This window comes from Mesorhizobium sp. L103C119B0, assembly GCF_000502235.1.
Lineage (GTDB): Bacteria > Pseudomonadota > Alphaproteobacteria > Rhizobiales > Rhizobiaceae > Mesorhizobium.
In genome coordinates, this window is the sequence record NZ_AYXE01000021.1 from 1 (window position 1) to 110883 (window position 110883).

119 protein-coding genes and 6 pseudogenes (1 of these 125 only partly in view) are annotated in these 110883 nt (G+C 62.6%); 68 read left to right on the forward strand and 57 right to left on the reverse strand.

The annotated features are described in order from the left end of the window. Positions 1–197: 197 nt before the first annotated feature. Entirely contained in the window at positions 198–1109 is a 912-nt protein-coding gene (locus X728_RS141030; protein ID WP_023832787.1) for a S1C family serine protease, read from the forward strand. 40 nt (positions 1110–1149) lie between these two features. Here the strand turns inward: X728_RS141030 and X728_RS141025 are convergent, their stop codons facing one another. After that, the gene (locus X728_RS141025; RefSeq protein WP_032898146.1) at positions 1150–1764 is read right to left on the reverse strand and encodes a hypothetical protein; all 615 of its coding nucleotides are present in this window, start codon (positions 1762–1764) and stop codon (positions 1150–1152) included. 169 nt (positions 1765–1933) lie between these two features. Between X728_RS141025 and X728_RS141020 the strand changes: the two genes are divergently transcribed. The 7 genes and pseudogenes from X728_RS141020 to X728_RS140995 all read left to right on the forward strand — a co-directional run bounded on the left by X728_RS141020 (position 1934) and on the right by X728_RS140995 (position 8674). Further along, a complete protein-coding gene (locus X728_RS141020) occupies positions 1934–2530 on the forward strand; it encodes a YdeI/OmpD-associated family protein (protein ID WP_023693762.1) in 597 nt (198 codons plus the stop codon). A 210-nt stretch (positions 2531–2740) separates the two neighbouring features. After that, positions 2741–3799, forward strand: a complete 1059-nt coding sequence (locus tag X728_RS141015; RefSeq protein WP_032898147.1) for a nucleotidyltransferase domain-containing protein — start codon at positions 2741–2743, stop codon at positions 3797–3799. Between the two features lie 208 nt (positions 3800–4007). Continuing rightward, a complete protein-coding gene (locus X728_RS141010) occupies positions 4008–5216 on the forward strand; it encodes an ABC transporter substrate-binding protein (protein ID WP_023689847.1) in 1209 nt (402 codons plus the stop codon). Positions 5217–5230: 14 nt separating this feature from the next. Next, a pseudogene (locus X728_RS1000000172310) lies at positions 5231–5919 on the forward strand (ABC transporter ATP-binding protein). Then, positions 5916–6620, forward strand: a complete 705-nt coding sequence (locus X728_RS141005; protein WP_023727088.1) for an ABC transporter ATP-binding protein — start codon at positions 5916–5918, stop codon at positions 6618–6620. Before X728_RS1000000172310 ends, X728_RS141005 begins: the two are co-directional and overlap by 4 nt. 178 nt (positions 6621–6798) lie before the next feature. Then, complete coding sequence (locus X728_RS141000) at positions 6799–7686, forward strand: branched-chain amino acid ABC transporter permease (protein ID WP_023693757.1); 888 nt, start codon at positions 6799–6801, stop codon at positions 7684–7686. Position 7687: 1 nt separating this feature from the next. Then, positions 7688–8674: a branched-chain amino acid ABC transporter permease gene (locus X728_RS140995; protein WP_023727091.1), complete on the forward strand. Its 987-nt coding sequence runs from the start codon at positions 7688–7690 to the stop codon at positions 8672–8674. On the opposite strand, the gene X728_RS0136135 is transcribed toward X728_RS140995, so the two are convergent. From X728_RS0136135 to X728_RS140985, 3 genes are all read right to left on the reverse strand, one after another. Further along, the gene (locus X728_RS0136135; protein ID WP_348625644.1) at positions 8668–11913 is read right to left on the reverse strand and encodes a spore coat protein U domain-containing protein; all 3246 of its coding nucleotides are present in this window, start codon (positions 11911–11913) and stop codon (positions 8668–8670) included. The two genes, X728_RS140995 and X728_RS0136135, sit on opposite strands and share 7 nt — an antisense overlap. 178 nt (positions 11914–12091) lie before the next feature. After that, positions 12092–12814 (reverse strand): molecular chaperone, encoded by a 723-nt coding sequence (locus X728_RS140990; protein ID WP_023715167.1) that lies wholly within the window; start codon positions 12812–12814, stop codon positions 12092–12094. Positions 12815–12840: 26 nt separating this feature from the next. Beyond that, the gene (locus X728_RS140985; RefSeq protein WP_023685937.1) at positions 12841–13332 is read right to left on the reverse strand and encodes a spore coat U domain-containing protein; all 492 of its coding nucleotides are present in this window, start codon (positions 13330–13332) and stop codon (positions 12841–12843) included. Between the two features lie 818 nt (positions 13333–14150). On the opposite strand from X728_RS140985, the gene X728_RS140980 reads away from it, so the two are divergent. From X728_RS140980 to X728_RS140970, 3 genes are all read left to right on the forward strand, one after another. Continuing rightward, positions 14151–14540, forward strand: a complete 390-nt coding sequence (locus X728_RS140980) for a DUF427 domain-containing protein (RefSeq protein ID WP_023824480.1) — start codon at positions 14151–14153, stop codon at positions 14538–14540. A 151-nt stretch (positions 14541–14691) separates the two neighbouring features. Beyond that, entirely contained in the window at positions 14692–15249 is a 558-nt protein-coding gene (locus X728_RS140975) for an RNA polymerase sigma factor (protein WP_023689856.1), read from the forward strand. Positions 15250–15394: 145 nt separating this feature from the next. Further along, a complete protein-coding gene (locus tag X728_RS140970) occupies positions 15395–17509 on the forward strand; it encodes an EAL domain-containing protein (RefSeq protein WP_023832792.1) in 2115 nt (704 codons plus the stop codon). Between the two features lie 116 nt (positions 17510–17625). Here X728_RS140970 and X728_RS1000000171120 read toward each other — a convergent pair. After that, a pseudogene (locus X728_RS1000000171120) lies at positions 17626–18048 on the reverse strand (hypothetical protein); the annotation flags it as partial. A gap of 105 nt (positions 18049–18153) precedes the next feature. Beyond that, entirely contained in the window at positions 18154–18384 is a 231-nt protein-coding gene (locus X728_RS140960) for a hypothetical protein (RefSeq protein ID WP_023671435.1), read from the reverse strand. Positions 18385–18668: 284 nt separating this feature from the next. On the opposite strand from X728_RS140960, the gene X728_RS140955 reads away from it, so the two are divergent. Continuing rightward, the gene (locus X728_RS140955) at positions 18669–19388 is read left to right on the forward strand and encodes a Crp/Fnr family transcriptional regulator (protein WP_023671436.1); all 720 of its coding nucleotides are present in this window, start codon (positions 18669–18671) and stop codon (positions 19386–19388) included. A 49-nt stretch (positions 19389–19437) separates the two neighbouring features. Here the strand turns inward: X728_RS140955 and X728_RS140950 are convergent, their stop codons facing one another. Beyond that, positions 19438–19731, reverse strand: a complete 294-nt coding sequence (locus X728_RS140950) for a DUF982 domain-containing protein (RefSeq protein ID WP_023685943.1) — start codon at positions 19729–19731, stop codon at positions 19438–19440. A 113-nt stretch (positions 19732–19844) separates the two neighbouring features. Next, positions 19845–20021 carry a hypothetical protein gene (locus tag X728_RS1000000170580; RefSeq protein WP_023693747.1) on the reverse strand — a complete coding sequence of 59 codons (177 nt, stop codon included), beginning with the start codon at positions 20019–20021 and terminating at the stop codon, positions 19845–19847. A gap of 183 nt (positions 20022–20204) precedes the next feature. Between X728_RS1000000170580 and X728_RS1000000170585 the strand changes: the two are divergent. Together X728_RS1000000170585 and X728_RS1000000170590 are read left to right on the forward strand one after the other, a co-directional pair. Continuing rightward, positions 20205–20316: pseudogene (locus tag X728_RS1000000170585) on the forward strand (SDR family oxidoreductase); the annotation flags it as partial. Between the two features lie 88 nt (positions 20317–20404). Continuing rightward, a complete protein-coding gene (locus X728_RS1000000170590) occupies positions 20405–20569 on the forward strand; it encodes a hypothetical protein (protein WP_023685945.1) in 165 nt (54 codons plus the stop codon). Here the strand turns inward: X728_RS1000000170590 and X728_RS140945 are convergent. Beyond that, entirely contained in the window at positions 20566–20931 is a 366-nt protein-coding gene (locus tag X728_RS140945) for a VOC family protein (protein ID WP_023832794.1), read from the reverse strand. The two genes, X728_RS1000000170590 and X728_RS140945, sit on opposite strands and share 4 nt — an antisense overlap. Positions 20932–21014: 83 nt before the next feature. Next, complete coding sequence (locus tag X728_RS140940) at positions 21015–21572, reverse strand: alpha/beta hydrolase (RefSeq protein WP_023671441.1); 558 nt, start codon at positions 21570–21572, stop codon at positions 21015–21017. Between the two features lie 114 nt (positions 21573–21686). Between X728_RS140940 and X728_RS140935 the strand changes: the two genes are divergently transcribed. Continuing rightward, positions 21687–22160, forward strand: a complete 474-nt coding sequence (locus tag X728_RS140935; RefSeq protein WP_023693744.1) for an Lrp/AsnC family transcriptional regulator — start codon at positions 21687–21689, stop codon at positions 22158–22160. 143 nt (positions 22161–22303) lie between these two features. After that, positions 22304–22717 carry a DoxX family protein gene (locus X728_RS140930; RefSeq protein ID WP_023804968.1) on the forward strand — a complete coding sequence of 138 codons (414 nt, stop codon included), beginning with the start codon at positions 22304–22306 and terminating at the stop codon, positions 22715–22717. Positions 22718–22739: 22 nt separating this feature from the next. Here the strand turns inward: X728_RS140930 and X728_RS140925 are convergent, their stop codons facing one another. From X728_RS140925 to X728_RS140910, 5 genes are all read right to left on the reverse strand, one after another. Next, positions 22740–23045, reverse strand: a complete 306-nt coding sequence (locus X728_RS140925; protein ID WP_023671444.1) for a hypothetical protein — start codon at positions 23043–23045, stop codon at positions 22740–22742. 94 nt (positions 23046–23139) lie between these two features. After that, a complete protein-coding gene (locus X728_RS140920; RefSeq protein WP_023671445.1) occupies positions 23140–23409 on the reverse strand; it encodes a hypothetical protein in 270 nt (89 codons plus the stop codon). Positions 23410–23523: 114 nt separating this feature from the next. Continuing rightward, positions 23524–23688, reverse strand: coding sequence for a hypothetical protein (locus X728_RS140915; RefSeq protein WP_023685951.1), 165 nt, complete (start codon positions 23686–23688; stop codon positions 23524–23526). A 7-nt stretch (positions 23689–23695) separates the two neighbouring features. Next, on the reverse strand, positions 23696–24280 hold the full coding sequence (locus X728_RS0136145) for a MucR family transcriptional regulator (protein WP_023832796.1): 585 nt from the start codon (positions 24278–24280) through the stop codon (positions 23696–23698). Positions 24281–24528: 248 nt separating this feature from the next. Beyond that, a complete protein-coding gene (locus tag X728_RS140910) occupies positions 24529–25344 on the reverse strand; it encodes a class I SAM-dependent methyltransferase (protein WP_031195937.1) in 816 nt (271 codons plus the stop codon). 440 nt (positions 25345–25784) lie between these two features. Between X728_RS140910 and X728_RS140905 the strand changes: the two genes are divergently transcribed. Genes X728_RS140905 through X728_RS140900 form a run of 3 tightly spaced genes read left to right on the forward strand, consistent with a single transcriptional unit; the run spans position 25785 to position 27214 of the window. Continuing rightward, positions 25785–26195, forward strand: a complete 411-nt coding sequence (locus X728_RS140905; protein WP_023832798.1) for a hypothetical protein — start codon at positions 25785–25787, stop codon at positions 26193–26195. Next, entirely contained in the window at positions 26188–26577 is a 390-nt protein-coding gene (locus X728_RS1000000169530) for a hypothetical protein (RefSeq protein WP_023832799.1), read from the forward strand. The genes X728_RS140905 and X728_RS1000000169530 overlap by 8 nt, the downstream gene beginning before the upstream one ends. Next, a complete protein-coding gene (locus tag X728_RS140900; protein ID WP_023832800.1) occupies positions 26504–27214 on the forward strand; it encodes a terminase family protein in 711 nt (236 codons plus the stop codon). Before X728_RS1000000169530 ends, X728_RS140900 begins: the two co-directional genes overlap by 74 nt. A 332-nt stretch (positions 27215–27546) precedes the next feature. Here X728_RS140900 and X728_RS140895 read toward each other — a convergent pair whose 3' ends face one another. Next, a complete protein-coding gene (locus X728_RS140895; protein ID WP_031195944.1) occupies positions 27547–28434 on the reverse strand; it encodes a hypothetical protein in 888 nt (295 codons plus the stop codon). Between X728_RS140895 and X728_RS140890 the strand changes: the two genes are divergently transcribed. From X728_RS140890 to msrA, 8 genes are all read left to right on the forward strand, one after another. Continuing rightward, positions 28415–29002, forward strand: coding sequence for a hypothetical protein (locus X728_RS140890; RefSeq protein ID WP_155924033.1), 588 nt, complete (start codon positions 28415–28417; stop codon positions 29000–29002). The genes X728_RS140895 and X728_RS140890 overlap by 20 nt on opposite strands. Before the next feature lie 357 nt (positions 29003–29359). Continuing rightward, positions 29360–31141 (forward strand): terminase family protein, encoded by a 1782-nt coding sequence (locus X728_RS1000000171835; protein WP_245266211.1) that lies wholly within the window; start codon positions 29360–29362, stop codon positions 31139–31141. 373 nt (positions 31142–31514) lie between these two features. After that, the gene (locus X728_RS140885; RefSeq protein ID WP_023727868.1) at positions 31515–32207 is read left to right on the forward strand and encodes a glycosyl hydrolase 108 family protein; all 693 of its coding nucleotides are present in this window, start codon (positions 31515–31517) and stop codon (positions 32205–32207) included. Beyond that, positions 32204–32407 (forward strand): hypothetical protein, encoded by a 204-nt coding sequence (locus tag X728_RS140880; protein ID WP_023832804.1) that lies wholly within the window; start codon positions 32204–32206, stop codon positions 32405–32407. Before X728_RS140885 ends, X728_RS140880 begins: the two co-directional genes overlap by 4 nt. Before the next feature lie 96 nt (positions 32408–32503). Further along, positions 32504–32743 carry a hypothetical protein gene (locus tag X728_RS140875; RefSeq protein WP_023832805.1) on the forward strand — a complete coding sequence of 80 codons (240 nt, stop codon included), beginning with the start codon at positions 32504–32506 and terminating at the stop codon, positions 32741–32743. Next, entirely contained in the window at positions 32728–32919 is a 192-nt protein-coding gene (locus X728_RS140870) for a hypothetical protein (RefSeq protein WP_023671459.1), read from the forward strand. The genes X728_RS140875 and X728_RS140870 overlap by 16 nt, the downstream gene beginning before the upstream one ends. A 3-nt stretch (positions 32920–32922) precedes the next feature. Further along, positions 32923–33246 carry a hypothetical protein gene (locus tag X728_RS140865; RefSeq protein ID WP_023689880.1) on the forward strand — a complete coding sequence of 108 codons (324 nt, stop codon included), beginning with the start codon at positions 32923–32925 and terminating at the stop codon, positions 33244–33246. Between the two features lie 68 nt (positions 33247–33314). Then, a complete protein-coding gene (gene msrA / locus X728_RS140860; protein WP_023671461.1) occupies positions 33315–33833 on the forward strand; it encodes a peptide-methionine (S)-S-oxide reductase MsrA in 519 nt (172 codons plus the stop codon). A gap of 19 nt (positions 33834–33852) precedes the next feature. Here msrA and X728_RS1000000167970 read toward each other — a convergent pair whose 3' ends face one another. Continuing rightward, complete coding sequence (locus X728_RS1000000167970) at positions 33853–34512, reverse strand: glycosyltransferase family 25 protein (protein ID WP_023827220.1); 660 nt, start codon at positions 34510–34512, stop codon at positions 33853–33855. A gap of 484 nt (positions 34513–34996) precedes the next feature. On the opposite strand from X728_RS1000000167970, the gene X728_RS140855 reads away from it, so the two are divergent. Together X728_RS140855 and waaF are read left to right on the forward strand one after the other, a co-directional pair. Continuing rightward, complete coding sequence (locus X728_RS140855) at positions 34997–35938, forward strand: glycosyltransferase (protein WP_023808296.1); 942 nt, start codon at positions 34997–34999, stop codon at positions 35936–35938. Further along, entirely contained in the window at positions 35935–36957 is a 1023-nt protein-coding gene (gene waaF / locus X728_RS140850) for a lipopolysaccharide heptosyltransferase II (protein ID WP_023727870.1), read from the forward strand. The genes X728_RS140855 and waaF overlap by 4 nt, the downstream gene beginning before the upstream one ends. A gap of 85 nt (positions 36958–37042) precedes the next feature. Here waaF and X728_RS140845 read toward each other — a convergent pair whose 3' ends face one another. The 5 genes from X728_RS140845 to X728_RS01000000167215 all read right to left on the reverse strand — a co-directional run bounded on the left by X728_RS140845 (position 37043) and on the right by X728_RS01000000167215 (position 39842). Beyond that, complete coding sequence (locus X728_RS140845; protein ID WP_023689885.1) at positions 37043–37237, reverse strand: hypothetical protein; 195 nt, start codon at positions 37235–37237, stop codon at positions 37043–37045. 401 nt (positions 37238–37638) lie between these two features. Next, positions 37639–38109, reverse strand: a complete 471-nt coding sequence (locus X728_RS0136160) for a GFA family protein (RefSeq protein WP_023705683.1) — start codon at positions 38107–38109, stop codon at positions 37639–37641. 161 nt (positions 38110–38270) lie between these two features. Next, positions 38271–38564, reverse strand: coding sequence for a hypothetical protein (locus X728_RS140840; protein WP_023730429.1), 294 nt, complete (start codon positions 38562–38564; stop codon positions 38271–38273). 13 nt (positions 38565–38577) lie between these two features. Further along, positions 38578–38745 (reverse strand): Thivi_2564 family membrane protein, encoded by a 168-nt coding sequence (locus X728_RS1000000169545; protein WP_023727872.1) that lies wholly within the window; start codon positions 38743–38745, stop codon positions 38578–38580. Positions 38746–39515: 770 nt separating this feature from the next. Continuing rightward, positions 39516–39842: a hypothetical protein gene (locus X728_RS01000000167215; RefSeq protein WP_023727873.1), complete on the reverse strand. Its 327-nt coding sequence runs from the start codon at positions 39840–39842 to the stop codon at positions 39516–39518. Between the two features lie 273 nt (positions 39843–40115). On the opposite strand from X728_RS01000000167215, the gene X728_RS140835 reads away from it, so the two are divergent. Then, positions 40116–40352 (forward strand): hypothetical protein, encoded by a 237-nt coding sequence (locus X728_RS140835; RefSeq protein WP_023671471.1) that lies wholly within the window; start codon positions 40116–40118, stop codon positions 40350–40352. Positions 40353–41119: 767 nt separating this feature from the next. Further along, positions 41120–42346: an anion transporter gene (locus tag X728_RS140830; RefSeq protein ID WP_023756417.1), complete on the forward strand. Its 1227-nt coding sequence runs from the start codon at positions 41120–41122 to the stop codon at positions 42344–42346. A gap of 99 nt (positions 42347–42445) precedes the next feature. Here X728_RS140830 and X728_RS140825 read toward each other — a convergent pair whose 3' ends face one another. After that, the gene (locus X728_RS140825; protein ID WP_023832806.1) at positions 42446–43036 is read right to left on the reverse strand and encodes a TetR/AcrR family transcriptional regulator; all 591 of its coding nucleotides are present in this window, start codon (positions 43034–43036) and stop codon (positions 42446–42448) included. A gap of 81 nt (positions 43037–43117) precedes the next feature. On the opposite strand from X728_RS140825, the gene X728_RS140820 reads away from it, so the two are divergent. Continuing rightward, positions 43118–44002 (forward strand): crotonase/enoyl-CoA hydratase family protein, encoded by an 885-nt coding sequence (locus X728_RS140820; protein ID WP_023832807.1) that lies wholly within the window; start codon positions 43118–43120, stop codon positions 44000–44002. Here the strand turns inward: X728_RS140820 and X728_RS140815 are convergent. The 5 genes from X728_RS140815 to X728_RS140795 form a co-directional block, all read right to left on the reverse strand. After that, on the reverse strand, positions 43978–44289 hold the full coding sequence (locus X728_RS140815) for a cupredoxin domain-containing protein (protein ID WP_023832808.1): 312 nt from the start codon (positions 44287–44289) through the stop codon (positions 43978–43980). The genes X728_RS140820 and X728_RS140815 overlap by 25 nt on opposite strands. A 10-nt stretch (positions 44290–44299) precedes the next feature. Next, on the reverse strand, positions 44300–44824 hold the full coding sequence (locus X728_RS140810; protein ID WP_023705691.1) for a DUF4142 domain-containing protein: 525 nt from the start codon (positions 44822–44824) through the stop codon (positions 44300–44302). Between the two features lie 115 nt (positions 44825–44939). Then, positions 44940–45608, reverse strand: coding sequence for an RNA polymerase sigma factor (locus tag X728_RS140805; RefSeq protein ID WP_031195951.1), 669 nt, complete (start codon positions 45606–45608; stop codon positions 44940–44942). A gap of 38 nt (positions 45609–45646) precedes the next feature. Then, entirely contained in the window at positions 45647–46801 is a 1155-nt protein-coding gene (locus X728_RS140800; protein ID WP_023684330.1) for an HPP family protein, read from the reverse strand. Between the two features lie 225 nt (positions 46802–47026). Then, positions 47027–48196, reverse strand: a complete 1170-nt coding sequence (locus tag X728_RS140795; RefSeq protein WP_023832810.1) for a cystathionine beta-lyase — start codon at positions 48194–48196, stop codon at positions 47027–47029. A 458-nt stretch (positions 48197–48654) separates the two neighbouring features. On the opposite strand from X728_RS140795, the gene X728_RS140790 reads away from it, so the two are divergent. The 5 genes from X728_RS140790 to X728_RS140770 all read left to right on the forward strand — a co-directional run bounded on the left by X728_RS140790 (position 48655) and on the right by X728_RS140770 (position 53748). After that, positions 48655–49683, forward strand: coding sequence for an amino acid ABC transporter substrate-binding protein (locus tag X728_RS140790; protein ID WP_023671480.1), 1029 nt, complete (start codon positions 48655–48657; stop codon positions 49681–49683). A 62-nt stretch (positions 49684–49745) separates the two neighbouring features. Continuing rightward, positions 49746–50933 (forward strand): amino acid ABC transporter permease, encoded by a 1188-nt coding sequence (locus tag X728_RS140785; RefSeq protein WP_023671481.1) that lies wholly within the window; start codon positions 49746–49748, stop codon positions 50931–50933. Positions 50934–50937: 4 nt separating this feature from the next. Continuing rightward, positions 50938–52095 (forward strand): amino acid ABC transporter permease, encoded by a 1158-nt coding sequence (locus X728_RS140780; RefSeq protein ID WP_031195954.1) that lies wholly within the window; start codon positions 50938–50940, stop codon positions 52093–52095. A gap of 84 nt (positions 52096–52179) precedes the next feature. Then, the gene (locus tag X728_RS140775) at positions 52180–52983 is read left to right on the forward strand and encodes an amino acid ABC transporter ATP-binding protein (RefSeq protein WP_023671483.1); all 804 of its coding nucleotides are present in this window, start codon (positions 52180–52182) and stop codon (positions 52981–52983) included. 99 nt (positions 52984–53082) lie between these two features. Then, the gene (locus tag X728_RS140770) at positions 53083–53748 is read left to right on the forward strand and encodes a TIGR02117 family protein (RefSeq protein ID WP_023832812.1); all 666 of its coding nucleotides are present in this window, start codon (positions 53083–53085) and stop codon (positions 53746–53748) included. A gap of 222 nt (positions 53749–53970) precedes the next feature. Here X728_RS140770 and X728_RS140765 read toward each other — a convergent pair whose 3' ends face one another. Then, entirely contained in the window at positions 53971–55209 is a 1239-nt protein-coding gene (locus X728_RS140765; protein ID WP_023832813.1) for an FAD-dependent monooxygenase, read from the reverse strand. A 19-nt stretch (positions 55210–55228) separates the two neighbouring features. Next, entirely contained in the window at positions 55229–55474 is a 246-nt protein-coding gene (locus tag X728_RS140760; RefSeq protein ID WP_031195957.1) for a zinc-finger domain-containing protein, read from the reverse strand. Positions 55475–55706: 232 nt separating this feature from the next. On the opposite strand from X728_RS140760, the gene X728_RS140755 reads away from it, so the two are divergent. Beyond that, on the forward strand, positions 55707–57899 hold the full coding sequence (locus X728_RS140755) for an RNA degradosome polyphosphate kinase (protein WP_023700662.1): 2193 nt from the start codon (positions 55707–55709) through the stop codon (positions 57897–57899). Next, complete coding sequence (ppx, locus tag X728_RS140750) at positions 57899–59431, forward strand: exopolyphosphatase (protein ID WP_023697723.1); 1533 nt, start codon at positions 57899–57901, stop codon at positions 59429–59431. The genes X728_RS140755 and ppx overlap by 1 nt, the downstream gene beginning before the upstream one ends. Before the next feature lie 262 nt (positions 59432–59693). Here ppx and X728_RS140745 read toward each other — a convergent pair whose 3' ends face one another. The 6 genes from X728_RS140745 to X728_RS140720 all read right to left on the reverse strand — a co-directional run bounded on the left by X728_RS140745 (position 59694) and on the right by X728_RS140720 (position 65625). Next, positions 59694–60101, reverse strand: a complete 408-nt coding sequence (locus tag X728_RS140745; protein ID WP_023712732.1) for a DoxX family protein — start codon at positions 60099–60101, stop codon at positions 59694–59696. Between the two features lie 136 nt (positions 60102–60237). Continuing rightward, positions 60238–60660 (reverse strand): DoxX family protein, encoded by a 423-nt coding sequence (locus X728_RS140740; protein ID WP_023671490.1) that lies wholly within the window; start codon positions 60658–60660, stop codon positions 60238–60240. Between the two features lie 248 nt (positions 60661–60908). Beyond that, positions 60909–62306, reverse strand: a complete 1398-nt coding sequence (gene fumC, locus X728_RS140735) for a class II fumarate hydratase (protein WP_023832815.1) — start codon at positions 62304–62306, stop codon at positions 60909–60911. A 578-nt stretch (positions 62307–62884) separates the two neighbouring features. Beyond that, positions 62885–63901 carry a glycosyltransferase family 10 gene (locus tag X728_RS140730; RefSeq protein WP_245266212.1) on the reverse strand — a complete coding sequence of 339 codons (1017 nt, stop codon included), beginning with the start codon at positions 63899–63901 and terminating at the stop codon, positions 62885–62887. A gap of 73 nt (positions 63902–63974) precedes the next feature. Beyond that, the gene (locus tag X728_RS140725; RefSeq protein WP_023832816.1) at positions 63975–64736 is read right to left on the reverse strand and encodes an SDR family oxidoreductase; all 762 of its coding nucleotides are present in this window, start codon (positions 64734–64736) and stop codon (positions 63975–63977) included. A gap of 127 nt (positions 64737–64863) precedes the next feature. Continuing rightward, positions 64864–65625: an NIPSNAP family protein gene (locus X728_RS140720; RefSeq protein ID WP_031195959.1), complete on the reverse strand. Its 762-nt coding sequence runs from the start codon at positions 65623–65625 to the stop codon at positions 64864–64866. Positions 65626–65710: 85 nt separating this feature from the next. Between X728_RS140720 and X728_RS140715 the strand changes: the two genes are divergently transcribed. Further along, entirely contained in the window at positions 65711–66397 is a 687-nt protein-coding gene (locus tag X728_RS140715; RefSeq protein ID WP_023832818.1) for a TetR/AcrR family transcriptional regulator, read from the forward strand. Between the two features lie 18 nt (positions 66398–66415). On the opposite strand, the gene X728_RS140710 is transcribed toward X728_RS140715, so the two are convergent. Then, positions 66416–67009: a hypothetical protein gene (locus tag X728_RS140710; protein WP_023727888.1), complete on the reverse strand. Its 594-nt coding sequence runs from the start codon at positions 67007–67009 to the stop codon at positions 66416–66418. Positions 67010–67141: 132 nt separating this feature from the next. On the opposite strand from X728_RS140710, the gene X728_RS140705 reads away from it, so the two are divergent. Next, a complete protein-coding gene (locus X728_RS140705) occupies positions 67142–68266 on the forward strand; it encodes a metallophosphoesterase (protein ID WP_031195963.1) in 1125 nt (374 codons plus the stop codon). Positions 68267–68316: 50 nt separating this feature from the next. Here X728_RS140705 and X728_RS140700 read toward each other — a convergent pair whose 3' ends face one another. Next, entirely contained in the window at positions 68317–68496 is a 180-nt protein-coding gene (locus tag X728_RS140700) for a CsbD family protein (RefSeq protein ID WP_023832821.1), read from the reverse strand. A gap of 171 nt (positions 68497–68667) precedes the next feature. Here X728_RS140700 and X728_RS140695 point away from each other — a divergent pair, with 171 nt between their 5' ends. From X728_RS140695 to X728_RS140670, 8 genes are all read left to right on the forward strand, one after another. After that, positions 68668–69321: a glutathione S-transferase family protein gene (locus X728_RS140695; protein WP_023671499.1), complete on the forward strand. Its 654-nt coding sequence runs from the start codon at positions 68668–68670 to the stop codon at positions 69319–69321. 30 nt (positions 69322–69351) lie between these two features. Next, positions 69352–69681: a YciI family protein gene (locus X728_RS0136170; RefSeq protein WP_050589967.1), complete on the forward strand. Its 330-nt coding sequence runs from the start codon at positions 69352–69354 to the stop codon at positions 69679–69681. Between the two features lie 466 nt (positions 69682–70147). Then, positions 70148–70357 carry a cold-shock protein gene (locus X728_RS140690; RefSeq protein ID WP_023671502.1) on the forward strand — a complete coding sequence of 70 codons (210 nt, stop codon included), beginning with the start codon at positions 70148–70150 and terminating at the stop codon, positions 70355–70357. Positions 70358–70650: 293 nt separating this feature from the next. Continuing rightward, a complete protein-coding gene (locus tag X728_RS140685; RefSeq protein WP_023671503.1) occupies positions 70651–70875 on the forward strand; it encodes a hypothetical protein in 225 nt (74 codons plus the stop codon). Further along, complete coding sequence (locus X728_RS140680) at positions 70875–71282, forward strand: hypothetical protein (protein WP_023832823.1); 408 nt, start codon at positions 70875–70877, stop codon at positions 71280–71282. Before X728_RS140685 ends, X728_RS140680 begins: the two co-directional genes overlap by 1 nt. A gap of 1 nt (position 71283) precedes the next feature. Then, entirely contained in the window at positions 71284–71448 is a 165-nt protein-coding gene (locus X728_RS1000000171125) for a hypothetical protein (protein WP_023671505.1), read from the forward strand. 52 nt (positions 71449–71500) lie between these two features. Beyond that, the gene (locus tag X728_RS140675) at positions 71501–71833 is read left to right on the forward strand and encodes a YkgJ family cysteine cluster protein (RefSeq protein ID WP_023671506.1); all 333 of its coding nucleotides are present in this window, start codon (positions 71501–71503) and stop codon (positions 71831–71833) included. A gap of 69 nt (positions 71834–71902) precedes the next feature. Beyond that, complete coding sequence (locus tag X728_RS140670; RefSeq protein ID WP_023832824.1) at positions 71903–72514, forward strand: LysE family translocator; 612 nt, start codon at positions 71903–71905, stop codon at positions 72512–72514. A 23-nt stretch (positions 72515–72537) separates the two neighbouring features. Here X728_RS140670 and X728_RS140665 read toward each other — a convergent pair whose 3' ends face one another. Beyond that, on the reverse strand, positions 72538–73530 hold the full coding sequence (locus X728_RS140665; RefSeq protein ID WP_023832825.1) for an AraC family transcriptional regulator: 993 nt from the start codon (positions 73528–73530) through the stop codon (positions 72538–72540). A gap of 182 nt (positions 73531–73712) precedes the next feature. On the opposite strand from X728_RS140665, the gene X728_RS0136175 reads away from it, so the two are divergent. Together X728_RS0136175 and X728_RS140660 are read left to right on the forward strand one after the other, a co-directional pair. Beyond that, complete coding sequence (locus X728_RS0136175) at positions 73713–74138, forward strand: GFA family protein (RefSeq protein WP_023734267.1); 426 nt, start codon at positions 73713–73715, stop codon at positions 74136–74138. A 56-nt stretch (positions 74139–74194) separates the two neighbouring features. Next, entirely contained in the window at positions 74195–74710 is a 516-nt protein-coding gene (locus tag X728_RS140660) for an OsmC family protein (protein WP_023671510.1), read from the forward strand. A 71-nt stretch (positions 74711–74781) separates the two neighbouring features. On the opposite strand, the gene X728_RS140655 is transcribed toward X728_RS140660, so the two are convergent. The 3 genes from X728_RS140655 to X728_RS140645 are packed head-to-tail and all read right to left on the reverse strand — an operon-like array spanning position 74782 to position 76682. Continuing rightward, a complete protein-coding gene (locus X728_RS140655) occupies positions 74782–75168 on the reverse strand; it encodes a nuclear transport factor 2 family protein (RefSeq protein WP_031195969.1) in 387 nt (128 codons plus the stop codon). Positions 75169–75183: 15 nt separating this feature from the next. Further along, complete coding sequence (locus X728_RS140650) at positions 75184–75630, reverse strand: OsmC family peroxiredoxin (RefSeq protein ID WP_023832827.1); 447 nt, start codon at positions 75628–75630, stop codon at positions 75184–75186. Positions 75631–75671: 41 nt separating this feature from the next. Further along, positions 75672–76682 carry an NAD(P)-dependent alcohol dehydrogenase gene (locus X728_RS140645; RefSeq protein WP_023832828.1) on the reverse strand — a complete coding sequence of 337 codons (1011 nt, stop codon included), beginning with the start codon at positions 76680–76682 and terminating at the stop codon, positions 75672–75674. A gap of 102 nt (positions 76683–76784) precedes the next feature. On the opposite strand from X728_RS140645, the gene X728_RS140640 reads away from it, so the two are divergent. After that, positions 76785–77393 (forward strand): TetR/AcrR family transcriptional regulator, encoded by a 609-nt coding sequence (locus tag X728_RS140640; RefSeq protein ID WP_023832829.1) that lies wholly within the window; start codon positions 76785–76787, stop codon positions 77391–77393. A gap of 72 nt (positions 77394–77465) precedes the next feature. Here X728_RS140640 and X728_RS01000000167220 read toward each other — a convergent pair. From X728_RS01000000167220 to X728_RS140630, 4 genes and pseudogenes are all read right to left on the reverse strand, one after another. Further along, positions 77466–79106: pseudogene (locus X728_RS01000000167220) on the reverse strand (chaperonin GroEL). Positions 79107–79244: 138 nt separating this feature from the next. Continuing rightward, the gene (locus tag X728_RS140635) at positions 79245–79505 is read right to left on the reverse strand and encodes a co-chaperone GroES (RefSeq protein WP_023671517.1); all 261 of its coding nucleotides are present in this window, start codon (positions 79503–79505) and stop codon (positions 79245–79247) included. Positions 79506–79516: 11 nt separating this feature from the next. Next, positions 79517–79687 (reverse strand): annotated as a pseudogene (locus X728_RS1000000169555) (co-chaperone GroES); the annotation flags it as partial. A gap of 184 nt (positions 79688–79871) precedes the next feature. Next, a complete protein-coding gene (locus tag X728_RS140630; protein WP_023682988.1) occupies positions 79872–80669 on the reverse strand; it encodes a methyltransferase domain-containing protein in 798 nt (265 codons plus the stop codon). Between the two features lie 82 nt (positions 80670–80751). Between X728_RS140630 and X728_RS140625 the strand changes: the two genes are divergently transcribed. Beyond that, entirely contained in the window at positions 80752–81621 is an 870-nt protein-coding gene (locus X728_RS140625; protein ID WP_023682987.1) for a hypothetical protein, read from the forward strand. On the opposite strand, the gene X728_RS140620 is transcribed toward X728_RS140625, so the two are convergent. Then, positions 81618–82244: a TetR family transcriptional regulator gene (locus X728_RS140620; protein WP_023832832.1), complete on the reverse strand. Its 627-nt coding sequence runs from the start codon at positions 82242–82244 to the stop codon at positions 81618–81620. The genes X728_RS140625 and X728_RS140620 overlap by 4 nt on opposite strands. Before the next feature lie 170 nt (positions 82245–82414). Between X728_RS140620 and X728_RS140615 the strand changes: the two genes are divergently transcribed. Both X728_RS140615 and X728_RS140610 read left to right on the forward strand, forming a co-directional pair. Then, a complete protein-coding gene (locus X728_RS140615; RefSeq protein WP_031195972.1) occupies positions 82415–83602 on the forward strand; it encodes an MFS transporter in 1188 nt (395 codons plus the stop codon). 79 nt (positions 83603–83681) lie between these two features. Further along, positions 83682–84617, forward strand: a complete 936-nt coding sequence (locus X728_RS140610) for a helix-turn-helix domain-containing GNAT family N-acetyltransferase (RefSeq protein WP_023739208.1) — start codon at positions 83682–83684, stop codon at positions 84615–84617. Between the two features lie 6 nt (positions 84618–84623). Here the strand turns inward: X728_RS140610 and X728_RS140605 are convergent, their stop codons facing one another. Beyond that, complete coding sequence (locus X728_RS140605; protein WP_023705726.1) at positions 84624–85454, reverse strand: AraC family transcriptional regulator; 831 nt, start codon at positions 85452–85454, stop codon at positions 84624–84626. 127 nt (positions 85455–85581) lie between these two features. On the opposite strand from X728_RS140605, the pseudogene X728_RS1000000171840 reads away from it, so the two are divergent. The 5 genes and pseudogenes from X728_RS1000000171840 to X728_RS140585 all read left to right on the forward strand — a co-directional run. Next, positions 85582–85789 (forward strand): annotated as a pseudogene (locus X728_RS1000000171840) (iron chelate uptake ABC transporter family permease subunit); the annotation flags it as partial. A 126-nt stretch (positions 85790–85915) separates the two neighbouring features. Next, entirely contained in the window at positions 85916–86386 is a 471-nt protein-coding gene (locus X728_RS140600; protein WP_031195973.1) for a MarR family transcriptional regulator, read from the forward strand. After that, positions 86383–87600, forward strand: coding sequence for an HlyD family secretion protein (locus X728_RS140595; RefSeq protein ID WP_023832834.1), 1218 nt, complete (start codon positions 86383–86385; stop codon positions 87598–87600). The genes X728_RS140600 and X728_RS140595 overlap by 4 nt, the downstream gene beginning before the upstream one ends. A 349-nt stretch (positions 87601–87949) precedes the next feature. Continuing rightward, on the forward strand, positions 87950–89485 hold the full coding sequence (locus X728_RS140590) for a DHA2 family efflux MFS transporter permease subunit (RefSeq protein ID WP_023694754.1): 1536 nt from the start codon (positions 87950–87952) through the stop codon (positions 89483–89485). A 333-nt stretch (positions 89486–89818) separates the two neighbouring features. Continuing rightward, on the forward strand, positions 89819–92437 hold the full coding sequence (locus tag X728_RS140585; RefSeq protein ID WP_023832835.1) for an EAL domain-containing protein: 2619 nt from the start codon (positions 89819–89821) through the stop codon (positions 92435–92437). Between the two features lie 29 nt (positions 92438–92466). On the opposite strand, the gene X728_RS140580 is transcribed toward X728_RS140585, so the two are convergent. From X728_RS140580 to X728_RS140565, 4 genes are all read right to left on the reverse strand, one after another. Continuing rightward, entirely contained in the window at positions 92467–93003 is a 537-nt protein-coding gene (locus tag X728_RS140580; protein ID WP_023730457.1) for a CAP domain-containing protein, read from the reverse strand. Between the two features lie 139 nt (positions 93004–93142). Further along, complete coding sequence (locus tag X728_RS140575; protein ID WP_023730458.1) at positions 93143–93775, reverse strand: LysE family translocator; 633 nt, start codon at positions 93773–93775, stop codon at positions 93143–93145. Between the two features lie 155 nt (positions 93776–93930). Beyond that, positions 93931–95904: a pilus assembly protein gene (locus tag X728_RS140570; RefSeq protein WP_023832836.1), complete on the reverse strand. Its 1974-nt coding sequence runs from the start codon at positions 95902–95904 to the stop codon at positions 93931–93933. 253 nt (positions 95905–96157) lie between these two features. Then, complete coding sequence (locus tag X728_RS140565; RefSeq protein WP_023832837.1) at positions 96158–97279, reverse strand: TadE/TadG family type IV pilus assembly protein; 1122 nt, start codon at positions 97277–97279, stop codon at positions 96158–96160. A gap of 336 nt (positions 97280–97615) precedes the next feature. Between X728_RS140565 and X728_RS140560 the strand changes: the two genes are divergently transcribed. Together X728_RS140560 and X728_RS140555 are read left to right on the forward strand one after the other, a co-directional pair. Beyond that, the gene (locus X728_RS140560) at positions 97616–98476 is read left to right on the forward strand and encodes a TIGR01459 family HAD-type hydrolase (protein ID WP_023832838.1); all 861 of its coding nucleotides are present in this window, start codon (positions 97616–97618) and stop codon (positions 98474–98476) included. A 9-nt stretch (positions 98477–98485) separates the two neighbouring features. Next, positions 98486–99469 (forward strand): bifunctional riboflavin kinase/FAD synthetase, encoded by a 984-nt coding sequence (locus X728_RS140555; protein ID WP_023682976.1) that lies wholly within the window; start codon positions 98486–98488, stop codon positions 99467–99469. A 29-nt stretch (positions 99470–99498) separates the two neighbouring features. Here X728_RS140555 and X728_RS140550 read toward each other — a convergent pair whose 3' ends face one another. The 4 genes from X728_RS140550 to X728_RS140535 all read right to left on the reverse strand — a co-directional run bounded on the left by X728_RS140550 (position 99499) and on the right by X728_RS140535 (position 101392). Next, a complete protein-coding gene (locus X728_RS140550; RefSeq protein WP_023671535.1) occupies positions 99499–100053 on the reverse strand; it encodes an HdeD family acid-resistance protein in 555 nt (184 codons plus the stop codon). 128 nt (positions 100054–100181) lie between these two features. Further along, a complete protein-coding gene (locus X728_RS140545) occupies positions 100182–100595 on the reverse strand; it encodes an MAPEG family protein (RefSeq protein ID WP_023671536.1) in 414 nt (137 codons plus the stop codon). 12 nt (positions 100596–100607) lie between these two features. Further along, complete coding sequence (locus X728_RS140540) at positions 100608–101090, reverse strand: SRPBCC family protein (protein ID WP_023730459.1); 483 nt, start codon at positions 101088–101090, stop codon at positions 100608–100610. Then, a complete protein-coding gene (locus X728_RS140535; protein ID WP_023832839.1) occupies positions 101087–101392 on the reverse strand; it encodes a metalloregulator ArsR/SmtB family transcription factor in 306 nt (101 codons plus the stop codon). The genes X728_RS140540 and X728_RS140535 overlap by 4 nt, the downstream gene beginning before the upstream one ends. A gap of 212 nt (positions 101393–101604) precedes the next feature. Between X728_RS140535 and X728_RS140530 the strand changes: the two genes are divergently transcribed. The 3 genes from X728_RS140530 to X728_RS140520 all read left to right on the forward strand — a co-directional run bounded on the left by X728_RS140530 (position 101605) and on the right by X728_RS140520 (position 106500). Beyond that, positions 101605–102408 carry a MipA/OmpV family protein gene (locus X728_RS140530; RefSeq protein ID WP_023824511.1) on the forward strand — a complete coding sequence of 268 codons (804 nt, stop codon included), beginning with the start codon at positions 101605–101607 and terminating at the stop codon, positions 102406–102408. A 234-nt stretch (positions 102409–102642) separates the two neighbouring features. Beyond that, the gene (ileS, locus tag X728_RS140525) at positions 102643–105615 is read left to right on the forward strand and encodes an isoleucine--tRNA ligase (protein ID WP_023832841.1); all 2973 of its coding nucleotides are present in this window, start codon (positions 102643–102645) and stop codon (positions 105613–105615) included. 201 nt (positions 105616–105816) lie between these two features. After that, positions 105817–106500: a hypothetical protein gene (locus X728_RS140520; protein ID WP_023832842.1), complete on the forward strand. Its 684-nt coding sequence runs from the start codon at positions 105817–105819 to the stop codon at positions 106498–106500. Between the two features lie 28 nt (positions 106501–106528). On the opposite strand, the gene X728_RS140515 is transcribed toward X728_RS140520, so the two are convergent. Continuing rightward, entirely contained in the window at positions 106529–106981 is a 453-nt protein-coding gene (locus X728_RS140515) for a nucleoside deaminase (RefSeq protein WP_023682972.1), read from the reverse strand. Between the two features lie 180 nt (positions 106982–107161). Here X728_RS140515 and X728_RS140510 point away from each other — a divergent pair, with 180 nt between their 5' ends. The 3 genes from X728_RS140510 to X728_RS140500 all read left to right on the forward strand — a co-directional run. Continuing rightward, on the forward strand, positions 107162–109288 hold the full coding sequence (locus tag X728_RS140510) for a pseudouridine synthase (protein ID WP_023832843.1): 2127 nt from the start codon (positions 107162–107164) through the stop codon (positions 109286–109288). Positions 109289–109335: 47 nt separating this feature from the next. Then, positions 109336–109890: a 16S rRNA (guanine(966)-N(2))-methyltransferase RsmD gene (gene rsmD / locus X728_RS140505; RefSeq protein ID WP_023832844.1), complete on the forward strand. Its 555-nt coding sequence runs from the start codon at positions 109336–109338 to the stop codon at positions 109888–109890. 96 nt (positions 109891–109986) lie between these two features. After that, a protein-coding gene (locus X728_RS140500) for a pitrilysin family protein (protein WP_031195979.1) crosses the window boundary here: on the forward strand, positions 109987–110883 show its 5' portion. It continues 459 nt past the right edge of the window; 897 of the gene's 1356 nt are visible here — the first part of the coding sequence; its start codon is at positions 109987–109989; its stop codon lies off the right edge, out of view.

Sequence of the window (110883 nt, forward strand, 5' to 3'; positions counted from 1 at the left end):
GGACGCATAGGGGGAGAGAAGTGTCACCTATGTATCCGGTTCAAAGTGTTACCCATCTATCGGCTGGACACCGGCAGGCGGATGAGGGGCAGCGCCAGCCTCTGAAATGACTGCCTTGTTGCCTAAGCCCTTGCGCCCTGTGCAGCGCGGCATACCTATAGAGGATACTGCCCACGCATATCTGCCAGGATGAAAGCATGCCGATCGATCCCGTTTCCCCGCTCTTGCGCTCCGTCGTTGGCGTGCGCGCCATGGTTCCCGACGATGCCTTCACGGCCAATGCCTTGGGCACGCGCCGGGAAGGCAGCGGCGTCATCATCCGCGGCGACGGGCTGGTGCTCACCATCGGCTATCTCATCACCGAGGCCGAGGAGGTCTGGCTGACCGACCAGGACGGCCGCGTCGTGCCGGCGCATGCGCTGGCCTATGACCAGGAGACAGGCTTCGGCCTGGTGCAGGCGCTGGCGCCGCTCGGCCTGCCGGCGGTGGCGCTGGGTGACGCGTCAAAGGCCAAGATCGGCGACCCCGTGGTGTTTGCCGACGGCACCGGCCGCTCGGTCAAGGCACACATCGTCACCAAGCAGGAATTCGCCGGCTATTGGGAATATCTGCTCGACGAGGCGATCTTCATTGCCCCGGCGCACCCGTCCTGGGGCGGCGCGGCGCTCATCGGCCAGGATGGCAGCCTGCTCGGCATCGGTTCGCTGCTTTTGCAGATGAGCCGCAACGGCGAGGTCGCCGACATCAACATGGTCGTGCCGATCAACCTTCTGACCCCGATCCTCGACGATCTGCTGACGCGCGGCCAGGTGGCGAAGCCGCCACGCCCATGGCTCGGCGCCTTCTCGGCCGAGTCGAACGGCGCGGTCGTGGTGATGAGCGTCGCCGAAGGCGGCCCCGCCGCCAAGGCCGGCCTGCGCCAGGGTGACATCATCTCCGACGTTCGCGATGGCGAGGTCGACGGGCTCGCCGATTTCTACCGCAAGCTATGGCAGAATCCGGCGGGTTCGGAGATTCCTCTCAGGGTCGTACGCGACGGCCGCGAAACCTGGCTCAGGGTAAAATCCGCCGACCGCAACAGTTTCTTGAAGAAACCGCATCTGCAGTGAAAGCCAATCTCCCCCCAAGTGGGGGAGATTGGCTGCCCCCTCAATCTCCGCATACCCTAAAAGGCGTCCCTGTGTCCCACTCCGCGAAGGGCACGACCCGGCCTTCGACCGACACGACACTGTCCACCTTGCTGCCATCCTCCTGCGTCTTCATGCTTTTGCCTTTGCCGGTAAGCACATCGTAGTCGCAGCTGCTATCGATTATGTCGGTCTGGTATTTGTAACTGTCATAGGCCACGCCGGCGACGACGAAGGCTTCGTTGCGCCAGGCGATGGTCAGCGTCATGTCGGTCCGCTCGCCGGGGCCGATCAGCCCCGGCAGATAGATCTTGATCGAGCCGTTGGGCAGCAAGGTCAACTCCGGTTCGATGCCGGAGCCCTCATAATGCGGCTGGTCGTAGTCGTTCCATTCGCCGTAGACCTGCTCATGCACGACGCCGGCGGGTTTCAGAAAATTGTACTTTTTGTCCCTCAGGAAGAAATGCATGTCCATGGTATCGTCTTCGGGCTCGGTCTCGACGATCATCGCCAGATCGGCGGCGCCGTCGCCATTGAAGTCGCCGGTCAGCGCGGTGATGATTTTCTGGGTTTCGATCGGTTCGGCCAGTGCCGAGGTCGGCAGCAGAAGGATGAGGCCGAGTAACATCGCTCGCATGGCATTTCCCCCGAATTGCAGTCTGCCTTGCCCGGCTGACCAGCAGGAAACTGCCACGGGCGTCGGCTGCGGCGCAAGCCGGCTCGCAATAGGCTAGGGGGTATCGACGCCGCTGACGGAAACTGGCATCGACAGCCGATACAGCCGGCCCGGCAACAACGAGGTGATGATGGCGCCGTTCAAGGTCGATCCCGACAAGGTTCATGAATTCCCCGATCCCGACAGTTTTTACGCCTGGCTGCGCGAAAATCATGCCGGCGAGAGCGAGGTCTGGATCAAGGTCCACAAGGTCGGCTCGGGCCTCGCCTCGATCACGCCGAAGCAGGCCATCGACGTGGCGCTGTGCTTCGGCTGGATCGACGCCATACGCAAGCCGCTCGACGACAAGAGCTTTCTGCAGCGCTACACGCCGCGCGGCAAGAAGAGCATCTGGAGCAAGATCAACATCGACAATGTCGCCCGCCTGGTCGAGGAGGGCCGCATGACCGAACACGGGCTGAAACAGGTCGAGGCGGCCAAGGCCGACGGCCGCTGGGACCGCGCCTATGCCTCAGGCAAGGACATGAAGATCCCTGACGATCTGCAGGCCGCCATCGACGCCGAGCCGAAGGCGAAGGAGATGCTGGCAAAGCTTTCCGCCCAGAACCGGTTCGCGCTGGCGTTTCGAACGCACAACATGAAGACGGAGGCGGGGCGCAGGAAGAAGATCGAGGCTTTTGTCGAGATGCTGAAGCGCGGCGAGACGATCTATCCGCAGAAGCGGTGAGGCGACGGCAAGCGGCTGCCATGGCGCGCGCAGCTAAAAACCCGCGTGTGAGGTTCTGGCCTCCCTTTCTCGGACATAACCTATTGTTTTTACGGTATTTTCCACTCGGCGTGTGGATGATAGCTGCGATAGTGGAAAAACATAGCAACATATTGTTAATTAAGAGTTTTCCACTATGTTAACTTGATCCTGGCTTAAGAGTGGAAAACGATGCTGAGAGAGTTGACCGGCGAGCAGCGGCGCCAACTCATAGATACGCAACAGGTCTACGAGGCCTGGCAGCGTGCTGATGACCAGCGCCAAAGGCGCTTTGCAGGCAGCATGCGCTGGGTTGAGCGCAGCGGTGCTGAATACCTGCTGCGGAAGGTCCGGCAGGTCGAGAATTCACTCGGGCCGAAAAGCAGCCAGACGGAGAAGGCGTTCGCTGCGTTTTCCGAGGGCAGGGTGCAGAACAAGGATCTGCTGGCAGGTCTAGCCGATCGCCTGAACGGCCTAGCGAAAGTCAATGTGGCAATGGGGTTGGGCAGGGTACCGGCCATCGCCGCACGGATATTGCGGCGGTGCGCCGAAACAGACCTGCTGGGCAAGCAGTTGCTGGTCGTCGGCACGAATGCGCTGTTCGCTTACGAGGCTCTGGCGGGCGTCCAGATCACCAGCGGTCTCACGGCAACCGGCGACATCGACCTGCTCTTCGATTCCCGACGCCGCATCAGCTTCGTGACCGGCGAGAGGGTAAGCCAGTCCGGCCTGATAGGCGTGTTGCGTAAAGTGGACAGGTCCTTCAAGCCGCTCCAGCCCCGGGCCTTCAGGGCAGCGAACCGTGATGGCTATCTGGTCGACCTGATCCGTCCGCAGGCAAGACATGTCCTCAAGGACAACGCCACTACCTCGATTACACAGCTTGCCGACGATCTCGACAGCGCACCCATGGAGGGGCTGCAATGGCTCATCAACGCTCCAAAGGTGGAGGCTGTGGCGATCGATGAGCGTGGCTATCCCGTAAGCATGCCGACGGTCGACCCTCGAATGTTCGCTCTGCACAAGGCTTGGCTGGCCACGCTGCCTGATCGGTCTGCGGTCAAGGCAATGAGAGATCGTGAACAGGCGGAAGCGGCTACACGCATTGCCACGGGCTATCTTGCGCTTCCGCTGGACAGCGAGCATCTCAAAGGGCTTCCGGGGGCACTGCTGGACGCTGCGGCCGCAACGCTCTCTCTGCCTGGCCCGAGCGGCTTTTCCGAAGACCTTCCAATTGAGCCCGACTGGTAGCGGCCGCGCTAGCACGCCATGCTACGAAAATAGCATTCTCGCCTCGCGAAATGTGATGCTACGGTTCCCGGCGCACCCAGGGCGGAGGGGTTGCCAAGAGGAGAAGTGGCGGGCGCTGGCCCGGATTTCAGCGAGAACCGGACGGAGCTGTTGAACCATTGCAAGGCCGCCGCGTTTTCCAGCGTCGGCCACAAGGGAGGAACCACCTGTGAAAGCATCCTATCTCGTCTCAGCCGCGCTGCTTGCGGCGACTGCGATGCCGGCGGCGGCCGGCGAAATTTCCGACGGCAAGGTCAAGATCGGCATCCTCAACGACCAGTCGGGCGTCTATGCCGATTTCGGCGGCAAATGGTCGGTCGAGGCCGCCAGGATGGCGGTCGAGGATTTTGGCGGCAAGGTGCAGGGCGCGCCAATCGAGATCGTCAACGCCGATCACCAGAACAAGCCCGACATTGCCTCCAACATTGCGCGCCAGTGGTACGACACCGAGCAGGTCGACGCGATCATGGAACTGACGACATCCTCGGTGGCGCTCGCCGTCCAGGGGTTGTCCAAGGAAAAGAAGAAGATCGACATCGTTACCGGAGCGGCATCGGCCGACCTGACCGGCAAGCAATGCTCGCCCTACGGTTTCCACTGGGCTTACGATACCCACTCGCAGGCGGTCGGCACCGGCGGCGCGCTTGTGCAGCAGGGCGGCGACAGCTGGTATTTCATCACCGTCGACTATGCCTTCGGCTATTCGCTGAAGGAGCAGACCTCAAAGGTTGTTGAGGCAAGCGGCGGCAAAGTGCTGGGCGAGGTGCGTTACCCCTTGGGATCGACGGATTATTCCTCCTTCCTGCTGCAGGCGCAGTCCTCCGGCGCCAAGGTTATCGGCCTTGCCAATGCCGGCCTCGACACCTCCAATACCATCAAGCAGGCGGCCGAGTTCGGCATCGTCGCCGGCGGCCAGCGGCTGGCAGCACTTCTGTTCACGCTTGCCGAGGTGCACGGCCTCGGCCTGCAGGCGGCGCAGGGCGTGGTGCTCACCGAAGGGTTTTACTGGGACCGCGACGACAAGAGCCGCGACTTCGCCGGGCGCTTCTTCAAGCGCACCAACCGCATGCCCAACATGATCCAGGCCGGCACCTATTCGGCGGTGCTGCAATATCTCAAGGCCATCGACAAGGCCGGCACCGACGAAACCGAGGCGGTCGCCAAGCAACTCCATGAAATGCCCGTCGACGACATCATCAACGCCAACGGCAAGGTACAGGCCGACGGCTCGATGGTGCACGACATGTATCTCTATCAGGTCAAGAAGCCCGAGGAGTCGAAGAAGGACTGGGACTACTACACCTACCTTGCGACCATTCCGGGCGACAAGGCCTTCATCAAGGCTGAAGACAGCGGCTGCCCGCTCGTCACCAAGTGACGCTGGCGCAAGCCGTGGCCGTCCAGCCGGACGGTGCCGGAATCAAGCCGCGGGTGGTGCTCTCCGCCCGCGGCCTGCGGCGCGACTTTGCCGGTTTCGTCGCCGTCAACAATGTCGACCTCGACGTCCATCACGGCCAGATCCATGCGCTGATCGGGCCGAACGGCGCCGGCAAGACGACAATCTTCAACCTCTTGACCAAGTTCCTGCAGCCGAGCAGCGGCAGGATCNGCTCGACAATGTCCGCGTCGCCTTGCAGCGGCCGAGCGGGCTCGGCTTCCAGTTCTGGCGCTCGCTGGCCGCGCTTGACCAACTGACTCCACGGGCGCGCGAACTGCTTGCCGTCGTCGGTCTCGACGATGTCGCGCATCGTCCGGCCGGCGATCTCTCCTATGGCAGGAAGCGCGTGCTCGAGATCGCCACCACGCTGGCGCTCGACCCGAAAGTGCTGCTGCTCGACGAGCCGATGGCCGGCATGGGGCACGAGGATGTCGGCGTCATTTCCGGCATCATCCGCTCGCTGGCAACGGACCGCGCCGTGCTGATGGTCGAGCACAATCTCACCGTCGTCGCCGACCTCTGCGACTGGATCACCGTCATGCAGCGCGGCCAGGTGCTCGCCGCCGGCGACTACGCGACGGTGAGCAACGATGAGCGCGTCAGGGTCGCCTACATGGGGACCGAGCAGGGGGACCGAGCATGAGTGAGCCGCTGCTTGCCGTGCGCGATCTCCATGCCTGGTATGGCGAGGGCCATGCGCTGCATGGCGTCAACCTCGACGTTTTTCGCGGTGAGACCGTGACGCTGCTCGGCCGCAACGGCGTCGGCAAGACCACAACGCTGCGCGCCATCATGGGGCTGGTCCGCAAGCGCAGCGGCAGCGTCGCGTTCGACGGCAGCGACCTGATGCGCCTGCCGCTGCATCGTGTTGCCCATCGCGGCATCGGCTTCGTGCCGGAGGAACGCGGCATCTTCGCCACGCTCACCGTCGACGAGAACCTGATCCTGCCGCCGGTGGTGGCCAAGGGCGGCATGAGCGTCGACGAGATCTTCGATCTCTTTCCCAACCTCAAGGAGCGGCGCAACAGCCCCGGCACCAAACTCTCCGGCGGCGAACAGCAGATGCTGGCCATCGCCCGCATCCTGCGGACGGGCGTGCAGATGCTGCTGCTCGACGAGCCGACCGAGGGCCTGGCGCCGGTCATCGTCCAGCGCATCGGCGAACTGCTGGCAACCTTGAAGAAGCGCGGCATGACCATCCTGCTCGTCGAGCAGAATTTCCGCTTCGCCGCGCGCATCGCCGACCGCTTCTATCTGATGGAGCATGGCAAGGTGGTGGAGGGTTTTGCCGTAAGCGAGCTTGCCGCTCACACGCAACAGCTGCACGATGTGCTTGGGGTATGATGACGACAGCCCACGGCAGTACCCCCACCCCGCTGATGCGCAGCGACCCTCCCCACAAGGGGGAGGGTGGAGGGCCACCGCCCTACCTCCCCCTTGTGGGGAGGTCGGACCGAAGGTCCGGGTGGGGGTACGTGCCGCACAGACGCATCCCGCTTGCAACACCCTCGGTGACGGCGCCATGACCATGATCTTCGGCATCCCCGTCCAGGCCTTGCTCGGCCAGATGCTGGTCGGGCTGATCAACGGCTCCTTCTACGCCATGCTGAGCCTCGGCCTGGCCGTCATCTTCGGCCTGCTGCGCATCATCAATTTCGCCCATGGCGCACTCTATATGCTCGGCGCCTTCATCGGTTACCTGCTGCTCGTCCATCTCGGCATCGGCTACTGGCCGGCGCTGCTCCTGGTTCCGCTCATCGTTGGAGTCTTCGGCATGGCGGTCGAGCGCGTGGCGCTGTCGCGGCTCTACCGCCTGGATCCGCTCTACGGGCTGCTGTTCACCTTCGGCCTGGCGCTGGTCATCGAAGGCGTGTTCCGTTTCTACTACGGCGTGTCGGGCAACCCTTATGCCGTTCCGGCGCAGCTTGCCGGCGGCACCAATCTCGGCTTCATGTTCCTGCCCAACTATCGCGGCTGGGTGGTGGTGGCCTCGCTCATTATCTGCATCGGCACCTGGCTCCTGATCGAAAAGACCAGGCTCGGCTCCTATCTGCGCGCCGCGACCGAGAATCCGGAGCTGGTGCAGGCCTTCGGCGTCAACGTGCCGCTGCTGCTGACGCTCACCTATGGGCTCGGCGCGGCGCTCGCCGGCCTTGCCGGTATTCTCGCCGCGCCCGTCTACCAGGTCAGTCCGCTGATGGGCTCCGATATCATCATCGTCGTCTTTGCCGTCGTTGTGGTCGGCGGCATGGGTTCGATTCTTGGGGCCATCGTCACCGGCTATATGCTCGGCCTCGCCGAGGGCCTGACCAAGGTGTTCTATCCCGAGGCGTCGAACCTCGTCGTCTTCGTCATCATGGCGATCGTGCTGCTCCTGCGCCCCGCCGGCCTGTTCGGAAGGGACGCCTGAGATGAGCGAGGCAGCCCTTCACGACCAGCGCACCGCCGCCTCCGTGCGGCTTAAGCGGGTATTGCTGGCATTGGCCATACTGGCGCTGATAGCCGCGCCCTTCTTCGTCTATCCGATCTTCCTGATGAAGATGCTGTGCTTCGCGCTGTTTGCCTGCGCCTTCAACCTGCTGCTCGGCTACACTGGGCTGCTGTCGTTCGGCCACGCCACCTTCTACGGCGCCGCCGCCTATTTCTGCGCCTACGCCGTCAAGGCATGGGGCTGGCCGCCCGAGGCCGGCATCCTGCTCGGCACCGCCGGCGCGGCCGTGCTCGGCCTGGTCATGGGCTTCCTCGCCATCCGCCGGCAAGGCATCTATTTCTCGATGATCACGCTGGCGCTGGCGCAGATGTTTTATTTCTTCTGCGTCCAGGCGCCGTTCACCGAAGGCGAGGACGGCATACAGGGCGTGCCGCGCGGGCATCTGTTCGGCATCGTCGATCTCAACGTCACGCTCAACATGTATTTCGTCGTGCTTGCCGTCTTCCTCATCGGCGTCTTCGCCGTCTGGCGCATCGTCAACTCGCCGTTCGGCATGATCCTGCGTTCGATCCGCGAGAACGAGAACCGCGCCATCTCGCTGGGCTATTCGGTCGGCCGCTACAAGCTCGCCGCCTTCGTCATGTCGGCAGCCCTTGCCGGGCTTGCCGGCGCGACCAAGGCGATCGTCTTCCAGTTCGCGACGCTGACCGACGTCACCTGGCAGATGTCGGGCGAGGTGATCCTGATGACGCTGCTCGGCGGCATTGGCACCATGGTCGGTCCTGTCGTCGGCGCCGGCCTCGTCGTCGGGCTGGAAAACACGCTCGCCACCTCCGGCTTCCCGGTGACCATCGCCACCGGCCTGATCTTCATGATCTGCGTGCTGGTCTTTCGCCGCGGCATCGTCGGCGAGATTTACGCGCGCTGGCTGGCGCCGGCCAACGGCGAGGCGGGCCGCGATCAATAGGTGATGGTCACCACCACCGTGTCGGTGTAGACGCCGGCCGAGGGCGTCGTCTGCGGCGGCACGCGGCCGTAGACGATGAGCGGTTGCGCCAAGCCGGTTCCGGTGCCGGCCACCGTGCTTCCCGGCGTTCCGGCGTCACCCCAGGGCTGCGAGCGCGCGGCGTCCTTGTAGAGGCCGTAGGTGACCCGCTCGCCGCCCTTCGACATCTTGCGATTGGTCGGCGTGCCGCCTGTCGTGCCGCCATTCAGGGAAACCGTATAGGCGGTCGACGGCGTGCAGGTGACCGAGACCTGGCCGGTGGCATCGGCATTGGCGTCGAGCACGCCCTTGGAGCCGAAATCGATGTTCTGGGTGGCGACCAGGCAGTTTGCCGCGACCGTGGCGTTGATGGTGAAGGTCGGATCGGGCGCCGTCAGACCGAAGCCGGTGTTGCAGCTGTTGCCGAGCAGGTCGTTCTGGTAGCGAAACTCGACGTGGATGCCCGAAAATATCGACTGATAGGTGCCCGGCGGAACCGCTGACTGGCCGCCGGTCACCCGAGCGTAGATCGTGGCGCTGCCGGATGCATTGCCGATGAGAATGGGCACCAGCACCTGCGGCGGCGGGCGCGATGCATAGGCCCAGGTATAGGAACCCCACGCGACGCTCATTCCGGGGTCCGAATAGAGCTGGTAGTTAAGGCTGTTGGCGCCGCTCGCCATCTGCCTGGCTGCCGCCGAGGTAGCACCCCCACTGCCGGCGCCGATATGCGGACAGAACAGGATGCGCACCACGCCGCCGGTGCAATTCATGTTGAGTGTCGCCGTCGCGGTGGCTGCGGTGGCCGACAGCGTGTCGATGAGACCGAAATTCATGTCGGTGACGGTACCGGTGCAGCTCTGCGCCCGGGCCAGCGACGGGAGCAGTACGAGGATTATAACGACTGCAGCGCGCATCATTTGGCCTGGGATTTTCATTGGCACACCACATCCTTGATCGTCACTTGCCGGCCTCGCACCGCTTCGAACGGGAAATCCGCTCGGCACGAGCTGCCGTCCGCCAGACCGACCACCACCGCATTCTGCTTGCNGCACCGCTTCGAACGGGAAATCCGCTCGGCACGAGCTGCCGTCCGCCAGACCGACCACCACCGCATTCTGCTTGCCGAGGCCCTTGATGTAGGCCTGCCCATCATAGCCGACGACGAAATCTTCCGTGCCGCCGTCGACGCGGCCGGCAAGCCCGGCTTCGAGTGGCGTTCCGCTCGAGTCGACCAGCGTCACCAGCGCGGCCTGCGCCGCCTCAGACACGCCGAACTTCAGCACGACGCCGTTGCGGTCGGCTGGGACGACGGTCTCCTTGGTAGCCGGGACATCCGCGTCGACTGGTAGATTCTTCGGGTCGATGGAGACCGTGTTCAGCTCATAAGAGTTGAGCCCGGTGACCAGGATGCGGCCTTTGCTGTCGGTCCTGCCTACCGGCCGGTTCTGATGCAAGACCTCGACATCAGGCGTGCCGACATCGACGACGGCAAAGGCATCGTCGATGCGGTTGGTGGCGAACACCCCGCCGCCTGCGACCGCAATGGCGCCGTCCATCTGGCCGGTCACGCGAAAGTCCTTGTCGAATTGCTGGGCGCCGGCCTCGAAACGCGCAAACGGCGCGCGGTAGCTGACCGCTGCCGAACGATTGGGTACCTCGCCCTCCGAGGTGCGCAGCCGCCAGCCGATGCTGCCGTCCTCGGCCCGCTCCGATTTGGCGAGGTCGGCAGTGACATTGAGGCCGTCAGGGCCTTGCTCGACGCCTGTCGACGCCGAGATCTCGTCGTTGAACGGGATCGAAATCCCGGCGAACACGCCATAGCTGCTGTCGTCGTCGAGATCGGCGAAGGCGGTGGCATAGAGCGTGCTGCGCTTGAAGATCGCCTGGCTGTAGGACAGGCCGACGATCTGGCTGCTTTCGCCCTCGGCGCTCTTCAAATGCGTATAGGACAGGTTGAGGCTGGAGAAATCGATCGGCATCGGCACGCTGAGTGTCACCTGGTCGACCGCGCGCGGCACGCCGGCGCTGAAACGGGTGAAGTCGTCGGGGTCGAGAACCGGCTCCGCCGTCACCGAGGCGATGTCTTCATAGCCGCCAAAGGCCCGCTGCATGTGGGCGTTGATCGCCCAGCCGTCATAGCCGAATTCGACACTGGCATCGACCAGCGAGCCGGTGCGCCGGTCATGATGGCTGCCGGCGACCGCCAGCGAAGCTGCGCCATATGCCCCGAGCGGGAAGGCAGCACCTATGCCGCCATTGATCAGATCGGCGCCGCCCTCGGCATGGGCTTCCAATGTCAGCCGGTCGGTCACGCCGTAACGCGCGCTGGCGACCCCCATGACGCGGCCGTCATAATCGTCGGAGGAGATGCCGAAATTGCGCCGCGCCATCCCTGCCTCGACGGAAAAGTCGAGCAGTCCCTGGCGCAACAGCATGCTGGAGGCATAGAACGGCAAGGTGGCCGTGGTCTCGCGGCCGAGGCTGTCGCGCAGCACCACCTGCGCCTGTCCGGCGCCCGTGAACACCGGCAGATTGGTGACCTGGAACGGCCCGGGCTGGATGTCGCCGGAATAGGTGCGCACGTTCTGCGTATAGACCTCGAGCGTCGACGGCACCGCCGCCGTGCCGCCGAAGGAGGGCAGAGGTAGCGTCACCAGGTCCGATCGCAGGTGGAAGTTGCGTTGCGCCTGGATGCCGCCGAGATAGATCGGACGCGTCCACGACAATCCACCGGAGATGAAGTCGCCGGCGCGGTAGGTCATCAGCCGGTCGGGGTCGGAATAGCTCCATGTCGTGTTGAGCCGCGTGAAGCCGCCCAGCCTGCCGTCGGAATAGCCGGCGATGAAGGATTGGCTGAGCGTTCCATAGGGGCTGAACACGCGCGCATCGAAGCCGCCGGAAACGCCTTGGAACAGCTCGACGTCCTTGTCGAACAATGTGTTGGAGCTGGCAAACAGCGAATAGTTGAGAACCGCGCCCAAGCCCGATTGCGGCGCCGGCCGGTCCTGCAAGCGCAAGCCGAGATCGACCATGCGCGCCTCGCGGCTGTCATTGGCGGCGGTGACGTAGAGGCGCTGGGCTACCTCATCGATCCGAAACGAAACGTCGGCCAACTGGTCGAGCCTGACCAGGCCGCCGGCGTCGGCTATGTCCTCCGGCGGTTTCAGGCCGACCTCCTTCAGCTCTTGGGGCGCCGCCGCCAGCCCACCATCCGGCATCTCGATAAAATTGCCGACCAGCTTGGTCGAAACGTCGTTGATGAACACCTCGAGATAGAGGCTGCGGCCCGCTGGTAAAACGGAAGCCGGCTGTTCGAGGTTCGTCACGGCCGGAAATTCCTGCGAACGCACCGCCAAGCAAGGTGTGAAAGTCGCAACCGCGACGATGACAGCGACGCTACTTGCCCTTGACGGCAACGTTGGCATCGAAGGGTCCAAGATCGCTCTGTGCCTTCAAAAGCACGGAGCCCGCGGACAGTGATTTGCCGCTGCCGATCGGCCACTGCATGGTCGCGCCGCCCAGGACATAACCGACGAGCCCGTTTCGGTTGCCGAGCTTTTTGCCGTTCTGGGTCAGGGATAGGTTGGACAAGCGGAGACGACTTTCACCGGTATTGCTGGCTGTCAGCACAAGACTGCCGCCCTTGCGCGAAACACTCCAGGCGACTGCCGGCGCGGCCGCATCGGCGTCGCGGAAAAACACCGGCACGGAGTAGCGCAGCGCGAGCGCGACCGTACCGGCCTTCTTGCGCGACGGGTCGGGTAACTCGTCGACGATGACGCGGTAGCTTTCCTCGGCCCGCACCGGCGCCTTGCTGACGCGCACGACGCGAACCACGTATTGGGCATTGGGTCCGAGTTTGGTCGATGGCGGGCTGGCGACGACGTCGGTAGTCGGCGTCAGCGTCTCGATCCCGCCAGCCTGGCTCCAGGCGAAGACGCGTATCTGCACATTGATCGGCCGCTTGGGGTCATCGTTGCTGAGGTTGAGAACCGCCGAGGCGTCGGGCGAGATCAGCTCGAGACCTGTCGGCGCCACCCTGAGCGAAGCGGCTTGTGAGAGACCGGCGCACAGCAACAGAACAGCCGTGGCTCCGATGCGTGAAAGCATGGATCGCATGATCGTCCTCGTGTTGGTATCGATTGTCAGTACGTTATGGTGATCGCAACGGTGTCGGTGTAGAGGCCCGCCGCCGGTGTCGTCTGCGGTGGAACACGCCCGTAGACCGTCAGCGGCTGAATGGCGCCGTTGCCGGTTCCGCCGACCGTGTCGGTGGGGATCGTGGTGCCCCAAAGCTGCGTCCGGGTGCTTTCCCTGTAGATGGTGTAGTCGATCGTCGCCGACGCCGGCCCGGTCATCTTGCGAACAGCAACCGTTGCGCCCGCGCCCGCTCCGGCGCTCAGACCAACATTGTAGGACTTGCCGGTCGTGCATTGCACGTTGATGGTGCTGGTCTGGTCGACATTCGCATCAATGACACCGTGCGAGCCGAAATCGAGATCGCTCGCCGTCTGCACCTTGCATTCGTCGGTAATCGTGATGCGGACATTCATGCTGCCCGTCGCGGTCGCGGCGATCGCGGGCAGGATGGGAAGCAGCGACGCTCCCGCCAGCAGCGCATATTTCAGCAATCTCATGCGTGTTTCCTCCGTCGGGCAGACCGTTCCTCGCAACACAGTCTTGACCCGGATTTCACTCCTACAGCTCCTCCGTTGCATGCTTCGCAAGACATCAACGATACAGTAATGTCATAAGCGAACTGTGCAATGATTATTACAACTTAGATTCGGATTGCGACAGCGAATAACTTCGGTATGTATCGGATAATTTTGGTTAATATTTGGTTAACAGAGATGAAATGGACATTTTTCCGAAGTGAAAGTTTGTCTGTCGAAAATTTATTTTGCTTCTCGTGCCGAAAAGGCGAAATATCTGGCAACTCATCTGGATTTTGTAGAGTCTCACCTGTCGTCCTTTATTATCGATATTTCGCGGCGTGCACCGGCGCCAAGCAGCCATCGCCATAGCCGCGCCGGTAGCTGTTCGCGCCTGTCCAAGCCTTGCGGTCGTGCTGACAGGGCCGCATTCGCCAAAACCGTGTTCCGCCCGGCCCAAGCATGGCCGTCCCGGCTGAGATAAATCCACCGCCGTCGGATCGCGGCGAAACACATGCGAATCGTTCTTGCCACGCTGGCCCGGATTTCCTTCGGCGGCGCATCGGCCGGACGGGAGATGCGCCTGTTGTCCCTTGGAGCCATGATCCACGACCGGCAGCCGCGCGGACCGGCTGCCAGACGTCAGAAAAGGAAGAACGATGAAGAAGACCTATGAAAAGCCACAGCTCGAAAAGCGCCAGAAGCTGTCGCGTGTGACCGCTGTCGCCGGCCCATCAGTGACCAGTGAGAGCTGACGCCGTCGACCGGCATCGAACCACCAGCGGACAAGGAGAGCAGTCATGGATCAGCATGCGAACCCGTCACCCGGCTTCAGGCGCAATCCGGGCAAGGTGATCACCGTCGAGCCCTTCACCGGGCGTGTCGTCGTGTTTGCAAACGGCACCATCATCGCTTCCTCGGCAAAAGCCAAAATGGTGACCGAGCCGCCCCATCCCTTCTCCTTCTACATCCCGTTCGAGGACATCGACTTCCGCAAGCTCAAGAAGACGGAGCGGTCGACGCTGTGCCCCTACAAGGGTGACGCCAGCTACTGGAACGTGCTGCCGGCGGGTGAAACCGGCAACGACGCGATGTGGGCCTATGAGCAGCCCTTCGACGAGATGGCCGAGATTCGCGCCCACGGCGCCTTCTATCCCGACCGGGTCGCCATCGACGCCACGCCGCGCTAGCGCGTCATGCCTGTCGCCCAAAAGTGCCCAGCGTTCTTGGAGCCGACGACAGGCATGAACAGAGGAATTTTTTCAGATCAGCCAAAGCTGTCCTCACCCGGGGGCGCAGCGGTTTTGCGGCAACGGCATGCCGAAACGAAGACAAAAGGTCATGGACGAAAAGCAGAGAGCAATTCTCGACGAAATCCCGCGCCTGCGCCGCTATGCGCGCTCGCTGCTGCGCGACCGCGATTCCGCCGACGATCTCGTCCAGGACTGCCTGGAGCGGGCGCTGCTGCGGCTGGACAACTGGCAGACGGGAGAGAGCCCGCGAAAATGGCTGTTCACGATCATGCATCATCTGTTCATTGACCAGATGCGCAAGGTGAACCGGCGTGGCGAGGCCTCGATGCTGCCGCTGGAGGCCGGCGAGGTGCAGGCCTCTCCCGCCGACCAGCTGGAGAACGTCGCCGCGCGCGAGATCATCGACGCGCTGCAGGCGATCAGCCCGGACCGCCGTGCCCCGCTGACCATGGTCGCCATCGAAGGCTTCTCCTATGCCGAGGCCGCCGAGATGCTCGGCGTGCCGGCCGGCACGCTGATGTCGCGCATCGCGCGCGGCCGCGAGGAACTGCGCGGCCTGCTCGAGGACAATGCGCGCCGCCGCGCGATAAGGATCGTCGAGCCAGGCCCGGCCAGGGCGGTTCCAATCAGGGCGCCAATGGCATGACGAGCCCCAATCGCATGATGACGCCTTACGGCATGGTCCGGCACGATTGCAGGCCTTGTCCGCACTGTGGGCGCGGCGCACCCGGTAACGCTTTCTTCTCTGCTTGCGTGCATAGTGGCGGCGACGGAGTGAGCGAAACCAGGGCATGGCTGAAGAGAAAATACGCAACGGCGAATTCTGGGCGCTTGCGCTCGAACGCGCTCATCTCGGCGTATGGGACTGGGATATTTTGAGCGGCGACTGTTTCTATTCGCCGACCTGGTCGCACATGCTGGGTTATGAGGATGGCGAGCTTGCCAACAGCGACGACCTCTGGCTGAAGCTGACGCATCCCGACGACCGCCAGCGGGCGCTGGCCAGCGGAGAGCGGCACATTTCCGGCCTGACCGCCTCGATCGAGACCGAGCTACGCCTCAAGCACAAGGACGGCCACTGGATCTGGGTGCTGGACCGCGGCGGCATTGTCGAGCGTGACGAGACGGGCAGGCCGGTCAGGCTGATGGGCGTGCAGACCGACATCAGCCGGCAGAAAGAGGCGGAAGCCGAACTGGAGCGGGTCAATGTGCGCTTTCGCCTGGCGCTGGCGGCCAGCGGCACCGGCATCTGGCATCACGATATCGACGCCAACAAGAGCTATTGGGACGCCCGCACCAGGGAGATATTCGGCCTGGTCGCCGACACCGACGAGGTGGCTGCCGACCTTTGGCATTCCTATCTGCACCCCGACGACAAGGATGCCGCAGAGCGCGCCCATCTGGCGCCGCTTTCGACCGACGGCGTCGTCGCCGCGCAATACCGCATCGTCAGGCGCGACGGCGAAATCCGCCATGTCGAATCGCTGGTGCGCTTCATCGCGGCGCCCGAGACGGCGGGCCAGATTCTCGGCACCGTGCGCGACATCACCGAGGACAAGAAGCGCGAGCGGGAACTCGCCTACGCCGCTCACCACGATGCGCTGACCGGCCTGTTGAACCGTGCCGCCTTCGACCGGCTGCTGGCCGTGCATATCGCCACCGAGCGGGCTTTGCCGCTGGCGGTGTTCTATGTCGATCTCGACTACTTCAAGGCGCTCAACGACTTTGCCGGCCACGCCGCCGGCGACCTGGCGCTGAGGGGTGTCGCCGCCGGTATTCTGGGCTGCCTGCCGGCATCGGCGCGTGCCGCGCGCCTCGGCGGCGACGAGTTCGCGCTGCTGGTGCCCAATTGCCAATCGGCCAAGGCCGAGGCGCTGGCCGGCGCGATTCTTGCGGCGGTCCGTGACGCCGACCTCGGACTGCCGGCGACCTCGCGAAAACTCGCGGCCAGCATCGGCATCGCCTTCGTCGAGGACACCACCACCACAGTTGCCGATGCGTTGGCCTGCGCAGACGACGCCTGCTATGCCGCCAAGGCGGCCGGGCGCAATCGCTTCGCGGTGTTTTCGGCCGATGCGGCGTCGGGCTCCGGCGGCCTCAACGCGGCGCGTGTCGCCGCCGACACGGTCGACGCCATGGATGACGGGCGGCTGAAACTGTTCGGCCAGGAGATCCATCTTCTGGGCCAGCCTTGGAAGGAGAGCCGCCATGTCGAGGTGCTAGCGCGGCTTGCCGGGCGCAATGGCAAGCTGATCCCGCCCAGCGAATTCATTCCGGTCGCCGAGCGCTTCGGCATTGCCTCGCGGTTGGACCGCTGGATCATCAGGACAGCGCTTTCGCAGCATGGCGAGGCGATGCGGTCAGGCGCCATCATGCTCGGCTTCAATCTGTCGGCGCAGACGCTGAGCGATCCGCTGCTGTGGGATTTCGTCGACGCCGTCATCGCCGAGACCGGGGCGCCGCATTCCGGCATCGGTTTCGAGATCACCGAGACCGCGGCCGTCACCAATTTCGACGCCGCCGAGCAGTTCGTGCGCAAGGCGCGCGAGCGGCAATGCCGCGTCAGCCTCGACGATTTCGGCGCCGGCATGAGCTCGTTCGAATATTTGCGGCGCTTTCCGGTCGATCAGATCAAGATCGACGGCTCGTTCATCGAGAATATCGCGGAAAGCCGTTTCGACCGCGAGATCGTCTCGGCCATAGCGGGCATCGCCAAAAGTCTCGGCTGCGCGGTGGTGGCCGAAAAGATCGAACAGCAGGAAGCGCTCGACATTCTGCGCGGTATGGGCGTGGCCTATGGCCAGGGTTTTCTGCTTCACCGGCCGGAGCCGCTCGAGGCGATCGTCGCGCGGGCCGGCGAACAGTCACCGGCCAGCGGACAGTCGCCGGAAAAGCGCTTCGGCTGACGGCTTCTCATCGCCTCGGGCTCGCGCGACTTGTCCGGCTAACCGGCGTCGGCCTTTTCCTGCTTTCGCTGCGCCGCCTCCTTCTTGCGGCGCAACACCTCATCTGTACCGACAAGGTCCTTCGAGGCGCCGGAAATGGCGGTCGAGACGACGGCGGGCGGATCGCTGGCCGGAAAACTGTCTTCGAGGCCTGATTGCAACTGCTCCTCGAGCGTCTGCGGGTTCTCGGAGCGGCCTTCGGCGCGGCGCTCGCCAACGGCTTCGACATCGCTCTTGGTGTCGGGGTGAGCGCGGGCTTCCGATATCGTCGACACCACCAGTTCGATTGCGAACTCTTTCATCGCCTCGGCTTGCGGCCCATCGACATCGGAGTCTTCGATCAGCCGGATGAGCGACTTTTCCAGGGCGCCCAGTTCCTTGACGCCCTGACACCGCGCCAGACGCTTGGTGAGCGAACCGATCAGCGCCGGGGCAAAGGTCGAATAGGCAAGCCTGCGTGTGTCGTCGACCTGCTCGGGATGAAGCTTTTGCAAGGACATAGATGCCTCCAGTCAATCAGCCGTGCAGCTTCTGCCGCTGGCCCTCCTTAGGAAACAGAGGGGAGGGCAAGAGGTTCCATACAGTCCTCGACAGGGTCGACGAGTTCAACTCCACAGCGACGCCATGGTCAGCGACGCTTCGAATATCTGCTCCCTGTTCTCGTTCAGCATCTTGACGGTGATCCGCCGGTGGTCGCCCTCCGGAATCTCGTCGCGCGCCACATCGTGCAATATGCGCAGCGCTTCGGCTCCCGCACGCTCCCGGCTGGGAAAAAGCTGCCCCTCTTCATCAATCTGGGTCTCGGCGTTGTACAAGTCGAAGTAGAACCGTTCCATGTGTGCAAGGATCCCTGCGTGAGAACGCTAAGGCGCATCGCGGTTGAAAGGACGCAGGCGACGCGCTTCAGGTCTGTGTTTTTATGCATGTCGTTGTCTCAAAATCGGGGCCATTTTTGAGCGACATGGATTAAATCCCAACCCGCACCCATGGTTCCATGCGACTGTGTCCTGAGCAGATTTCCTGCCAGGAGCCGTCGCCGTGCCGGCCGATTGCAACCGCACCCGATCTCCGGCGTTTGGCTAGGCCACGAATGTCCACGAAATCTCGAACTGGATCCTCGATGCTAGAACCGCTTTATCTCAACCTTGGCCAGCATGACGCTTTGTCCGAGCAGGAAAAGGGGCTGCTGGCCGCCGCCATGACCATCGAGATGGATTTTGCCACCGGTCAGGACATCGTTTCAGAGGGATCGAGGCCAGGCTACAGCACGCTCATCATCGAGGGTCTGGCGGCGCGCTACAAGGTGCTGGAGGATGGCGGCCGCCAGTTCACCTCGTTGCAGGTGCCAGGCGATTTTGTCGATTTGCACGCCTTCCTGCTCAAGACAATGGACCATGGCATTATAGCTTTGTCGCCATGCCGGGTGATCGCCGCCGACCACAGTCGGCTAAGGACGATCACCGAACAGGCGCCTCATCTCAGCCGCTTGCTTTGGCTGGACACGCTCGTCGATGGCGCCATCCATCGGGAATGGATCGTGGCCATGGGCCGGCGGTCCAAGACTTCGCATCTGGCGCATCTTGTGTGCGAGCTGTTCGTGCGGCTCCAGGTCGTCAAGCAGACCAACGGCATGAGTTTCCGGCTTCCCCTGTCGCAGGCGGAACTGGCCGATGTGCTTGGGCTTTCGGTCGTCCACATGAACCGGGTCATCGGCGCGCTGCGCAAGATCGGTGTGATCGGCTGGGCAAATTACATGGTGACCATTCTGGACTGGCAGCAGCTGGTGGAAATCGCCGAGTTCGACCCGACTTATCTCAGCATGAACCGCGAGCCGAGATAGGCTATCCGGCGTTCGCCATGACATCGCAGGCAATCCGTCAGCCGGTCTTTCAACGATGCCCATCCAGCGACGCCAATTCGTCGAGCATGGCAAGGGCGGCACTTGGCTTGGCCGGCTTCAGCAAGCCCTGTTGGGCGGCGGCATTCTGGAAAGCGGCAAAGGCGATGTCCGGGCGGCAAATGCCGTTCAACGCGTCGTCCACCAGCCTGTCGGCCGCCTTGTAGGCCGCCGTCTGCTTGTTCTTCCATGTTCCGCCTAGCGCCCTCCTGGCGTCGGCGATCGACGACACCGTCATCGCGCTTCCGTCCACGAATCTGATCGTCAGGGGCAGAAAACGGCTCATGCGCTCACCATCCAAGCCATTCGCGTCTCGCCCGGATCGATCTCATCACTTGCCTCCTTGAAAACGGGATCGCCATAAACGAGGAAATCACAAACTGGTTGCAGCCCGGCGAGCTACATGTTGCTTGCCGGCCAGATCGGCCGATGCGGACGATAAGGCGGCCGCGGCGCCGGCTTCAACGGGATGTCGGCGAGCGAGTTGCGGATCGGCCTGTACAGTATCGGCGAAGACGCGGCGCGGCGGTGCAGTACCGCGGCAGACAGTTTGGCAATCAGATTTCGAACGTCCATGGGACACCTCGAGCGCGTTGAGAGTCCCCCATGGCGATCACCTACCACCTCACCCCCACCATCCGCATTTAACTTTGATATAGGCCGGACGAATACGCGCCGCGCGCAATGTCTGCCGCCACCTTTGCTGGTCACCCGTCCGACAAGCAGGCGGCGATGTCTCGCAATTCGGCGCCAAGAGCCCCGATGAAGCGCCCGGCCCAGCCGGAGGAGATCGCGCCCGCCTATGTGTTCCTGGCCGCAATGTTCAAGCTACATCACCGGCGAGAGTCTGCCGATCGTCGGCGGCTATTGAGCGGCGTCGCCAGGCTGGCGGTCACGCATCCCAGCAGCGACGTCGCAGACGCTGCTGCAACCGGATGAATTTTCGTGCATTCTTGTGCATGGCCACAATGCTTCGAACCGACACGCCGGCAAAATGCTGCTCCTATTGCGGTTCGCGAGAGCATGACTACGAGGATTGTCCGAAGCGCAAAGCAGAGGCGGAGCGGCAGTGGGAAGGCCAGGCAAAGCCCGGCGCCGAATCCGAGGCGACGGCCGAAGTCTAGCTGGGCTCGAACAGCTCGATCACGTTGCCGGACGGGTCTTCACAAAGAATCTGTCGCCCGCCCGGACCTTCGACGATCTGGTTGCGGAACCGCACGCCGGCCTCGCCCATCTTAGTCACGATTGACGGCAATTGCTCGACCTCGAGCACGAAGCGGTTCCATCCGCCCGGCTCGGGTGTCCGGCCGTCCGGCATCGGCCTGGCTGCCGACGCCAAGGGGCCGGCGAGCCAGAGCGAGAGGTCGCCGCGCGTCAGGATGGCCATCGCCGGACCGAATTGCTGCTTCAGCGCGAAGCCCAGATGCTTTGTATAAAACGCGATGGACAGATCGACATCGCGGACCAGATATCGGACGGACACCATTCGCAGGCTCCCTCACAAAGGCCCCTCCCGAGAGATGGCTGGCGGGACAAGTCGGGGCAAGCCCGCGCGCACGCTTCGGGCGCCTACGGTGCGATTGCGTGGTCGGCCTGTCTCTCTCTCACGAAGGCCGTCAGCAGCTCCATTCCCGCCGGCCAGTCGCCCAGCCCGCTATTGCTGTTGATGTGACCAAGCGGCCCGGCGATGTGCAGTTCGCTGCCCCATTGTGTGGCTTTCTCACCGGCATAGCCGTTCGGATCATAGGGATCGTCGGTGCTGGCCACGATCAGCGAGGGGAAGCGAAGCGGCCCGCGCGGCGTATCGGCGAAGGGAATTCCGTAAGCGGGATAGACCGGCGAGGCCGGGTCGGGAACCGCAACCAGAAACGCCCCGCCGATCCGACGGCTCGACACCGCCTGCCAATGCGCGACCAGCAGGCAGCTGAGACTGTGGGCGACGAGCACCGGCGGGGTCTGTGCCTGTGACACCGCGACGTCCAGCGCCGCCACCCAGTCGTCGAAATCCGGCAGCTCCCAGCTTGCCGGGCTGAAGCGGCGCATCGCCGGGTCGGCCTGTTGCCAGCGTGTCTGCCAGTGGGCCTCGCCCGATCCGCCGCTGCCCGGCAGAATGATGAAGTCGGTCATGGAAAATCCTGTTTCTTCGCCGCAGATGATGTCCCAATCCTAGGGCTTCTCCTTGTTCGCGGAATGAGAGATCATCGGAAAGCGACGAAGAATTCCGATGGATTGAAGGTGTTCATGGCAAACGGCGATTACCGGCCACGGCTCGACCCCACCGACATGGCAATCATCGAGATCATGCAGGAGGATGGCCGCATCGGCATTTCCGAACTCGGCCGCCGCGTCGGCCTGTCCCAGCCCGCGACGTCGGAGCGGGTGAAGCGGCTGGAGGAGCGCGGCATCATCGCCGGCTACCGCGCCGCGATCGATCCCACCGCCCTCGGTCTCGGCACCATGGCCATGATCCGCCTGCGCACCACGCATGAGCACATCCAGACCTGCCTGAAGAAATTCGCGGCCATGCCGGAAGTGGTTGAGGTGCTGCGGGTGACCGGCGAGGATTGTTTTCTGGTCAAGGTCGTCGTCCCGTCGCCGCCCGACCTCGAAAGCATCGTCGACGCCATCGGCCGCTACGGCGCGGTGACGACCAATGTGGTGCTGCGCGCCGAGCCGCCGAAGCGGCTGGGGCGGGAGCTGATGGCGAAGCTCTGAGCGGCCACTCGCGGCAAGAGGATTGCAAGCGCCTCCTTTGCGAGGTTCGGCTTTGCCGCGAAAGAATTTCGGGGGCTGGTGTAGGATCGGCGGCGTGGCGCCCGTCCTTGGGGCGAAACCCGTTGCAACCCTTGGAGGACATCATGGAAGCCGTTCAATCGCCATGGCAGACCGCGGCCATTCTCATCGCCCGCCTGACCCTGGCCGCCCTGTTCGCGATGGGCGCCGGCCTCAAGTTCATGGATATGGGCTTGACCGCCGGCTACATCGCCGCCGCCGGCTTTCCGTTCCCGCTGTTTCTGGCCTGGTGCGCCGCGATCCTCGAAACGCTGCTGGTGATCGCCTTGCTGACCGGAGCATTCTTCACGCCGGCTGCCCTGGTCGCCGCCGTCTATGTGGTCTTCCTCGGCTTTGCCTTCCACGGTCCGTCGCACTGGACCGGCAACCAGGCCGAGGTCGGCGCCTTCATATCCCATTTCCCGTTCGCCGCCGGCTTGTTGTTCGCCGCCGTGCATGGACCGGGCAGCGTGCTGGCCTCGAAACTCGGCCGAGGGTGAGGCCCCGCGTCGGCAGACCGCCTCACATCTGGTCGTTGTAGGGTTCCTTCATCTGGCCGACCATGCGGGCCAGTTTCGAGAAGGACGGCATGTCCGCCTCCGGCTGGCATTGATTGGCCAGTTCAAGCAGTCGGATCGGAAAGTTGACGGCGTCGCGGTTGGACTCCGACATGCCGTCGGACCGCTCCTCGCCGGTTTCGATGGCCTCGGCCTTGCGCAGCGCAATGTCGATATCCTCCACCGTGAGCAGGCCCTTGCGCACCAGCACCTGATTGATCGAGGCGACGGCCATCAGCAGGCCTTCGAGTTGCAGATTGGCGACGTTCATGGCTGTTGCTCCCATTTGGCTCACGCTCAACGCATGAGCCGCTGTTACGATCCGGACGGGGATACAAGCGATAGGCGTCCGTCGATGGCCTGCGCTACTCTTCCATCCAGCGGCGGCCATATTCGGCCCACAGCGCCTTGACCTCCCGGCTGCCGAGGCGCGGGGCCGAGCCGTCGCCATAGGCGATCGAAACGCAGCTGATGTCGTAATGGGGATGGGCGTCGATGACGAAGCGGATCGCCTCGCCGAGCGGCCTTCTGCCGATGACCGGATCGGCCTGGCCTTGGCCGACGCTGCGAACGCCCGAAACAGTGGCTGGCGCTTGCCGCATCCTGAACACGGATGCCATGGCTGGTTTGTCCATCCCGCTCTCCCCCGAGTTGGAGTGGAATGATTCCATAAGAGCCAGCTAATGACCAGTCGCTAGACGGCCTGTCGAAGGCTGCGTCTTGTATCCTGCAGCCGGTTGAAGGACTGTTCAGGCCAGCGGATCCGCCGCCGGCGGCCTGGCGGGAAGGCCGAGCCTTGTCCGCTCGCCGTCGGCAAACTCCTCGGCCGCTTCCTGGGCCATGAACAGATGCTGGGTCACCGTGCCATTCTCGGCAACCAGCACCGCCCATTGGCGGCGGTCGACACGTTCCACGCGAACGTCATTGGGCTCTCCGGCCACCACGATCGTCCTCCAGCAGGCGTACGGCACGGAGGGGGCGTGCCTTTACGCCTTGGTCTTGCTCTTGGCCGGCGCCTTGGCGGCCGGCGCCTCGGGTGTCCTGATGCCGAGCCCGAACTCCTTTGCCAGCTCNCTTGCTCTTGGCCGGCGCCTTGGCGGCCGGCGCCTCGGGTGTCCTGATGCCGAGCCCGAACTCCTTTGCCAGCTCCGATCGCTTGGCGGCGTAGCTGGGCGCCGTCATCGGATAGTCGCCGGGCAGGTCCCATTTGGCGCGATAGGCTTCCGGCGTCATGCCATGGGCGGAGCCGAGATGACGCCGCAGCGACCTGAACTTCTTGCCATCCTCGAGGCAGTAAATGAAATTCGGCGTTACCGAGCGCTTGCGGTTGACCGCGGGCTCAGGCGCAGGTTGCGGCGGAGCAACGGGATTGTCCACGGCCGCGAGCGCTGCATTGACGCTCTCGATCAACGCCGGCAGGCTATCCGGCGGCACAGAATTGTTGCGCACGAATGCCGCGACGATGTCGGCGGTCAGATTTATATTTCGGATTTTGTCCTCAGACATGGCTTCTTTTGCCCCCTTGATGCCAAAGGGCAAATTATCAGACAACATCCGCCGACGGCATGGCACTTTAGAACATATGCATATGACTTGACGCCGGATGTGGTAGCGCTAGCATCGCCGAGTCTCCGATCGATGTCGATGTAGGAATTCTTTCCTGACATATCTTGACCGGTGAGGGCAGCTATGCTATGATTTGCCTATGGTGCTGATTTGCGCCGCCGACCCGCCGCCGAGGCGGGTTTTGTTTTTCAGGCCGGCTTGGAAGCGATGACGGCCAGTGACGCGAGTTTTCCCTCGCTCAGGCTGCTTATGTAGTTTTTTCGCCGATGCACGAACTCGGCGCCGAGCACGATCTCATTGGCCTGCTGCTGGGCGGGCGAGGGCACGATGCCGGAATTTGCCCGTTTCAACGCCAGCTCGACATGATCGCCGGTTTCGTCGATGACATCGTCGACCCGGAATCCGGCTGAAGCAAACAGAGCCTTCAGGGTCTCGCCGTCGACAAGATGACTGGCCGCCGACGACACCGCCCAAGGCAAGGGATAGTAAGGCTCGCCGTCCGCCAGCACCGCCTCGGTCCAGACAAGCCTGGCTTTCGGCTTCAGCACGCGCCACGCTTGCCCGATGACCGCCGCCTTGTCAGCGATATTCATGCCGACATAGAAGCAGATTGCCGCGTCGAATGTGTCGTCCGCAAAAGGCAGCCTTGTCGCATCGGCCTCATGGAAACGCACTTTGTCGCCTAGGCCGCAGAGCTCGGTCAATCGGCGGGATGCCTCGACGAACGCCTGCGTCAGGTCGACGCCGTCGACGCTGCACCCATAGGTCTCGGCAAGGAACCGGGCCGGGCCGCCAATGCCGCTGCCGATGTCCAGAACCCGATCGCCGGCGGAGGGCGCAAGACGCGCGGCATGGTCCTGCGTGGCGATCAGCTCGCGGCCATGAAGCTGATCGAACGGATAGAGTTGTTTGGCTGCGAGGCTGCCGGCCTTTGCGTCCGGCACAGCCGACAGGATGCGCTCGACAATGCCGCCGCTGCCATAGTGATTGGTCACATCGCTCATTGCGCTCTCCGACGAGGCCCAGCATCCCATCGAAGCGGCCCTCGCGCAATGCGCGGCCGCGCCAAGACGCGGCTTTGACCGAAGTAGGAATTATTTCCTTTTTTGCATTGACGGGTGAGGGCAGCTTTGCTATGATTTGTCCATGGTGCTGATTTGCGCCACCGACCCGCCCACGAGGCGGGTTTTGTTTTCCTGATGCCCACAACGTGCGGATATCGGATGTCGGCGGGACAGCACCCCCCTCTGGCCTGCCGGCCATCTCCCCCTCAAAGGGGGAGATCGGACTGCCGCCTTGCTTTCGCCAATCGTCGGCGCTGCAAATTGGTCGCGACCCTGGAGCTGCCAATCTCCCCCCTTGAGGGGGAGATGTCCGGCAGGACAGAGGGGGGCGTGAAGGAACGCTATCCTCGGTTCATTCTGCCTTATCCGCGAGGCCTCCCTTGTCCAACCGCTATGCCACCATCATCACCGACGATGACGGCCGCGAGGTCGTCAGCGCCATTGGCGTGTTCGAGGGCGCTGCCCCGCAGGCGCGCATCGGCCGTATGGAGCCGGTCGTGCCGGGCGTGCTGATCGGCATGGTTCGCGGTGGTCCTGTCGATGCCATCGGCGGCTTCGGCTTTCCGCGCGGCGCGCACGACGCAAGGGCGATCGCCAGGGCAAGCCTGAAAGCCGCGTCTGCCGGAAAGCGCCACGCGCCGGCCGCTGATGCAGCCCGCAAGGCCGCCCCAAAACGGTCAGGGCCAAAATCGGCACGGCGCAAGTCCGGCAAGATCAAGTCCGGCAAGATCAAGGGGCCGGCGAAGCAGGCAGCGACTGCCGAGCCCGCCGGGATCTCGGATCATGGCTGACCGGACGGCGCCGCGTGCGCGCCCTGACCGCAAGGCGCCTGCCGCCGCCGCTGCCAAGCCGAAGCGGACGAAGAAGACGCTTGGCGATGATTTCCTCGACGCGGTGCGCGCCGACTTCCGCGCCCATGGAGCCGGCGTCCTTGCCGCGGTCCGGGCCGACAAGCCCGACCAGTATCTGAAGATCGTGCAATCGGTGCTGCCCAAGGATCTGGCCAAGGATTTGCATGTTTCATCTGACAATCTGGAAGCCCTGAGCGATGACGAGATCCGCCGCCGCATCCGCGGCCTCGAAGCCGTCCTCGGGCCGTTTGGCGACCAGCCTGAAGGCGCGCCGCCACTATCTGGCGCTGCTGCAGGAGCTGGACCGCAGGCGCAGGACTAACCAGCTTGCCGCCTACCGGCCTTATCCCAGGCAGGCGCAGTTTCACGCCGCCGGCGCGCAGAACCGGGAACGTCTGTTCATGGCCGGCAACCAGCTCGGCAAGACCAGGGCCGGCGGCGCCGAATGGGCCATGCATCTCACCGGCCGCTACCCCGCGTGGTGGCAGGGCAAGACCTTCGACACCCCCGTCAGGCTATGGGCTGCCGGCGTGACGGGGGAGGGCACGCGCGACAACCCGCAGCGCGTGCTGGTCGGCCCGCCGCAGCAGCAGGCGGCATGGGGCACCGGCATGATCCCGGCCAACGCCATCCTGCACACGACCATGGGCCGCGGCGCCCCGGGCGCGCTCGACAGCATCGTGGTGCGCTGGGGCGGCGGCGGCGACGTGCAGGCCGATGAATCGGTGCTTTCGTTCAAGAGCTATGAGAAGGGCCGCGAAAAGTGGCAGGGCGAAACCCTGCACGGCGTCTGGTTCGACGAGGAGCCGCCGCTCGATATCTATTCCGAAGGCCTGACCCGCACCAACGCGACGGGCGGCATCACCATCGTGACGTTCACGCCGCTGCTGGGCATGAGCGACGTGGTGTTGCGGTTCTTGACGGCGCAGGAGGTTCTCCCTTCCCCCCTTGTGGGGTGAGCAGCTGGTTCGCGAAGCGAATCGTCGTGCCAGTGGCACGACGAAAGGCCGGCGAATGCCGGGACGCTGCGGAGCGGCGGGGACCCGGCAGGTTGGATCGGCCACCACCCGGCCCTTCGCAGGCTCAGGGCGTTCGAAGCTCGAAAAGCCAAGCAATTGGCTTTTCGTCCGCCACGCGGACCGCTTCTCACCCCACAAGGGGAGAAGGTAAGAACCGCCACGCCCGGCGCAAATATCGTGCGCGGACAACATCATACGACATTACTTTGAATCAGTTCGGCAGGCTCTACGTCCTGTCACGTCGCTATGTTGACCTCGAGATCAGCGGTGCCTCAGGCGATTGCCGGCAATGATGATTGCCATACGGCGTGGTGCGATATCTGGTTGTGCTCGATGCAATCGGTTGCCAGTTTGCTGATTTCAGGATCGGCGGACGCCTGCGCCCATTCGACGAACGCGTCAACAACGACCAACCTCGCCCGGCTGGCCAGCCCCAGGCCGTAACGGCGCACTACCGGCTCTGAATGGTCGAGCATCGCACGGATCATGCCTGATGCATCATCTCGCCATTGCCCGGAGATATCGGCGATCGCCGAAAACGGCGTTTGCGGCCTGAGCAACGCGGCGTGCTGACGCGCAAGCTTTAACTGCCAGTCTTTTGCAAAGCGCACAAATTTGACGGCTCCCATGCGTACACCATCGTGATAATCATCAAGGGCAAACAACGCCTGCGCGAGATGCTGACCATCGTTCCGCGTACTGCATCGCAAGATAGACTCCACGGCATCGAAGCGCGTGCGCGGGTAGCTGTCCCCAAGCAGCGCGGCCAGCTCACCCACCATCGAACTTATGTTCTGGTTTTGAAAGGTGGCAATAAACGCACCCGCCGCTCGCGTCTCAGCATTGGCAGATGTCAGCAGGAGACGAAGGCTTTCCAACGGCACCGTCTTGCCGAGCTCGCCGAGAAGGTCGTTGGCAAGCGCGCCATCGTCATCATGCGGGGACGACAGCAGCCGCTCCAGCATCTCCTGACCTGTCATGGCATTTGTCGATTTGCCGAGTGGCAGCAGGATCTTACCGCCTTCGCTGAAAAAAAGATGAGCAACCTCGCTGTCCTCGGCGGACAGGCGCATCGCCTCGAATAGATCTGTCATGGCAAAGAGTGGCTGTCCCACCCGCGTAGAGTACAGGCCGCGCAGCATGGACCAGCCCAGACGCATCGATGTCGCCGATGCACGGCAAGACCTACCGCATAAAGCGATAAAGGAAAAGATGAGAGCGAAGCTTTCCCGTTTCGGCGCGTTGCGGAATCGCGAACCGCGACCAGACTGGTGGCCAGGTTGTCGAGGAACCAAGTCCATGAACAGGCGGCAGGTATTGACAGGCGGTTTGTCGTCGCTTGTCGTGTCGCCGGCGGGTGGTGCTGAGGTATCAAAGCCCCAGGTGCCCAAATGGCGACCCTCGTTTTCACAACCCATCGATCGCATCGAGGAACGGTTCGGCTATTACTTCGACAGAGGCCGTGACTTTGCCATCCTTGAAAACGGCACCTGCGTGCTGACGGAAGCCGGCCTGTCCGATGAGGCGGCAGCCATGGCCGCCATCCAGACGCTTGCCATGATTTACAACTATCACCCGGACATGAAGCCGTCCGACATGGATGATGGCAACGTGCTGGTCAGCTATAATCATCCAGCCTTCAATGTCGTGCTTTCCGACGTTGCGAATGCGCATTGGCAAGAGATCGAGGCCCGCCCCAGGATGGGCTGGCTACGGGCGAGGTGCTGATCACGCCGCTGGGGCAGAATGTGTTCGATGAGCTCGGCAAATAGGCGCTGCTCGGCAGGTGCTACATGTTCATGGATGCGCAGGCGCCAAAGGTGATCCGCATCAAAGGCAGTTGATGAGTCCAATCAGGGATATTTGGTGCCCGCAAGCTGCCTGGCACGACCCTCGGCGGTTGGCGATTTGCGCGTTAATGGGCCGCACAATATTTTCTCTCGACCGGTATACTGGTATATATAGAGCATACAGGATTGATTGGGAGTGTCGGGGACGCAGACCTCGCGTTTGAACCCTGTTCCTGGATCGGTACGGGTTCTGCAGATTTTTTTACTCGTATCGTAAGGAACATTCGCCTGGCTGGTGCATGCCGATGCACTGGCGGCAATGGCGACAACGATTGCAATCCGAATCATGTGTTCCCCCAAGTCTTGGGTCAGCTTCGCATTGATGAGCGGTGGTATCAATGGCCACACTCTATTGGAGCATGCTTGCATGACCCGTCACGTCACCTTCATGACCATAGACGACGTCGAACACTATTCGCCGGACGAGCGTGCCGCGATCATCGCCGCCTATCCCGAACATGAGCGCGAAGCGAGGGCCAAGGGCATTCCGGTGCTGGGCTCCGGCCGCATCTTTCCGATTGCCGAGGAGCTGATCGCCTGCGAGCCGTTCCGGCTGCCGCGCTACTGGCCGCGGATCGGCGCCCTCGATTTCGGCTGGGACCATCCGTCGGCCGCGGTCGAGCTGGCCTGGGATACGGAGGCCGATGTCGTCTATATCTCCAAGGCGGCGCGGGCCTCGCAGCAGACGCCGGCCATGCAGGTACTGGCCCTGAAGCCGTGGGGCGAGTGGCTGCCCTGGGCCTGGCCGCGCGACGGCCGCCGCGAGACGCTGGAAGGGGCGGGCACCGCACTTGCCAGACAATATTCCGCGCATGGGCTGAACATGCTGTCGGGCCACGCCCGCTTCGCCGACGGCTCGGTCTCGGTCGAGGCCGGGCTGATGGAGATGCTCGACCGCATGCAGTCCGGCCGCTTCAAGGTGTTCTCGTCGCTGCTGCCCTGGTTCGAGGAATTTCGGCTTTACCATCGCAAGGACGGCAAGGTGGTGAAACTGCGCGACGATTTGATGGCCGCGACGCGCTACCGCAAACTGACGCTCGCCTATGTCAGCGGCGCCGGCACTTTGCCGACGGTGGCCAACGGCATCTGGCTGATGTTCGACCGTGCCGGCGACAGAGGCGCCGACGGGACGGGAGTAGGAGATTTTTTGGGGCCTGCGTCTTCGGCAACCGACAATATTGTCACTTTCGCGGGCACCAGGGGCAAGGTGGGGAAGGATAGTGGGATCGCGGTGTCCAGCCTGGCGCCGAAGGCCAGCCCGACATTTACCGGGACGCCAACGGGGCCGACCGCAGCGCCTGGAACGAATACCACGCAATTGGCTACAACGGGGTTCGTCAAGGCTGGGTTTGATCTGAAACTTGATAGCCGACCCAACCTTGGTGTCGTCGCGCAGACGATCACCGATTGGAACAACGCCCTGGACAACGGCTGGTATATGGCCTCGGCGGCGGCTAATGCGCCAGACGGCGTAAATTGGTTCCTGGGGTTTGTGGAAGCGCACGGAAGCACTGGCTACCGGACGCAGACGGTGCATGATTTCGTCAACGACACTACGGCGGCAGACCAAAAGCTATGGCGGCGCAGGCAGGCTGGCGGTGCCTGGGGAGGATGGATCAAGCTGCAATGGTCGCAGGCCGAACAGGATGCACGCTATGTCCAGTCGTCCACGGCGTTGCTTCAGAAGTTTTATGAAAGCCCGCAACAGACGATCACATCCGGCGGGTCGCTGACGTTGGCTCATGGGCTGGGGGTGAAGCCGAAAAATTACCTTGCATTCTTACAGTGCACCACTGCTGAGGGTGGCTATTCTATTGGAGACGAAGAACCTGTCTCGATTGGATCGCACGAAGCAAGCACCAATCGAGGCCTAAGTGTCGTTCCCGATGCTACAAATATGGTCGTTAGATTTGGGTCGCAGGCTTCTAGTGCCGTTCAGATTACACGCAAAGACACTGGTGGATTTCTAAATATTACCAATGCAAGCTGGCGGCTTGTCATTAGGGCATGGGCCTAGCATAAATTCGAGTGAATTCTTCAAAAGAAAGATCAAAAGGCCGCTCTCTCTTTCCGAGATATGGCGTCTGCCCAATCCACCACCGAATCTCAATAAGCCTCGGCTATTTTCGTCGTCGAAGCGCTTCTTGATCACCTTTGCCGGAATTCTTCCTAACACTGCATACGGAGGTGCATCTTCGATCACCATCGCAGCGGCGACGACGGCAATGGTGCCGTCGCTCGATTCGCCGTTCCGATCTCCTTTCCGGCCGACGCCACCAAATACCGCCCCGCCAAGGTCTCCAGCGACGTTGTCTCGATGATCGACGCCTAACCGCAAGCAGCTTCGCAAATCGACAACCTGCCTTTCGCGGGCAGAAAGGAAAACCCCAATGGACCGCAACTTCGCGCGGGCGCTTGCGCTCGTCCTCAAATCGGAAGGCGGCTGGTCCGACAATCCGGCCGATCCCGGCGGCGCAACCATGAAGGGCGTGACGCTGGCCAATTTCCGCCGCTACGTGAAGGCGGATGCGACGAAGGTCGACCTTCGCCATATCACGGATGCTCAGGTGGCGACGGTCTATCGCCGCTTCTATTGGAATGCCGCTGCGGGCGCCGAGCTTCCCGGCGGTGTCGACTATGCCGTCTTCGACTTCGCCGTGAACAGTGGGCCGGGCAGGGCGGCTAAATATCTGCAGGCGGCAGTTGGCACCGCACAGGACGGCAGGATCGGCCCGGCCACGCTCAAAGCTGTCGGCGCCAGGCCACCGGGCGCAGTCATCGACGATCTTTGCGATGCCCGCCTGGCATTCCTGCGGCGGCTGCCGACCTGGCCGGTTTTCGGCAAGGGTTGGAGCGATCGCATCCGGTCGGTCCGTTCCCAGGCGCTGTTGATGTCGGCACTACAGCCCGCTCCGGCACCTTTGCCGGGCACCCCGCCCCAGCCATCAGCGCTCTCGCCGAAGCCCGGCAGTGCGATGCCGCCGGTGTCTACCGGCGGGCCCGTCAGCCCCGTCGAACGCCTGCCGTTCTGGCGTGCGCTGCTTCAAATCCTGAAATCGATTTTCGCAAGGAGTTCGACATGATCGCCGTCTTCATCCGCATCGGCTTGCGTTACGGCGCCGGTGTTCTGGTCGCGCGTGGCCTGCTCGGCGCCGACGACGCGGCGGCATTTTCTTCCGACCCCGACATTCAAGCTGGTCTGGAGATCGCCGCCGGTCTCGCCATCGCCTTGGTCACCGAGACCTGGCACTGGCTGGCCCGCAAATCCGGCTGGGAGCACTGACATGGAAGGGTTTCAACAACTGCTCATCGCCTATCTCGAAGCCGCGAAACCCTATGCTATCGGCTTTGCCGCCGGGCTTGTCGCCGGGTGGCTGCTGTGAGCGCGCTCCTCGCCGTCCTGCTTGGCAACAAAGCGCTGCTGGGCTTCCTGGCATCGGTCATCGCCGCCCTTTGCTGGGGCGCTCACCAGCGGCTGGCCGGCGCCAGGGCCGAGCACGGCAAACTGGCGGCCGCTGAGGCCGCGGCGCGCGCGGTCGCTGAGCAGGTGCAGAACGACGTCGGCGCATTGCCGGCGGACGCTGTTCGAAAGGAGCTGAAATCATGGGCAAGGGACTGATGCTTGCGCTGCTTGTGGCGCTTGCCGGGTGCACGACTGCTTCGGGCGGCTTCTGCGCGATTTCGAGCCCGCTGCGCCTGTCGGCCGAAGCCGTCGACGTCCTGTCGGACGCCGAGGCGAGAGCGCTCCTGGCGCACAACCGCAAGGGACAAAAGCTCTGCGGATGGAGGCCTTAGCCGATGCACGACCTCTTCGACATGCTCGGCATCAAGGGGCCGGTCGTCGCCGCCGGGCTAGCCGGCGGCGTGCTGCGAGCACTGTCGCGCCATCGCTACAAGCTGCGCGAGATGATTGCCTCGCCGATCTGCGGGGCGCTGGCGGCTGCGTATCTGACGCTGCCTGCCGTCGCCTGGTTCAGGGCAACCGGCATGCCTATCCCCGATCCGGCCGACGACACCACGACGCTCGCCGCCGCCTTTTTGATCGGCGTCTCGGCCATGTGGATTTCCGACATCGTCTTCGAGGTCATCGTGCGGCGGTTCGGCTCGGCCGGCAACGAGTGATGCACTTGAGATGCTGGAAGAAGCCAGCGACAATGCCTACCTAAGGAGCAATCCAATGGAGGTATGATATGGCGACGTCCACCGAACGTGCAGTCCTTGCCGGCGGCTGTTTCTGGGGCATGCAGGATTTGATCCGGCGCTATCCCGGCGTGATCTCTACCCGCGTCGGCTATAGCGGTGGCGATGTGCCCAACGCCACGTATCGCAACCACGGCAGCCATGCCGAAGCCATCGAGATCGTTTTCGATCCGGCCAGGATCAGCTTTCGCACATTGCTCGAATCCTTTTTCCAGATCCACGATCCGACCACCAGGAACCGCCAGGGCAACGATGTCGGAATGAGCTATCGCTCGGCGATCTTCTACACCAGCGACGAGCAGAAGCGCGTCGCCGAAGACACCATCGCCGATGTCGATGCCTCTGGACTGTGGCCGGGCAAGGTCGTCACCGAGCTTGCGCCGGTGGGCGATTTCTGGGAGGCGGAGCCAGAGCATCAGGACTATCTCGAGAAATACCCCAACGGCTATACCTGCCACTTTGTCAGGCCGGGCTGGAAGCTTCCGGTCCGCGAAAAGGCTGTTTCGTAACGCAGCCGCTATCGTCTGCTTATCTGGCGGTCGAACTATTCTTCCGCGCGATCGGTATGCCGGCCGCCTTGTTGAGGTGGCCGTGCTCGGGCTGCCCATAGATGAACGCGCCGTGGACGGGTTTGCCGTCGACCTCAGAGCCTGAGAACGCGACGGCCTCGATCTTCTTTGTTCCGGTCAGGCTCTGGTTTCGAAGATAGGCGAAGGTTCGCACCGCTTCTCCGACAATTCGATCGAGAAACGGTTTTGGCCGCCTCCCGGGCCGTCGCACGAGGCTTGGAAAGCGCTCTCGTCCCGAAACAAAATGGTGCTGTGCGCAAAGCGCCGGCATGACTTCCTTGCGTCCGACCCTCACTTTGGCAAAATGCGTTTCCAGCTTGATCACATCGGCATCGCGCGGCACCCATCGATCGGAAGCAAGCAGCGAGCCGGCGCCCGCGCCGAAAACGACGTCGTCCTCGAAAACCGCGCCATATTGATCCGCGCCGTTCGCAACGATCTCCCAACACGAGCGGTGGCTCAGGAAACAGCAAACCTCAGCAGCGCTTAGCGGGCTTTTGGCGACAGAGCAGCAATCGGGGCAATCAATGGCGGAGACACGCTCAAATGGTACTCCGATCCGGCCGAACTCGGACGCGACATGCGCCAGCCGATCGCGAGAACGATCAAGATTGATCACCAGACACCTCATCAGCGCCCCCTTTGTCCGGTGATCAGTGAATATCACGTTCCCGTGATTGCACAAAATTTGCTTACGTGCGGGGCAGTGGGTAGCGGCGTACGGTGCCGCCGGTTGATTTTGGAGGTTGGGTGGACATTGACGGCGTCCCCCGCGTGGCGCGAGCCTTTACCGTGCGCGCCTAGACGAGTCGCCCTAGAAGCCGAAGAATTGCCGACCGATCATGTATCCGAGCGCGACGACCACAAGGGGAAACAGGGCGGGCGTCAGCCCACCAAGAGCGGAGGTCTTTGGCTGTTGCCTGGAGATGGTCCTGGGTGCATTGCCGAGATTCTTGGTCATCCGGTATAGTAGCAAGCGCTGATTAACGATTCCGTAACCCGATCGAGGCCGCCGCGGCTTTTTGCGTTTCTGGCGCGACCTTGACAATGCCCAGCCCGTGACGCAACTGGGCCGTCTTTGAGAGCATTGTGAGGCAAGGTCAATGCGGGTGACGCTCGTTTTGAAGGGCGTAATACCCTGCCGAGGTTACGGTGGGATTCAGCGTCAGGTCGAATGGCTGGCCACGGAGATGGTTCGTCTCGGACACGAAGTCGTGGTGATCGCTGGCCCTGGCTCCAGCCACCCGCTCTTCGAAGTCCGGCACGCTTCGACCGATGCCGAATGCCGGGCAGCCATTCCGCGCGACACGCAAATCGTCCACACCCATAGTTGGCCCGTCGAGGTGCCATTTCCAACGCTGAATACGCAGCGCGGCTTTATGCCGGACCAGCCCATGCCAGTTGCGAACTGGAGCTTTATCAGCGCCAATCATGCCCGCCAGCATGGGCGCGAGACATTCGTCTACAATGGCTTTCCGGTGGACGCCTATCGTTTGTCGGCTGCAAAGGGCGACCGCCTGCTATTTCTCGCCGGCATTGCACGATCAAGCAAAGGCCTCAACCGCGCCGTCGATCTCGCCAAAAAATTCGATTTCGGTCTCGATATCGCCGGTGGCTCGCGTTGGAAACTGCTGGGCCGAAGTCAGACCCGCCGCGAAGGGTTGTTTTTCAAGAGCCTTGGCAGGCGATACCGTTTCCACGGAATCGTTGACGGCGAGCCGAAGCTTCGCCTTCTCGGCGAAGCGCGAGCCTTCCTCAACCCCATCGCCTGGGAGGAGCCGTTCGGCAACGCACCGGTCGAAGCCATGTTGTGCGGCACTCCGGTGCTGACGACGACGCGAGGCGCATTGCCCGAGACGGTCGATGCCGACAGCGGGCGCTTCTTTGAGACCGATGAAGAATTTGCGGCCGCTTTCGAGGCCGTCGCCGACCTTACGCCTCAGCAATGCCGCGAATCGGCCGCGACGAGATTTCCCATCCAAAAAGCGGCGCGCGGCTATCTGGATCTCTATGCCCGCATCCTTGACGGCGAAGCGCTTCCTTGACGACCGGCGATCCAATCCTCTTCGTCGGCTTCCCCGCGGTCGGCGACTTCGTCCGTTGCCATTCCGCCATCCAGATCATTGCCGCGCGATTTCCTGATCGCCCCATAGATGTCGTCACCTCGCCCGTTGCAGCGCCGCTGGCGCGCCTGATGCCGCATGTCAGGAAGGGCTGGGCGCTTGCCAAGCGTCATCAGCGCCCCGGTTTTGGCGAGCGCAGCCGCCTGGTTGGCGAGTTGCGCAAGGAAAATTACCGTACGGCCTATCTGATGACCAGCAGCACCAAGGCGGCGCTGATGGCGTTCATGGCCGGAATAGAGGAGCGCATCGGCTATCCGCAGGAGTTGCAATTCGGCCTCCTCAATCGCTTCCCCGCCGGCTGGTTGGCCCATCTATGGGCCTTCGGACCCCGCAAGACGCGGCTGTTCGAGGAGGTCTGCTCGATTGCCTCGCTTGGCGAAAAGCCGGCTGCGGGCGCAGAGTGGCCGGCGCCCCGGCTTGTGGTCGATCCGGCCGAACTGGACGAATGGCGCCAGCACAAGAAGATCGATGCCGACCGACCGGCACTGGCGCTCTATACTGCCGACATTGAGAATTTCCGCTCATGGCCCGTCGAGCGCTTCATTTCGATCGCCAGAGACCATCATGATCGCGGCTGGGCAATCTGGATTGTGGGCGGACCGCGCGAGCACGCCGGTGCCGCAAAAATCCGCGCCGCCATTCCTGAGGCAATCGACTTCACCTCGACCCCGTCGATTGCTGACGCGATGTGCCAGATCGCTGCGTCAACCATGTTCCTCGGGGTTGATGGCGGGATTTCCCACGCCGCCGCTGCCCTGAACGTCCCATGCGCGCTCATCTACGGGCTGAATCGCCCCTATGTGCATGGGCCCGTAAACAACCATGTTCGCTTTATCGAACCGCCGCTTTCGACGCCCAGCTGGGTCAAGGACACGCGCGGCGTCAGCGAAACTCGGGTGAGGGAGGCTCTGGCTGACATCTCAGCCGGTATCGCCAACTGACCAATGGTCTCGCCGGCCCCAGGCGTCTGGTTAAAAACGCCCCGTGGGGGCAACCATAGCCCCGTTTCGGGTTTACCCCTTGACACTACCCCTTGGCCCTGCGGTTTTCGGGCTCGTGATTGCCGACCCAATGTGCACGGATGCGGTCGCTGGCTTCAAGGTAGGCCATGTCGATGAGGTAGGTCAGAAGCTTCTGGCCGTCGGCTTCGGCTTTCTGCCGAAGCTCCCGCAGCATCCCTTGCGCGAACTGCAGGTTCTCCATTTTGCTCGGCTGGTCCATTGGTGCCCCCCCAATGTCTGCGCATGAACTTTGCGCTGACTATGCTTGCATGAAGATTGCCGTGAAGTGGATATTGCACGTGCGGACCGCGATCCTGCGAAGGCGCTGGCTGCATGAAAGCCGCCCCATCCGGCTTCAAGATTCGCTACAATATGTGACGGAAAGAAAATAAACAAAGCTTCTTTTTGTACAAGAAAGGGAGATTCCTTCAGTTCACACCACGAGATGCTTGGGCAGCATAGTTGACGTAACGATATTGCGTGGTCTTAAGCTCTCGTTTCCAAACAAACGTAGCATCGTTGCAACCACAAGACGAATTCCAGCTGACCGGGGACGCTCCGTTCGGCATCGGGCGGTTTCGAGAACGATTTCCTGCCTGCCGGCTGTCTGCGCCGCTCGCGCTAGGCCGACTTGCGTTGCGGCAAGCTAGACGGCGTCTCGACACCGTCAGAAATTGGTTCGGCTGTCCGGTTTGTCGGCTCGTCATCGACCCGGTCGTGCTCGAATTGCCGGGCGGCAGGCAAGCGTTGCAACCAGTGCTCACGGCGATTGACCCAGAGTTCATAGCTGGGCTCCAGCCCTTCGGTGGGCACCTCATCGAGGCTGCCAATCGTCACTTCCACCTCATTCTCACGAACCAAAGGGACCCGGCCGCCGCAGGTGGGACAAAAACTTCTGTCGCCGTAGCTGCTGACGATACCCGTCGTTTCGAACGCCTCGAGCGGCCACACTGCAAACGCCGAAAAAGCCGACCCGCTAGCCTTGCGGCAGTCCTTGCAATGGCAAAGGCCAATCCGAAAGGGATCTCCCGTCACCGAAAACTGGATGCCGCCGCACAGGCAGCTGCCGCTCCGCCTTGTATCATTGGGCATGACCGCTCCTCCATCTGGTTGGGCATCACACCACTACATCTTGCAGCGCCATGCGCACAATCAATTCACCCGCAGCGCAAGGGTTCCATGTCGCCTCGCGCAAAGCATCGTCTGAACCCGGGAGCGCCATGGCAACGACCGCCGCAAGGCTGCTGGATGTGTCAGTTCGGGAAATCGAACACCGGTTCCCGGCACCAATAGACACGGCACTGGCGATCACGTGTCGGAACGGAGGCAGCGACCGGCACCTCCGGCCAGTCGCACTCGTTGCCGTATTGGCGGACATAGCGATCGTAAGTATTCTGGCCGGTCGTCAACACCGCCGAGTGATGGCTCTGGATCAGGCGCTGCGTCTCCTCGCAGCTCATCGAACGCGTGTCGGGTCGGGCGTGGGCCGTGCTTGTTGCTGCAAACAACGCCGTTCCAATGATCCATGCGATTGTTTGGGATGTCATGGCGATCCTTATCCTAAAATACGGCCAGGTATTTCAACAGCGAAATGATGCCGATAATGAGGACAACGATCTGCGCGATCTGCCTCGTGCGGCCATCGAGCGGCAGACGCTGGATGAGATAGAGCACCAGGATGATCACCAGGAAAGTGATTAGAATGCCGATAAGTACCGATGAAGCCATGTCCCTCACTCCGTCTGGCTACGTCTGAGAAGAGTACGCAGCGGCAAACGCTCTGGCCCTTGATTGGTTCCTGTCGATGCGAAGCCATCGGCGCAGCGTAAAGGCCGCGAAACAACGTTCCGCAGCCTTTGAAGCTGGATGCCGATCAGGGCCTGTTTGCCGCAATGGTTGTCGTTTGCCATCGGCGACACAGTCCCAGGCAACTTGTTGCTGGCGTCAGGCGGGGCTAACGGGAGAACCGCCTCGGGTTGACGAGCTTCCGACAAAGACGGCCTGAGTTGCGCTTCGTTGTCGACATTTGCGCGAGCCCTGAGATCCGGCGCCGCCCGGCGGGTGATCGCCTTTTCGCAGGAGAACAATTGCCGTCCCAAGGGGACGACGGGAACCGAAACCTCGCACGTGCATCTCAGCTACCGCGGAACGGGCAAATCGAGCAGGTGGGGAATTTGGGGTAGGGAAATACGTCATCCAACATGCGGGGATTGGAATCCCAGGTGTCGGGCCCGCCAGTTTGTTGGGAGCGTTGCCCGTTGCAGCCTACACCATCGACACACGGGGCCGCATCACGTTCTACAACGAGGCCGCCGAATGAGTGGGACGACGCGCCGCGGTTTTGGCTCCGTCGTCCTCCAGCGGGTTGCGCCACAAGCGCTTAGCGGCACCGGACAACTGGAATTTGGGGACAAGGCGTCGTCTGGACGCTCCAGGCGCCGCCGAGTTCGGTCCAAATCTCTCTCGCGGATTTTGTCGATTGAAAGAGAGGGTCGCGCTTAGGACAATCCCAGCAGGGGAGCGGTTTGGCCGCCTGTGGTGTCGGAATTGCCGATGCCAGACAGTTCGTGCTTATCGTCGGCAAGCGAAGTCAATCTCCCCGCCTCGACGGAGGTCAGTCCGTCCAATTCCATCACCGCGCCGTAGAGTTGGGCCGTCTGCATCACAAGCCGCTCGACGTCTTCAAGGGCGACGTTCTCGTCCAGGTTACGCAATCGTATGTCCTCGGCAACCACCGCAATATTGACCATTCCGCGCGAGCGCAGCGCGCCCAGGACCCGTGAATTGAGATCCTCCCGTAGCCGAGCCGAATATCCGTAGCGCATGGAGACCTTCCTTTCAGGAGCCGGTTGTCCCGTCGTGATCAAGATGCGCCAACGACCTTCAGATGGCAAGAAGAATATAAAATATTCTCAAGTAAATCAAGTAGTTAGAAGACTGCGAGGGTTGTGCTATCGGCGTGTCTTCCTCATCGTTGGTCTTTTATGTGAGTCACCCATCAGCCTCTCTTGACGCGCTGCACGGGGACCCCTAGCTATACTGCAATTGAGACACATACTAACTCACCATATTTTTGGTCTTGACGGTTGGAGGCGCGAATGGCCGAGCTGGAACGACCCGAGCGACTGCAGATCATGCTGACAGCCGAGGAATTGGCTGCCTTGGAAAACTGGCGCTTCGAAAAGCGCATGCCAAGCCGGTCCGCGGCAGTGCGGGAACTGCTGCGGCGCGGCCTGGATGCGGATGGATTCCTGACTGCGGGACAAGGAACAAAGTCTCAGGACTTTGGAATTCTGGGCAGCAGTGTGACTGGCGACGGCCAGTCGGGCGAGTAATCCGACGGCGGTTAGCCAACAATCGCTTTTTCTGGAAGTGCCGCTACCAATTTATTGCAGTGGCGGAAACGCAAAGCGGGTCGGCTCTCGGCAGGGTACTGGTCTCAGCAGGGTACTCTTGGCGTATTGTTGCAAAGCCCGCTCCGGTTCGCCGGAGCGGGCTTTTTGCGTTTTCCGAACAGGAAATGGTCGCGATCGCTTTCAGATACGCTCAAGGTTCTCTTCGCACTCCATGCACGTGACGCTGTGACCGGGGCACCTGAGCCGGTGTGTTCCTCCAGGGCAGCAATGGCCGTTCGAGCTCGCCCACCGGGCACAGACAAACACCTTGCGGGTTCCGTGGCATTGTGGACATTCTATCGGACGCGCCAGCAGAGCCTCGTTCTCCGAGACACGGCATTCCCTCTCAAGAACCTGGACCATCTGAAACCCCAAGGCCGAAATACGGCTAAGCTATCCATACCCGGAAAGCCTAAATTAGAATTTAATCACATAGATCACGAGCCTTCCGAGGGGGAAGTTTCGCGGATGGCGATCTCAGGCCACCGGCAGTCCGCCGCGCGTGTCTCGTTCCCAATTTCGGCCGTCTCAAAGTCAAGCTCCGGTTGCTCCCGGCATCGGTCGACCCGCGATTTTGCCCACCGATTTTCGCATTCGGATCGTTATAGGCTTTCGCTTTGCTGGAGCGGCGTTAAAGCTGCCCGGCAAATGCCTGGGCGGGAACAGTCCGTTCCTGCGTCGGTTCGTTTGGACAAGGATGTCTGCCAATGACATTGATGGGCGCAGCGGCACTTTTGATCCTTGTCCTGACTTATGCCGGCGTCGCAATCGGGCGTATTCCAGGCCTCCGTCTCGACCGGGCAGGGATCGCCTTGCTGGGGGGGGCGGCGATGATCGCCATCGGCGCACTCAGTATGGAAGATGCCTATCGCGCCATCAATTTCGACACCATTACGCTGCTGCTCGGCATGATGATCGTGGTGGCGCATCTGAAGGTGTCGGGCGCCTTCCGGGCGCTTGGCGCCTACGCTATCGAGCATGCGCACGCGCCTTTCGTGCTGCTGGTGATGGTGACGCTGTTGACCGGCGTGTTGTCGGCGTTCCTGGTCAACGACGCCATCTGCCTGGTCATGGCGCCGATCGTCGTCCACGTCACCCGTGTCATCAATCGCAATCCCATTCCCTATCTGATCGCCACCGCCACCGCGTCCAACTGCGGCAGCGTCGCCACCATCACCGGCAACCCGCAGAACATGGTCATCGGCGCGCTGTCGGGAATTTCCTACCCAGCCTTTTCGGCCGCCCTGGCGCCGGTTGCCCTCTTCGGCCTCGTCGCGGTCATCGTAATCGTGCGCATCGTCTACCGCGCCGAATTCGCCCGCACCGCCGATCTCAACCCGGAGGTCTATCGCGGCCGCATGCTGCCGGGACAGGTGCTGAAGGCGGTGGTTGTCTGCATCGGCCTGGCCATCGCCTTCTTCGCCGGCGTTCCGGTTGCCAAGGCAGCGCTCATCGGCGGCGCCATCCTGTTGCTCACCCGCGCCATCAAGCCGGCACGCATCTACCGCGAGATCGACGGCCCGCTGCTGTTCATGTTCGCCGGCCTGTTCATCGTTGTCGCCGGCGCCGAAAAGACGCTGCTGACGCCCGACATCATCGCCTCGGCCAAGAACCTCGGGCTGGACGACGTCTGGCGGCTATCGGGCTTCACCGCGGTGCTCTCCAACATCATGAGCAATGTTCCGGCCGTGCTGGCGCTGCGGCCATTCGTACCCGGCCTTGAAAACCCCGGGCGTGCCTGGCTGGTGGTGGCGATGAGCTCGACGCTGGCCGGCAACTTCACCTTGCTTGGCTCAGTCGCCAACCTGATCGTCGCCGAACAGGCGCGGGCGGCCGGCACGCAGCTGTCCTTCTCAGCCTTCTTCAAGGTCGGCCTGCCACTGACGCTGCTGACCCTTGCCGTTGGGACGGCATGGCTGGCGGCTGGATTCTAGAGCAATTCCAGGAAAAAGTGTGAAGCGGTTTTTCGGTCCGGAATTGCGTCAAAACAAAGAGATAGCGTGTTTCGCCGTCTCCATTAAACGGTGAACGCTCTAGCGGATAGTCGCCGACCCTGACCTTGCCCGAACCAGCGTTGCAGCTGCATGTCCGGCGGCCTCGACATAGTCGGGGTTGCGGTGGATCAGCATGATCGAGAACGCGCCGTCCATCAAAAGCACGATTTCGCGCGCCAGGGTCCGCGGCTCGTCGACGCCGTGGCCTGTGAGTTCGCCGGCCAGCCAGGTCTCGAAATTCTGCTTATGCCGCGCCCCCGCTTTAACGGCCGGGTGTCCGGGCATGGAAGCGAGTTCGGCTGCCGTGCGCAGAAAGCCGCAGCCTCTCCATTTCGGGTGCTTCGCCACGCGCGCCAGATTGGTGAAAATCGCCTCGACCTTGCGCTCGACATCGCCTTCGGCCGTCTCGAACCAGCCGGCCATCTGCTTGAGGTTCGGCTGGTCGCGACCGTCGAGATAGGCCGCGATCAAATCGTCCTTGCTCTTGAAATGATAGTAGAGCGTGCGCTTGGTCAGCCCGGCTTTTTCCGCCACTGCATCGACGCTGACGCGGCCGATCCCCTCGGCATAGAACAGCTTCGTTGCGGCATCGACAATGCGTTTGCGGGTAGGGCTTAGTGCTTCGCTCATACGCAAGTATACCGACTAGTGAATATACATACAACCGAAAGCCTGATCCTCTCCGTCGACAAACACAGGGAAGGAAAAGACATGACCGAGCTTGTGCTCACCGAGGCCCGCAACGGGATCGCCATCCTCACACTTAATCGGCCGGAAAAGCTCAATGCCTTGAACTATGCGCTGATTGATCGCCTGCTTGCGCTCCTCGATGCCGCCGAGACCGACGACGCCATCCGCGCCGTCATCCTCACTGGAGCAGGAGAGCGCGCCTTCTCCGCCGGCGGCGACATCCATGAATTCTCAGGCAGCGTGGCCATCGGCGTCGACGTTGCCCTGCGCGACTTCGTCATGCGCGGACAGCGGCTGACGGCAAGGCTGGAGGCATTCCGCAAGCCCGTCATCGCCGCCGTCAACGGCATCGCCTTCGGCGGCGGCTGCGAGATCACCGAAGCCGTGCCGCTCGCTATCGCCAGCGACCGCGCCTTGTTCGCCAAGCCTGAGATCAACCTTGCAATGCCGCCTACTTTCGGCGGCACGCAGCGGCTTCCGAGACTGGCAGGGCGCAAGAGGGCGCTCGAGCTGCTGTTGACCGGCGATTGGTTCCCGCCGCCCCGCGCCGTCGAACTCGGCCTCGTCAACCAGGTGGTGCCGCATGAGGAGCTGATGCCCGCCGCAATTGATCTTGCCCGGCGCATGACCAGACATTCTCCTGCAGCAATTGCCTCGATCCTCACAGCAGTGGCGAGGGGCCTGAACCAGAGCATCGCGGAAGGCTTGGCTGTCGAGGCCGAGCAGTTCGCCCGCATGGCTCCGACCGCTGATCTGCGCGAAGGGCTGGATGCCTGGATCGCACGGCGCCAGCCGGGCTGTGACGGCTCGTGGACACACATCACCCGTCCGGATGAAGCCAGGCGAGCCTCAACGCAGCAGGACGGGCTTGCGGACCGGGATCAAGGCGCCGTCACGGCCACATGACCTTTCATGTTGGGGTGGAAGCGGCAGAAATATTCGACCGCTTCCGCCTTCCGCAGGGTCAGGCTCGCTGTTGTCTTCGGCGGGATCATCACTTCCCAGCCACCCTTGACGGTAGCCGTATGTGCGAACACGTCCTTGTTCACCCACTTGATCGTGTCGCCGACCTTCGCGTCGACGGTGGCCGGCGAAAAGACAAGTTTGTTGATGGTGACCTGGATGGTTTCGGCCTGCACGGGTGAGGTCCCGAAGACCAGCGCCAGTGCAATCCACAGCTGCCGTTTCGACATAGCCTGGTCCTTACTTCAGCATACCTGCAACATGCTCGGCGTGCTGTTCATGGCCCTGGAAAATCTTCAGGCCGGTCTCCAGCAGGCTCTTCAACTCGGTATTACTGGCCGATGGGATCAAAAGGGTTTCAAGCGCGCCGTCGACCTGTTTGTGGTAGGCGATCTCGTTGTCGACATAGGCTTTGTCAAAGGCTGCGCCGTCGAGTTTGGCGAGCTTCGCCCGCTCCTCGGCCGCAGCCTTGGTCAGCGCCTGGCTGGTTGCGTTGTCTTCCGGCGTCACCTTCAGCTTCTTTACCAGTTCCAGTGCCTGCGCGTTGACCGCTTCGTGATCGCGCACCATGTCGTTGGCGAAATCCACGACCTCCTTGGTCTTCGATTTCTTGATCGCCTGCTTGGCGGCTTCCACATCGATGACGCCTGCCGTGTAGGCGATGTGGGCGATCTGCGGGTCCGTCGGCTTGTCGGCGGCTTGTGCGAGCGGGGCAGCGCCAAGCAGCAGCAAGGCAGCGAGGGCGGCGGTGTGTCGGGTAACCATGGCATCTCCTTCGCCCGGACGCGGGATCGCGCCGGGCCGTGTTTTTCAGTTGACGGTCATTGGATGCGCAGCGGCGGCAAACGTTCCCGGGGAAATCGGCCAAATCAGCCGATGATCAGCTCTCCAGGCCGAGCCGCTGCATGACGGCGCTGGTCAGCCTGTCGCAGCGCCGGCCGGCAAACGGGAAGGCGTCGAGCAGCACCGGCCCGATCTGGTCGTCGAGTGCCTTGCGTACCAGGGCGCGGGCGCGGTGTAGCCTTGTCTTGACGGTTTCCGGCCGCACGCCAAGCAGCTCGGCGGTCTCCTCGATACTGAGCCCCTCGATAACCCGCGCCACGAACACCGTCCGATAAACATCGGGTAGGCTGTCGGTCGCCCGTTCCACCAACTCGAGGATCTGCCGCTGCGCCATCGTCCGCTCCGGATCGTCGCTGGGATTGAGGGGGAACTGGATGATTTCGGCTTGCGGGTTTTTCGCCACCGTCCGCCGCCTTTTGCGCAGACGACCGAGCGCCTCGTTGATGACGATGCGCGACAGCCAGGTGGCCAATGAGGACTCCCCGCGAAAGGCATCGAGATGGGCAAAGGCTCTGACATAGGCCTCCTGGACGATGTCCTCGGCTTCGGCATCGTTGCGCACCACCCCGCGAGCGATGCGATAGAGCCGCTGATTATGGGTCTTCATGATGATGCAGAAGGCGTTGCCTTCGCGTGCCAGCGCGCGGCGCACGAGAAGCATCTCGCTTGAAGCAGCCGTGGGCATTGGTAAAGACATAGCAGGCATGGCCAGTTCCTCGATCCAATCCCCGTCCGAAACCTCGATCAAGACATTGGATGACATCGCCGGCAAAAGGTTCCCGGCCATTTTCGCCCGGCTCCGACGGCGCCTAGAAATACTGCTTCCGCCAGCGGCTTGTCAGCAGCCTGCACTCGCGCCGTGGCCGCAAGCAGGTCGGTCTGCGTGATCAGGCCAAGGATGCGGCTGTCCCCGTCCAAGATGATGACTGCATGGGTGCGGCCGTCGGTGAGCACCGGTAGCAGGGCCATGGCGGGCGTACCGGCGGCGGCGGTCGACGCTGTCGAGGTAACGCTTCCGACGGCTTCGTCGGCTCGCGCCAATTCCCTTAATCCAACGGTGCCGACCAGCCTGGCGTCCTTGTCTACAACCGGCAGCGTGCGGATATTGTGGTCGAGCAGCAGATGACGCGCCCGATCGGCGGACGCGTGTTCATCGACCGAAATCACGTCGCACGACATGATGTCCTCGCACAACATGGTTCGGTGTGCGCGCATCGTCGCTTGCAGTTCGACCTGTCGCAGCAGTTGTTCGAGATCGTTGCGGTCGATGTCGAAGGTCTCGTCGAGCGCAGCCAGCGCGGCATCGATGTCCTCGGCCCGGAAGCCGATGCGCTCCTGAGCCGGCGGATCGCTGGTTCCGTGCGTGCTTTTCGGGGCAGGGGCCGGCACATGCGGGTAGCTGCGTCGCGACAGCCTGTGGAAAGCATAGCCGAGCGCGACCAGCATCATGGAGTTCAGCGCCACCGGCACGAACGGAAACAGGAAGCCGGCACCGATCACGGCCGGCCCGCCGAGCACGGCGGTCAGTGCGGCGGCTCCGCCCGGCGGATGCAGGCAGCGCGAGAACGACATGGCGGCGATCGCCATCGCCACGGCAATGCCCGTGGCGAGAACGGGCTGATGGACGAAATGGGCCACGATCACGCCGACCAGCGCCGATATTGTATTGCCGCCGATGATCGACCATGGCTGCGCCAGCGGGCTTGCAGGCACCGCGAACAGCAGCACCGCCGACGCCCCCATCGGCGCCACCAGCAGCGGCACATGCGGGCCATTGCCAAGCACCAGCGCGCCGATCGCGCCGGTCAGCGCAATGCCGATCATCGCCCCGATGCAGGCGATGAGGCGCTCGCGCAGCGTCGCGCCGGCGAGAATGGGGACAAAGAGACGAAAGGCCATGGCAAGCTCAGTCCGGCTGGAATTGTGCGCGCAGCGCCTGCAATGGCGTTGGCCCGACGATTTTGAAAGTCAAACCGATCCGAAAAAGCGCACGTTGGGGAAATAACATTGCGCTTGGTCGACCCATGAGCGGGTTGCGAGGTCGATCGTCCTACGAAAGTCGCTCGCCAATCCTTTCAACGGGTTAAGCCGGCTAGCGGAATCAGCTTGGCAAGTTTGCTGGTGTCATGCCGCAGCGGCCGCTTCCAGCCCGCGCAGGATATCGGCCTCGAGGTCCTCGACATCCTCAAGCCCGATCTGCAGCCGGATCAGCGGGCCGTCATAGGGGCCCTTGGCGACGGTACGGTCGCCGAGGAAGACCGGCACGGCAAGGCTCTCATAGCCGCCCCAGGAATAGCCGAGACCGAAGATTTTCAACGCATCGAGGAAGGCATGCTGCTGTCTCTGGCCGCCGCCTTTGAGCACGATGGAAAAGATGCCGCTCGAGCCGGAAAAATCACGCTTCCACACCGCGTGGTCGGGGTGGCTGGGAAGCGCCGGGTGCAGCACGCGGGCCACGCCGGGCTGGCCTTCAAGCCAGGTGGCAATCGAAAGCGCGCTCTTTTGATGGTGATCCAGCCGAACGCCCATCGTGCGCAGGCCGCGCAGGACTTGGTAGACGTCGTCGGGGCCGGCGCAGCAGCCCATCGTGTAGAACGTCTCGCAAAGCTGCTTCCAGCAGTTGGCATTGGCAGACACTGTGCCCAGCAGCACGTCCGAATGCCCGGCCGGATATTTCGTCGCCGCATGGATCGAGATATCGACGCCGTGGTCGAGCGGACGGAAATAGAGCGGCGTTGCCCAGGTGTTGTCCATCATGACGATGGCGCCCGTTTCATGCGCCGCCTTGGCGATCGCCGGAACGTCCTGCACCTCGAAGGTGTTGGAGGCCGGTGATTCCGTAAACACGACTTTGGTGTTCGGCTTGATCAAGCTGGCGATGCCGGCGCCGGCATGCGGATCGTAATACTCGACCTCGACACCCAGCCGCTTCAGCATCGTGTCGGCGAAATTGCGGGTCGGATGGTAGACGGAATCGACAATCAGGATGTGATCGCCTGCCGAGAGAAACGCCAGCAACGGGACGGTCACCGCCGCCAGGCCCGACGGCACGATTATTGTGCCGGCGGAGCCTTCCAGCGCGTCGATCGCATGCGCCAACGCATCGGTGGTCGGCGTGCCGCGTGTGCCATAGGTGTATTTCTGGCTGCGCGCCGCCATCACCGACGCATTGGGATAGAGCACGGTCGAGGCATGCACGATCGGCGGATTGACGAAGCCGAAATAGTCGTGCGGATTGTTGCCCGAATGGGCAAGCCGCGTGTTGATACCCATTTCGTTGCCGTCAGTCGCCATTGCTCTTCGCCTTGTGGTGAAAGCGCTAGCCATAGAGCGGCGGCATTGGCCGTGCAACAGCGGGCGCCCGCCACGCGGTGCCCTTTGCATAGGCCAATTCCCCTATGAATAGTCTGGAACGCGTGGCAATCCAGAGCCGCGGATTTCATGAGTGGATGTGGATTAGCGTCGACGGACTTTGCCGTTTTTGTTTGCGGGGCTTGCTGCTTTCCTGAGGGTGTTGTCCGCAATTCAGGCATTTGCGGCAATTGGTTTTCAAAGCTGTCGTGAAACGGTCATTTCCCTTGACCTCACAGAGATAATCGCCTTCGATGCAGTTCGTGAATGGGAGGGGCCGGGCGTCGGTTACGACGCGAGGTTCCGGAATGAGCCGGATGGGAGCCGGGTTCACGCGGGAAAAGATCAGGATTTGCCTGAGGATCAGGGTTTACCTGAAAACAGAAAAGGGTCTGTGGGTTATGAAACATATTGCAATTGGCATTCTCGGTGCCGCTGCGCTTGGATGGATGGCTTCGGCCGCGTCGGCGACAACGCTCGATACCGTCAAGGCGAAGGGCTTCATCCAGTGCGGTGTCTCGACGGGCCTGGCCGGCTTCTCGGCGCCTGACGACAAAGGCGATTGGAAAGGCATCGACGCGGATTTCTGCCGCGCTGTCGCTGGTGCAGTCTTCGGCGATGCCTCCAAGGTCAAGTTCACGCCGCTCAGCGCCAAGGAGCGCTTCACCGCGTTGCAGTCGGGCGAGATCGATCTCCTGTCGCGCAACACCACATGGACCATCAATCGCGATACCGCGCTTGGCCTGAACTTCATCGGCGTCACCTATTATGACGGCCAGGGTTTCATGATCAACGCCAAGAAACTGCCTGGCGTCAATTCGGCGCTGCAGCTTTCAGGTGCGGCAGTCTGCGTGCAGAGCGGCACCACCACCGAGCTCAACCTCGCCGATTACTTCAAGGCGAACAAGATGGAGTACAACCCGGTCGTCTTCGAAAAGCTGGAAGAGGTCAACGCTGCCTATGACGCCGGCCGCTGCGACGTCTACACCACCGACCAATCCGGCCTCTATGGCATCCGCCTGACGCTGAGTGCGCCGGCCGACCATGTCGTGCTGCCCGAGATCATCTCCAAAGAGCCGCTCGGCCCCGCCGTACGCCAGGGGGACGACCAGTGGTACCATATCGTCAAGTGGACCTACTTCGCCCTGTTGCAGGCAGAGGAACTGGGCATCACCCAGGCCAATGTCGAAGAGATGAAGACCTCGGATAATCCGGAGATCAAGCGCGTGCTCGGTCAGGAAGCCGAAACCAAGATCGGAACCGACCTTGGCGTGAGCAATGACTGGGTCGTCAACATCGTCAAGGCAGTCGGGAATTACGGTGAGATGTTCGAGCGCAATGTCGGCACCGGCAGCCCGCTGAAGATCGCGCGCGGCATCAATGCGCTGTGGACCAAGGGCGGCCTGCAATACGCACCGCCGATCCGCTGATCGAAATGTGATCCGGAAGGCAGATCATCTGCCTTCCGGTTTCTCTTTCCAGGGGATGAGCAATGGCATCGCAGGAAGTTCTTCGCGAGGAGCCGAGCCGCGGTTCCTTCATCAACGATCCGAAAGTCCGCGGGTTTTTCTTCCAGGCGGTGGTTGTCATCTTGCTGGTGGCGGGCGTCTGGTGGATCGTCCACAACGTCATCGTCAACCTGCAGCGCCTGCATATTACTTCCGGTTTTGGCTTCCTGAACAACCGAGCAGGCTTTGACATTCCAGTCAGGCCCATCGCTTATGATTCTGATTCGACCTATGGCCAGGCCATTGTCGTCGGGCTTATCAACACCATTATAGTCGCCGTTGCCGGCATTATCACCGCGACCATCATTGGCTTCATTGTCGGCGTCGGCCGGTTATCGCGCAACTGGCTGGTTCGCAAGATTTGCACGGTCTATGTCGAGGTGTTCCGCAACATCCCGCCGCTGCTGGTGATCTTCTTCTGGTATTCAGGCGTGCTCGCGGTACTGCCGGCGCCTCGCGACAGTTTCAATTTGCCGTTCGGCTCTTTCCTCAACCAACGCGGTTTCTATTTTCCGCGCGCTATCTGGGGCGACGGCTCCTGGCTGATGTTTGTCGCCTTGCTTGTCGGCATCGCCATGGCGTTTTTTGTCGCGCGCACGGCACGCCAGCGGCAAATGGCAACCGGCCAGCAGTTTCCCGTATTCTGGACTTCGGCGGCGCTGATCGTCGGCCTGCCGCTCCTGGCCTATGCGCTGAGCGGCTTTCCCTTGAGCTTCGACTTTCCAAAACAATCGACCTTCAACCTGACCGGAGGCTTTCAGATCGGGCCGGAGTTCCTGTCTCTTTATTTGGCGCTGTCCTGTTACACGGCTTCCTTCATCGCCGAGATCGTGCGCGCCGGCATTCTCGGCGTCAGCAAGGGTCAGACCGAAGCGGCTGGCGCCTTGGGGCTACGGCCGGGATCTATCCTGCGGCTTGTCGTCGTTCCCCAAGCCATGCGGATCGTCATCCCGCCGCTGACCAGCCAGTATCTCAACCTGACCAAGAACTCGTCGCTGGCCATTGCCATCGGTTACCCCGACCTGACGGCGATCGCCGGCACAGTGCTGAACCAGACCGGTCAAGCGGTCGAGGGCGTGCTGATCATGATGGTCGTCTATCTCATCATCAGCCTGGTGACGTCGGCGGTGATGAATGTGGTCAACGCCAGGATGGCGCTGGTGGAGAGGTAAGACCATGCAGGAACATGATACCTCCTGGGTGCGGACCGAAATGGCACTCGCTCAACAAGCCCCGGCCGGCGTGCGGGGGCCTTTGGCCTGGGTTCGCAAGAACCTGATCGGTTCGGTGGGCGACGTCATCCTGACTGTAGTGGCTATTGCGCTGGTGATGATGATCGTGCCGCCCATCGTCAACTGGGCCTTCATCAACGCCCAGTGGACGGGGCCGGACCGGACTGTATGCGCCACGGTGGCGCAAGGCGGCATCCAGCCGGACGGCTGGTCAGGCGCCTGCTGGGCCTTCGTCAACGCGAAGTTCGGCCAGCTGATGCTTGGCCGCTATCCCCTGGAAGAGCGCTGGCGGCCGATCCTGGTCGCCGTCCTGTTCGTGGCGCTGCTGGTGCCGTTGCTGATGCCACGCGTGCCGCGCAAGGGGTTGAACGCCATTCTTCTATTCCTGGCACTGCCGATCATCGCGTTCGTGCTCCTGGTCGGCGGCATCTTCGGCCTGCCGCATGTGGAGACCCAGCTATGGGGCGGGCTGCTGGTGACACTGAGCCTGTCCTTTGTCGGCATTGCCGTGTCGCTGCCGATGGGCATCGTGCTGGCGCTCGGCCGGCGCTCCAAGATGCCGATCGTCAAGACACTGTGCGTGGTCTTCATCGAGTTCGTTCGCGGCATCCCGCTGATCACCGTTCTGTTCTTTGCCAGCGTCATGCTGCCGCTGTTTCTGCCCGCTGGTGTTTCGTTCGACAAATATCTCAGGGCGCTGATCGGCGTCTCGCTGTTTGCCGCCGCCTACATGGCCGAAGTGGTGCGCGGCGGCCTGCAGGCGATCCCCAAGGGCCAGTATGAGGGGGCGGATTCGCTTGGCCTGGGCTACTGGCAGAAGATGGTGCTGATCGTGCTGCCGCAGGCACTGAAGCTGGTCATCCCCGGCATCGTCAATACCTTCATCGGTATGTTCAAGGACACAAGCCTCGTCATCATCATCTCGATGTTTGACCTGCTTGGCGTCGTCAAGCAGAACTTCTCGGACGCCAATTGGGCGACGCCACAGACCGCGAGATCCGGTCTCATTTTTGCAGCCTTCGTCTTCTGGCTGTTCTGCTTCGGCATGTCGCGCTATTCGATGTACACGGAACGCCGGCTCGACACCGGCCACAAACGTTGATGCATGTCGCCCAAAAGTGTTTAGCGGTTTTGGGACAACGACATGCATCATAGCTAAAAGACAGAACAAAAAGGGGAACCTGCCATGGTCATAGAAAACGCCGTCAGCGCCGAAGAGATCAAGGTCGATGCCAAGAAGATGCACATCTCGACCACCGATGTCGCAATCGACATCATCGGCATGCACAAATGGTATGGCGAGTTCCATGTGCTGAAGGACATCAACCTCAAGGTGATGCGCGGCGAGCGCATTGTCATCTGCGGTCCTTCGGGCTCGGGCAAATCGACCATGATCCGCTGCATCAACCGGCTGGAAGAGCACCAGAAGGGCAAGATCATCGTCGACGGCAAGGAACTCACCAACGATCTCAAGAAGATCGACGAGGTGCGCCGCGAGGTCGGCATGGTGTTCCAGCACTTCAACCTGTTCCCGCATCTGACCATCCTGGAGAACTGCACATTGGCACCGATCTGGGTGCGCAAGACGCCGAAGAAGCAGGCCGAGGAAATCGCGATGCACTTCCTCAAGCGCGTCAAGATCCCCGAACAGGCCAACAAATATCCGGGCCAGCTGTCGGGCGGCCAGCAGCAGCGCGTGGCGATCGCGCGTTCGCTGTGCATGAACCCGCGCATTATGCTGTTCGATGAGCCGACCTCGGCGCTCGATCCAGAAATGATCAAGGAAGTGCTGGAGACGATGGTGGGCCTGGCCGAGGAAGGCATGACCATGCTGTGCGTCACCCACGAAATGGGCTTTGCCCGCAAAGTCGCCAACCGGGTGATCTTCATGGATCAGGGCCAGATCGTCGAACAGAACACGCCGGCCGAGTTCTTCGACCATCCGCGCCACGAGCGCACCAAGCTGTTTCTGTCGCAGATCCTGCACTGAGCATTTTCATGCGAAGCAAAAGAGCCCGGCTGCAATGCGGCCGGGCTCTTTTGCTATCTGGGGTCGATCTTCTCCATTGAAACGCAAAGCCGCCGCCGCATGAGAAAAGCCCTGCGTTTCCTGGCCATGCTGATTATCGTGGTCGCGCTCGCTGCCACGCTCGGCACGCTGGTGCCGCGTCCGCTGTGGCCGGCGTCAGCGGCGGGTGAGGGCACGCGCCATATTCTGGTGCTGGAGAATCCGATCCACACCGACATCGCCATTCCCGTCGATGACGAGGTGCGCCGGCGCTTCCATTTCCTGGTCGCTGCCGGCATCCCCGTCGACGCCCCAGAAGTGCGCTACATCGTCTTTGGCTGGGGCGGCCGGGCCTTCTATCTGGAGACGCCGAGCTGGTCGCAGCTGAAGGCAGTGCCCGTCCTCAAGGCGCTGACACTGGACGCCTCGGTCATGCATGTCGATATCGCCGGGACCATCGCCGAGCCGCACCGTGCTGTCACCGGTTTCGACATCGATGAGGAGCATTTTGCAGCGCTGCTCGACTATATCGACGCGAGTTTCCAGCAAGGGCCGCATGGTCCGGTCGTCATCGAGAACGCCGCCTATTCCAGCTTCGACCGCTTCTTCGAGGCGAACGGCCATTTCAACGCGCTTGTCGGCTGCAACACCTGGACAGCCGCCGGCCTGCGCACCGCCGGCCTGCGCACCGGCTGGTGGAACCCGCTGCCGGCCTCGCTGGGCTTGTCGATGCGGTTTTATAACTAGCAGTCCTTCATCGCATCGCGACAGTGTTGGATCTTTTGAAGTCAGCGGGACAGCACCCCCCTCTGGCCTGCCGGCCATCTCCCCCGCAAGGGGGGAGATCAGCCGTTTTGCCCGCGGCGCTCCTGCTGCAACGCCGGCGATTTTGGCGAAGGCGCCGGCGACATCCAATCTCCCCCCTTGCGGGGGAGATGTCCGGCAGGACAGAGGGGGTGGGAAGGATCGCTACGTCGACGATCTAGACTGCCGAGTGTCCGCTCGCCATCCATAGAGCCAGTCGAGGTCGGCGGCGAGCTTGTCGGGCGAGCGCATGGCCAGGAACAGATTGCGGGCGATCGCCACCGGGCCGGCAGCATGCCAGGCGAGGCGGTTTACGGCCCCACGACGCGCGGCCTTGGCGACACGCGGCCGCCGAAGATTTTCCCAGATTTGAAAACTTCTGGGCAGATCGCCAGGGAAATCGGCGATAGCGTCGGCAAGCGTGATGGCATCTTCGATCGCCATCGCGGCACCTTGCGCCGCAAACGGCGTCATCGCGTGCGCGGCGTCGCCGATCAGCGCGATGCCCTGCGGGCTTGTCCACCGCTGTTGTTCGACGGTGTGGATCGGAAAGGCCGTCCATGGGCCGGCCAGTGCCACAAGCTTCGTCAGGCCCGGCGCGGTGCCGCGCAGGGCAGCCGTGAGGATCGCGGGATCGGCATGGCCCGACCAACCTTCGGCCATGCGCTCACCCTTGGTGAAGGCCGCGAGATTGAAGGCCCGGCCTTTGCTGACGGGATAGGCGACCATGTGGAAGCCTGGATGCAGGAACGTGGTGACGCAGTCGGCGGCGACGATCGCGGCAAAGGCTTCTCCGGCCGCACCGTCGGCTGCGATTGTAGCCCGCCAGGCGAGTTCGCCCGAAAAACGGCTTTTGACGAAGTCCTCGCCTGCGAGTTGCGCCCGGACCGCCGACCAGACGCCATCGGCGCCGATCAGCAGTTTGCCGCGTGCCTCGATCTCGCGGCCGTCCACTTCGGCGGTCACGGCGACATATTGCGCGTCTTTGACGATGCCGGTCGCGCGGGCGCCGGTGACGAGCTCAATCTGCGGCCGTTCAGCCATTTGCGCCAACAGCGCTGCCTGCAGATCGGCGCGGTGGGCGACGAGATAAGGCGCCTGCCAGCGCGCTTCGGCGGCTTGCCCAAGCGGCACCCGCGCCAGTTCACGCAGCGTCGCTGCATCCTTCAGCACCACCGCTTCGGGCCGCGAGGCTGCCGGCAGCAGCCGGTCGAGAACGCCGAGCTTTCCAAGGATGCACGTCGCATTGGGCGAAAGCTGGATGCCCGCGCCGGCCGCTTCGAGGTGCTGTGCCTGTTCGATCAGCTTTACGGAATAACCTCGTCCGGCGAAGGCAAGGGCGGCGGTCAGCCCGGCGATGCCGGCCCCGGCGATTATGACCTGCCGGGACCTGATGTCTTCCATCGGGCTTGTCGCGGAAGGATCAGGCGGCCTGGTCGATATAAAGGCAACCAGCCGGCAGCGTTTCAGTCGCCCTCAGCTTCGCCGAATAGCGGTAGAGCGTCGAGCAATAGGGGCAGACCTTTTCATCGTCGTCGCCCATGTCGAGGAACACATGCGGGTGGTCGAAGGGCGGGTTGGCGCCGGTGCACATGAATTCCTTGACGCCGATGTCGATTGCCGGATGGCCCGCATCGTTCTGGAAATGGGGAATGGAACCGCCTGCCATCATCGTCTCCTTGATCTCGTCGAAAAGCATCTGGAACATAACAGGCCTGTTTGCAAGATCGTTGAAATGAAACTGTCGCAAAAGCCTGTCAGAGGATACGTTGAGCCGGTTAAGTGCATGTCCCTGAAATCGGAACGGTTTTCGCCGAAGGGTCATGCGCCACAAAAGCGTGTTAGAGGCATGGCACGTCCAGCGGCGCTCCAAGGACGGTTGGCGGGGAAGAGCAGGAACCATGAACGAACTGAAGCCGGTGCAGAGCGAATTCATCAATGTCGAGGTGGCGAGCCCCGAGGGCGGCAACCCCGATCGGTTCGTCAACCGTGAGTTCTCCTGGCTGCAGTTCAACCGGCGTGTGCTCGAGGAATCACAGAACGAGCACCATCCGCTGCTCGAACGCGTCCGTTTCCTGTCGATTTCGGCCGCCAATCTCGATGAATTCTTCATGGTCCGCGTCGCCGGCCTTGCGGGCCAGGTGCGCGAAGGCATTGCGCTCAAGAGCCCCGACGGCCGCACGCCGGAGCAGCAGCTGGAACAATTGCTGCGCGAGGTCGAGCGGCTGCAGGAGGACCAGCAGAACAGCCTTTCGGCGCTAATGTTGCTGCTCAACAAGGAAGGCATTGAGAGCATCACCCGCGATGCACTGACCAAGGATGAAAAAGTCTGGCTGGAAGACCATTTCCAGGACCAGGTTTTCCCGGTGCTGACTCCACTGTCGATCGACCCGGCGCATCCGTTTCCGTTCATTCCCAATCTCGGCTTCTCGATGGCGCTGCAATTGCGCCATCGCAAGAATGGCGAGGAGATGAGCGCTCTTCTGCGCCTGCCGGTGGCGCTGAAGCGCTTCATCCGTCTGCCCGACCGCAAGCAGCACGTTCGCTTCATTCCGTTGGAGGAGGCTGTCGGCCTCTATATCGGCAAGCTGTTCCCCGGCTATGAGGTCAAGGGTTCCGGCACCTTCCGCATCATCCGGGACAGCGATATCGAGGTCGAGGAAGAGTCGGAAGATCTCGTGCGCCTGTTCGAGACGGCGCTGAAGCGGCGCCGCCGCGGTTCGGTCATCCGCATCGAATTCGACAAGTCGATGCCCGGCGAATTGCGCGAGTTCGTCGCCGGCGAGCTTGGCGTCTCTTCGAGCCGCATCAGCGTTCTGACCGGCCCGCTGGCGCTCAGCCAGATTTCCGAGATCGTCGCCGTGCCACGCGACGACCTGAAGTTCACCCCCTACAATCCACGCTTTCCCGAGCGCATCCGCGAGCATGGCGGCGACTGTTTCGCGGCCATCCGCGAGAAGGACATCGTCGTCCACCACCCCTATGAATCCTTCGACGTGGTGGTCCAATTCCTGCGCCAGGCGATGGCCGACCCCGAGGTGGTGGCGATCAAGCAGACGCTCTACCGCACCTCCAACGACAGCCCGATCGTGCGCGCCTTGGTCGACGCGGCCGAGGCCGGCAAGTCGGTAACCGCCCTGGTCGAGCTCAAGGCGCGCTTCGACGAGGAAGCCAACATTCGCTGGGCGCGCGACCTCGAACGCGCCGGCGTCCAGGTCGTGTTCGGCTTCCTCGAACTCAAAACCCATGCGAAAATGTCGCTAGTAGTGCGGCGTGAGGACGGCAAGCTGCGCAACTATGTGCATCTCGGCACCGGCAACTACCATCCGGTGACCGCGCGCATCTACACCGACCTGTCCTTCTTCACCACCGATCCGACGATCGCGCGCGATGTCGCCCAGCTGTTCAACTTCATCACCGGCTATGCCGAGCCGACCGATGAGATGCGGATCGCCATCTCGCCGTTTACGCTGCGCAGCCGTATCCTCAAGCACATTGCCGACGAGGTCGCCTACGCGCTGGCTGGCCGTCCGGCGCGCATCTGGATGAAGATGAACGCGCTCGTCGATCCCAACATCATCGACGCGCTCTATGACGCCAGCCGTGCCGGCGTCGAGATCGATCTCGTCGTGCGCGGCATCTGCTGCCTGCGGCCGCAGGTGCCCGGCCTGTCGGAAAACATCAGGGTCAAGTCGATCGTCGGCCGCTTCCTCGAACACAGCCGCATCTACTGCTTCGGCAACGGCCATGGCCTGCCGTCGGACGAGGCGATCGTCTACATCGCCTCGGCCGACTTGATGCCACGTAATCTCGACCGCCGCGTCGAGACCATGGTGCCGATCACCAATCCAACGGTGCATGAACAGATCCTTGGCCAGATCATGCTGGGCAACATCATGGACAACCAGCAAAGTTTCGACGTATTGGCTGACGGAACCTCCCGGCGCGTCGTGCTGGAGGAGGGTGAGGAACCGTTCAACGCGCAGGAATATTTCATGACCAATCCGAGCCTGTCGGGACGGGGTGACGCGCTGAAGTCGCATGCGCCCAAGCGCATCGCGCAGTTCAAGCGTCGCAAGAAGAACACCGGCTGATGATTTCAACGTCCCAAGGCCGGCTGCAGGATCGCCGGCCGCTGTCCATCATCGACATCGGCTCGAACTCGATCCGCCTTGTCGTCTATGAAGGGTTGGCGCGCTCGCCGACCTTGCTGTTCAACGAAAAGATGCTGGCCGGCCTCGGCCGCGGCATCGTTTCGACCGGCAAGCTCGATCCCGAGGCGGTGACGCGCTCGATGGAGGAGTTTCGCCGTTTCCGCGCGCTCTCCGATCAGGCGGGTGCGGAGCACATGTTTGTGCTGGCAACGGCCGCGGCCCGCGAAGCGATCAACGGCCCCGATTTCATCCACCGCGCGCAAGATGTGCTCAAGACCGAGATCCGCGTGCTCACTGGCCGGCAGGAGGCGCATTATTCGGCGCTTGGCGTCATTTCGGGCTTCCACCCCGCCAATGGCATTGCCGGCGATCTTGGCGGCGGCAGCCTGGAGCTTATCGACATCAATGGCGAGGCGATCGGCGACGGCATCACACTGCCGCTGGGTGGCCTGCGGCTGCAGGACATGGCCAGGAATTCGCTCGCCCAGGCGGCAAAGATCACCCGCGACGAACTGGCGCGCGCCAAATTGTTGAAGGGCGGGCTGGGACGGCCCTTCTACGCCGTTGGCGGCACCTGGCGAAACCTTGCCCGGCTGCACATGGAAATGACCAACTACCCGCTTGGCGTCATGCACCACTATGAGATCGGTGTCGAAAGCGCCGCCAATTTCCTGAAGCAGGTGGCGAAAGGCGAGATCGAGAAGGTCAAGGGCATCGAAGGTGTGTCGAAGAACCGCCGTTCGCTGCTGCCCTATGGCGCGGTCGTGCTGCAGGAGATCATGGCGGCGATGCAGCCGTCGAAGATCATCGTCTCGGCATTGGGCGTGCGCGAAGGGTTTCTCTATTCGCTGCTCGACCCTGCCGAGCAGAAGGCCGATCCGCTGGTCTCCGCTTCGGAGGAACTGGCGCGGCTGCGGTCGCGCTCGGTCACCCATGCGCATGAGCTTGTCGAATGGACGGACAAGACCTTTGCCGCCTTCGGCATCGACGAGACGGAGGATGAGGCGCGCTATCGCCACGCTGCCTGTCTGCTGGCCGATATAGGCTGGCGCGCACACCCGGAATATCGCGGCAAGCAGTCGCTCAACATCATTGCCCACGCGTCCTTCATCGGCGTCGATCACCCCGGCCGTGCCTTCCTGGCGCTGGTCGGCCTGTTCCGCCACGAAGGCGTGTTCAACGATGCGGCGCCGGAAATCCGCGGCCTGGCGACGCCGCGCTATCTCGAGCGCGCCCGCATTCTGGCGGCGGTGCTGCGCGTCGTCTATCTGCTGACTGCGGCTATGCCCGGCGTCATGCCGCGGCTGAAATGGGAAAACCGCGGCAATGGCACGTTGGCGCTGGTGCTGCCGGCCTCACTTTCCGATCTTTACGGCGAACGCCCGGCCGGACGGTTGGCGCAACTGGCGCGGATCACCAACCGCCGTCTGGTGCTGGCGGTCGAGGGTGGGCAGAGCGTGTCGGTGAAGTAGGCGCGGCCTGACAGCAAAACCATGTCGTCGTCGGCCTCGCGTTCGAGCACCGGCTTCCTCAATCCGTCGCTGCTTCGCAGCGCCACCTCCCCCTCCGGAGGGAAAGGGAAGGGAGCCTCGTTGGAAAGCGTTGGCGGCAATAGGCTCGCGCCCTTCCTCTACCCCGTCGATCGGGGGAGAGGTGGCTCGACGAAGCCGAGACGGAGTGGGGGTCGACCTGGCACGGGCGTCGATGGTTCAACCGGGACGATATTTGACGATATCAGACCGCGGCGCGGCGCCCGTCGATCGACCAGGCCCCGGCGCCGGCCATGGCTAGCGCCAGGAATCCACCGGCGATGGCAATGTCCTTCATCAGCATCTGCTGGTGCAGGAAGGTGAGCATCGGGTCATCGCCGCCCTGGCCGTAGTGGCCGATGGAGCCTGCAACGATGCAGAAAGCGGCAAGAAGTATCGCAACGACCGGCGTCTGAAAGCCGACCAGTATCAAGAGACCGGCAATCAACTCGAACAGCCCGGTGCCCCAGGCGGCAAGCGTCGGCAATGGCATGCCGAGGCCGGCGAAATAGCCGGTCGTCCCGGCAATGTCGGCGAGCGCGTGGTAGCCGGAGGGAACGAGCAGGGCGGCGAGCAGCAGCCGGGAAATCAGAAGCAATGCATCGCGGGGCATGGTCATCTCCGTTGTCTGTCCGCCGGCTGTTCGAGACCGATCCTAGCAGGGATGGGACGCGTGCGCGCTTGGGCAGACAACGAAAAAGCGGCGTGGAAAATTCCACGCCGCTTTTTTCAGGCTTGGGAGGGAAAGCTCAGCCGCGCTTGGCGTCGATCGAGTAGGCGCCAGGGCCCGAGGAAGCCAGCAGCAGGAAACCGCCGGTGATGGCGACGTTCTTCAGGAAATGGATCATCTGGTTCTGGTCGGCCCAGCCGGTATGGGCGACAAAGGCCGAGGCGATGGTGAAGACCGCGAGCACCCAGGCGGCGATGCGGGTCTGAAAGCCAACGAGCACGGCAAGGCCGCCGAGCAATTCGATCAGGCCGACGACAATGGCCGTTATGGTCGGCACCGGCAGGCCCATGGCGCCGAAATAGCCGGCGGTGCCGGAAATGGCGGTGAGCTTGCCGAAGCCGGAAAGCAGGAAGATGGCGGCGAGCAGGATGCGGCCGAGCAGGATGGTGGTGGAGCTGTTGGACGCGATGCCGGCGCCGGCAGCGGAAGTGTTGATGGACATGGTGGCTCTCCGAAAAGGGTTGATGTCCCGTCAGATAGACCAAGCCGACTGTTCACCAAAGCCGCCCGTCCGGCGACACATTGTTCACAGGACGTACATTTCGGGATCGTTCGACCGACGCAAAATTCTTGTCGCGGCCAGCAGCGGCGGGAGCAAATTGTCCCGCCACAAAATTTGGATTTCTAGTTGACGCAATTCCAAAGAGGAAGGGCTGCGCGCTTCGAGGAAGGCACTTTCCCTGGAATCGCTTAACCCGGATGCGTCATGTCCTCCGGCCGCACCAGCCGGTCGTAGTCTGCCTCGCTGACCAGCCCGGTGGCCAGTGCTTCCTCGCGCAAGGTGGTGCCCTTCTTGTGCGCGGTCTTGGCGATCTTGGCGGCATTGTCGTACCCGATCGTCGGCGCCAGCGCGGTCACCAGCATCAGCGAGCGGTCGAGCGCGGTCTTGATGTTGTCTTCGCGAGCCTCGATGCCGACGACGCAATTGTCGGTGAAGGAGATCGAGGCGTCGGCCAACAACTGCACCGACTGCAGGAAGTTGTAGGCCATCAGCGGGTTGTAGACGTTGAGCTCGAAATGGCCCTGGCTGCCGGCGAAGGTCAGCGAGGCGTTGTTGCCGAACACCTGCACGCAGACCTGCGTCAGAGCCTCGCATTGGGTCGGGTTGACCTTGCCCGGCATGATCGAGGAACCCGGCTCGTTTTCCGGCAGCGACAGTTCGCCGAGGCCCGAGCGCGGGCCGGAGCCGAGGAAGCGGATGTCGTTGGCGATCTTGAAGAGGGCGGCGGCCGCCGCGTTGATGGCGCCATGCGAGAACACCATGGAATCATGCGCGGCGAGCGCCTCGAACTTGTTCGGCGCGGTGACGAAGGCGATGCCGGTGATTTCGGCGATGCGCGCCGCCACCGTTTCGGCAAAGCCCACCGGCGCGTTGAGGCCGGTGCCGACGGCGGTGCCGCCCTGCGCCAGTTCCTGCAGGCCGGGCAGCGTCATCTCGATGCGCTTGATCGAAGAGGCCACCTGCGCGGCGTAGCCGGAAAATTCCTGGCCCAGCGTGAGGGGTGTCGCGTCCTGCGTATGGGTGCGGCCGATCTTGATGATGTGGGCGAAGGCCTTCGTCTTGACCTCGAGCGCAGCGTGCAGATGCTTCAGCGCCGGCAGCAGATCGTGCACGATGCGCTCGGCGCACGCGATGTGCATGGCTGTCGGGTAGGTGTCGTTCGACGACTGGCTCATATTGACGTGGTCGTTAGGGTGCACCGGCTTCTTAGAGCCCATGACGCCGCCCAGAAGTTCGATCGCCCGGTTGGAGATCACCTCGTTGGCGTTCATGTTGGACTGCGTGCCCGAGCCGGTCTGCCAGACGACCAGCGGGAAATGATCGTTCAGCTTGCCGTCGATCACCTCTTGCGCCGCCTCGATGATCGCCTTGCCGACTGCCGGATCGAGCCGCTTCAACTCCATATTGGCTTCCGCCGCCGCTCGCTTGACGATGCCGAGCGCACGCACGATCGAGGCCGGCTGCTTTTCCCAGCCTATCCTGAAATTGCCGAGGGAACGCTGCGCCTGCGCTCCCCAATAACGGTCGGCGGCAACCTCGATGGGGCCGAACGTGTCGGTTTCGGTTCTGGTCCTGGCAGCGGTCACTTGTCTCTCCGACGATCGAATTCGGCAACGGCGTATCGCGTTGCACAATGGCCTTCAAGCAGAGATTGCGGCCGGCAGGCAGTAAATCGGTTGAAGCGGTAGCGCCGCCCTTCGGGATCCTGCACCCTCCACTTTCGTGTGAAGGAAATTGCTCCTCAGTGCGGCTTGATCCCATAAAGTGGACGGAAACTTGCGGATTTAGCTCGATAAGATCATGTCGAGCTGGCGGATTGCTCTACGCAAACTTCCCCCAGGATCAGCAATGCGCAATTCTCGTCTACATACGAGCGACGATGCCACACAAACTACCATCAGTGCCGGCGTCTCACTGGCAACAGCAGCGATGAGGTAGCTTATGCACTTGTCCTTCTGTTCAGTTTCCCGACCAAAATCCGGCATCGCATCCGGATCGAGCTTCGGATCGCGAAGCCGAGAATTTCAACTCCACCCTGGGAGCGCCTCCACATAGCCTCGGAGATTTCCAAGATGCATGGCGGCAAGGTCGAAGCCGTCTCGACGTCGCAAGAGACGCTCTTTGTCCTCCGTATTTTGCTGAAAGCGCGCCTGATCGCGGACCGTCAGCTCGGAACCTTTTTCCTCCAACGGCGCAGCTTTGTCCTGAGATAGGATCTATAGCCGAACGGAAGTGTTCGCCGTCCGGAAGGCGTGCTTGTCCGCGCCTCCAGACGCTGGCGCACGACGCTCATCAGTCTGCAGAACGCGGGTGTTTCCAATGATTGCACCCGTTTGACGAGATTGTCGGGCAATGGCTTTGAGCGCCAGTCGAAATAAGCCTCGTAGTCTTTCGGCGTTGCGATCAGGTGCTGGAGATAGGCTGCAAGATCGCTGGCGCTGGCGAAGGCACTGGCGTCAATAAAGGAGTGCTCCGGAACGAACTCGTCCACATTGGGAGCGCCAAGGTAGATCGGCACCGTGCCCGCCATGAACGCGTCATAGATTTTCTCGGTGACATAGTCGGCCTCGATCGAGTTCTCCATGGCCAGGCAGAATTTGTGCCGCGCAATGGTTTCGATCTTGGTCTTCGAGCCCAGATCGGGGCCAGAGACCGATCGGTTGTTGCGATATCGGCCATAAGAATCGATCTTGATGTGGCGCGCCAGTTCGTTCGCCAAATCGACACGGCCGCTATAATTCAGGCCGGCCGACTGGAAGAGTGCGACCGGCGCTTCTTCCGTTTTCGGCACGATTGGTCTGGCCAGCGCATCTTTCCACCACACCGCACGCGGAAGGTAGGGTACCCAGACATCGGACCGGGATTCATGCGTCATGATGATATCGAAGTGCCCCATGGTTTTGGGGTCGGCAAGTCGCTTGTAGTTTTGGCCGCATTCCATCGACCAGGCGACCCAATATTGACCAGGGTATTTGTAGGCATCGCCAACTTCGCGAAAGTTCGGAATATGGAAGACGACTGCCGCGGCCTCGGAAATCCGTCGTTTGTCCAGTGTCCACCGCCCGGGCATTTCGCACTGTATCGACGCGATATCGACGGGTTTGCTGAAGAACGTTGTGTAGAAGAGGATCAGTGGATCGATAGACGGCATGGCACCACGAATGTCTGAAGCATTGCTCAATCTGCAGACAGACGCGGTATCGGAAGTTTGGTCAAGTGCTCCGCTTGTTCGAGGCAGAGGGCCGTCCAAACGGTCACCCCGCCGTATACCCGCCATCGATCGCGAAAATGCCGCCGCTGGTCCACGCCGCCTCGTCGCTGGCGAGATAGACGGCGATGCCGGCAAGATCGCTGGTCTGGCCGATGCGGCCGAGCGGGTAGCTGCGCTTGGCATAGGTTTTCAGCTCGGCCTGCGCTGCCGCCGGCAGGTTGTCGATCGACTTGCGCCGCATGGCGGTGTCGACCGTGCCGGGCGCAATCGCATTGACCCTGATGCCGCGCGGACCAAGCTCGAAGGCCAGCGACTTGGTCAGCGAATTCAGCGCGCCCTTGGACAAGGAATACAGACTCGACGGCCGCTTCGGGATCATCTTGTCGGCGAAGTAGGACGAGATGTTGATGACGGAGGTGTTGGCGCCGAGATGCGGCAGCAGCCGCTGGGTAAGGAAGAACGCCGCCGTCACATTGAGCGCGAAGGATTGCTGGAATTGGTGCTCGGTGACGGTCTCGAAAGGCACCAGATAAGCGACGCCGGCATTGTTGACGAGGATGTCGAGTGGGCCGGTTGCTTTCGCGCGATCGACCACGGCATCGATGCCGGAAAAGGTCGAGAGATCGGCCGACTGGGTGCCGACGTTGCCCGCCGCCGCAAGTGTCTCGCGGGCGGTCTCGAGCTTGCTGGTGTCGCGGCCGATGATCAGCACGTCGGCGCCCTCGCGCAAGAAAGCTTCCGATATGGCCAGGCCGATGCCGTCCGAGCCGCCGGTCACCAGTGCTCGCTTGCCAGAAAGTCTCATTGAAGGCCAAGTCGCATCGAATGCTCTCGCTGTTGCCCGCGTCACGAAGCAATGCCGATCGGCGAGGGCGGTCAAGCCGCCGGCCTATCGCTCAGTATGAACTTCGGTTGGCCGCGTGCCGATCCGGTTACCGCAGCAGCGACTGCGACGTCGGCGTCAGGCGCAAGGTTTCGGTCCGCCAGGTCACATCGGCCGCTTGCCATTGGGGCGAAGCGGCAACTGCGGCTTCGTAACTGGCATGCGCCACGGGACTGTTGAAACCCGTCACCGCGATAAAGACGTTTTCACTCAAGCGCACCGGCAGGCGGGGAAAGCTGTTTTCGGCGTGCTCGGTGATGAAGGCGCCAAGCAACCGTCCGCCGGCGCCGATAAGGACCGGAACGGCATCCGTTTCGAAATTGCCGGCGAAATCGGCTTCGGCGCCAGACCGCAGATGATGAATCTGGATGACTACAACACCGGTCAAGCCATTGTCTGCGCTCGGCTTTCCATCCGCCGGCATGGCGCCTCGCTGCGAGCCTGACAGATCGAAGCCGGCGCCTGGCCATGCCGGCTTCAAGAGCAGTACATCGTCGGAATCGATCATCGTCGCATTGGCGGCGTCGCGGTGCGCCGTCCACACCGGCCCGTCATAGAAGGCGGTGAGCGCCTGCTTCCGCGCTTCCATGCCATCGAAGCCGCGCAGCCAGACGAACATGTCGGGGCGGTCGAGGTCGCGGAACTGTCCGATGATGGTCATGCCGGCGTGTTCCTGGCCTTCGATGAACCGACTGTCGAAGATGTCGATCAGCGTCTCGCGCCGGCCCGGCTTCAGCGTGTACTGCCGCAACTCGACGACAGGCGAAGCGAGCAGTTTTGCCGCCGCAGGCGCATTCAGGGGTACGGTCATTGTGTCGTCTCCAAAAAACAGGATGATCATCCGGTTTATAAAACAGACCGGTTGTCCTGTTTTGTCAATCTGCTATCGTTGGCAAATGTCAGCAGAGATTGCTCGGGCTCCGAAAGGGCCGCCGCGAAAACGCACCAACGATCCCGAAGGGCTGCGCAACAAGGTGCTCGATATCGCCGAAGCGTCGTTCCAGGCGCGTGGCTATCATGCATCCGCCCTTGGCGAGCTGATGACGACCGCAGGCGTCAGCGGCGGCGCGCTGCATCATCATTTCCCGACGAAGAAGGCGCTCGCTCTGGCGGTGATCGAGGAGCGCGTGGCAGCGGCCCTCGATGAAACCTGGATCAACCCTGTACGGGCGGCAGGCTCGGCGCGCGAAGGCGTGCGCGCGGTGTTCGATGCGGTGGCGACCGAGCTTGAGCAGCAAGGCTTCGTGCGCGGCTGTCCGCTCAACAATCTGGCGCATGAACTGTCGCTCGCTGACCCGGATTTCCGCGCCGCTCTGGACGATATCTTTGCCGGATGGCGTCAGGCGGTTGCCGACAAGGTGCGAGCCGACCAGCAGTCGGGGAGGGAGCAGGGCACCGACCCCGAGCGCTTTGCGGCACTCGCCATCGCCGCCTATTCCGGCGCCATGTCGATGGCCAAGGCGGCACAGGATGCCAGCGTGCTGCGCGATTGCCTGGCCGAACTTCAGGGCAGCTCAACGCCGCCATTCCCGAGCAGAGCGAAGCGGCGTCGCAGGATCCTGCTGCGGCCGGGAAAACCTTGAGGCCGGAACTGCGCTGTTCTAGTTGGAAAGCGGCTTGATCGTCTCGTAACCGTTCACCGATTCCGCGCTGGTCCCTTCGTCGTAACGCCGGGCGAGAGACGCTTGCAGATCGGGAGCATAAAGCGCGGTGAATGTGTCCAGCGTTTCGCCGGCGCCGTTCTTGAAGGTCTCCGTGACCGCCAGCACGTTGTATTTGCAGCCGCCGACGCTGAACGTCTCCTTGCCCTTGACGACCAGGCTCAGTGTCTTGGTGCTCTTCGGCTGCTTGTTCGGCGACAACTCGACGAATTCGATCGTGCTCTTGGCTCCCGTCTTCAGCGGAAACAGTTTTCGCAGATCGGAAAACGGGATCGTCGCCACCCGTCCGGTATCGCTGTCGCGAAACACTTCGACCAGGCCTGCGAACAGGAACTGTGTCTGCGGTGATTGCGATTCGTAGGTGTTGGCGACGGACACCATGCCGCCGGCCACCGGCCGAAACTCGCTGCGGACGCCAGGCATTTCCAGAACGAAGCCGGCCTTGGCCGATTTTGCGTCGACACAATCGGCGGCATGCACCGCAGCCCCCGGCAGCAACCCAGCCAGCACCACGCCTATCGAAACGGCTCTCATGAAATCCTCCCCCTCTGCTTGTATTTGCTGCGCGCCAGCATGACCCAAGAAATGCCAGAGCCACAGTGCCGTGTCGACCTGCCATTCCTGGCAACTGGACGGTGGGGCGCCGGCTGTGCTGAATTTCAGGTCATGAATCGTAAGCTCGTCCTCTCCCGTCGCAATTTCCTCACACAGGCAGCCGGCCTTGCCATGGCTGGTATGCTGCCGCGCGCCGCGCTTGGCCAGACCGGCAAGCGCATCCAGCCCATCGACGCCACCTTTCTGTTCATCGCCGATGTCCATGCCTGCCGCATGTCGAGCGGCCTCAGCCCCAACTGCCTGGAGGAAGGCAAGACCGATGCCGCGCTGTTGCGCAATGTCGCTGTCCTTAATGGCTTGGCCGGCCGGCAATGGCCAGTCGAGATCGATGGCGTTGCAACCCGCCTGCGTTCGGCCGGTAGCCGCATCGATGCGCCGCTCGGCCTCGTTGTCGGCGGCGACATCACCGACGATGGCGGCGGCCAGATCACCGAGCCCAGCGAAGGCACGCAACTGTTGCAGTTCAGCCAGCGCTATCAACAGGGCGTCGGCCCCGATCGCGTGCACATGCCGGTCTATGTCGGGCTCGGCAACCACGATCTCGACCAGAACGGCTCGCCGCCGCATGTCGACTGGTACCGGCGTGAACTGCGCGACTATGTCGAGGTCAACCACCGCCCCGGCGTATTCTTCAAGCCGCCGGTGCCGGCCACCGAATACGATATCGACACCGACTGCTACTCCTGGGACTGGGGCGGCCTGCATCTCGTCCAGACCCACCGCTTTGCCGGCGACACCGGCCATGGCGCGGTGAGCAGCCTGCCGTGGCTGAAGCAGGATCTGGCGATCTACGCGGCGGATGGCCGTCCCGTCATCCTGTTCCAGCACTATGGCTGGGACACTTTCTCGGTCGAGCGCTGGGATCCGGCCAAGCGCACCTATGACGATGACGGCGCAGGCGCGCCGCATTGGTGGAGCGAGGCCGACCGCCAGGCGCTGCTGGCGGCGCTGAAGGGCTACAATGTCATCGCCATCTTCCATGGCCATCAGCACGAAGTGCCGATGATCTACAAAAGCGATGGCCTCGACCTGTTCAAGCCGAAGGCCGCCTATATGGGCGGCTTCGCGCTGGTGAGGGTAACCGGGGACAGCATGGACGTAGTGCTGGGCGAGGCGGCCGGCGACCAGGGCGAGGTCAAGTTCACCAGCGCCTTCAGCAAGAGCCTCAGCCTCTGACAAGAAAAAGGCGGCCTTGAGCCGCCTTCCTCATTGCCTGCGAGATCGGGTCAGAGCGCCTTTTTGATCTTGTCCTTCACGTCGCCATAGACCTTCTGCACCTTGCCGGCGGTCTTGTCTGCAGTGCCTTCGGACTGGGTCTGCCTGTTGCCGGTCGCCTTGCCGCCGGCTTCCTTGACCGAGCCCTTGACCTGCTTGGCCACGCCGGCAACCTGATCCTTGTTCACCATCTTTGCATCTCCTGGGATTCCGGGGATTCATTCGCAGGAGGCAAACGGGCCGGCTTGGCTTAGGTTCCCTGGGCGGCGATCATCGTCGCATCTGGTCGCTTATATGGTCGCCGAAACGCTTTGCCGCGTCGTATCGTGTGACTAGTGTGACGAAATTTTGGGGAGACCGCCTTGGCTGAATTTACGCTCATCATCGCCAACAAGTGCTTTTCGTCCTGGTCGCTGAGGCCATGGGTGGCGATGAAGCATCTGGAGATCCCGTTCGAGGAAGGTTTCGTGCGCCTGCGCACGCCCGAGACCTTTGCCGCTCTGGCGAAAGTCTCGCCCACCGGCCTTGTGCCAGTGTTGAATCACAATGGCAGGATCGTCTGGGAAACCCTTGCCATCCTTGAATATCTTGCCGACCTGTTTCCGGAGAAAAAACTTTGGCCGCAGGATATCGGCGCCCGCGCCTTGGCTCGCTCGGTGGCGACCGAGATGCATTCCGGCTTTCGCGAGGTGCGCTATGGCTGGCCGATGAATTTGCGCCGGCCGAAGGCCCACAAGCCGCTCGACGCCGAAGGCGAAATGCAGCGCGCGCGCATCGAAACGATCTGGCGCCAGTGCCGGGAACAATACGGCAAAGGCGGCCCCTTCCTGTTCGGTCATTTCACCGCGGCCGATGCCATGTATGCACCTGTCGTCACCCGCTTCGACACCTATGGCGGCAAGCTCGCGCCCGACACGCGCGCCTACGTCGACGCCGTGTTGGCAACGCCGGCGATGCGGCACTGGTATGCGGAAGCAGCGAAGGAGACTTGGCCGGAACCCGGCCCGGACGAATAGGACCACTAATGACATCACGGTGAGTGACCGATGGCCAGCAATGATGGACCGCGTGAGACTACCGCGCCAACAATCTTCCACTGCCGGCTGATCCCGCCTCGGCCGGACTTCGCCTTCACCCTGACGGAGGAGGAGAGGGAGTTGATGGGCCGGCATGCCGACTATCTGCGCGGCAAGCTTGCCGAGGGCGCCATGATCCTGGCCGGGCCGGTCGCCGACCCGGCCGGCCCTTGGGGTCTGCTGATCCTGCGTGTCGGCAGCGAAGCCGAGGCAAGAGCGGTCACCGACGGCGATCCGGTGTCGAGCTCCGGCCGCGGTTTCCGCTACGAGATCCTGCCGCTGATCAGCGCGATCCTGTAGGCCGCCAGCGTGAGTTTAAGGAAAGTGTGAAACGGTTTTCCCTTGGGAATTGCGTCAGACAACGGCACTTACAAGAACGCCTCTCGCACCGTTTAATGTGCGGGAGGCGTTCTTTTGCCAGCATTACCGAGATTGCTCTCTGAATTGCTGACACCACGGAAATGCGCCGGCTTGCGATTGGTTCCGGGGCGTGGAATATTTTTTGGAACGCCTTGAGCTCCGCCACCTCGTCAGTTGAGGCTTATGCCTCAGGCACCCTCAGGTTGAATTTGGGCTCCGGCCAAACCAGAAATTGACTCGGCGCTAAAAGAAGTCTATAAGAAACATGTCGATATTTGTTTGACCGACTTTTGTTATCCGCGCATGATGCGCGCCTTTGACGAACTTCCCCATCAAAAATCGAGACAAAACGCTGTTGTGCAGTCGCACGATGGTGAACGAATATTTGCCAGGGAAAGGGTTCTTCATGGCCACCGGCACAGTGAAATGGTTCAACGCCACCAAAGGTTTTGGTTTTATTCAGCCTGACGACGGCTCCGCCGACGTTTTTGTCCACATCTCGGCCGTAGAGCGCGCCGGCATGCGTGACATCGTCGAGGGCCAGAAGCTCGGCTACGAGATGACCCGCGACAACAAGTCGGGCAAGATGTCCGCCGACCAGTTGAAGGCGGCCTGATAAGGAATTCGGCCTTCCGGTGACCACGGATGTACTGGCACCGATGAAAGGCTGAAAGGAGCGCCTTGCGCATCCAACTGGATGCGCGGCGCTTTCATGGAAGGTCAGGCGGTGCCTGGCCTTTTTCATTTTATGCGTCATGCCGCTAAAAGTGCGCCGCACGCCGGCCGGAACGTGCTAAGGGACGCTCCAGCAATCTGAACCGCCCATACTGCCCCGCTGCCGTATTGCTTTGATCGTAATCGAAGGCCGCTCTCGCTCTATCGGCACCAGGCTCCCGTCAGGAGAAAGTTTTGACCACTCAATCCAAGACCGCCGACCAGGCCGGCTCGCTGTTCAGCAAGACGCAAACCCAGTCGATGTCACTCAACCGCATCCTGTCCGAGCGTGATGCCGTCAGCGAGGCGCGCGAAGCCAAGACCGCGCGCTTGCGCGAACTGCGCAAGGAAAAGGAAGCCGACGACATGGCAGCGGCCGCAGCCCTTGCGGCGCTGCCGAAGCGGGCAGGCAAACGCTGATGGCCACCAAGCGCATACCGCCGACGCCGATCGATGCCGATGCGACCATAGCGTCCATGGTCCCGGGCCTGGACAAGCCGGTCGAATATGTCCGCCGTGTGCTGGAAAAGCTCGAGCGCTGCAAGCGCGCGCATGGCGATGCCCAGGTGCGCGTCGGCGTGCGCGGCCGTGCCGAAGCCCCGAACTATCTGGTCGAATATGTCCGCGAGGACAAAAAGACCCAGGAGCGCGTGACCTACCAGGATGCCGCCTATAGCGGCAGCACGCATCGCGAACTGGCGGCGCACCACATTGCCGAGGCGAGGAACTGGTCGCCCGAGGAAATGAACATCACAGCGGTCTCGGCGCTGATCGGCCGCTTGCGCAATCCGCGCGCACCATCATCCCGCTTTTCCGACGAGGACTGACATGGCCATAAAGTTTTCCACCAAGGACCAGCCGGCAGCGCCGGCTGCTGCCACTGCAAAGCAGGCCAAGCCCGCTGCCGCGCCGAAGGCCGCCGAACCGTCGGCAACCGATCTGTTCGAGGCGCCAGCCGCCACGCCCAAGGGCAAGGCAGGCAAGAAGAAATAGCGCCTTGCCGCACCAAGCCGATCGCAATCTCGCAGCACCTGGGCTGGTCGCGTTGGCCGCCAGGGATATCCGGTCGTCAAAACAGGACGACCAGCCGGTTTTCGATTGCCAGAGCTGCGGCGCCTGCTGTTCCTACTCGGCCGAATGGCCGCGCTTCTCGACCGAGGACGATGCGCAACTTGACCGGATTCCGGAAAAGTTCGTGTCCGCCGACCTGTCCGGGATGCGCTGCGAGGGCGTGCGCTGTTCGGCGCTTACGGGCGAGATCGGCAAGCACACAGCCTGCGGCATCTACGAGATCCGCCCGGACGTCTGCCACGCCTGCATGCCTGGCGGCGACGATTGCCTGATGGCGCGCAAGGCGCACGGGATGCCAACGATCTAGCCGACGCCCACCTTGCCTGATCCCACATCCCCCGATAGCTTCCACCACGGGCAGGGCGTTGGAGGAACCATGAGCATCGAATTCCTGTTGACGTCGCTGATCGTCGTGGCTTCGCCCGGCACCGGCGTTCTCTACACGCTGAGCGCCGGGCTTTCGCGAGGCGCGCGCGCCTCGATCACTGCTGCATTCGGCTGCACGCTTGGCATCATCCCGCATATGGCCGCCGCCATCACCGGCCTGGCGGCGCTGCTGCACACAAGTGCTGTCGCCTTCGAGACGCTGAAATATCTCGGCGTCGCCTATCTCCTCTACATGGCCTGGAACACGCTGAAGGAGAAGGGCGGCCTGAGCGTCGATGAAAACGCGGCACCCCGCTCGGCAGCCAAGGTCATCACCTCCGGTATCCTGATCAACATCCTGAACCCGAAGCTGTCGATCTTCTTCTTTGCCTTCCTGCCGCAATTCGTCAGCACGACCGAACCGAACGCATTTGCCAGGATGCTCGAACTCTCGAGCGTCTTCATGCTGCTGACCTTCGTCGTCTTCGTCGCTTACGGGATCTTTGCGGCCTCGATCCGCAGCCATGTCGTGTCGGGGCCGATGGTGCTGACCTGGATGCGCCGCACCTTCGCCGGCGCCTTTGTCATGCTCGGCGCCAAGCTGGCGCTGGCTGATCGATAGAACATGAGCTGCCAGGCCTCGGCCTACTCTTCGTCGGTTCCGGATCCGGTCCGGATGCCTAGACGCCAGGCCGAGGGCGGAAGGCCGATCATCTTCTTGAAGGCGCGGCTGAACGCTGCCTCGGATTCGTAGCCGATTTCAGCGGCGATGCTGGCCATGTTGCTGGAGCCGGCGCTGAGCAGCTCCGAGGCGATCTGCATGCGCCATTTGGCGAGATAATGCATTGGCGGCATGCCGACCAGCCTGGTGAAGCGTTCGGCGAGCACGCTGCGCGACAGCGCGGAGTCCTTCGCCAGCGCCTCCACCGTCCAGTTATGCGCCGGCCGGTCGTGGATCAGCGCCAGTGCCCTCGCCAGGTGCGGATCGCGCAGGCCAGCCAGCCATCCCGTGGTTTGTGGCGGCAGCGATTCCAAGTAACGGCGCAACACGTCGACAAACATCAGTTCGCTCAGTTTGGTGAGCACCGTTTCACTGCCTGCGCGCTTTTGCGCCACCTCCGTGACAGCCAGGTTGATGAACTGGCTGAGCCAGCCGCCATCGCCTTTGGCATCTCCGGCCTTGATCACCGGCGGCAAAGCCTCGAGCAGTGGATTGAAAGGCTGTGCATCACAGGCGAGATAGCCGCAAACCAGCCTGGCCGAGGTCGCGCCGTCGCCGGCGCAGTTGATGTAAAACGGCATCCGGCCGGCTGTTGCGATGTCGAGAACGTCGGCTGTCGGCGGATCGGCGCGCAACGCCGGATTGCTGGACATAATGTGCGGGTCGCTCCTGGTGAAGACGACGACTTCGCCGGCCTCCAGCGCGATCGCTTCCTGGCCGATGATGCGCGCGAAGCAGCGACCGGCCGTTACCACATGGTAGGAGATCAGATGGTCCGCACCGGGCAGGATCTTCGGCAGGATGGACGATGGCGCCGGCGAGCAGACGGCCCACGGCTCGTGGCCCTCAATGTCAAAAAACGTCGCGCCGGTAAGGCGTACCGTCCTCAACAGGTCAGACAGAGCATCCCCGGCCATTCCGTTTCGTCCCGCACCCGGCTAGCCGGTGAGCCATCCCTTTCGAGTTCCGGACGCGCTGTCAAGCGAGGCGGACGCCGTATCATTCAGTTCGCGGCCAGAACTCCTAAACCTGCACCGGTGCTCAAGCGCTGCCGAGAGTGGGCGCTGAGTGCTGTCGAAACCAACCAGGGACAAAAGTCATGACGGTACATAAGGGCGGGTGTTTTTGCGGCGCCGTGGAAATCGAAGTGCACGGAGCCGCCGAGGCAATGGGCTATTGCCATTGCGGTTCGTGTCGATCGTGGTCGGCGTCTCCCGTGAACGCCTTCACGCTGTGGAAGCCTCAGAACGTCAAGGTCACCAGGGGCGCGGAGTTCCTGTCCGGGTTCGAGAAGACCGAAATGAGCGATCGCCAGTTCTGCACGAAATGCGGTGGTCATCTGATGACCGTTCATCCGCCGCTCGGCCTGGTCGATGTCTATGCGGCAACCATACCAGGCGTGAAATTCACGCCTGGGGTTCACGTCAACTACGCTGAGACCGTGCTGCCGATGAAGGACGGGCTGCCCAAGCTCAGGGACTTTCCGGCTGAGCTCGGCGGCTCCGGCATCGCGGTGCCGGAATAAGGCCCGGCCACTGCTCGCCATTTTTGACAACGACAATTCAAGACAGGAGATTGTTCATGGAAATCGCAACATTTCGCGCCACGCAGGAGCCGATCAAGGATCTCTATCGCAGGGATGCGAAGGCCGCGTTCCTCACCTTGAAGGCCAAAGGCGTCGCCGACGCGTCCACCGTGACCTGCAAGGTGGAGACCGGACGCGGGCTGGCGCTTGCCGGCATTCATCCGATGGCCGGGGGCAGCGGCCAGGAACTGTGCTCCGGCGACATGCTGCTCGAGGCGCTGATCGCATGCGCCGGTGTCTCGATGCGCGCGGCGGCGGCCGTGCTCGAAATTCCGATCAGGTCCGCCGAAGTTTCCGCGGAAGGTGACGTCGATCTTCGCGGCACGCTCGGCGTGACTGCGGGTGTTCCAGTCGGCTTCAAGGAAATCCGCTTGCGGTTCGACATCGACACCGACGCTCCCCAAAGTCAGCTCGACCAACTGCTCGAACTCACGGATCGCTATTGCGTGATCTTCCAGACCATCCAGAACAGTCCCAGCACCACGGTGAAGCTGCACCGCGTCATCCAGTGACCAGAAAACCGGCCCGGAAACTCGACTTGAGCGAGATTCCGGGCTGGGAACGGGAGTGCCGGGCAACGCTTCTATCCTTTGACGTAACCCATCGCCTCGACGATCAGCTCGTCCGCGACACGCATCAGGTTGACGCCGCGGATGGAGTTGCCGTCGGCCATGAAGTAGCGCCAGCGGATCGTCGCCCGTTCACCGGCGACGAAGGTTTCCTCGAGGTCGAAGCGCGTGCCGGGCTGGGTGGCGATCGCCGACCATAGGTCAATGCATGCCTCTTTGCCGGCATGGCGGGCGCCGTCCGGCGCCGGCACGGTGTTTTCGATAACGCAATCCTGCGCCACCAACTCGGCAAGCGCGGACGGATCGTGCAGCTGGAACACATCGTTGAAGCGATGCATGATCTCGGCCGTCTGCCGGGACAAATCATTCCCGACTGCGTCCATGATAAGCTCCTGTTTCATCATATTCTCCCGGTTTCATTGATCTTTGACGGCTTTGACCAGCACGGCCTTTAGGGTGATCTGAGGCACGCCGGCCAAGGCGCGCGAGACGAGGCAAGTCGCCTTGGCCGACTGCGCCAGGCGTTCGAACTCGTCTTCGGCGAGATCCGTGACCTCCGCCTCCGTTTCGAGCTCGATGCGGGTGATCGTCGGCCCGGCGGTGGTCGCGCCGAGATGCACCTTGGCGACGGTGCGGATGGTGCGGGCGACGTGGCCTTCCTGGCCGAGGATGAAGGTCAGCGCCATCGAGAAGCAGCCGGCATGTGCTGCCCCGATCAGCTCTTCGGGATTGGTGCCCGGACCGTTCTCGAACCGCGACGGAAAGGAATAGGCGCCTTCGAAGACGCCGCTGCCAAGCCGCAGACGGCCGCCGCCTTCCTTCAGCGTGCCTTGCCATTCTGCGGAAGCTTCACGGATGGTCATGGTCGTTCTCCTGATTCGGGGTTGAAAAGCGGGCAATTGGGTCAGGCGCAGTCGATGACAACCTTCCCGAACACGTCGCCCTGCTGGAAGTGGCGGTACGCTTCGGGGGCTTCGGCAAAGGGGAAGACCCTGTCGATAACGGGCTTGAGGCGATGCTGCGACACGGCGCGCAGCATGGCCTCGAGATTGCTGCGGCTGCCGACGAACAGGCGGCTGATGGTGGCGAGGCTGCGCTGATAAAGCGCTGCCGGCATCTCGATCGATCTGCCACTGGCGTCCTGCAGCGTCAGCAGCACGATGTGTCCATAAAGCGTGCTGGCAATCAGCGACTGCGCGAAGGTGGCCGGGCCGCCGGTTTCGACGACGAGGTCGATGCCGCCTGTCTGCTCGCGCGCCCAGCCGCCCCATTCCGGTATGTCGGTGCTGGAGACAACGAGGTCGGCGCCCAGCGCCCGCAGCCTGTCGGCCTTCTCCGCGCGCGATGTGATGGCGACAACCCGGCAGCCGAGCAACTTGGCGAACTGCAGAGCAAACAGCGAAACGCCACCCGAACCGATGGTGAGAACCCATTGACCAGGCTTCGGAATCCGGGTCCCGGTCACCGCGTTCCAGGCCGTCACGCCGGCGCAGGTTAGCGTCGCCGCTTCGTGCCAGCTCAGATGATCGGGCAGTCGCGCCGCCCATTGTTCGTCGAGCACGGCAAACTCAGTCAGCATGCCGTCCAGCGTACAGCCGAGCTGGTCGATCAGACCGGCATTGATGCGGCCATCGATCCAGCGGGCGAAGTAGCTGCCGGTGACGCGGTCGCCGACGGCAAAACGGGTGACGGCATCGCCGATTGCGACGACGTCACCGGCGCCGTCGCTCAGCGGCACGATGCCTTGCCGCGCCGGCAACGGATAGGTGCCGCCAAGGATCATCGTGTCGCGCCGATTGAGCGAGGCGGCGCGGACTCGCACCACGATCTCATGCGGTTTCGGTTCCGTCCGCGCCTCGTCGCGCATCGCCAGGGATTCGGTTCCACCAAACCCTTCGAGCCGGTAGCTGCGCATGTCACTCTCCTTAATAGTATATAGACTGATCCACATATTATATAGACCGATTGTCATATTCTTGGCGAGGCCTATAATGCGTCACTGCTGACAGAGGTTGACATGGCCAACGACACCCGCACCCGCATACTCGAGACCACAGGCCTGTTGCTCAGGCAGCGCGGCTATCACGGCACCTCGCTCAACGACATTCTGGGCGCCAGCGGGGCGCCGCGCGGCTCGCTCTATTTTCATTTCCCGGGCGGCAAGGACCAACTGGTCATCGAGGTGACGCGCAACAGCGTTGCCGACGTCACGAAAAGGCTGGGCGAAGCACTGGCAGCCGAAAGCGATCCTGCAGTGGCCGTCCATCACATCTACCAGTCGGTCGGGCGCATGCTGGAGGACAATGATTTTTCGCTGGGTTGCCCCATCGCGCCGGTGGTGCTGGATTCACCCACCGATGTGCCGGAACTGGCGGAACTCTGCCGATCGGCTTTCGAGCAATGGATCGGCTTGCTGCGACAGGCCTTCGTCAGGGCAGGGGTGCCCGAACGCCGCGCGCACGCTTTGGCGCTGCTGATCGAATCGTCGCTGGAAGGGGTTATGGTGATTGCGCGGGCCACCCGCGACCGTGCACCGGTGCTGGTGGTGGCCGACGAGGTGGCGGCACTTGTCGAGCAGGCGGTGCTTGCAGGCAAGGTTGCGCGGCAGGCGGACAGCGCCGCCTAACCATCCGCTTTCCAAAACAAAAAAGGGCGCCTCTCGGCGCCCTTTCCGTATGCATAAGCCAGATAGCTTGGATTAGAAATCCATGCCGCCCATGCCGCCCATGCCGCCGCCGCCCATGCCGCCAGGCATGCCGCCGCCAGCCGACTCCTTCTTGGGAGCCTCCGCGATCATGGCTTCGGTGGTGACGAGCAGGCCGGCGACCGAAGCCGCGTCCTGGAGAGCGGTGCGAACGACCTTGACCGGGTCGACGATGCCCATGGCGATCATGTCGCCATACTCTCCGGTCTGGGCGTTGTAGCCGTAGGTCGCGCCCTTGTTGTCGAGGATCTTGCCGGCGACGATCGAAGCTTCAGCACCTGCGTTCGAAGCGATCTGACGGGCCGGAGCCTGCAGTGCACGACGAACGATGTTGATGCCGGCAGCCTGGTCGGCATTGACGCCGGTGACCTTGATGTTGGCCGAAGCGCGCAGGAGAGCGACGCCGCCGCCTGCAACGATGCCTTCTTCCACGGCCGCACGGGTCGCGTTGAGGGCGTCATCGACGCGGTCCTTCTTTTCCTTGACTTCGACTTCCGTCGCGCCGCCGACACGGATCACCGCAACGCCGCCGGCGAGCTTCGCCAGACGTTCCTGCAGCTTCTCCTTGTCGTAGTCCGACGTGGTCTCTTCGATCTGCTGCTTGATCTGGGCAACGCGGCCCTGGATCTCGGCCTTCTTGCCGGCGCCGTCGACGATGGTGGTGTTCTCCTTGGAGATCGACACCTTCTTGGCGCGGCCGAGCATGTTGAGGCCGACATTCTCGAGCTTGATGCCGAAGGCGCTAGGTTTTTCNCGATGGTGGTGTTCTCCTTGGAGATCGACACCTTCTTGGCGCGGCCGAGCATGTTGAGGCCGACATTCTCGAGCTTGATGCCGAGGTCTTCCGAGATGACCTGGCCACCGGTGAGGATGGCGATGTCTTCCAACATGGCCTTGCGGCGATCACCGAAGCCCGGCGCCTTGACGGCGGCGATCTTCAGGCCGCCGCGCAGCTTGTTGACGACCAGCGTGGCCAGAGCCTCGCCTTCGACGTCTTCCGAGATGATAAGAAGCGGCTTGGAGGTCTGCACGACGGCTTCGAGAACCGGCAGCATGGCCTGGAGGTTGGACAGCTTCTTCTCNCTCGGCGGTCTTGGCTTCTTCAACCGTGATGACGCCTTCATTGCCGACCTTCTGCATCGCTTCGGCGATCATGGCGCCGACCGACTCGTCGCCATTGGCCGAGATCGTGCCGACCTGGGCAACTTCCTCGGAGGTCTTGATCTTCTTGGCAGCTTTGCCGAGAGCCGCGACGACTTCGGTGACGGCCAGATCGATGCCGCGCTTCAGATCCATCGGGTTCATGCCGGCGGCAACGGCCTTGTGGCCTTCCTGGACGATCGACTGCGCCAGAACGGTCGCGGTCGTGGTGCCGTCGCCGGCAATGTCGTTGGTCTTCGAAGCAACTTCGCGGACCATCTGCGCGCCCATGTTTTCGAACTTGTCTTCAAGCTCGATTTCCTTGGCGACGGTGACGCCGTCCTTGGTGATGCGCGGTGCGCCGAACGACTTGTCGATGACGACATTGCGGCCCTTGGGGCCGAGCGTGACCTTCACTGCGTCGGCGAGGATGTTGACGCCGCGCAGCATGCGCTCGCGGGCGTCGCGGGAGAATTTTACGTCTTTAGCAGCCATTTTTTAGCTCCTGGCAGGGGGCTTGCGATCAAGCCCGAAATTAGTTGACGGTGAGGCCGATGATCAGCCGATGATGCCCATAATGTCGGATTCCTTCATGATCAGAAGGTCTTCGCCATTGAGCTTGACTTCGGTGNATCAGCCGATGATGCCCATAATGTCGGATTCCTTCATGATCAGAAGGTCTTCGCCATTGAGCTTGACTTCGGTGCCCGACCACTTGCCGAACAGGATGCGGTCGCCGGCCTTGACGTCCAGCGGGACCAGCTTGCCGGCTTCGTCGCGAGCGCCGGAGCCGACGGCGATGATCTCGCCTTCCTGCGGCTTTTCCTTCGCCGTATCCGGGATGATGATCCCGCCGGCGGTCTTGGATTCGGATTCGACCCGGCGTACGACCACGCGGTCATGNCCAGCTTGCCGGCTTCGTCGCGAGCGCCGGAGCCGACGGCGATGATCTCGCCTTCCTGCGGCTTTTCCTTTGCCGTATCCGGGATGATGATCCCGCCGGCGGTCTTGGATTCGGATTCGACCCGGCGTACGACCACGCGGTCATGAAGCGGGCGGAACTTCGACTTTGCCATTTTTTCTTCCTCGAATGAGAACGGTGAGAGCTGTTCCTCGATCCGGCGGTGCCGGATGTGCGTTAGCACTCACCTGGGGAGAGTGCTAACGTGCGCTGAAATAAGCGCGTGGCTTTCGAGAGTCAAGGCGAACGGTGAGCACAATTGTGCCAATTGGAGCCGTGCCGCGATCCGACGGCAGACCCTACCGGCGCCGCGGCGATATAAGCACCAGAAGCGGACAGCGTTCAGCCAGCCCATAGGTCCCTGTCGGCGCGAGGCGGACACTGTCAAAAAACCGGCTCGCCTCTTCGACCAGCGTCGCCGCCGGGGCGAAACTGTAGACAGTCTGCGAATTCGCATAGACATCGATGGTGCCGATGACCGGCATCTCCCATCCGGTCGTCGCGGCAAGGGCCTCCCGGTCGGCAAACAGCGCATCGAAGGCGTCGAGGATCGCCCGCACCGGAATGGCGCGGTCGGGATCGCCGCCGGCACAAGCCATGGCAATGCGCCATTTGAGTTCGTGGAAGGTCGCGACACCACCGGACAGCGTCAGCGCCCGGACCTCCTGCAGATCGTCCGGCACCTGAGGGCTTGCATAGGCGCGCAATGCAGCCCGCCCATCGGACTTCAGCACACGCGCGATCTCGGCAAGCAGCGCCTGCCGTGCAACCGAGGAGTCCAGCGCCGACAGACAGCCGTCGCCGATCACCGCCCCGGCGCTTTCGTCGCCCAGCGGCAACTCCAGCCAGTTGCCGATCACCGCCTTGCGTGAGGCGGTATCGCCCGGCCAGATGCCCGATATCATGGCAGTGGACTCGTCGATCGCGAGCATGGTCCTTCCGAGGCCGGCAAGCTCCGGCGTGACCCCGAGCAGCACCACATCGACTGATTGCAGGCTAAGTTCGCGCTCATAGGCGGCGACAGCTTCCGGGGGCGGACACAGCGGCGACCCGAGAAGCCGCCAATGACGGCGAATTGCGTCCCAATGCTCAGTCATGCGGAACGGTTTGGGGAAAGGCTGGACATATTTCCTTCCAGGCTGTTGGTTGCCTTGCGAGTTACCTCATGCAGGAAAGGCCATGGCCCGCATTGCCGTCATAACGCATGAATTTGACCGCTTCCAGAGCCGGCGGGGCCTCCTGCTGCGCCAGGACAGCCCCTACATGCTGTTCGACGTCCTGGCGGAGCTGAAACGGCGCGGTCACTCCGTGCAGATCATGCGTGGACCCTCGGCAAGTCATAACGCCGATATTGCCGTCCTGCATGTCGACGCGACAGTGACGCCATCGGACTATGTCGACTACGCGCGCGGATTTCCGATTTGTCTCAATCTTGGTGCAACCGACATTTCCAAGCGCCGCATCAGTGGTGCGATCCTCGAGGAGGGTGCCAACTGGAGCGGCCAGGTCATCGTCAAGAGCAACCTCAATCATTGGGGGACGCCCGAGGAGCAGCTCAACCGAAAATCCGTTCGCGCCGGCAAGGCAGTGCCTTTCCCGGGCGCGCAGACCTTCGGCCGTTATCAGGTGCATGCCTCGCTGGCCGATGTGGCGCCGGAGATTTTCAGGCGTGCCGACCTGATCGTGGAAAAATTCATTCCCGAAATCGAGCCCGACGGGTTTGCGGCGCGGTTCTGGATATTCTGCGGCGATCGGGAGCGCTGCACCCGCTATGTCTCGCCGCAGCGCCTGGTCAAGGGCGACGACACCGTCCGCCGGGAGCCGGTTGCGGTTCCCGACGAACTGCGCGCCTTGCGTCGGAAGCTGGGCTTCGACTATGGCAAATTCGACTTTGTCGTGCATGAGGGCAGGGCCGTGCTGCTCGATGCCAACAAGACCCCAGGTCGCGCCAGGAACCTGTCGAAGATTGTTGCCGCCGGCACAGCCAACCTGGCCGACGGCTTCGAAAACCTCATCCACCAGACCGGACGGGGTCGAATCGGGCGCTAGAGAAACAGTCCCAACTGCGTATGGATGATCGACCGGTAGTCCTCGATGGTGTGGCGGCTTTCCTCCTGGTTCTGGGTCAGCGCCATGCGCACGACGCCGCCGGCCAGCTGGAAGATCAGGAAAACCATACGGCCGAACTCATTGCGTCGCTCTGGCGCGAGAAAGGGGCCGACATGGTCGCAGAACATCGTCGCCTGGTGCCGGGTTTCGGCGATGTCGAGATTCTTCAGCGCCTTGTCAGCCTGGATGGCGTTTTGCAGGTCCTGAATGGCGGGGTCGCCGGCGACGCGCTCATAGTAGTCGTCGAGCAGCCGGTCGGCCGCCGCGATGACGTCGCCCAGCCCGCCGACGTCAGCAACGATCGCGGCAAGCCGGGCGCGGCTCACTTCGGAGAATCGCTCGTAGAGCATCGCCAGGATCGCCGACTTGTTGGGGAAGTAATGATAGACGGTGGCGATCGGCCCGCCGGCCTGTGCGCCGACTTCCTTCATGGTGACGGCGTCGATGCCTTTCTCGCCGATCAGCCGCATGGTCGTCGACAGGATGGCGTCGATGCGCTCGCGGCTGCGCTCCTGTTTGGGCCTGCGCCTCGGTTCGGTCGTCATCTGCACTGCTTCGTTCATGCCGCCATCCTCTCGATCGCCCAGACCATTCGATCGCCAAGACCATCCCCAGCCTTGTTGGTGCCAAGTCCCGCTACTGATTGACAAACGAATATGATCGAGTATCAGTTTCTAAATGCTGACAGACTGTCAGTTTTTTTGCCGTCAGGCAAGGACGTTGGGAGGCGACCGTGACTTCTGCTGGTAACGCGGATGCCGGGAACGGCGACTGGCTGGTCGGCAACCCCACTGGGGCGCAACTCGCCTCGGCATTGTGGATCGGCTCGGTCGGCCTGCTCATTCTCGGGCTGCAGCCGGTGCTGCTCGGCGCGCTCTATACCGAGGGGCATGTCAGCGGCGACGAACTCGCGCTGGTCGCCACGGCGGAGATGATCGCCATCGGCATCGGATCGGCGGCCATCGCCATGATGCTGTCCGCCCACAATATGCGCTTGAAAAGTGCCGTCCTTCTGCTCTTGCTGGCGCTGGCGAACGGGGCGACCGCCGATGCGCTGACCTCGACCTCGCTGATTGCCGCCCGCGCGGTGGCGGGCCTCGCCGAGGGTGGGCTGGTGGCGGTCGCCACGGAACTGATCGCCCGTTCGCGCCGGGCCGAGCGCATCGGCGGCTTCTTCGTCACCCTTCAGACCCTGGCGCAATGCGCCCTTGCCCTGCTGCTGGCGCTTTACGTCATCCCGGCCGCCGGATCGGCAGGCGGCTTCATCGTCCTTGCCGTCGTCTGCATCGCTTCGGTGGCGGTCGCCTTCATCGTTCCCGATAGCTATGCCGACCTGCCCAAGGAGGAACAGTTCAGCAATGTGCTGACCGTTCCTTCGCTTGCCGCTTTGCTGTGCGTCTTCTGCTACTTTATGTTCTTCGGCTCGGTCTGGGCGTTTCTCGAGCCGCTTGGCGCACAATACGGCATCGATGGCCGCAGCGTCGGCCTGATCGTCTCGGCCAGCCTGGCATTGCAGGTGCTGGGCGCAATGACGGCTACCGTCTTCGAGGCGCGTATCGACTACCGCTTCGCCATCGTGGCGATCGGCGTGGTCGCCGTCGCCAGTTCCGTGGTGCTCGCCGGCAGCCCCGGCCTGACGGTTTTCTGGGTCGCGGCCTTGATCATGGGCTTCATCCTTCTGTTCATCGTGCCCTATCAGATCCGGCTGGCGATCACCGCCGACGAGACGCGCACGGCCGTGCTTCTGGTGCCGGCGGCCCAGCTTTTCGGTCTGGCGATCGGCCCGGTCGCGGCATCGCTGCTGATCGACGGCAAGGATTTTCGGCCGGTGCCGGAATTTGCCGCCGCCAGTGCTGCGGCCAGCGTCGTGCTGCTCGGCCTGTTCGTCCTGATCGCACGGCGCCGCCGCGCCATCGCCTGAGACACGACCGGGGGAGCATCTCCTCGATACTTGACTAAGTCAAATAAATGACCGATCGTTGATGGGCAGGAGGCTTCCCATGACGATCCATCATCAACCCGGCAAGGAACGCATCGACGCGGTGCGGGCTTTCAACCGCTTCTACACCCGCCAGATAGGTCTGCTCGACGAAGGCCTGCTGAAAAGCGCCTTCTCGCTGACCGAGGCGCGGGTGCTCTACGAACTGGCGCATCGCGATGGCCTGACCGCCAGCGATCTCATCCGCGATCTCGGCCTCGACGCCGGTTATGTCAGCCGGCTCCTGAAGAAGTTCGAGCACCTGCAGCTGATTGCACGCGCGCCGCTGGCGTCGGATGCGCGGCAGTCGTCGATCACGCTGACGCCGGTGGGGCGGCAGGCCTTCGCGCCGCTGAACCGGGCTTCGCACGACCAGGTCGCGGCCTTGCTGGAGCGGCTTCCTGCTGCCGAACAGGACCGGCTGGTCAAGGCCATGCAGACGGTGCAGCAACTCCTGGGCGACAGCCCGGAGTCCAAAGTGCCGTATATGCTGCGCCCCTTGCAGGTCGGCGACATCGGCTGGGTGGTGCGCCGCCAAGGACAGATCTACGCACAGGACTATGGCTGGGACGAAACCTACGAGGCGCTGGTCGCCGAAATCCTCGGCGCCTTCGTAAAATCCTTCGATCCAGAATGGGAACGCAGCTGGATTGCCGAACGGCAAGGGGAGGTGGTCGGCTCGGTCTTCGTCGTGCGCAAATCCGACGCGGTGGCGAAGCTGCGCCTGCTCTATGTCGAACCATCGGCGCGCGGCCTCGGCATCGGCAAGCGGCTGGTTCAGGAGTGCATCGGCTTTGCTCGTGCCAAGGGCTACAAGACGCTGACCCTATGGACCAACGACATCCTGACCGCCGCCCGCCACATCTACGAGAGTGCCGGCTTCAGGCTGGTGGACGAAGAGCGCCATCACGCCTTCGGCAAGGATCTGGTCGGCCAGAACTGGAACCTGGAGCTGTAGCGGCGTTCAGGCCACCGGGACCCATATCTCCAGCCCGCCATTGCCGCTGCGCGGATCGAACTCCGGGCCGTAGCGCTCGAATTCGGGGCCGTCGGCTATATCGTGACCCGAGGCCGGCAGCCATTTGTTCCAGATCGTGTTGACGGTGCGGCGGATGGTGGAGATATGCTCGGCATGGGTGAACACGGCGTATTTCTGCGCCGGCACCCGCACCCGCGAAAGCTCCTTCGGCAGGTCCGAGAAATCCGAAACTTCGACCCCGGCGATATAGTCGAAATTGCCGGCATCGTCGCCATTGACGCAGACGCCATAGGCGACGTCACCGGTCTCGCCCGGAATGTTGCCGATATAGGGACCGAAGCGCTGCCACTGCATCGGAATGGCCGCGCTGGTTTCGCAACTGTAGCGCTCGCCGAGGCCGGCAATGAGGAAGGGACGGCCGGTCTCGAAGCGCGGCGGCGGCAGTGAGGCGAGGAAGGACTGGTCCATCAGGATCGGCTCCACGAGATCGAGATTGCTGAGGCTGCCCTGCGCGCGCACCAGTTCCGGCGTCGTGCCGAACTGGTCGCGGAAGGCGCGGGTGAAGGCTTCGTGCGAGGCGTAGCCGGCATCGAGCGCGACCGCGAGGATGTCGGGCGCGCCGGAAGCCAGCTTGCGCGCCGCTTCGGTCAGCCGGCGCGCGCGCATATAGCCCATCACCGAACGGCCGGTGGCGGCGCCAAAGGCGCGCGTCACATGAAAGCGCGAGACGCCGCTGCTTTGCGCGACATCTTCAAGCGAGATCGCTTCCGGCAGATGGCTCTCGACAAACCACAGCGCTTTCTCGGTCGGGTTCATAGGTCTCCTCGCATTTGGCGGCACATTTTGTCGGCTTTTGCGAGGCCAGTTTGATCGAAATTGCGCCTGTCGTAAAATCGAAGGGCGCTGGTCGACTGTGGCAGGTCACCATCGTGGAAAGCCGCTGCTGGGCGGCCTCGGCCTGGCTCGCTGGGACAATATCCGGGCGCGCTGGGTGCGGGCACCATCCTTGCCTATGCCCTGTGGAACCACCGCCGGCTCGATGCCTTCGCCGCCGGCGAAATGCCGCCGAAAGCCTAGGTGTGCCGGTGGCGAGGACGCGCAAGACGACCTTTCTTCTCACGGCGTTCTCGACGGCAATTCACGTCTCGGTCGGGAGGTCATCCGCAACCGTCATTGCCTGTGCCCTGACCGCATCTGCATGGCTGCCATCCCTCTTTTTCGGCTCTGGCGCAATGCGGCGCCTTGAATGGTAAGCACGCTTATAATATATACCGCTCATGGTTTCCGACGGCATAGATAGATTGGGCTTTTTGGTCCACGACGTGCAGCGCCTTATGCGCAAGCGCTTCGAGGCGCGCGCCAGCGGTCTTGGCCTTTCCTCGGCACAATGGCGGCTTCTGGTTCGCGTCGCCAAGGAGGCCGGCGTCGCCCAGGCTCGCCTCGCCGAACTTCTCGAAATCGAGCCGATCAGCGTTTCACGCCTCGTCGACCGGATGGAGGAGGGCGGCTGGATCGAACGGCGCTCCGATGCAACTGACCGGCGCGTGCGCATGATCTTCCCGACAGCCAAGGCGAACGCGGCCTATGCCGAGGTCAAAAGCCTTGCCGGCGAAGTTTATGAGGAATCGCTGGTCGGCGTTTCGCCGGACGACCGCCGCGTCCTGATCCGGGCGCTGGACACCATCGTGCAAAACCTGGCGGACGGCGAGACGTCGTCCTTGAAGAGTACGGAAGGGGCAGCAGCATGAACGCGGCAGCCAAACTAGACGAGAATGTTACCAAGATCGAGACGCCGGCACAGCCGGCTGCCGAAGCGCCTGCACAGCCGGCTGCCGAAGCGCCTGCACAGCCGGCCGCAGCACCTGTCGCGGTGGCTCCCCCGGTTCAACCCGCTCCGGCTCCGGTCAAGAAGCGCCGCATCGGCCGCTTGCTGCTGATGGTCGCACTGCCAGCCGCGCTGGCCATTGGTGGCGGTTATGTCTGGGTGACCGGCGGCCGCTATCAGGAAACCGAGAACGCCAATTTGCAGCAGGCCAAGGTGTCGATCGCCTCGGACACGGCCGGCCGCATCGTTCAGGTCGGCATCTCGGACAATCAGCAGGTCAAGCAGGGCGATGTGCTGTTTGCCGTCGACCCCGAGCCCTACCGGATCGCATTGGCGCAGGCCGACGCGGCGGTCGCAGTCGCACGCGTCGGTATCGAACAGCTGCGCGCCGCCTACAGCCAGGCGCTGGCGCAGGAAAAGTCCGATGCCAGCCAGGTCGACTACGCGCAGTCGCAGTATGACCGCGCCGCCGACCTTGCCCAGAAGGGCATCAACGCCAAATCGTCGCTGGACGAGGCCAAGAACGATCTCGACAAGGCCAGGCAGCAACTGGCCGTTGCCGAGCAAGGCATCATCAGCGCCAAGGCGGCTCTCGCCGGCAATCCCGATATCGAGACCGACAAGCATCCGACGGTGATGGCCGCACTCGCCGCGCGCGACAAGGCCGCCTACGATCTGGCGCAGACCACGGTCAAGGCGCCGGCCGACGGCGTCATCAGCCAGGCCTCCTCGTTCAAGGTCGGCCAGTATGTCGGTTCCGGCACGCCGCTGTTTGCGTTGGTCGAGACCGGCGACACCTGGATCGATGCCAATTTCAAGGAAACCCAGCTTACCCACATGAAGCCTGGCCAGAAGGCCGAGATCGTCGTCGACACCTATCCGGGCAGAACTTTCGAAGCCACCGTCAAGGCGATCGGCGCCGGCACCGGCGCGGAGTTTTCGCTGCTGCCAGCTCAAAACGCGACCGGCAACTGGGTCAAGGTCACGCAGCGCATTCCGGTGCGCCTGGAGCTGACCGATGCCGACGCCAAAATGGCGCTGCGCACCGGCATGAGCGCCTCGGTTACGGTGGATACCGGCGTTGCCCGCGGCTTCCCCGCTATCTTCGGCCACGCCACCGCAGGCGAAGCACAATAGACTGTGAATGGACCGTGATCTCGAAAAGCAGGATCACGGCCCGGCAGAACGCCCGCCGCAGGCGAGGTGAAGTTGAGATGACAGGATCGGTCCGACGGCAGGTTGAACGAGGGGTGGATTGGACCGGGCCGCATTGCGGGCTGCCCAGAACCTGGACCATCTCGGCGCCCATCCTTCGGACCTTGGATTTCCGGGCGGCAAGCGCCTGATGTGTCGAGACCTTCGATCGATGTAACCCCCACATCGATAGATCGCGTCCCACCGCGATGAGGGTCTCTTCACCAGAGAAGGCCTCGCCGCCCGGAAACCTAGTGTACACGTTATTGTTACCTGTCGGAAGTTCCGCATCATGACCACACCAGAACCTTTCAAGGAAGTGCCGCATCGCGGCCTGATCACCGTGGCGCTGATGCTGGCGACGGTCATGCAGGCGCTCGACACCACGATCGCCAATGTCGCGCTGCCGACCATGACCGGCGACCTCGGCGCGTCGCCCGACAACATCAACTGGGTGTTGACCTCCTACATCGTTGCCGCCGCGATCATGACGCCGGTGACCGGCTGGCTGGCCGACCGCTTCGGCCGCAAGGAACTGTTCCTGGCGGCGGTTGTCGGCTTCACCGTGTTCTCGATGCTGTGCGGCATTGCCTGGAGCCTGGAGAGCATTGTGTTCTTCCGGCTGATGCAGGGCGTGTTCGGCGCAGCCATCGTGCCGCTGTCGCAGACCTTCCTGCTCGACATCAACCCCAGGGAACGCCACGGCCAGGCGATGGCCATCTGGGGCGCCGGCATCATGCTGGGGCCGATCCTGGGTCCGACGCTGGGCGGTTGGCTGACCGAGAATTTCAACTGGCGCTGGGTGTTCTTCATCAATTTGCCGGTCGGCATCATCGCCTTCCTCGGCATGGCAGCCTATTTGCCGGTCATTGCCCGGCGGATACGCAGCTTCGATTTCTTCGGTTTCGCCATGATTTCGCTCGGCGTCGGCGCACTGCAGCTGCTGCTCGACCGCGGCGGCGAGGTCGACTGGTTTTCCTCGGTCGAAATCTGGATCGAGCTTGCTCTTTCGATCACCGGCTTCTGGGTGTTCATCATCCACACACTGACGGCGGAACGTCCTTTCATCGACCCCAAGATCTTCCTCGACCGCAATTTCGTCACCGGTCTGGCCTTCATCTTCGTCATGGGCGTGCTGATCCTGGCCTCGATGTCGCTGCTGCCGCCGATGCTGTCGACCATCTTCGGCTATCCGACCGTGACCATCGGCGTCGTCCTGGGGCCGCGCGGTGTCGGCACGATGATTTCGATGCTTGTCGTTGGGCGGCTCATGAGCAGGATCGACGCCCGGATCCTCGTCGTCATCGGCTTTCTGCTCACCGCGCAGTCGCTCTACACCATGTCCTCCTTCACGCCGCAGATGGACAATTGGCTGATCCTTAGCTCCGGCGTCATCCAGGGCCTCGGCATGGGCATGGTGTTCGTGCCGCTGTCGACGGTGGCCTTCGCCACGCTCGACGTGCGCTTCCGCACCGACGCCACGGCCCTGTTCAGCCTAGTTCGAAATCTCGGTTCGTCGATCGGCGTGTCGGTGGTGACGGTGCTCATGGTGCGCAACACGCAGGTCAATCACACCGAACTGTCGGCTTTCATCAACCCGTTCAACCCCAATTTGTGGGCGGCCTCGCCGGCGGCAGCAGGCGGCGATCCGACGGCACTTTCGCAGGTGGACCGCATGGTCAACATCCAGGCGATGATGATCTCCTACGTCAACGACTTCAAACTGCTGATGGTGATGACGCTGGTTGCCATTCCGTTTGTCTTCCTGCTGCGCAAGCCGAAGACCGCTCCGGCCGGCGCGGCCGCTCCTGCCGCGCATATGGATTGAGGCGGGCGCCGGTAGCGCTGGCAGCAAGCTGGTTGCCCCTGATGATTGTTGCTCGGATGATCGTCAAAACCCGCGTGTGCAAAAGAATATCGATAATGAGCCGTTGGAAGTTGATTTGAAATGACATTTGCACCTTTGGTATGTGGTTGCTGACGCCTCCAATTCCGTTACAGTTCATCTTGAATTAGCACATCTGTAACATTGTCAGTCGACTTTCGTCTGGCACGACAGAGGCCCTTTCTTGTTTCAGGTGCCAAACCGGAGGAGGTCTGTTTGGTCACGAAGTCATCCAGAAGATCCGTCGGGGCGCGCGGGCCGGTGGGCGTAGCCGCATTGGCAAGACTGGCTGACGTTTCCTACGATACGCTCGAGGGAGAACTTCGCACGACCATTGCGGGTCTCGAAGGGCAGACCCTGCGCTTCGAGACTGCGATCGAGAATATTTCGCAAGGCATCTGCTTTTTCGATGCCGATGAACGGCTGATCCTGAGCAACCGGCGCTATGCGGAAATCTACCGCATTGCGCCCGAGGAATTGCGGCCTGGCGTGACACTGAGCGAAATCGTCGAACGCCGCGTTGCCGCCGGCACGGCGGCGACGGCCGCCGACACCTATCTCGCAACGGCTCGCTCGATCAATTCGGGCAAGGCTTCGCGGCTCTGGACCGCCAAACTTGTCGATGGTCGCACAATCCAGATCCGTAACCAGCCCATGCCCGATGGCAGTTGGATCGCCACGCATGAGGACATCACTGAACTCCTCGCCAATCGGCAGATCGTCGACGAGCGCATTTCGCTGCAGGCGCTGATCGACTGGGTGCCCGATTATCTCTGGGTCAAGGATACGCAAAGCCGTTTCGTCGTGGTCAACAGCGCCCTTGCGACCGATAGCGGCCGCAACAAGACCAGCGACATGATCGGTTTGACCGATTTTGATCTCCACCCCCCGGAAGTTGCGCGGAAATTTCGCCTGGTCGAGCAGCGCCTGCTCAAGAGCGGACAACCAGTGATCGACGCGGAAGAGTTTGTCGTCGATGCGTCGGGGAACGGCAAATGGCTTTCGTCGACGAAGGTGCCGTTGCGCAATCGCCAAAATGAAATCTTCGGCCTGGTTGGCATTGCCCACGACATCACCGCCCGCAAGCAGGCGGATGTCCTTCGCAGCGGGCAGGCGCAGATCCTCGAAATGATTGCCACGAGCGCGCCGCTGGAGGACGTGCTCGACCGCCTCATGCGCTTCGTCGAGGCTCAGTTGAAGGGAATATTCGGTTCCGTCCTGCTGCTCGACAAGGACGGCATTCATTTGCGTCACGGTGCGGCGCCGGGCCTGGCGAAAGCCTATACGAGCGCCATCGATGGGGCGGCCATCGGTCCCAAGGTGGGATCCTGCGGAACCGCCATCTACCGGCGGGAACCGGTCATTGTTACCGATATTCTGCAGGATCCGCTGTGGGACGATTACCGCGAACTGGCGGCACCCCATGGCTATCGTTCGTGCTGGTCAACCCCGATCCTGTCGCATCGGGGCGTCGTGTTGGGCGCCTTTGCCATGTATTCGATGACCGTGCGCGAACCCACCCATGCCGAGACCCGCCTGATCGAATTCACCACACACATTGCCGGCATCGCGATCGAGCGCAAATTGGCGGAAGACCAGATCCACTTCATGGCCAACCATGATGCGCTGACCGGCCTGCCCAATCGCGCTTTGCTGGAGGATCGGCTTTCCCAGGCGGTCCTCTACGCGCAGCGATACAATCGCTGGATGACGGTGGTGTTCATCGATCTCGACAATTTCAAACTGGTGAACGATACGTTTGGCCACAATGCCGGCGACGAACTCCTCAAGACCGTCGCCAGCCGTTTGGTTGGATGCGTGAAGGCCACCGACACCGTCGTGCGGCTTGGCGGCGACGAATTTGTCATCGTCCTGTTCGACCAAACCACCAATGTCGATGTGGTCTCGGAAACCCTGCAGACGATCAGGGATGCGATCGCGGAACCGGTTCTTGTCGGAGAGCATCGGCTGAGAACGACGGCCAGCATCGGCATCGCAAATTACCCGAAGGACGGGACCAGCCCGGATACGCTGTTGGCCAATGCCGACGCCGCCATGTATCGCGCCAAGGAATTCGGCCGCGACAATTTCCAGTTCTATGCCCCGGAGTTCAACTCAACGGCACATGAAAAATTCCTGCTTCAGGAGGAATTGCGAAACGCGCTCGCCCGGTCGGAATTCGCTCTGCATTATCAGCCACAGGTGGATCTGCGATCGGGGCAGGTTTTCGCCGTCGAAGCGCTGGTGCGCTGGAACCACCCGACGCGAGGCCTGGTTTCGCCGGCGATGTTCATCCCGACCGCCGAGAAGACCGGGCTGATCGTGCCGCTCGGCGACTGGATCCTGCACGAAGCCTGCCGGCAGAACAAAGCCTGGCAGCGCGCCGGTCTGTCGCCCGTAACCGTCTGCGTCAACGTGTCGGCGCGGCAGTTCCGGGAGAAGAACCTGATCGACCGCGTCGTCAACGCATTGAAGGAAAGCGGCCTGGAGGCGAGGTATCTCGAGCTCGAAGTGACGGAAAGCCTGATCATGCAGGATTTCGAGCTGGCGGTCGCAACGATGAACGGACTGCAAAAGCTCGGCGTGCAGATATCGATCGACGATTTCGGAACAGGCTATTCCAGTCTCAGCGCCCTCAAGACGTTTCCGGTGGCGCGGCTGAAGATCGACAAGTCCTTCATCAACGATCTCGCGACCGACGAGAACGATCAGGCGGTCACTGGCGCCGTGATTTCCCTGGGGCAGAAGTTGAACCTTCGGGTGCTGGCCGAAGGTGTCGAAACGGAAGACCAGGTCGCCTTCCTGCGCAAGAACAATTGTGACGAGGTGCAGGGCAATTATTTCAGCGAACCCCTGTCGGCTGGGGATATCGGCGAGCTGATCGCGAAAGGCTGACGGCTGGCTCGCGCCGTAACCGCTGGCTGCTATTTTCCGAGCACCAGGCTCCAGTAGCGGATGGCGCTGTCGCGTCCGTCGCGTACATAGGCGAGGCCGAAGCGGCTGAAATCCGGATCGAGCATGTTGCGGCGGTGGCCAGCCGAATGCATCCATATGTCGAACAGTTTCTGCTGGTCGAAGCGGCCCTCGGCGATGTTCTCGGCGGCGGCGCCCCGCACGCCATTGTCCTTCATCCGCGACGCGAAATCCTTTCCCCAGCCCGTCGTGTGGCTCATGCGTTCGCGTGAGGCCATATAGCCGGCCTGCTGCCGAGCGGCCTGCTCGAGCTGGGCGTCCGGCACCAGCGCCGGCAGTCCGGCCGAAGCTCGGATGCCGGCCAGCGTCGCGGTGGCCGAGGACGACACACCGGCGCCTTCGCCGGTCGGCACCGAGACCGTGCTGCAAGCAGCGAGGCCGGCCATGGCTGCAAGGCCGATCAGCAGCAGGCGCCTGTTTGGTTTTGGACTTGCTGCGCCAGAGCGGGTTTGCGCGAGCGGGTGATTGGTGCTGCAGATCATTGTCATGCGAGCTGACTTAGCGGCGATCATGGCTTTTGCCGGGCAGGGCCGCGAAAATCTCAATCGCTGGCCTCCGTGCGGGTTCGGCCGATCGATTCGAATGGGAAGGTCGGCGGCCGATGTAGTCTCGGCGCGTTGCCTCCGATCAGCGTTGCGCGTCGGTCGCCATTTTAAGCGCCAGCCCGGCAAGCACCGTGCCCATCATCCAGCGCTGGATGACCATCCATAGCGGCCGTCCGGCAAGGAAGGTCGCGATCGAACCGGCCGTTACCGCGATGATGGCATTGACGGTCAGGCTGATCGAGATCTGCGTGGCGCCGAGCACCAGAAGCTGCGACAGCACATGGCCCTTGCCCAGCGAGATGAACTGCGGCAGCAGCGACAGATAAAGCACCGCCACCTTGGGGTTGAGGAGATTGGTCATCAGGCCCATCGCGAACAGCTTGCGCGGCCTGTCCTTCGGCAGTTCGCGCACCTGGAATGGTGAGCGCCCGCCGGGTCGCACCGCTTGCCAGGCGAGCCATAGCAGATAGAGCGCGCCGGCAATGCGCAGTGCGTCATAGGCAAACGGCACGGCAAGCAGCAGCGCGGTGATGCCCAGCGCAGCCGATACGACATAGAACAGAAAGCCGGCCGCCACGCCGCCGAGCGAGATCAGCCCGGCCTTGGGGCCTTGCGACAGCGAGCGCGAGATCAGGTAGATCATGTTCGGCCCGGGCGTCAGCACCATGCCCAGGCAGACCAGCGCGAAGGCGAGATGGTTGGCGGTTTCGGGCACGGGCAATCTCCGGGAGGCGGTGACGATACCGAGCACGCGTTTTGACTCACCGCAAGAGCATGATGGCCGGAGACTTTGCGCCAGCGTCGAAAAATGTCGAAAGCGGCGAAGCCGTCAATTTCCCCCGCAAGGGGGAAGATCAGCAGCTTCAACCCTCAGCTCACCACGCGCAGGTTCGAGAGCTCGTTTGCGATTTCCTTGAAATTGTCAGACAGCGTGGCGCCGGTCGCGTTCCAGAACAGTTTTGCAGGCTTGCTCGGGTCGGTCGGATCCTTGCGGAAGCGCGAGTCCGACGAGCACACCTTCAGTGCCTCCATCGCGCTCTTGTCGCCGGCGTCGGTCGTCGACATGTCGAGCGCCACCGTCATCACCATGATGTTGGCCGCCTTGGCGTTGTTGCACAGCGTCGCCATCTGCTCGTTGAGCGCGGCGGTGTAGTTGCTCGACGAATAGTTGAGCTGGCCGATGGCGCTCGACGTGCCGCCGAACAGGCGGGTGACCGCAGTGCCGTTGTAGCCGACGCCGGCATAGCCATAGCCGGCATAGGTCGACTTGTTGCCGGCGGGGTCGGAACTCACCGTCGAATAGGTGTTCTCGCCGTCGGTGAGCACGATGACCACCTTGTCGTTGCCGCGCTCCGTCTCAGGACGTCCTCCTGTGAAAGGCTCCGTGCTGGAGACGGTGCGCCAGCCCCAGGCCATGCCTTCCGGCACATTGGTGTTGCCGTTGGGCGCCATAAGGTCGATCGCAGCCTTGATCTTTGTCAGCCCGGCGGCGTTGGCGACGTCGGTCAGGGGTGTGATCGGCGTGGTGGTGCAGCTGTAATTCGGACCGGCACCCGTCCCCAGCACCGGCGCGTTCATCGGCCGTGGCTGGAAATATTTGGCCATGTTGGATTGCCTGGTCTTGCCGGTGGTGCTCGCCGGATCGTCGTTCCACCAGCTGTTGGCCGCGCCATAGGTCTTGGGGGCCACCTCGTCGGGGTCCTGCGTTATGTACCAATGATTGCCCGGCTCATCCGGCGCAAACATCGGCACGAACATGGTCGCGGGATCGCCGACGCCGGTGCCGGTGTTGTTCGGTCCGCCGGAGGCCGGCGCGTCGTTGACATTATAGGGATAGGGCCGCACTTCGACGCAGCCCTGCCAGCTGGCGAACGGTCCGTATGTGTCGTTGTAGTCGTATTCGTTGTGGCTGTCCGAGCATGTATGATTGGCGCGATATTTGTCGCAGACCACGCGTTTGCTGCCGACGATGCGCTCGTGGCTGGTGACCACCTTCATGTCGCGGTAGAGCGAGAAGCGGGTCAGCATCTGCCCCTCCTGCTCACCCCAGCCAGTGCCTTTCTTGTACCAGATGCCGCCGATCTTCTGGGCATATTTGTCGGCTGCGTTAAGCGTTGACCAGGCGAAATTCTCATTGTGGATGGGCGACAGCCCGTAGGCGTCGATCCACGACGCGTTGTCGTTGCTGGCGCCGACATTGACCGAGGCGGCGAACGGCACAAGGCTGAACTGGACCGGCTTGTCGATCTGCTTGATCATCGCGGCCTGCAAGGCAAGCGTGTCGACGAGCTGCTTGGCGGCTTGCTTGAGAAGGTCGATGCGCTTTTGTCCGGCACCCGTGCCCGTGTTCGACATCGACCCCGAATTGTCGAGCACCATGGCCACTTCCAGCGTGTTCTTCAGCCGGACTTGCGAACACACGGAGTAGGTGACGTTTTCCGACGTCCTGCCGATCAGCATCGCCGCTGCCGGCAGGAAATAGGGCTTGTAGACCAGGCTGGCGCACAGCTTGACGATGCCGCCGCCGGTCGTGCTGCTGGGCAGCGTAACGCTGAGCGTCGTGTCGGCGGGATCGACGTCGTTGAGGTTTGCCTTGAAGAAGTCGAGCGCATAGGCCCGCAACTGGTCGTCGGTGGCGCCTTCCACCAGCCGGCGCGCGGTGGCGAAGTTGGCGGCGTCGAGCGCGTTGACCACCCTCTGCTTCTCGCTGACCACGCCGGTGTAGTCGACGGCCATGGCCACGCCGCCCATCAGTGGCACCATCGCCACAACGGTCATCAGAGCGTAATTGCCGCGGCGGTCACGCCAGAAGTCACGCCGGAATGTGCGCCAGAGTTCACGCATGTGATGTAAGCGGCCCCGCCTGCGGATTCTTCAATGCCGCCACAGTTTCACAAAACGTTGAAGGACGGGTTTGGGAAACTGCTCGATTGCGCGGATAGCGCTTCACCAGGCGCTAACCAGTTGGCGTCTCCAACTGGCTATGATGCTCACAGCAAGGCGGCGCGCGGCAGTCCGTATCGCGGCCACAGAATAGCCTCACGAGGCCATCATCCCTCTGAACTTTCGGATCGGTCATATTGCGGGCGGCAGCCCTCTATTGCGTCAGTACCGTCTCAGACGGCCGCTGGTTGTAATCGCACTTGCCCTGCACGCTGTAGAAGAAGTCGGCATTGGCAACCGGTGCCGGCACGGGGTTGCCGCCGTCTTCCCAAGCCTGATAGCCGGTCTGGCCGCAGGGAACGGAGGTAAAGATGTCGACTTTATTCCCGGTCGCCACTTCGGGCATGTCGGTGGCGCTCGGGCCGATGTAGAGGCGGTTTGACGTCAATGGATCGTTCGATTTCAGTATCTTCGGGTTTCCCGAGGGCACATTCATCTCGAGATAAAGCTCGTTGATCTGGCTGACATCGATTATCGCGCCGTCGCTGTTGGCAGGATACATCGTATTGGTGCAGGTCGTCAGGTATTTAGTGCTGCCGCTGGTCTGGGTGATGGCCCCTGCCGGAAGATTGTTGAAATTTTTCACGGTAGCGGTCTTGCACTCCTGCTTCTGGACCGTGGTGATGATGTCGGCGCCGCCCGCATTGGTGATCTTTTTGACGATGGTCGTACCATAGCCTTTCGGATCGCCAAAGCCGTTATAGGCGTACTCGATCGTCATCATCGGCTTGGCTGTGGTCGCGCCAAACTTGGTGCCGTAGAGGGTCATCGTCTTGCCCCAATGACCCGACACTTTGCTGACCTTGAATGTCGTCTCTACCAGCGCCGGCGTCTTGCGCACCGCCGAGTTCACGCCGATCTGCACCGTTTTGATATTGGCGATCGACATGAAGTCGGTCGGCATAGGATAGCTCGCCGAAGCGGTAAAGCTCGCGCTGCCGAAGGCGTCGATCGTCACGTTGTTAAGCGTTGCGGTGCCAAGGCCGCCATTGGCCTTATAGGACTGCTGCAGCATCGCCTCGCGATCGCCCTTGCTGGTGTTGGTCGGCATCGTCGTGATCGCCAGGATGCCCGCATCGAGCGCATTGCGCATACCGTCTTTGGTGTTCACGGCCGATGTGTAGTCGACCGAAAGGCCCACGGCGGCGATCAGCGGGATGATCAGCAACACGACCACAGGCATCATCGACCCATCGCGCGAACGAACCAACTGGCCGGCTGTTCTAGCTATTCCGGCATAGTTGCCGCGTCTGTCGTTCAGAAATCTGCGGATCATGCCTTCAGCACCCCTGCCAGGACCCCAATATCGGTCCGAAGATGCCCACAAAATCGTTAAATTTCAGGTTGCTGAAATGCGTTCAACATAGGCCCATCTTTTCAAGGCTCGTTAACCACTCGGCCCTGGTGATCAGCGGTGCGACATTGTTTCGATAGACCGAAGCTCGGAGTAGGGTGGTTCCTGCCTGTGCAACCTTCGATCAGCCCGTTGCGCAACAGCCTGGCACGTGCCGAAAAGCTGGTGACAGGATGAAACGCTTCGGTTAATGCGGGGCCGGTTGCGGCGGACCGTCGGCTGCAGCTCTCGCAATGATCGTCACAGCAGGTAAACGGCATGGCGGATTCGCCTGATATCATCGGCTCGCTCGCGGATTTGTCGGGCGCCTACTCGGCCATCCTGTGCGATGTCTGGGGCGTGATCCACAATGGCGAATGGCATTTTCCGGCGGCTGCCCAAGCGCTTGCCGCCGCGCGTGCGGCGAAGGTCCCGGTCGTCCTGATCACCAACTCGCCGCGCCGCAATGCCGATGTGGTGGTGCAGATGAATGCGATCGGCGTTCCCGCCGCCGCCTACGACCGCGTCGTGACCTCAGGCGATGTGACCCGCGACCTTATCGCCGAAGGCCCACGAAAAATCTTCCATATCGGCGCCGACCGCGATTTCACCCTCTATGACGGTCTGGACGTCGAGCTCGTCGAGGAGTTCGAGGCCTCCGGCGCGGTCTGCACCGGGCTGTTCGACGACGAGGTGGAAACGCCTGAGGATTACGCCGATCTGCTGCGCCGGCTGCGCGCCAGGAACCTGCCTTTCATCTGCGCCAATCCCGACATCGTGGTCGAACGCGGCGAGCGCATGATCTGGTGCGCCGGCGCCTTGGCGCGCGACTATGCCCAGCTTGGCGGCCGCACGCTGATCGCCGGAAAACCTTATGCGCCGGTCTATGACGTAGCGCTGCGGGAGGTTGCCGTGCTTCTCGGCCGAGACGTCGCGCGCACCGAGGTGCTGGCCATCGGCGACGGCATGATGACCGACGTCAAGGGCGCCGCCGACAACGGCATTGACGTGCTTTACGTCTCGGGCGGCATTCACGCGCGCGACTATGGCGATCCCATGCAGCCGGACCCCGCCAGGCTTGCAGCCTTTCTGCAAAAGCACGGCTACCGGCCGGTCGCCGTCATTCCGAGACTGCGGTAGGGTTGCTGCATGAGCGCAGCTTTCGAACACATTTCAGCAACCGCGCCGCTGCCGCCGCATTTGCGCGGCGGCGTGGTGGCGATCGGCAATTTCGACGGCGTCCATCGCGGCCACCAGGCGGTGCTCGATCGCGCGCTTGCCGAAGCCGGGCGGCGCGGCGTGCCGGCGCTAGTGCTGACCTTCGACCCGCATCCGCGCAAGGTGTTCAGGCCCGATATGCCGCTGTTCGTATTGACGCCGCCGCCGATGAAGGCGCGGCTGCTGTCGCATCTGGGCTTTGCCGCACTCGTCGAACAGCCGTTCACGCGCGCCTTTGCCGGCCTGTCGGCCGAGGCTTTCGTGACCGATGTGCTGGAGACGAACCTCGGCATCACCCATGCCGTCACCGGCTTCGATTTTCACTTCGGCAAGGACCGGCAGGGCGGTCCTGCGTTTCTGATGGCGGCAGGCGAGCGCCATGGTTTCGGCGTCACCCTGGTCGACGCCTTTCGCGACGAGGGCGCCGAGGTGGTGTCGTCGAGCCGTATCCGCGAGCTGCTCTGCGAGGGAGAGGTCGCCGAGGCCGCAGGCCTGCTCGGCTACCGCTTCACCGTCGAAAGCGAAGTGATCGGCGGCCAGCAGCTCGGCCGCACGCTCGGCTTCCCGACAGCCAACATGAGGCTTTCGCCGGAAACGACTCTGAAGGAAGGGATTTATGCCGTCCGCTTTCGCCGCGCCGACGGCACGCTCTATGATGGTGTCGCCAGCTTCGGGCGTCGCCCGACTGTCGACGACAATGGCGCGCCGCTGCTCGAAACCTTCGTCTTCGACTTTGCCGGCGATCTCTATGGCGAGATCTGCGACGTATCGCTCTTCGGCTTTTTGCGTCCCGAGGTGAAGTTCGATGGGCTCGATGGGCTGGTGGCACAAATGAAGCGCGACGAGGCGGAGGCGCGCGCGCTGCTGGCCGGCGTCAGGCCGCTTTCGGATCTGGACGGCGCCATCGCTTTTTGAGCCTTCCGGCCGCTTACCTCTTCAAGCCCCTACTTCTTCAACGCCAGTCCGAGAGCGATGAAGCTCCAGCCCTGGAAGATCAGGTCGATGGCCAGGAACAGGCCGAGCACCCACAGGCTGTTGACCGGCCAGCCCATGGCGATGGTCAGCCCCGCCAGCACGCTGATCAGGCCCGCCGCGACGACCCAGCCCCAGCCCTTTTCCGGTCGGTGGCTATAGCCGACCCAGGCCCTGAGCGCGCCTGAAGCGACCAGCGCCACCGCCAGCAGCAAGGTCAGCACCGTCGAGGCCAGAAGCGGATTGTCGAAGGCAAAGAAACCGGCAACGGCATAAAGTAGACCGCTGAGCAGCCAATAGAAGAAGCGACTCCAGGTCTTCACGCCGAAGGCATGCACGATCTCGATGATGCCGGCCATCAGCATCAGCCAGCCCACGACATAGACCGAGGCGACGGTGGCGATGAACAGATTGCCGAAGGCAATGCCGCCGAAGATGAGCAGCAGCACCCCGAGCGCGACGAACCACCCCCATTTGTCCCGTGTCCGGCCGATCGCATCTTTCAGGGTATCACCGTGCAGGGTCATTGCTGCATCTCCTCGAAATCGCCTGGCACCTTGCCGGGAGGTTAGCCCCGGCTATAGCGGACGTCCAGCCGATGGCGACGGCTAGTAAATAAACAAAGCGTCGGTGGCTTGAAGTTCGCGCGTACGTGTCAATTTATGGCAGCCCACCCAGTCACAAGGACGAGGACAAGCGTGACGATCGCTCCAGAGACGTAGACGATCGTTCTGACACTGCCACCCTTGGCGGCATTGCCGCCGCGTAGGTAAACCCCCAGGTGAAGCAGGCGTATCGCCACATGAACCCAGACAATGGTCGCCAACGTGGCCGACCCAACGCCAACCATCATGGCCAGCACCGCCGGGACGACAAAAGGCGCCAGCGCCTCGACCGAGTTCATATGCACGCGGTCGATCCTGTAGAGGAGATTGGCGTCGTCGGCCGGGATCACCGGACCGGAAAGCGCTCCGGCAAATCCCTTGGACGAACCCGAGTAAACCGCCAGCGCGACTGACAAAAGACAGAGGATCAGTACACCGAGGATGCTTAGCCAATAGGGTTCCATAATTGTGCTCCTTCAGGTCACCTTGCTGGCAAAAAGATCTTGGAATCGCCTGAGATACAGCGGCCAGCCTCGATCACCGTCAATCCCAAAGCGCACGCCTTCCCAGCCTTCGCCATGACGTTCGAGATTGCGATGCTCGATCTCGACGCGGGTCCGGCTATTCGTCTCCGCCGTAAACCGGACTTCCCACTCGCTGGTCCTGTCCGGATTGGTCTCGATCTGCCATTGAGGGCTGATATCCCAACTCAGAAGCAGTCGGTTCGGCGGCTCGTAGGCCAGCACTCGTGCCCAGCGGCACTCGCTGCCATCCACACCGCGGTCGTAGACGTGACCGCCAACGCGGGGTTCGAAGATCGTCTCCGCGATCGGCACCGCAAGCAGGTTATGCTCTTTGGGTTTGAAACTGCCGAAGTCCTCGGTGAAGACCTTGAAGGCATGTGCGATCGGAGCCTCGACAAGGATGGAGTGCCTCACGGGCGGTTGATGTGTGCTCATTCCTGCTCCTTCAAGGGCTGTTCGACGAACACTTTGTAGGCCGCCAAGGTCTTGCTCCAGAACCGGTCGAGTTCGGCGCGCAGGCTGGCCAAGCCTTCCGGTTCGACCCGGTAGATGCGTTGCTTGCCTAGCCGTGTGTTGGCCACGAGGCCGGCGTCCTTGAGCACCTTCAGGTGCTGCGAGACCGCCGGCCGGGTGACAGGAAGCGCACGAGCCAATTCCCCGACCGAACAGGGTTGTTCGACCAGCAGTTCGAAGATCGTCCGCCTGGTCGGGTCGCCAAGCGCGGTCCATCTGTTCATGTTAGTCTGCACTAACGCGAATTTAGGCAACCTCGCTATTTCTGTCAAATCGCCACAGGCCCGGCGGCGCCCTGTTCAAATGGGCCACAGCGCAAAAAAACAGGGTCGCAGTTGCCGCCACTGCTGTAGATTTTAAGTCAAATTTTACCGAACCGGCGCCATGGCTTTGGCTGCCGGGTGTTCTCTCCGTTTGTTTCGCGTATGGGGTGATGATGCGTATTGTCTGGACGATTCCGCTGTTTCTCGCCTCGGCGCTGCTCACTGTGTCCACCGCCAATGCGGGCGAGGGTGCCTTCGGCTGGATGTCCGGCGACTGGTACCTGACGCTTGGCGCCACCGGCATGGTCGCGCCGAAATTCGAGGGCTCCAACAGCTATCTGCTCAGCGCATCTCCGATCATCTCGCTGGGCAAAGCCGGCCCGGCCGCGCGCTTTACCTCGCGCAACGACAACATCTCGCTGGCGCTGGTCGACGATGGCGGCGTCCGCGCCGGCCTGACCGGAAAATTCCTGTTTTCCCGCGACAGCAAGGATGAGCTCAAGGGCCTCGACCCGGTGCGCTGGGGCGGTGAGGTCGGCGGCTTCTTCGAAATCTATCCGACGGACTGGCTGCGCGCCCGCGCCGAACTGCGCCATGGCATTCGTGCCCATGATGGCTTTGTCGCCGACATCGCCGCCGATGCTTTCTACGACGTGACGCCGACTGTCAGAATTTCGGGCGGACCACGCGTGTCCTTTGCCTCGTCGGGCTATTTCGACTCTTATTATGGTGTCAACGCCAAGGAGGCTGCGGCCTCGGGCCTGAGCGAATACCATCCTGGCGGCGGCCTGAAATCGACCGGCCTTGGTGGCGCCATCACCTGGAAGGTGACCGATCCGATGACCGCCAGCCTGTTCGGCGAATATGCGCGCCTGATGGGCCCGGCCGCCGATTCCAGCCTGGTCAAGGAGCGCGGCGACCGTAACCAGTTCACGGTCGGCGTCTCGACCACCTATCGCTTCGACTTCGCGATGTAAGTGAATCGAACAAGAGACGCTTTATTCCTGCGGCTTTCTCGGCTAAAAGCCCGGCAATGACTAGCTTTTCGCGCCTTCGTGCGCTGACGATACGAATTACAGGCCCGGTGTTCCGGGCGGCCTGAGCGCCGCCGGAGCCGCCGGGAGTTTTGCGCGCCCCCTCGCGCTTTTTCCAAATCATGATAGTTCACGCCCGAGCTTTTACGCCCGCCGGGCAATGCACATGGCAGACCAATGACCGACACTGTTGAAACGATCGACTATTCCAAGACGCTTTATTTGCCGCAGACGGATTTCCCGATGCGCGCCGGCTTGCCGGAAAAGGAACCGCTGCTGGTCAAGCGCTGGCAGGATATGGACCTTTACGCCAAGCTGCGCGAGGCGGCCGCCGGCCGCGAAAAATACGTGCTGCATGACGGCCCGCCCTACGCCAACGGCAACATCCATATCGGCCACGCGCTGAACAAGATCCTCAAGGACGTCATCACCCGCTCGTTCCAGATGCGCGGCTACGACTCCAATTACGTGCCCGGCTGGGACTGCCACGGCCTGCCTATCGAATGGAAGATCGAGGAACAGTACCGCGCCAAGGGCAAGAACAAGGACGAGGTGCCGGTCAACGAGTTTCGCAAGGAATGCCGCGACTTCGCCGCGAACTGGATCACGGTGCAGGGCGGCGAGTTCCAGCGGCTCGGCGTCGTTGGCGATTTCAAGAACCCCTATACGACAATGGCTTTCCACTCGGAGTCGCGCATCGCCGGGGAGTTGTTGAAGTTCGCCATGTCGGGCCAGCTCTATCGCGGCTCCAAGCCGGTAATGTGGAGCGTCGTCGAGCGCACCGCACTGGCCGAGGCCGAGATCGAATACCAGGACTATGAGTCCGACACGATCTGGGTGAAGTTCCCGATCGTCGGCGCTGGATCAGGAAGAACTGTCACGACACCCGAGTTGGGTGGCGCTTGGGAAGCTATCAAGGAACTGAGGGATGCCCACGTCGTCATCTGGACGACAACCCCGTGGACGATCCCCGGCAACCGTGCCGTCAACTATTCGTCACGGATCGGCTACGGCCTTTATGAAGTTACCGCAGCCGAAAATTCGTTCGGTCCACAGCCCGGTGAAAAGCTGATCTTTGCAGATGCGCTTGCCGAAGACTCTTCGGCCAAGGCCAAGGTCACCTTGAATCGCCTTCGCAGCGTTTCGGTCGAAGAGCTTGGAAGCCTTACACTTTCACATCCCTTCAAAGGTCTCGGCGGCGGCTACGAATTCGCCGTGCCGATGCTGGCCGGCGATCATGTCACCGACGACGCCGGCACCGGCTTCGTCCACACCGCGCCCGGCCATGGCCGCGAGGACTTTGATGCCTGGATGGATGCGGCATCGGATTTGCGCGCACGTGGCATCGACCCTGCCATCCCCTTCACTGTAGATGATGCCGGCTTCTTCACCAGGGACGCGCCGGGTTTTGGCCCGGATCGCGAAGGCGGGGCGGCGCGCGTCATCGACGACAACGGCAAGAAGGGCAATGCCAACCAGGCGGTCATCGACGAACTGATCAAGCGCAACGCGCTGTTCGCGCGCGGCCGGCTGAAGCACAGCTATCCGCACTCGTGGCGGTCGAAGAAGCCGATCATCTTCCGCAACACGCCGCAATGGTTCGTCTATATGGACAAGGACCTCGGCGACGGCACGACGCTGCGCAGCCGTGCGCTGAAGGCGATCGATGACACACGCTTCGTGCCGGCGGCCGGCCAGAACCGTATCCGCGCCATGATCGAGGAACGCCCGGATTGGGTCTTGTCGCGCCAGCGCGCCTGGGGCGTGCCGATCGCCGTCTTTGCCGACGAGGACGGCAATGTGCTGAAGGACGAAGCCGTCAACCAGCGCATCATGGACGCATTCGAGAGGGAAGGCGCCGACGCCTGGTTCGCTGCCGGCGCCAAGGAGCGTTTCCTCGGCAATCACGAGGCCTCCAAATGGAAGCAGGTGATGGACATCCTCGACGTCTGGTTCGATTCGGGCTCGACGCATGTCTTCACGCTGGAAGACCGTCCGGACCTGAAATGGCCGGCCGACGTCTATCTCGAAGGCTCCGACCAGCATCGCGGCTGGTTCCACTCCTCGCTGCTCGAAAGCTGCGGCACCAGGGGCAGGGCACCTTACGACACCGTCGTCACCCATGGCTTCACCATGGATGAGGAGGGGCGAAAGATGTCGAAATCGCTCGGCAACACCGTCGTGCCGCAAGACGTCATCAAGCAGTCCGGCGCCGACATTCTGCGGTTATGGGTGGTGACGACGGATTATTGGGAAGACCAGCGTCTCGGCAAGAACGTGCTGCAGACCAACATCGACGCCTACCGCAAGCTCCGCAACACCATCCGCTGGATGCTGGGCACGCTCGCCCATGACGATGGCGAGGAGGTGCCGCTGGACAAGATGCCGGAACTGGAGCGGCTGATGCTGCATCGGCTGGCCGAGCTCGATGAGGTCGTGCGCTCGGGCTACGACGCGTTCGAGTTCAAACGCATCACCCGCACTTTGCTCGACTTCATGGTGGTCGAGCTGTCGGCCTTCTATTTCGACATCAGGAAGGACGCGCTCTATTGCGAGGGACCCGCCAGCGTGAAGCGCAAGGCCTCGGTGCAAGTGGTGCGCCACCTCTTCGACTGCTTGGTGAAATGGCTGGCGCCGATGCTGCCCTTCACCACGGAAGAAGCCTGGCTCGACCGTCATCCGGATGCTGTCTCGCTGCATCTCGACCAGTTCCCCGAGATTCCGGCCGACTGGAAGAACGAGGCACTGGCGGAAAAATGGCGCAAGGTGCGGCAGGTCCGCCGAGTCGTCACCGGCGCGCTCGAGATCGCACGCGCTCAGAAGGTCATCGGTGCCTCGCTGGAAGCCGTGCCGGTCGTGACCCTCGACGATGCCGCGCTTGAAGCCGCGATCGCCGATGTCGACATGGCCGAAATGGCGATCACCAGCGATCTCGTCATCGCCCACGGCAAGGCGCCGGAAGGCGCCTTTGCGCTCGACGACGTCAGGGGTGTCGCGGTGGTGGTTGAAAAGGCCGAGGACCGCGGCTTGGTCAAATGCGCGCGCTCGTGGCGCTATACCGCCGATGTCGGGCAGGACGTGGAATTCCCCGACGTGTCTGCCCGCGATGCCGCCGTGCTGCATGAACTCAAGGCTCTGGGGCGTTTGTAAGCGCTCATAAGCCGGTGCACAAATGCCAGGGCGGGCGGGTGAAAACCGCCCGCGCGTTGCCCTTAACGAGTGGTTCAGCTAAACAGACGAAACTCCGGAAGACAAATTGTCGCCGGAATTCCGTCGCAAGAGCGTGGACGATGGGGACCGGACCTTCGGCCGGTGGCGATCGAGAGGCTGTCTAGAGTGGGACTTTTTGGCATGATCGACAGAACTTCCATGCGCGTTGCGCTGCTGGCGCCGCTTGTCGCGTCCGGCCTCGCTCTGTCCGGTTGCATGGGTTCGCCGACCTACGGCACCGACAAGACGGCTGGCGAGCAGCTTGCCGGCGACCTTTCCGGCGCCTTCGCCATCACGCCCAAGCACAAGGAACAGATCGACTACAGGCCGCGTCCGGAGCTGGTAAAGCCGGCGCCGGGGCAGAAGGAAGTGCTGCCGCCGCCGCAGGAAAGCATCGAGACGGCGAGCACCGATTGGCCCGAATCGCCCGAGCAGCGCCGCGCCCGCCTGCGTGCCGACGCCACTGCCCACCAGGACGACCCGTCCTATCAGTCGGGGATCGTCGATGACGTGCAGACCGATCCGGCTTCCGTGAAGAAGGCGCTGGCGGATTCGGGCTCCAGCCACCCGCCGGCCTGGTCGCCGAAGGATTCAGACAAGGGCCGCGCCGCCGAGATCCAGCGCCGCACCGCAGAGCAAAAGCAGGGCGACCCCAACACTCGCAGATATCTGAGCGAGCCGCCTCTGGCCTATCGAGCTGCCTCCGACACGGCGCCGCAGGGCGAACTCGGCGAGGATGAATACAAGAAGGAACGCCGCCTCAAGAAGGAAGCGGCCGCCAAGGGCAAGAGCGGCGGGCTCTTCGACTGGCTGCCCTCCTGGTAGGAACCGTCGCCTTCGGTAGCTGAAGGCTCTACGTTTCGCGTCTTTCCCGAAAGAATTCCCTGAGCAGCAGCGCCGCGTCGGCCTCGGCCATGCCCGGATAGATGTCGGGCTTATGGTGGCAAGTCGGCGAGGCAAAGAAGCGCACGCCGTTGACCACCGCGCCGCCCTTCTCGTCGGCCGCGCCGAAATAGAGCCGGCGCAGCCTGGCGAAGGAAATGGCGCCTGCGCACATGGCGCAGGGTTCCAGCGTCACATAGAGGTCGTGGCCGGTCAGCCGCTCGCTGGAGAGCGTTTGGCAGGCCGCACGGATGGCCAGCATTTCGGCATGCGCCGTCGGATCGGCAAGTTCGCGGGTGCGGTTACCGGCGGATGCCACCACCGTGTCGCCGCTGGCGATGACGGCGCCAACCGGAACTTCTCCGCGCAAGGCGGCGGCTTGCGCCTCTTTCAGCGCCAGCGCCATGAAATCCGGCCGCTTCACGCGGTTTCCATTCCGATTATCTCCTCGCCACTTGGCGGTGATCCTGTTATGGAGCGCGTCAACCCGAATATCGGAACAGATTTTCGGAAATGATCATGCGCCAAATCAAAGTGCTATAGCGTCCTTTGCGCGTCCGAAAGGATGCGCCACGCTGTAGCAGCGCAACAAGGCAAAGGCCACATGGACGACAACGACAAGAAATCTCCGCGCCACAAAGGCCCGGGCAAAAGCGGCCCTGGAGCCGCGGGGCCGCGCCGCGATGGCGCCGCCGGCAAAAGCGGCAAACCCTCCTTCGGGGCCAAGAAACCCTATTCACCGCGCGGCGCCCGGCCGGCAGTGGCTGAGGGCGAGCGGCCCAAGCGCGATTTCAAAAGTGGCGACCGGCCATTCAGCAAAGGTCCGCGTTCCGAAGGCAAGCCCTTCGAAAAGCGCGAGGGACCGCGCAAGCCATATGCACCACGCGGTGACCGGCCGATGGCAGCCGAAGGCGAGCGCAAGCCGTATGAAAAGCGCGAAGGGCCGCGCAAACCCTATGCGCCGCGTGGGGATCGCCCTATGGCGGCCGAGGGTGAACGCAAGCCGTATGAAAAGCGCGAGGGGCCGCGCAAGCCTTATGCACCGCGCGGCGATCGGCCGGTTGCGGCCGATGGCGAGCGGCCAAAGCGCGATTTCAAGGGCGGCGATCGGCCATTCAGCAAGGGGCCGCGTCCCGAAGGCAAGCCTTTCGAAAAGCGTGAAGGGCCGCGCAAGCCCTACGCACCGCGTGGCGATCGGCCTGCTTCCGCCGAGGGCGAAAAGCGTTTTGACCGGCCAAAGCGCGATTTTGGCGATCGCCCGCAGCGCGACGCCGGAGATCGTCCCAAGCGTGACTTCAGCGATCGCCCCAAGCGCGATTTCGGTGGTGACTGGCCGCAAGCATCTGGCGGCGCCTTCAAGCCGCGCCCGCGTCCGGCAGATGCGGAAGAAGCCGGCGAGCGTATCGCCAAGCGGTTGGCCCGCGCCGGCCTGGCGTCGCGCCGCGACGCCGAAGACCTGATCGCGGCGGGCCGTGTCAAGGTCAACAACCGGGCTTTGACCTCGCCGGCCTTCAACGTCATGCCGGGCGACATCATCCATCTCGACGGCATGGAGATCCCGCCGATCGAGCGCACCCGCCTGTTCCTGTTTCACAAGCCTGCCGGCGTTGTTACCACCAACCGCGACCCCGAGGGCCGCAAGACCGTGTTCGACGTGCTGCCGGCCGAATTGCCGCGGCTGATGACCATCGGCCGCCTCGACATCAACACCGAAGGCCTGCTGCTGCTCACCAACGATGGCGGTCTGTCGCGCGTGCTCGAACTGCCTGCCACTGGCTGGCTGCGCCGTTACCGCGTGCGCGTTCATGGCAAGGTCGAGGAAAGCATGCTCGCAGGCCTGCGTGAAGGCATTGCCGTCGACGGCGTCTTCTACGGCGCCATCGAAGCGACGCTCGACCGTGAGCAAGGCACCAACGCCTGGCTGACGATCGGCCTGCGCGAAGGCAAGAACCGCGAAGTGAAGAACATCCTTGGATCGCTCGGCCTCGACGTGACGCGGCTGATCCGTATCTCCTACGGACCGTTCCAGCTCGACGATCTCGCCGAAGGCCATGTGCTGGAGATCAAGGGCCGCGTGCTTCGCGACCAACTCGGCGAGCGTCTGGTCGAGGAATCCGGCGCCAATTTCGACGCCGAGATCATCAAGCCGTTTTCCAACCAGCCGGTGCGGCGAGAGCGTGACGCGGAGCCGGAACGGCCGAAAGTCACCCGCGAGGGTGACCATCGGCCGATCGGCGAGGGCGGTCTGATCAAGAACCGCAAGCGCCGCGAAGGCAGCCGCGACGAAGCACTGGGCAAGCTGTCGACCAGTCCCGAAAGGGGCGCGAGGCCGGAAAAGAGCTTTGGCGAACGCGGCCCGAGACCCGAGCGCAGCGAGTTTTCGGACAAGCCGCGCGGCGCCTTTGGTGACAAACCGCGCGGCGGCAAGAAGCCCGAGCGCGAGCAGCGGCCGATCGATCCGCCGGGCCAGCGCAAGGCTAATGTCTGGATGGCGCCGGGCGCGCGTCCGATCGGCAAGGGCAGGGCGGAAGCCGATGCCGCCAAGGCGGCCGAGGCCAAGGCGCGCAAGGCGTCATTCAAGCCGTCCTATGGCAAGCCGGGCTATGGCAAGCCCGCCTATGGCAAGCCAGGCGGCGCCAAGCCGTTCGGCAAGTCGGGTGGCGAGCGTCCGGATGGCGGTCGGGGCGGCGAGCGGCCACGCAACGGTCCCAAGGGCCCGAGGACCAGATGATGCCGGGACTTAAATGAGATCCGGCCTTAAATGAGACCCGGGCATAAATGAGAATCGTCGGCGGCCAATTTCGCGGGCGTCCGCTGGCGACGCCGCGCGACCATGCCATCCGCCCGACGACCGACCGCGCCCGCGAGGCCGTCTTCAACGTGCTGGCGCACCGCTTTGCCGACAAGCTCGAGGGCGCGCGCGTGCTCGACCTTTTCGCCGGCACCGGCGCTCTCGGCCTCGAAGCGCTGTCGCGCGGCGCTTCCTATGGCGTCTTTATCGAAGAATCGGCCGAAGGGCGCGGCCTGATCCGCACCAATGTCGAAGCGTTTGGCCTTACCGGCCGCACCAAGATCTTCCGCCGCGACGCGACCGCCCTGGGTGAGGCCGGTACGCTTGCGGCATTCGGCCTGGTCTTCGCCGATCCGCCCTATGGCAAGGGCCTTGGCGAGCGCGCCCTGCGCTCGGCCAGGGATGGCGGCTGGTTGCTGCCCGGCGCGCTCTGCGTGGTCGAGGAAGCCGCCTCGGCGCCCTTCGAGATTGGGCCGGAATTCTCGGTGGTTGATGAACGAAACTACGGCGAGACGGTGGTCCGGTTCATCGAGCTTGCGTAAGGGTGGAGCGACCGGCGCCTTCAAAATGACGCACAATTCACTTTGCCTCCGCGGCTAACCTTGCCTATCGTCGCGCGATAACAACCGGAGCCATCAATGACATTTCATACTGAATGGCTGCGGAGAGCCTTGCTCGCCACCGCGCTGACCATGGCCGGCCCGGCCCTGGCCGCGGATGATGGCAAGGTGGCCAACTTCCTGCTCGACAATGGAATGGAGGTGGTGGTCGTTCCCGATCATCGCGCCCCCATCGTCACCCATATGGTGTGGTACAAGATCGGCAGCGCCGACGAGCCGCCAGGCAAGTCCGGCATAGCGCACTTCTTCGAACACCTGATGTTCAAGGCCACGACCAACCACGCCGCGGGCGAGTTCGACCGCGCCATATCGGCCATCGGCGGCTCCAACAACGCCTTCACCTCATATGACTACACTGCCTTCCACGAGACGGTGGCGCCCCCGGCACTTGGTGAGATGATGAGCTTCGAGGCCGATCGCATGCGCAACCTCATCTTGACCGACGAGGTCATCAAGACCGAGCGCGACGTGATCCTGGAAGAGCGCCGCGCGCGCATCGACAGCAATCCGCAGGCGGTGCTCGACGAAGAGGTCGACGCGACGCTCTGGCAGAACCAGCCCTACCGCATTCCGGTGATCGGCTGGATGCAGGAGATGGAGCAGTTGAACCGCACCGATGCGGTTGCCTTCTATGACAAATACTACCGGCCCAACAATGCGGTGCTGATCGTGGCCGGCGATGTCGAGCCGGAGGTCGTGAAGGCGCTGGCCGAAAAAACCTATGGCAAGGTCGCGCGCGGTCCCGACCTGCCCCCGCGCATCCGCCCGGTCGAGCCGGAGCAGAACACCAAGCGGACGGTGACGCTCACCGATGGGCGCGTTTCGGTGCCGAGCTTTTCGACGCAATGGGTGGTTCCGTCCTACCACACGGCAAAACCGGGCGAGGCCGAGGCGCTCGACCTGCTGGGAGAGATC

Coding starts and splice junctions, on each gene's coding strand:
- X728_RS141030 (WP_023832787.1), top strand. CDS start 198: ATGCCGATCGATCCCGTTTCCCCGCTCTTGCGCTCCGTCGTTGGCGTG.
- X728_RS141025 (WP_032898146.1), bottom strand. CDS start 1,764: ATGCGAGCGATGTTACTCGGCCTCATCCTTCTGCTGCCGACCTCGGCA.
- X728_RS141020 (WP_023693762.1), top strand. CDS start 1,934: ATGGCGCCGTTCAAGGTCGATCCCGACAAGGTTCATGAATTCCCCGAT.
- X728_RS141015 (WP_032898147.1), top strand. CDS start 2,741: ATGCTGAGAGAGTTGACCGGCGAGCAGCGGCGCCAACTCATAGATACG.
- X728_RS141005 (WP_023727088.1), top strand. CDS start 5,916: ATGAGTGAGCCGCTGCTTGCCGTGCGCGATCTCCATGCCTGGTATGGC.
- X728_RS141000 (WP_023693757.1), top strand. CDS start 6,799: ATGACCATGATCTTCGGCATCCCCGTCCAGGCCTTGCTCGGCCAGATG.
- X728_RS140995 (WP_023727091.1), top strand. CDS start 7,688: ATGAGCGAGGCAGCCCTTCACGACCAGCGCACCGCCGCCTCCGTGCGG.
- X728_RS140990 (WP_023715167.1), bottom strand. CDS start 12,814: ATGCGATCCATGCTTTCACGCATCGGAGCCACGGCTGTTCTGTTGCTG.
- X728_RS140985 (WP_023685937.1), bottom strand. CDS start 13,332: ATGAGATTGCTGAAATATGCGCTGCTGGCGGGAGCGTCGCTGCTTCCC.
- X728_RS140980 (WP_023824480.1), top strand. CDS start 14,151: ATGGATCAGCATGCGAACCCGTCACCCGGCTTCAGGCGCAATCCGGGC.
- X728_RS140975 (WP_023689856.1), top strand. CDS start 14,692: ATGGACGAAAAGCAGAGAGCAATTCTCGACGAAATCCCGCGCCTGCGC.
- X728_RS140970 (WP_023832792.1), top strand. CDS start 15,395: ATGGCTGAAGAGAAAATACGCAACGGCGAATTCTGGGCGCTTGCGCTC.
- X728_RS140960 (WP_023671435.1), bottom strand. CDS start 18,384: ATGGAACGGTTCTACTTCGACTTGTACAACGCCGAGACCCAGATTGAT.
- X728_RS140955 (WP_023671436.1), top strand. CDS start 18,669: ATGCTAGAACCGCTTTATCTCAACCTTGGCCAGCATGACGCTTTGTCC.
- X728_RS140950 (WP_023685943.1), bottom strand. CDS start 19,731: ATGAGCCGTTTTCTGCCCCTGACGATCAGATTCGTGGACGGAAGCGCG.
- X728_RS1000000170580 (WP_023693747.1), bottom strand. CDS start 20,021: ATGGACGTTCGAAATCTGATTGCCAAACTGTCTGCCGCGGTACTGCAC.
- X728_RS1000000170590 (WP_023685945.1), top strand. CDS start 20,405: ATGGCCACAATGCTTCGAACCGACACGCCGGCAAAATGCTGCTCCTAT.
- X728_RS140945 (WP_023832794.1), bottom strand. CDS start 20,931: ATGGTGTCCGTCCGATATCTGGTCCGCGATGTCGATCTGTCCATCGCG.
- X728_RS140940 (WP_023671441.1), bottom strand. CDS start 21,572: ATGACCGACTTCATCATTCTGCCGGGCAGCGGCGGATCGGGCGAGGCC.
- X728_RS140935 (WP_023693744.1), top strand. CDS start 21,687: ATGGCAAACGGCGATTACCGGCCACGGCTCGACCCCACCGACATGGCA.
- X728_RS140930 (WP_023804968.1), top strand. CDS start 22,304: ATGGAAGCCGTTCAATCGCCATGGCAGACCGCGGCCATTCTCATCGCC.
- X728_RS140925 (WP_023671444.1), bottom strand. CDS start 23,045: ATGAACGTCGCCAATCTGCAACTCGAAGGCCTGCTGATGGCCGTCGCC.
- X728_RS140920 (WP_023671445.1), bottom strand. CDS start 23,409: ATGGACAAACCAGCCATGGCATCCGTGTTCAGGATGCGGCAAGCGCCA.
- X728_RS140910 (WP_031195937.1), bottom strand. CDS start 25,344: ATGAGCGATGTGACCAATCACTATGGCAGCGGCGGCATTGTCGAGCGC.
- X728_RS1000000169530 (WP_023832799.1), top strand. CDS start 26,188: ATGGCTGACCGGACGGCGCCGCGTGCGCGCCCTGACCGCAAGGCGCCT.
- X728_RS140890 (WP_155924033.1), top strand. CDS start 28,415: ATGGACCAGCCCAGACGCATCGATGTCGCCGATGCACGGCAAGACCTA.
- X728_RS140895 (WP_031195944.1), bottom strand. CDS start 28,434: ATGCGTCTGGGCTGGTCCATGCTGCGCGGCCTGTACTCTACGCGGGTG.
- X728_RS140885 (WP_023727868.1), top strand. CDS start 31,515: ATGGACCGCAACTTCGCGCGGGCGCTTGCGCTCGTCCTCAAATCGGAA.
- X728_RS140880 (WP_023832804.1), top strand. CDS start 32,204: ATGATCGCCGTCTTCATCCGCATCGGCTTGCGTTACGGCGCCGGTGTT.
- X728_RS140870 (WP_023671459.1), top strand. CDS start 32,728: ATGGGCAAGGGACTGATGCTTGCGCTGCTTGTGGCGCTTGCCGGGTGC.
- X728_RS140865 (WP_023689880.1), top strand. CDS start 32,923: ATGCACGACCTCTTCGACATGCTCGGCATCAAGGGGCCGGTCGTCGCC.
- msrA (WP_023671461.1), top strand. CDS start 33,315: ATGGCGACGTCCACCGAACGTGCAGTCCTTGCCGGCGGCTGTTTCTGG.
- X728_RS140855 (WP_023808296.1), top strand. CDS start 34,997: ATGCGGGTGACGCTCGTTTTGAAGGGCGTAATACCCTGCCGAGGTTAC.
- X728_RS140845 (WP_023689885.1), bottom strand. CDS start 37,237: ATGGACCAGCCGAGCAAAATGGAGAACCTGCAGTTCGCGCAAGGGATG.
- X728_RS0136160 (WP_023705683.1), bottom strand. CDS start 38,109: ATGCCCAATGATACAAGGCGGAGCGGCAGCTGCCTGTGCGGCGGCATC.
- X728_RS140840 (WP_023730429.1), bottom strand. CDS start 38,564: ATGACATCCCAAACAATCGCATGGATCATTGGAACGGCGTTGTTTGCA.
- X728_RS1000000169545 (WP_023727872.1), bottom strand. CDS start 38,745: ATGGCTTCATCGGTACTTATCGGCATTCTAATCACTTTCCTGGTGATC.
- X728_RS01000000167215 (WP_023727873.1), bottom strand. CDS start 39,842: ATGCGCTACGGATATTCGGCTCGGCTACGGGAGGATCTCAATTCACGG.
- X728_RS140835 (WP_023671471.1), top strand. CDS start 40,116: ATGGCCGAGCTGGAACGACCCGAGCGACTGCAGATCATGCTGACAGCC.
- X728_RS140830 (WP_023756417.1), top strand. CDS start 41,120: ATGACATTGATGGGCGCAGCGGCACTTTTGATCCTTGTCCTGACTTAT.
- X728_RS140825 (WP_023832806.1), bottom strand. CDS start 43,036: ATGAGCGAAGCACTAAGCCCTACCCGCAAACGCATTGTCGATGCCGCA.
- X728_RS140820 (WP_023832807.1), top strand. CDS start 43,118: ATGACCGAGCTTGTGCTCACCGAGGCCCGCAACGGGATCGCCATCCTC.
- X728_RS140815 (WP_023832808.1), bottom strand. CDS start 44,289: ATGTCGAAACGGCAGCTGTGGATTGCACTGGCGCTGGTCTTCGGGACC.
- X728_RS140810 (WP_023705691.1), bottom strand. CDS start 44,824: ATGGTTACCCGACACACCGCCGCCCTCGCTGCCTTGCTGCTGCTTGGC.
- X728_RS140805 (WP_031195951.1), bottom strand. CDS start 45,608: ATGCCTGCTATGTCTTTACCAATGCCCACGGCTGCTTCAAGCGAGATG.
- X728_RS140800 (WP_023684330.1), bottom strand. CDS start 46,801: ATGGCCTTTCGTCTCTTTGTCCCCATTCTCGCCGGCGCGACGCTGCGC.
- X728_RS140795 (WP_023832810.1), bottom strand. CDS start 48,196: ATGGCGACTGACGGCAACGAAATGGGTATCAACACGCGGCTTGCCCAT.
- X728_RS140790 (WP_023671480.1), top strand. CDS start 48,655: ATGAAACATATTGCAATTGGCATTCTCGGTGCCGCTGCGCTTGGATGG.
- X728_RS140785 (WP_023671481.1), top strand. CDS start 49,746: ATGGCATCGCAGGAAGTTCTTCGCGAGGAGCCGAGCCGCGGTTCCTTC.
- X728_RS140780 (WP_031195954.1), top strand. CDS start 50,938: ATGCAGGAACATGATACCTCCTGGGTGCGGACCGAAATGGCACTCGCT.
- X728_RS140775 (WP_023671483.1), top strand. CDS start 52,180: ATGGTCATAGAAAACGCCGTCAGCGCCGAAGAGATCAAGGTCGATGCC.
- X728_RS140770 (WP_023832812.1), top strand. CDS start 53,083: ATGAGAAAAGCCCTGCGTTTCCTGGCCATGCTGATTATCGTGGTCGCG.
- X728_RS140765 (WP_023832813.1), bottom strand. CDS start 55,209: ATGGAAGACATCAGGTCCCGGCAGGTCATAATCGCCGGGGCCGGCATC.
- X728_RS140760 (WP_031195957.1), bottom strand. CDS start 55,474: ATGGCAGGCGGTTCCATTCCCCATTTCCAGAACGATGCGGGCCATCCG.
- X728_RS140755 (WP_023700662.1), top strand. CDS start 55,707: ATGAACGAACTGAAGCCGGTGCAGAGCGAATTCATCAATGTCGAGGTG.
- ppx (WP_023697723.1), top strand. CDS start 57,899: ATGATTTCAACGTCCCAAGGCCGGCTGCAGGATCGCCGGCCGCTGTCC.
- X728_RS140745 (WP_023712732.1), bottom strand. CDS start 60,101: ATGCCCCGCGATGCATTGCTTCTGATTTCCCGGCTGCTGCTCGCCGCC.
- X728_RS140740 (WP_023671490.1), bottom strand. CDS start 60,660: ATGTCCATCAACACTTCCGCTGCCGGCGCCGGCATCGCGTCCAACAGC.
- X728_RS140725 (WP_023832816.1), bottom strand. CDS start 64,736: ATGAGACTTTCTGGCAAGCGAGCACTGGTGACCGGCGGCTCGGACGGC.
- X728_RS140720 (WP_031195959.1), bottom strand. CDS start 65,625: ATGACCGTACCCCTGAATGCGCCTGCGGCGGCAAAACTGCTCGCTTCG.
- X728_RS140715 (WP_023832818.1), top strand. CDS start 65,711: ATGTCAGCAGAGATTGCTCGGGCTCCGAAAGGGCCGCCGCGAAAACGC.
- X728_RS140710 (WP_023727888.1), bottom strand. CDS start 67,009: ATGAGAGCCGTTTCGATAGGCGTGGTGCTGGCTGGGTTGCTGCCGGGG.
- X728_RS140705 (WP_031195963.1), top strand. CDS start 67,142: ATGAATCGTAAGCTCGTCCTCTCCCGTCGCAATTTCCTCACACAGGCA.
- X728_RS140700 (WP_023832821.1), bottom strand. CDS start 68,496: ATGGTGAACAAGGATCAGGTTGCCGGCGTGGCCAAGCAGGTCAAGGGC.
- X728_RS0136170 (WP_050589967.1), top strand. CDS start 69,352: ATGGCCAGCAATGATGGACCGCGTGAGACTACCGCGCCAACAATCTTC.
- X728_RS140690 (WP_023671502.1), top strand. CDS start 70,148: ATGGCCACCGGCACAGTGAAATGGTTCAACGCCACCAAAGGTTTTGGT.
- X728_RS140680 (WP_023832823.1), top strand. CDS start 70,875: ATGGCCACCAAGCGCATACCGCCGACGCCGATCGATGCCGATGCGACC.
- X728_RS1000000171125 (WP_023671505.1), top strand. CDS start 71,284: ATGGCCATAAAGTTTTCCACCAAGGACCAGCCGGCAGCGCCGGCTGCT.
- X728_RS140670 (WP_023832824.1), top strand. CDS start 71,903: ATGAGCATCGAATTCCTGTTGACGTCGCTGATCGTCGTGGCTTCGCCC.
- X728_RS140665 (WP_023832825.1), bottom strand. CDS start 73,530: ATGGCCGGGGATGCTCTGTCTGACCTGTTGAGGACGGTACGCCTTACC.
- X728_RS0136175 (WP_023734267.1), top strand. CDS start 73,713: ATGACGGTACATAAGGGCGGGTGTTTTTGCGGCGCCGTGGAAATCGAA.
- X728_RS140660 (WP_023671510.1), top strand. CDS start 74,195: ATGGAAATCGCAACATTTCGCGCCACGCAGGAGCCGATCAAGGATCTC.
- X728_RS140655 (WP_031195969.1), bottom strand. CDS start 75,168: ATGAAACAGGAGCTTATCATGGACGCAGTCGGGAATGATTTGTCCCGG.
- X728_RS140650 (WP_023832827.1), bottom strand. CDS start 75,630: ATGACCATCCGTGAAGCTTCCGCAGAATGGCAAGGCACGCTGAAGGAA.
- X728_RS140645 (WP_023832828.1), bottom strand. CDS start 76,682: ATGCGCAGCTACCGGCTCGAAGGGTTTGGTGGAACCGAATCCCTGGCG.
- X728_RS140640 (WP_023832829.1), top strand. CDS start 76,785: ATGGCCAACGACACCCGCACCCGCATACTCGAGACCACAGGCCTGTTG.
- X728_RS140630 (WP_023682988.1), bottom strand. CDS start 80,669: ATGACTGAGCATTGGGACGCAATTCGCCGTCATTGGCGGCTTCTCGGG.
- X728_RS140625 (WP_023682987.1), top strand. CDS start 80,752: ATGGCCCGCATTGCCGTCATAACGCATGAATTTGACCGCTTCCAGAGC.
- X728_RS140620 (WP_023832832.1), bottom strand. CDS start 82,244: ATGAACGAAGCAGTGCAGATGACGACCGAACCGAGGCGCAGGCCCAAA.
- X728_RS140610 (WP_023739208.1), top strand. CDS start 83,682: ATGACGATCCATCATCAACCCGGCAAGGAACGCATCGACGCGGTGCGG.
- X728_RS140605 (WP_023705726.1), bottom strand. CDS start 85,454: ATGAACCCGACCGAGAAAGCGCTGTGGTTTGTCGAGAGCCATCTGCCG.
- X728_RS140600 (WP_031195973.1), top strand. CDS start 85,916: ATGGTTTCCGACGGCATAGATAGATTGGGCTTTTTGGTCCACGACGTG.
- X728_RS140595 (WP_023832834.1), top strand. CDS start 86,383: ATGAACGCGGCAGCCAAACTAGACGAGAATGTTACCAAGATCGAGACG.
- X728_RS140590 (WP_023694754.1), top strand. CDS start 87,950: ATGACCACACCAGAACCTTTCAAGGAAGTGCCGCATCGCGGCCTGATC.
- X728_RS140580 (WP_023730457.1), bottom strand. CDS start 93,003: ATGACAATGATCTGCAGCACCAATCACCCGCTCGCGCAAACCCGCTCT.
- X728_RS140570 (WP_023832836.1), bottom strand. CDS start 95,904: ATGCGTGAACTCTGGCGCACATTCCGGCGTGACTTCTGGCGTGACCGC.
- X728_RS140565 (WP_023832837.1), bottom strand. CDS start 97,279: ATGATCCGCAGATTTCTGAACGACAGACGCGGCAACTATGCCGGAATA.
- X728_RS140560 (WP_023832838.1), top strand. CDS start 97,616: ATGGCGGATTCGCCTGATATCATCGGCTCGCTCGCGGATTTGTCGGGC.
- X728_RS140555 (WP_023682976.1), top strand. CDS start 98,486: ATGAGCGCAGCTTTCGAACACATTTCAGCAACCGCGCCGCTGCCGCCG.
- X728_RS140550 (WP_023671535.1), bottom strand. CDS start 100,053: ATGACCCTGCACGGTGATACCCTGAAAGATGCGATCGGCCGGACACGG.
- X728_RS140545 (WP_023671536.1), bottom strand. CDS start 100,595: ATGGAACCCTATTGGCTAAGCATCCTCGGTGTACTGATCCTCTGTCTT.
- X728_RS140540 (WP_023730459.1), bottom strand. CDS start 101,090: ATGAGCACACATCAACCGCCCGTGAGGCACTCCATCCTTGTCGAGGCT.
- X728_RS140535 (WP_023832839.1), bottom strand. CDS start 101,392: ATGAACAGATGGACCGCGCTTGGCGACCCGACCAGGCGGACGATCTTC.
- X728_RS140530 (WP_023824511.1), top strand. CDS start 101,605: ATGCGTATTGTCTGGACGATTCCGCTGTTTCTCGCCTCGGCGCTGCTC.
- ileS (WP_023832841.1), top strand. CDS start 102,643: ATGACCGACACTGTTGAAACGATCGACTATTCCAAGACGCTTTATTTG.
- X728_RS140520 (WP_023832842.1), top strand. CDS start 105,817: ATGATCGACAGAACTTCCATGCGCGTTGCGCTGCTGGCGCCGCTTGTC.
- X728_RS140510 (WP_023832843.1), top strand. CDS start 107,162: ATGGACGACAACGACAAGAAATCTCCGCGCCACAAAGGCCCGGGCAAA.
- rsmD (WP_023832844.1), top strand. CDS start 109,336: ATGAGAATCGTCGGCGGCCAATTTCGCGGGCGTCCGCTGGCGACGCCG.